The 96,415-nt window shown below is 50.9% G+C and carries 99 protein-coding genes; 42 read left to right on the top strand and 57 right to left on the bottom strand.

Annotated elements, in window-relative coordinates:
- Positions 1 to 251: 251 nt before the first annotated feature.
- Positions 252 to 488: an excisionase gene (locus G434_RS00245; protein ID WP_000088653.1), complete on the top strand. Its 237-nt coding sequence runs from the start codon at positions 252 to 254 to the stop codon at positions 486 to 488.
- Positions 478 to 1,620, top strand: coding sequence for a site-specific integrase (locus tag G434_RS00250; protein ID WP_000741344.1), 1,143 nt, complete (start codon positions 478 to 480; stop codon positions 1,618 to 1,620). The genes G434_RS00245 and G434_RS00250 overlap by 11 nt, the downstream gene beginning before the upstream one ends.
- A 113-nt stretch (positions 1,621 to 1,733) precedes the next feature.
- Here the strand turns inward: G434_RS00250 and icd are convergent, their stop codons facing one another.
- A complete protein-coding gene (icd, locus tag G434_RS00255) occupies positions 1,734 to 2,984 on the bottom strand; it encodes an NADP-dependent isocitrate dehydrogenase (protein ID WP_000444487.1) in 1,251 nt (416 codons plus the stop codon).
- Between the two features lie 171 nt (positions 2,985 to 3,155).
- On the opposite strand from icd, the gene rluE reads away from it, so the two are divergent.
- The 8 genes from rluE (at position 3,156) to roxA (ending at position 10,988) form a co-directional block, all read left to right on the top strand.
- Positions 3,156 to 3,809 carry a 23S rRNA pseudouridine(2457) synthase RluE gene (rluE, locus tag G434_RS00260; RefSeq protein WP_001248673.1) on the top strand — a complete coding sequence of 218 codons (654 nt, stop codon included), beginning with the start codon at positions 3,156 to 3,158 and terminating at the stop codon, positions 3,807 to 3,809.
- Positions 3,810 to 3,818: 9 nt separating this feature from the next.
- A complete protein-coding gene (nudJ, locus tag G434_RS00265; protein ID WP_000476103.1) occupies positions 3,819 to 4,280 on the top strand; it encodes a phosphatase NudJ in 462 nt (153 codons plus the stop codon).
- A gap of 53 nt (positions 4,281 to 4,333) precedes the next feature.
- On the top strand, positions 4,334 to 5,440 hold the full coding sequence (gene mnmA / locus G434_RS00270) for a tRNA 2-thiouridine(34) synthase MnmA (protein WP_001295972.1): 1,107 nt from the start codon (positions 4,334 to 4,336) through the stop codon (positions 5,438 to 5,440).
- A 35-nt stretch (positions 5,441 to 5,475) separates the two neighbouring features.
- Complete coding sequence (hflD, locus tag G434_RS00275) at positions 5,476 to 6,117, top strand: high frequency lysogenization protein HflD (RefSeq protein ID WP_001297479.1); 642 nt, start codon at positions 5,476 to 5,478, stop codon at positions 6,115 to 6,117.
- Between the two features lie 3 nt (positions 6,118 to 6,120).
- The gene (purB, locus tag G434_RS00280; protein WP_000423742.1) at positions 6,121 to 7,491 is read left to right on the top strand and encodes an adenylosuccinate lyase; all 1,371 of its coding nucleotides are present in this window, start codon (positions 6,121 to 6,123) and stop codon (positions 7,489 to 7,491) included.
- A gap of 168 nt (positions 7,492 to 7,659) precedes the next feature.
- Positions 7,660 to 8,331 carry a two-component system response regulator PhoP gene (phoP, locus tag G434_RS00285; RefSeq protein ID WP_001265481.1) on the top strand — a complete coding sequence of 224 codons (672 nt, stop codon included), beginning with the start codon at positions 7,660 to 7,662 and terminating at the stop codon, positions 8,329 to 8,331.
- Entirely contained in the window at positions 8,331 to 9,791 is a 1,461-nt protein-coding gene (gene phoQ / locus G434_RS00290) for a two-component system sensor histidine kinase PhoQ (protein ID WP_000735421.1), read from the top strand. Before phoP ends, phoQ begins: the two co-directional genes overlap by 1 nt.
- A gap of 75 nt (positions 9,792 to 9,866) precedes the next feature.
- The gene (gene roxA, locus G434_RS00295; RefSeq protein ID WP_001306875.1) at positions 9,867 to 10,988 is read left to right on the top strand and encodes a [50S ribosomal protein L16]-arginine 3-hydroxylase; all 1,122 of its coding nucleotides are present in this window, start codon (positions 9,867 to 9,869) and stop codon (positions 10,986 to 10,988) included.
- Positions 10,989 to 11,036: 48 nt separating this feature from the next.
- Here roxA and pepT read toward each other — a convergent pair whose 3' ends face one another.
- On the bottom strand, positions 11,037 to 12,263 hold the full coding sequence (pepT, locus tag G434_RS00300) for a peptidase T (protein ID WP_000359446.1): 1,227 nt from the start codon (positions 12,261 to 12,263) through the stop codon (positions 11,037 to 11,039).
- A 249-nt stretch (positions 12,264 to 12,512) separates the two neighbouring features.
- Between pepT and potA the strand changes: the two genes are divergently transcribed.
- The 6 genes from potA to G434_RS00330 are packed head-to-tail and all read left to right on the top strand — an operon-like array spanning position 12,513 to position 17,625.
- Positions 12,513 to 13,649 (top strand): spermidine/putrescine ABC transporter ATP-binding protein PotA, encoded by a 1,137-nt coding sequence (gene potA / locus G434_RS00305; RefSeq protein WP_000531594.1) that lies wholly within the window; start codon positions 12,513 to 12,515, stop codon positions 13,647 to 13,649.
- Positions 13,633 to 14,490, top strand: coding sequence for a spermidine/putrescine ABC transporter permease PotB (gene potB, locus G434_RS00310; RefSeq protein ID WP_000799401.1), 858 nt, complete (start codon positions 13,633 to 13,635; stop codon positions 14,488 to 14,490). The genes potA and potB overlap by 17 nt, the downstream gene beginning before the upstream one ends.
- Complete coding sequence (potC, locus tag G434_RS00315; RefSeq protein WP_000580316.1) at positions 14,487 to 15,281, top strand: spermidine/putrescine ABC transporter permease PotC; 795 nt, start codon at positions 14,487 to 14,489, stop codon at positions 15,279 to 15,281. Before potB ends, potC begins: the two co-directional genes overlap by 4 nt.
- Positions 15,278 to 16,324 carry a spermidine/putrescine ABC transporter substrate-binding protein PotD gene (gene potD / locus G434_RS00320; protein ID WP_000759325.1) on the top strand — a complete coding sequence of 349 codons (1,047 nt, stop codon included), beginning with the start codon at positions 15,278 to 15,280 and terminating at the stop codon, positions 16,322 to 16,324. Before potC ends, potD begins: the two co-directional genes overlap by 4 nt.
- A 57-nt stretch (positions 16,325 to 16,381) precedes the next feature.
- A complete protein-coding gene (locus tag G434_RS00325) occupies positions 16,382 to 16,843 on the top strand; it encodes a DUF3592 domain-containing protein (RefSeq protein ID WP_001309411.1) in 462 nt (153 codons plus the stop codon).
- Positions 16,840 to 17,625 (top strand): TPM domain-containing protein, encoded by a 786-nt coding sequence (locus G434_RS00330; RefSeq protein ID WP_000720220.1) that lies wholly within the window; start codon positions 16,840 to 16,842, stop codon positions 17,623 to 17,625. Before G434_RS00325 ends, G434_RS00330 begins: the two co-directional genes overlap by 4 nt.
- Positions 17,626 to 17,762: 137 nt before the next feature.
- On the opposite strand, the gene cobB is transcribed toward G434_RS00330, so the two are convergent.
- Genes cobB through lolC form a run of 5 tightly spaced genes read right to left on the bottom strand, consistent with a single transcriptional unit; the run spans position 17,763 to position 22,677 of the window.
- Positions 17,763 to 18,584: a Sir2 family NAD+-dependent deacetylase gene (cobB, locus tag G434_RS00335; protein ID WP_000952755.1), complete on the bottom strand. Its 822-nt coding sequence runs from the start codon at positions 18,582 to 18,584 to the stop codon at positions 17,763 to 17,765.
- Positions 18,585 to 18,599: 15 nt separating this feature from the next.
- A complete protein-coding gene (nagK, locus tag G434_RS00340; RefSeq protein WP_000291270.1) occupies positions 18,600 to 19,511 on the bottom strand; it encodes an N-acetylglucosamine kinase in 912 nt (303 codons plus the stop codon).
- Between the two features lie 28 nt (positions 19,512 to 19,539).
- Positions 19,540 to 20,784 carry a lipoprotein-releasing ABC transporter permease subunit LolE gene (gene lolE, locus G434_RS00345; protein WP_001251363.1) on the bottom strand — a complete coding sequence of 415 codons (1,245 nt, stop codon included), beginning with the start codon at positions 20,782 to 20,784 and terminating at the stop codon, positions 19,540 to 19,542.
- Positions 20,784 to 21,485 carry a lipoprotein-releasing ABC transporter ATP-binding protein LolD gene (lolD, locus tag G434_RS00350; protein WP_001033695.1) on the bottom strand — a complete coding sequence of 234 codons (702 nt, stop codon included), beginning with the start codon at positions 21,483 to 21,485 and terminating at the stop codon, positions 20,784 to 20,786. The genes lolE and lolD overlap by 1 nt, the downstream gene beginning before the upstream one ends.
- Positions 21,478 to 22,677, bottom strand: coding sequence for a lipoprotein-releasing ABC transporter permease subunit LolC (gene lolC, locus G434_RS00355; protein WP_000284714.1), 1,200 nt, complete (start codon positions 22,675 to 22,677; stop codon positions 21,478 to 21,480). The genes lolD and lolC overlap by 8 nt, the downstream gene beginning before the upstream one ends.
- 260 nt (positions 22,678 to 22,937) lie before the next feature.
- Between lolC and G434_RS00360 the strand changes: the two genes are divergently transcribed.
- The 3 genes from G434_RS00360 to ldtC all read left to right on the top strand — a co-directional run bounded on the left by G434_RS00360 (position 22,938) and on the right by ldtC (position 28,692).
- Complete coding sequence (locus G434_RS00360) at positions 22,938 to 24,011, top strand: acyltransferase family protein (RefSeq protein WP_000810222.1); 1,074 nt, start codon at positions 22,938 to 22,940, stop codon at positions 24,009 to 24,011.
- Between the two features lie 127 nt (positions 24,012 to 24,138).
- Positions 24,139 to 27,585, top strand: a complete 3,447-nt coding sequence (gene mfd, locus G434_RS00365; RefSeq protein WP_001376821.1) for a transcription-repair coupling factor — start codon at positions 24,139 to 24,141, stop codon at positions 27,583 to 27,585.
- 144 nt (positions 27,586 to 27,729) lie between these two features.
- Positions 27,730 to 28,692 carry a L,D-transpeptidase LdtC gene (ldtC, locus tag G434_RS00370; protein ID WP_001300895.1) on the top strand — a complete coding sequence of 321 codons (963 nt, stop codon included), beginning with the start codon at positions 27,730 to 27,732 and terminating at the stop codon, positions 28,690 to 28,692.
- 82 nt (positions 28,693 to 28,774) lie between these two features.
- Here ldtC and bhsA read toward each other — a convergent pair whose 3' ends face one another.
- Positions 28,775 to 29,032: a multiple stress resistance protein BhsA gene (bhsA, locus tag G434_RS00375; RefSeq protein ID WP_000800153.1), complete on the bottom strand. Its 258-nt coding sequence runs from the start codon at positions 29,030 to 29,032 to the stop codon at positions 28,775 to 28,777.
- 240 nt (positions 29,033 to 29,272) lie between these two features.
- On the opposite strand from bhsA, the gene comR reads away from it, so the two are divergent.
- Positions 29,273 to 29,905 (top strand): TetR family copper-responsive transcriptional repressor ComR, encoded by a 633-nt coding sequence (gene comR, locus G434_RS00380; protein WP_000179806.1) that lies wholly within the window; start codon positions 29,273 to 29,275, stop codon positions 29,903 to 29,905.
- A 61-nt stretch (positions 29,906 to 29,966) separates the two neighbouring features.
- Here comR and G434_RS00385 read toward each other — a convergent pair whose 3' ends face one another.
- From G434_RS00385 to hinT, 8 genes are all read right to left on the bottom strand, one after another.
- Positions 29,967 to 30,506, bottom strand: a complete 540-nt coding sequence (locus tag G434_RS00385) for a glycine zipper 2TM domain-containing protein (protein ID WP_001043459.1) — start codon at positions 30,504 to 30,506, stop codon at positions 29,967 to 29,969.
- Positions 30,507 to 30,732: 226 nt separating this feature from the next.
- Complete coding sequence (gene ndh / locus G434_RS00390) at positions 30,733 to 32,037, bottom strand: NADH-quinone dehydrogenase (RefSeq protein WP_000211045.1); 1,305 nt, start codon at positions 32,035 to 32,037, stop codon at positions 30,733 to 30,735.
- A 399-nt stretch (positions 32,038 to 32,436) separates the two neighbouring features.
- The gene (ycfP, locus tag G434_RS00395; protein ID WP_000587933.1) at positions 32,437 to 32,979 is read right to left on the bottom strand and encodes an alpha/beta hydrolase YcfP; all 543 of its coding nucleotides are present in this window, start codon (positions 32,977 to 32,979) and stop codon (positions 32,437 to 32,439) included.
- 22 nt (positions 32,980 to 33,001) lie between these two features.
- On the bottom strand, positions 33,002 to 34,027 hold the full coding sequence (gene nagZ, locus G434_RS00400; protein WP_000529284.1) for a beta-N-acetylhexosaminidase: 1,026 nt from the start codon (positions 34,025 to 34,027) through the stop codon (positions 33,002 to 33,004).
- 10 nt (positions 34,028 to 34,037) lie between these two features.
- Positions 34,038 to 34,862 (bottom strand): thiamine kinase, encoded by an 825-nt coding sequence (thiK, locus tag G434_RS00405; RefSeq protein ID WP_001116587.1) that lies wholly within the window; start codon positions 34,860 to 34,862, stop codon positions 34,038 to 34,040.
- Positions 34,843 to 35,484, bottom strand: a complete 642-nt coding sequence (gene lpoB / locus G434_RS00410) for a penicillin-binding protein activator LpoB (RefSeq protein WP_000164439.1) — start codon at positions 35,482 to 35,484, stop codon at positions 34,843 to 34,845. The genes thiK and lpoB overlap by 20 nt, the downstream gene beginning before the upstream one ends.
- Before the next feature lie 13 nt (positions 35,485 to 35,497).
- Positions 35,498 to 35,875: a YcfL family putative periplasmic lipoprotein gene (locus G434_RS00415; RefSeq protein ID WP_001225305.1), complete on the bottom strand. Its 378-nt coding sequence runs from the start codon at positions 35,873 to 35,875 to the stop codon at positions 35,498 to 35,500.
- Between the two features lie 2 nt (positions 35,876 to 35,877).
- The gene (hinT, locus tag G434_RS00420; protein WP_000807125.1) at positions 35,878 to 36,237 is read right to left on the bottom strand and encodes a purine nucleoside phosphoramidase; all 360 of its coding nucleotides are present in this window, start codon (positions 36,235 to 36,237) and stop codon (positions 35,878 to 35,880) included.
- Between the two features lie 333 nt (positions 36,238 to 36,570).
- On the opposite strand from hinT, the gene fhuE reads away from it, so the two are divergent.
- Positions 36,571 to 38,760 carry a ferric-rhodotorulic acid/ferric-coprogen receptor FhuE gene (fhuE, locus tag G434_RS00425; RefSeq protein ID WP_000953420.1) on the top strand — a complete coding sequence of 730 codons (2,190 nt, stop codon included), beginning with the start codon at positions 36,571 to 36,573 and terminating at the stop codon, positions 38,758 to 38,760.
- 59 nt (positions 38,761 to 38,819) lie between these two features.
- On the opposite strand, the gene ptsG is transcribed toward fhuE, so the two are convergent.
- The 15 genes from ptsG to yceD form a co-directional block, all read right to left on the bottom strand.
- Positions 38,820 to 40,253, bottom strand: coding sequence for a PTS glucose transporter subunit IIBC (gene ptsG, locus G434_RS00430; RefSeq protein ID WP_000475719.1), 1,434 nt, complete (start codon positions 40,251 to 40,253; stop codon positions 38,820 to 38,822).
- 293 nt (positions 40,254 to 40,546) lie between these two features.
- The gene (locus G434_RS00435; RefSeq protein WP_000480245.1) at positions 40,547 to 41,344 is read right to left on the bottom strand and encodes a metal-dependent hydrolase; all 798 of its coding nucleotides are present in this window, start codon (positions 41,342 to 41,344) and stop codon (positions 40,547 to 40,549) included.
- Between the two features lie 10 nt (positions 41,345 to 41,354).
- Positions 41,355 to 42,359, bottom strand: a complete 1,005-nt coding sequence (holB, locus tag G434_RS00440; RefSeq protein ID WP_001267922.1) for a DNA polymerase III subunit delta' — start codon at positions 42,357 to 42,359, stop codon at positions 41,355 to 41,357.
- A complete protein-coding gene (gene tmk / locus G434_RS00445) occupies positions 42,356 to 42,997 on the bottom strand; it encodes a dTMP kinase (RefSeq protein WP_001257002.1) in 642 nt (213 codons plus the stop codon). The genes holB and tmk overlap by 4 nt, the downstream gene beginning before the upstream one ends.
- Complete coding sequence (gene yceG / locus G434_RS00450; RefSeq protein WP_000756838.1) at positions 42,987 to 44,009, bottom strand: cell division protein YceG; 1,023 nt, start codon at positions 44,007 to 44,009, stop codon at positions 42,987 to 42,989. Before yceG ends, tmk begins: the two co-directional genes overlap by 11 nt.
- A gap of 2 nt (positions 44,010 to 44,011) precedes the next feature.
- On the bottom strand, positions 44,012 to 44,821 hold the full coding sequence (gene pabC / locus G434_RS00455; protein WP_000478684.1) for an aminodeoxychorismate lyase: 810 nt from the start codon (positions 44,819 to 44,821) through the stop codon (positions 44,012 to 44,014).
- A gap of 179 nt (positions 44,822 to 45,000) precedes the next feature.
- A complete protein-coding gene (gene tnpA, locus G434_RS00460; RefSeq protein WP_000526135.1) occupies positions 45,001 to 45,459 on the bottom strand; it encodes an IS200/IS605-like element IS200C family transposase in 459 nt (152 codons plus the stop codon).
- Positions 45,460 to 45,652: 193 nt separating this feature from the next.
- The gene (gene fabF, locus G434_RS00465; RefSeq protein WP_000044679.1) at positions 45,653 to 46,894 is read right to left on the bottom strand and encodes a beta-ketoacyl-ACP synthase II; all 1,242 of its coding nucleotides are present in this window, start codon (positions 46,892 to 46,894) and stop codon (positions 45,653 to 45,655) included.
- Between the two features lie 87 nt (positions 46,895 to 46,981).
- Positions 46,982 to 47,218, bottom strand: a complete 237-nt coding sequence (acpP, locus tag G434_RS00470) for an acyl carrier protein (protein ID WP_000103754.1) — start codon at positions 47,216 to 47,218, stop codon at positions 46,982 to 46,984.
- Between the two features lie 210 nt (positions 47,219 to 47,428).
- Complete coding sequence (gene fabG, locus G434_RS00475; RefSeq protein ID WP_001008535.1) at positions 47,429 to 48,163, bottom strand: 3-oxoacyl-ACP reductase FabG; 735 nt, start codon at positions 48,161 to 48,163, stop codon at positions 47,429 to 47,431.
- Between the two features lie 12 nt (positions 48,164 to 48,175).
- Positions 48,176 to 49,105 carry an ACP S-malonyltransferase gene (gene fabD / locus G434_RS00480; protein ID WP_000191372.1) on the bottom strand — a complete coding sequence of 310 codons (930 nt, stop codon included), beginning with the start codon at positions 49,103 to 49,105 and terminating at the stop codon, positions 48,176 to 48,178.
- Between the two features lie 15 nt (positions 49,106 to 49,120).
- A complete protein-coding gene (gene fabH / locus G434_RS00485; protein ID WP_000288138.1) occupies positions 49,121 to 50,074 on the bottom strand; it encodes a beta-ketoacyl-ACP synthase III in 954 nt (317 codons plus the stop codon).
- 67 nt (positions 50,075 to 50,141) lie between these two features.
- Positions 50,142 to 51,212 (bottom strand): phosphate acyltransferase PlsX, encoded by a 1,071-nt coding sequence (plsX, locus tag G434_RS00490; RefSeq protein WP_000197578.1) that lies wholly within the window; start codon positions 51,210 to 51,212, stop codon positions 50,142 to 50,144.
- An 80-nt stretch (positions 51,213 to 51,292) separates the two neighbouring features.
- Positions 51,293 to 51,466 carry a 50S ribosomal protein L32 gene (rpmF, locus tag G434_RS00495; RefSeq protein WP_000290727.1) on the bottom strand — a complete coding sequence of 58 codons (174 nt, stop codon included), beginning with the start codon at positions 51,464 to 51,466 and terminating at the stop codon, positions 51,293 to 51,295.
- 51 nt (positions 51,467 to 51,517) lie between these two features.
- A complete protein-coding gene (gene yceD / locus G434_RS00500) occupies positions 51,518 to 52,039 on the bottom strand; it encodes a 23S rRNA accumulation protein YceD (RefSeq protein ID WP_001174481.1) in 522 nt (173 codons plus the stop codon).
- Between the two features lie 198 nt (positions 52,040 to 52,237).
- Between yceD and yceF the strand changes: the two genes are divergently transcribed.
- The gene (gene yceF, locus G434_RS00505) at positions 52,238 to 52,822 is read left to right on the top strand and encodes a 7-methyl-GTP pyrophosphatase (RefSeq protein ID WP_001125202.1); all 585 of its coding nucleotides are present in this window, start codon (positions 52,238 to 52,240) and stop codon (positions 52,820 to 52,822) included.
- A gap of 111 nt (positions 52,823 to 52,933) precedes the next feature.
- Here the strand turns inward: yceF and rluC are convergent, their stop codons facing one another.
- Entirely contained in the window at positions 52,934 to 53,893 is a 960-nt protein-coding gene (rluC, locus tag G434_RS00510) for a 23S rRNA pseudouridine(955/2504/2580) synthase RluC (RefSeq protein ID WP_000846342.1), read from the bottom strand.
- A 572-nt stretch (positions 53,894 to 54,465) separates the two neighbouring features.
- Between rluC and rne the strand changes: the two genes are divergently transcribed.
- From rne to G434_RS00525, 3 genes are all read left to right on the top strand, one after another.
- Positions 54,466 to 57,651 (top strand): ribonuclease E, encoded by a 3,186-nt coding sequence (gene rne, locus G434_RS00515; RefSeq protein ID WP_000827427.1) that lies wholly within the window; start codon positions 54,466 to 54,468, stop codon positions 57,649 to 57,651.
- A 132-nt stretch (positions 57,652 to 57,783) separates the two neighbouring features.
- Positions 57,784 to 58,077, top strand: coding sequence for a type II toxin-antitoxin system TacA family antitoxin (locus G434_RS00520; RefSeq protein ID WP_001110447.1), 294 nt, complete (start codon positions 57,784 to 57,786; stop codon positions 58,075 to 58,077).
- Positions 58,074 to 58,568: a GNAT family N-acetyltransferase gene (locus G434_RS00525; protein ID WP_000613626.1), complete on the top strand. Its 495-nt coding sequence runs from the start codon at positions 58,074 to 58,076 to the stop codon at positions 58,566 to 58,568. The genes G434_RS00520 and G434_RS00525 overlap by 4 nt, the downstream gene beginning before the upstream one ends.
- A 94-nt stretch (positions 58,569 to 58,662) precedes the next feature.
- Here G434_RS00525 and flgL read toward each other — a convergent pair whose 3' ends face one another.
- From flgL to flgB, 11 genes are all read right to left on the bottom strand, one after another.
- Positions 58,663 to 59,616 (bottom strand): flagellar hook-associated protein FlgL, encoded by a 954-nt coding sequence (gene flgL, locus G434_RS00530; protein WP_001212768.1) that lies wholly within the window; start codon positions 59,614 to 59,616, stop codon positions 58,663 to 58,665.
- 11 nt (positions 59,617 to 59,627) lie between these two features.
- Positions 59,628 to 61,271 carry a flagellar hook-associated protein FlgK gene (flgK, locus tag G434_RS00535; RefSeq protein ID WP_000096524.1) on the bottom strand — a complete coding sequence of 548 codons (1,644 nt, stop codon included), beginning with the start codon at positions 61,269 to 61,271 and terminating at the stop codon, positions 59,628 to 59,630.
- Between the two features lie 65 nt (positions 61,272 to 61,336).
- Positions 61,337 to 62,278, bottom strand: a complete 942-nt coding sequence (gene flgJ / locus G434_RS00540; RefSeq protein WP_001309406.1) for a flagellar assembly peptidoglycan hydrolase FlgJ — start codon at positions 62,276 to 62,278, stop codon at positions 61,337 to 61,339.
- The gene (flgI, locus tag G434_RS00545) at positions 62,278 to 63,375 is read right to left on the bottom strand and encodes a flagellar basal body P-ring protein FlgI (protein WP_000589320.1); all 1,098 of its coding nucleotides are present in this window, start codon (positions 63,373 to 63,375) and stop codon (positions 62,278 to 62,280) included. The genes flgJ and flgI overlap by 1 nt, the downstream gene beginning before the upstream one ends.
- Positions 63,376 to 63,386: 11 nt before the next feature.
- On the bottom strand, positions 63,387 to 64,085 hold the full coding sequence (gene flgH / locus G434_RS00550; protein ID WP_001295442.1) for a flagellar basal body L-ring protein FlgH: 699 nt from the start codon (positions 64,083 to 64,085) through the stop codon (positions 63,387 to 63,389).
- A 52-nt stretch (positions 64,086 to 64,137) separates the two neighbouring features.
- Entirely contained in the window at positions 64,138 to 64,920 is a 783-nt protein-coding gene (flgG, locus tag G434_RS00555) for a flagellar basal-body rod protein FlgG (protein WP_000625837.1), read from the bottom strand.
- A gap of 136 nt (positions 64,921 to 65,056) precedes the next feature.
- Positions 65,057 to 65,812 (bottom strand): flagellar basal-body rod protein FlgF, encoded by a 756-nt coding sequence (flgF, locus tag G434_RS00560; RefSeq protein ID WP_000349311.1) that lies wholly within the window; start codon positions 65,810 to 65,812, stop codon positions 65,057 to 65,059.
- Positions 65,813 to 65,831: 19 nt separating this feature from the next.
- Positions 65,832 to 67,037 carry a flagellar hook protein FlgE gene (flgE, locus tag G434_RS00565; protein WP_000885858.1) on the bottom strand — a complete coding sequence of 402 codons (1,206 nt, stop codon included), beginning with the start codon at positions 67,035 to 67,037 and terminating at the stop codon, positions 65,832 to 65,834.
- A 24-nt stretch (positions 67,038 to 67,061) separates the two neighbouring features.
- Entirely contained in the window at positions 67,062 to 67,757 is a 696-nt protein-coding gene (flgD, locus tag G434_RS00570) for a flagellar hook assembly protein FlgD (RefSeq protein ID WP_000020493.1), read from the bottom strand.
- Between the two features lie 11 nt (positions 67,758 to 67,768).
- A complete protein-coding gene (gene flgC / locus G434_RS00575; RefSeq protein WP_001196460.1) occupies positions 67,769 to 68,173 on the bottom strand; it encodes a flagellar basal body rod protein FlgC in 405 nt (134 codons plus the stop codon).
- A gap of 3 nt (positions 68,174 to 68,176) precedes the next feature.
- On the bottom strand, positions 68,177 to 68,593 hold the full coding sequence (gene flgB, locus G434_RS00580) for a flagellar basal body rod protein FlgB (RefSeq protein ID WP_000884702.1): 417 nt from the start codon (positions 68,591 to 68,593) through the stop codon (positions 68,177 to 68,179).
- Positions 68,594 to 68,747: 154 nt separating this feature from the next.
- On the opposite strand from flgB, the gene flgA reads away from it, so the two are divergent.
- The 3 genes from flgA (at position 68,748) to flgN (ending at position 70,197) form a co-directional block, all read left to right on the top strand.
- Positions 68,748 to 69,407, top strand: coding sequence for a flagellar basal body P-ring formation chaperone FlgA (flgA, locus tag G434_RS00585; protein ID WP_000879687.1), 660 nt, complete (start codon positions 68,748 to 68,750; stop codon positions 69,405 to 69,407).
- Positions 69,408 to 69,482: 75 nt separating this feature from the next.
- A complete protein-coding gene (flgM, locus tag G434_RS00590) occupies positions 69,483 to 69,776 on the top strand; it encodes a flagellar biosynthesis anti-sigma factor FlgM (RefSeq protein WP_000020884.1) in 294 nt (97 codons plus the stop codon).
- Positions 69,777 to 69,780: 4 nt separating this feature from the next.
- On the top strand, positions 69,781 to 70,197 hold the full coding sequence (gene flgN, locus G434_RS00595) for a flagella biosynthesis chaperone FlgN (protein ID WP_000197348.1): 417 nt from the start codon (positions 69,781 to 69,783) through the stop codon (positions 70,195 to 70,197).
- Positions 70,198 to 70,236: 39 nt separating this feature from the next.
- Here flgN and murJ read toward each other — a convergent pair whose 3' ends face one another.
- The 4 genes from murJ to rimJ form a co-directional block, all read right to left on the bottom strand.
- On the bottom strand, positions 70,237 to 71,772 hold the full coding sequence (gene murJ, locus G434_RS00600; protein ID WP_001050672.1) for a murein biosynthesis integral membrane protein MurJ: 1,536 nt from the start codon (positions 71,770 to 71,772) through the stop codon (positions 70,237 to 70,239).
- 109 nt (positions 71,773 to 71,881) lie between these two features.
- Positions 71,882 to 72,805, bottom strand: coding sequence for a Gfo/Idh/MocA family protein (locus tag G434_RS00605; RefSeq protein WP_000736134.1), 924 nt, complete (start codon positions 72,803 to 72,805; stop codon positions 71,882 to 71,884).
- 1 nt (position 72,806) lies between these two features.
- Positions 72,807 to 73,454: a YceH family protein gene (locus tag G434_RS00610; protein ID WP_000877109.1), complete on the bottom strand. Its 648-nt coding sequence runs from the start codon at positions 73,452 to 73,454 to the stop codon at positions 72,807 to 72,809.
- Positions 73,455 to 73,464: 10 nt separating this feature from the next.
- Positions 73,465 to 74,049, bottom strand: a complete 585-nt coding sequence (gene rimJ / locus G434_RS00615; RefSeq protein ID WP_000468182.1) for a ribosomal protein S5-alanine N-acetyltransferase — start codon at positions 74,047 to 74,049, stop codon at positions 73,465 to 73,467.
- Positions 74,050 to 74,284: 235 nt separating this feature from the next.
- On the opposite strand from rimJ, the gene mdtH reads away from it, so the two are divergent.
- The 10 genes from mdtH to G434_RS00665 all read left to right on the top strand — a co-directional run bounded on the left by mdtH (position 74,285) and on the right by G434_RS00665 (position 81,713).
- Positions 74,285 to 75,493, top strand: a complete 1,209-nt coding sequence (mdtH, locus tag G434_RS00620; RefSeq protein ID WP_000092206.1) for a multidrug efflux MFS transporter MdtH — start codon at positions 74,285 to 74,287, stop codon at positions 75,491 to 75,493.
- Between the two features lie 63 nt (positions 75,494 to 75,556).
- Positions 75,557 to 76,204, top strand: coding sequence for a glutaredoxin 2 (grxB, locus tag G434_RS00625; protein ID WP_000780912.1), 648 nt, complete (start codon positions 75,557 to 75,559; stop codon positions 76,202 to 76,204).
- A gap of 133 nt (positions 76,205 to 76,337) precedes the next feature.
- A complete protein-coding gene (locus G434_RS00630; RefSeq protein WP_001309405.1) occupies positions 76,338 to 76,898 on the top strand; it encodes a lipoprotein in 561 nt (186 codons plus the stop codon).
- Between the two features lie 105 nt (positions 76,899 to 77,003).
- A complete protein-coding gene (gene pyrC, locus G434_RS00635) occupies positions 77,004 to 78,050 on the top strand; it encodes a dihydroorotase (RefSeq protein ID WP_000126528.1) in 1,047 nt (348 codons plus the stop codon).
- A 73-nt stretch (positions 78,051 to 78,123) separates the two neighbouring features.
- Positions 78,124 to 78,369, top strand: a complete 246-nt coding sequence (gene dinI / locus G434_RS00640) for a DNA damage-inducible protein I (protein WP_001217754.1) — start codon at positions 78,124 to 78,126, stop codon at positions 78,367 to 78,369.
- A 289-nt stretch (positions 78,370 to 78,658) separates the two neighbouring features.
- Positions 78,659 to 78,913 (top strand): biofilm formation regulator BssS, encoded by a 255-nt coding sequence (gene bssS / locus G434_RS00645; RefSeq protein ID WP_000414436.1) that lies wholly within the window; start codon positions 78,659 to 78,661, stop codon positions 78,911 to 78,913.
- Between the two features lie 114 nt (positions 78,914 to 79,027).
- Entirely contained in the window at positions 79,028 to 80,146 is a 1,119-nt protein-coding gene (gene solA / locus G434_RS00650) for an N-methyl-L-tryptophan oxidase (protein WP_000872828.1), read from the top strand.
- A 47-nt stretch (positions 80,147 to 80,193) separates the two neighbouring features.
- Complete coding sequence (locus tag G434_RS00655; protein WP_001253418.1) at positions 80,194 to 80,307, top strand: YceO family protein; 114 nt, start codon at positions 80,194 to 80,196, stop codon at positions 80,305 to 80,307.
- A gap of 260 nt (positions 80,308 to 80,567) precedes the next feature.
- Entirely contained in the window at positions 80,568 to 81,134 is a 567-nt protein-coding gene (locus G434_RS00660) for a cytochrome b (RefSeq protein WP_000011118.1), read from the top strand.
- A 3-nt stretch (positions 81,135 to 81,137) separates the two neighbouring features.
- Positions 81,138 to 81,713: a YceI family protein gene (locus G434_RS00665; RefSeq protein WP_000749258.1), complete on the top strand. Its 576-nt coding sequence runs from the start codon at positions 81,138 to 81,140 to the stop codon at positions 81,711 to 81,713.
- 41 nt (positions 81,714 to 81,754) lie between these two features.
- Here G434_RS00665 and G434_RS00670 read toward each other — a convergent pair whose 3' ends face one another.
- On the bottom strand, positions 81,755 to 82,807 hold the full coding sequence (locus tag G434_RS00670; protein ID WP_001305889.1) for an oxygen-dependent tRNA uridine(34) hydroxylase TrhO: 1,053 nt from the start codon (positions 82,805 to 82,807) through the stop codon (positions 81,755 to 81,757).
- Positions 82,808 to 83,031: 224 nt separating this feature from the next.
- Here G434_RS00670 and lpxL point away from each other — a divergent pair, with 224 nt between their 5' ends.
- The 3 genes from lpxL to G434_RS00685 all read left to right on the top strand — a co-directional run bounded on the left by lpxL (position 83,032) and on the right by G434_RS00685 (position 85,807).
- Positions 83,032 to 83,952: a kdo(2)-lipid IV(A) lauroyltransferase gene (gene lpxL / locus G434_RS00675; RefSeq protein WP_000183364.1), complete on the top strand. Its 921-nt coding sequence runs from the start codon at positions 83,032 to 83,034 to the stop codon at positions 83,950 to 83,952.
- A gap of 171 nt (positions 83,953 to 84,123) precedes the next feature.
- Complete coding sequence (gene mdtG / locus G434_RS00680; RefSeq protein WP_000074163.1) at positions 84,124 to 85,350, top strand: multidrug efflux MFS transporter MdtG; 1,227 nt, start codon at positions 84,124 to 84,126, stop codon at positions 85,348 to 85,350.
- Between the two features lie 82 nt (positions 85,351 to 85,432).
- Positions 85,433 to 85,807: a MysB family protein gene (locus G434_RS00685; protein ID WP_000180068.1), complete on the top strand. Its 375-nt coding sequence runs from the start codon at positions 85,433 to 85,435 to the stop codon at positions 85,805 to 85,807.
- On the opposite strand, the gene G434_RS00690 is transcribed toward G434_RS00685, so the two are convergent.
- From G434_RS00690 to mdoG, 3 genes are all read right to left on the bottom strand, one after another.
- Positions 85,808 to 86,035, bottom strand: a complete 228-nt coding sequence (locus tag G434_RS00690) for a YceK/YidQ family lipoprotein (protein ID WP_001237204.1) — start codon at positions 86,033 to 86,035, stop codon at positions 85,808 to 85,810.
- Positions 86,036 to 86,207: 172 nt separating this feature from the next.
- Entirely contained in the window at positions 86,208 to 88,751 is a 2,544-nt protein-coding gene (mdoH, locus tag G434_RS00695; protein WP_001309403.1) for a glucans biosynthesis glucosyltransferase MdoH, read from the bottom strand.
- A complete protein-coding gene (mdoG, locus tag G434_RS00700; protein ID WP_001300662.1) occupies positions 88,744 to 90,279 on the bottom strand; it encodes a glucans biosynthesis protein MdoG in 1,536 nt (511 codons plus the stop codon). The genes mdoH and mdoG overlap by 8 nt, the downstream gene beginning before the upstream one ends.
- A 393-nt stretch (positions 90,280 to 90,672) precedes the next feature.
- On the opposite strand from mdoG, the gene mdoC reads away from it, so the two are divergent.
- Positions 90,673 to 91,830, top strand: a complete 1,158-nt coding sequence (gene mdoC / locus G434_RS00705; RefSeq protein ID WP_001070356.1) for a glucans biosynthesis protein MdoC — start codon at positions 90,673 to 90,675, stop codon at positions 91,828 to 91,830.
- 7 nt (positions 91,831 to 91,837) lie between these two features.
- Here the strand turns inward: mdoC and clsC are convergent, their stop codons facing one another.
- The 6 genes from clsC to csgB form a co-directional block, all read right to left on the bottom strand.
- Positions 91,838 to 93,319: a cardiolipin synthase ClsC gene (gene clsC / locus G434_RS00710; protein WP_001305893.1), complete on the bottom strand. Its 1,482-nt coding sequence runs from the start codon at positions 93,317 to 93,319 to the stop codon at positions 91,838 to 91,840.
- On the bottom strand, positions 93,261 to 93,794 hold the full coding sequence (gene ymdB / locus G434_RS00715) for an O-acetyl-ADP-ribose deacetylase (protein ID WP_000857411.1): 534 nt from the start codon (positions 93,792 to 93,794) through the stop codon (positions 93,261 to 93,263). Before ymdB ends, clsC begins: the two co-directional genes overlap by 59 nt.
- Positions 93,795 to 93,888: 94 nt before the next feature.
- The gene (locus G434_RS00720; protein WP_000489565.1) at positions 93,889 to 94,200 is read right to left on the bottom strand and encodes a type 1 fimbrial protein; all 312 of its coding nucleotides are present in this window, start codon (positions 94,198 to 94,200) and stop codon (positions 93,889 to 93,891) included.
- A gap of 120 nt (positions 94,201 to 94,320) precedes the next feature.
- A complete protein-coding gene (csgC, locus tag G434_RS00725) occupies positions 94,321 to 94,653 on the bottom strand; it encodes a curli assembly chaperone CsgC (RefSeq protein WP_000992818.1) in 333 nt (110 codons plus the stop codon).
- Positions 94,654 to 94,711: 58 nt separating this feature from the next.
- Positions 94,712 to 95,167, bottom strand: a complete 456-nt coding sequence (csgA, locus tag G434_RS00730) for a curli major subunit CsgA (RefSeq protein WP_000771435.1) — start codon at positions 95,165 to 95,167, stop codon at positions 94,712 to 94,714.
- A gap of 40 nt (positions 95,168 to 95,207) precedes the next feature.
- A complete protein-coding gene (csgB, locus tag G434_RS00735) occupies positions 95,208 to 95,663 on the bottom strand; it encodes a curli minor subunit CsgB (protein WP_000791650.1) in 456 nt (151 codons plus the stop codon).
- Positions 95,664 to 96,415: the final 752 nt, after the last annotated feature.

Genomic DNA, 96,415 nt, shown 5'->3' with positions numbered 1-96,415 from the left:
CCGCTTTAATCATGACTTTGAACCTGTGAATAAAGCTGATGCAGATCGGATAGCAGAAGAGATCGAAACGGCAGAACACATTAAGAAGTTACGTGCCATACGCAGGAAATAGAAAAATTGATAAATTCAATACTGCATTTCTCAGCATTAAATTTATCTCTATGACCAGTCAAGAGATGTACCTGCCATGAGCTTAATATCATGTCAGATATATCGGTCACAAACTCCCTCAGCAGCTAAGAGGAGGACAAATGTCTCGACTAATCACTTTACAGGACTGGGCTAAAGAAGAATTTGGGGACTTAGCACCAAGTGAGCGAGTTCTGAAAAAATACGCGCAAGGGAAAATGATGGCCCCACCCGCTATAAAAGTTGGTCGCTACTGGATGATTGACCGAAATTCCCGTTTTGTAGGAACGCTTGCAGAACCGCAACTCCCAATAAACGCAAACCCAAAACTCCAACGGATAATCGCTGATGGCTGCTAGACCCCGATCTCACAAAATCTCTATACCCAATTTATATTGCAAATTAGATAAGCGAACCGGAAAGGTATATTGGCAATACAAACATCCACTATCCGGTCGTTTTCATAGCTTAGGAACTGATGAGAATGAAGCAAAACAAGTTGCTACTGAAGCAAATACCATTATTGCTGAACAACGTACCCGACAAATATTAAGCGTCAATGAGCGTCTGGAAAGAATGAAAGGCAGGCGCTCAGAAATTACGGTGACAGAATGGCTTGATAAATATATTTCTATCCAGGAGGACAGGCTGCAACATAATGAACTAAGACCCAACTCCTATCGGCAAAAAGGCAAACCCATTCGTCTTTTCCGTGAGCATTGTGGAATGCAACACCTCAAGGATATTACCGCACTTGATATTGCCGAAATAATTGATGCTGTAAAGGCTGAAGGTCATAACAGGATGGCGCAAGTCGTGAGAATGGTGTTGATCGACGTCTTCAAAGAAGCACAACACGCAGGACATGTTCCGCCAGGATTTAACCCAGCGCAGGCAACAAAACAACCGCGAAATCGAGTAAACCGCCAAAGATTGTCACTGCCCGAATGGCAGGCAATATTTGAAAGCGTAAGCAGACGGCAGCCCTATTTAAAATGCGGCATGCTACTTGCTCTTGTTACTGGACAACGTTTAGGTGATATCTGCAATTTGAAATTCTCTGATATCTGGGACGACATGTTGCACATTACTCAGGAAAAAACCGGTTCAAAACTTGCTATTCCGCTTAACCTGAAATGCGATGCTCTGAATATTACCCTTCGTGAAGTTATATCTCAGTGCAGGGATGCTGTTGTTAGTAAATATCTGGTCCATTACCGTCACACTACCTCTCAAGCAAACAGAGGAGACCAGGTTTCTGCAAATACTCTGACAACGGCTTTTAAAAAGGCCAGGGAAAAATGTGGCATAAAATGGGAGCAAGGAACTGCGCCCACATTTCATGAGCAGCGATCTCTGTCAGAACGGTTATATCGGGAACAGGGTCTGGATACGCAAAAGTTGTTAGGCCATAAATCCAGAAAAATGACCGACCGATACAATGATGATCGTGGTAAAGACTGGGTTATCGTAGATATCAAAACAGCATAGAAAATAGCCAGTTTTGGGGAAGGGTTTTGGGGAAAGTTTTGGGGAAGATTTTACATCATCATAAAACAACGGGCGTATAACACGCCCGTTTAAATATTTAACACATGTAGTGATTACATGTTCTTGATGATCGCGTCGCCAAACTCGCTACATTTCAGCAATTTAGCGCCCTCCATCAGACGTTCGAAGTCATAGGTTACAGTCTTGGCGTTGATTGCGCCTTCCATACCTTTAACAATCAGGTCTGCGGCTTCAGTCCAGCCCATATGGCGTAACATCATCTCAGCGGAGAGAATAATAGAGCCTGGGTTTACTTTGTCCTGACCGGCATATTTCGGCGCAGTACCGTGGGTGGCTTCAAACAGGGCGCATTCGTCACCGATGTTTGCGCCTGGGGCGATACCGATACCGCCGACCTGTGCAGCCAGAGCGTCAGAAATGTAGTCACCGTTCAGGTTCATACAGGCGATAACATCATATTCAGCCGGACGCAGCAGGATCTGTTGCAGGAATGCATCAGCAATCACATCTTTAATGACGATCTCTTTGCCGGTATTCGGGTTTTTAACTTTCAGCCACGGGCCGCCGTCGATCAGTTCACCGCCAAACTCTTCACGCGCCAGCTGGTAGCCCCAGTCTTTAAACGCGCCTTCGGTGAACTTCATGATGTTGCCTTTGTGCACCAGGGTCACAGAGTCACGATCGTTAGCAATTGCGTATTCGATCGCTGCACGAACCAGACGTTTGGTACCTTCTTCAGAACACGGCTTAATACCGATGCCGCAATGTTCCGGGAAGCGAATTTTCTTCACGCCCATCTCTTCACGCAGGAATTTAATCACTTTCTCAGCGTCGGCAGAGTCTGCTTTCCATTCGATACCCGCATAAATGTCTTCCGAGTTTTCACGGAAGATAACCATATCGGTCAGTTCAGGGTGTTTAACCGGGCTTGGGGTGCCCTGATAGTAACGTACCGGACGCAGGCAGATGTAGAGATCCAGTTCCTGGCGCAGGGCAACGTTCAGAGAACGAATACCGCCACCAACCGGAGTGGTCAGAGGGCCTTTAATGGCAACGCGATATTCACGAATCAGATCAAGGGTTTCAGCAGGCAGCCAGACATCCTGACCGTAAACCTGTGTGGATTTTTCACCGGTGTAAATTTCCATCCAGGAGATTTTACGCTCGCCTTTATAGGCTTTCTCGACTGCAGCGTCGACCACTTTCAGCATGGCTGGGGTTACATCTACACCGATTCCATCACCTTCAATGTAAGGGATAATCGGATTTTCAGGAACGTTGAGTTTGCCGTTTTGCAGGGTGATCTTCTTGCCTTGTGCCGGAACAACTACTTTACTTTCCATTCACCTCTCCTTCGAGCGCTACTGGTTTGCTCGTCTGCCACCACGTTGCATATGCGTTTGCGTCCTGCGATACGGATGCATTAGAGCAATTTTTTGTTAATGATTTGTAATTGGCTTGTCAATACTACCCTATTGTTTGCCGTCATGAAAGATGCGCGTTATTAGGCTATAATGCGGCAATTCATAATCTCTGAAAATACCATGCAAAAAACTTCTTTTAGAAATCACCAGGTTAAGCGATTCAGCTCGCAACGTTCTACCAGGCGTAAACTTGAAAACCAGCCCACGCGCGTGATCCTGTTCAATAAACCCTACGATGTTCTTCCGCAGTTCACCGATGAAGCCGGACGCAAAACATTAAAAGAATTCATCCCGGTTCAGGGCGTTTATGCAGCAGGTCGTCTTGACCGCGATAGCGAAGGGTTACTGGTGCTGACCAATAACGGCGCGTTGCAGGCGCGTTTAACCCAGCCGGGTAAACGCACCGGAAAAATCTATTATGTGCAGGTGGAAGGTATTCCCACACAAGACGCACTTGAAGCCTTGCGCAATGGCGTAACCTTAAATGATGGCCCTACCCTGCCCGCAGGCGTAGAGCTGGTTGACGAACCCGCGTGGTTATGGCCGCGGAATCCACCAATTCGTGAACGCAAAAGTATTCCCACCAGCTGGCTGAAGATCACCTTATATGAAGGACGTAATCGCCAGGTGCGCCGCATGACCGCCCATGTTGGTTTCCCCACGCTGCGACTGATTCGCTATGCGATGGGTGATTACTCTTTGGATAATCTTGCCAACGGCGAATGGCGAGAAGCGACAGATTAAGGACGCAAAATGTTTAAACCGCACGTTACCGTTGCTTGCGTGGTGCACGCAGAAGGCAAATTTTTAGTCGTTGAAGAGACGATTAATGGTAAAGCGTTATGGAACCAACCTGCCGGGCATCTGGAAGCCAATGAAACCTTAGTGGAAGCCGCCGCCCGTGAGCTGTGGGAAGAAACCGGCATCAGCGCGCAGCCGCAACACTTTATTCGTATGCATCAGTGGATTGCGCCAGATAAAACGCCGTTTTTGCGTTTCCTGTTTGCTATTGAGCTTGAGCAAATATGCCCGACCCAGCCTCATGACAGCGATATCGACTGCTGCCGTTGGGTTAGCGCCGAAGAAATTTTACAGGCGTCAAATCTGCGTTCGCCGCTGGTGGCGGAAAGTATTCGTTGTTATCAAAGCAGGCAACGCTATCCGCTAGAGATGATTGGCGATTTTAACTGGCCTTTTACAAAGGGTGTCATCTAAAAGGCTGCGTGATAGAATACGCCGCCTTGAAGTTCAATGTCGTGAGTGATCCAATGTCTGAAACCGCAAAAAAAGTAATCGTCGGCATGTCCGGCGGTGTCGATTCCTCCGTTTCTGCCTGGCTGTTGCAACAACAGGGATATCAGGTCGAAGGCCTGTTTATGAAGAACTGGGAAGAAGACGACGGTGAGGAATATTGCACAGCGGCAGCGGATCTGGCTGATGCCCAGGCTGTCTGCGACAAGCTCGGCATTGAACTGCACACCGTTAACTTTGCTGCCGAGTACTGGGACAACGTCTTCGAACTGTTCCTTGCCGAATATAAAGCCGGTCGCACGCCGAATCCGGATATTCTGTGCAACAAAGAGATCAAATTTAAAGCCTTCCTCGAATTTGCCGCTGAAGATTTAGGTGCCGATTATATCGCTACCGGTCATTACGTACGTCGGGCAGATGTCGATGGCAAGAGCCGCCTGCTGCGTGGTCTGGACAGCAATAAAGACCAGAGCTACTTCCTTTATACGCTCAGCCATGAGCAGATTGCGCAAAGCCTGTTCCCGGTCGGCGAACTGGAAAAACCGCAAGTGCGTAAGATTGCTGAAGATCTCGGTCTGGTCACCGCGAAGAAAAAAGACTCTACCGGCATTTGCTTCATTGGCGAGCGTAAATTCCGCGAGTTCCTGGGCCGTTATCTCCCGGCGCAACCGGGCAAAATCATTACCGTCGATGGCGATGAAATTGGTGAGCACCAGGGGCTGATGTATCACACCCTCGGTCAGCGTAAAGGTCTGGGTATCGGTGGCACCAAAGACGGCACCGAAGAACCGTGGTATGTGGTCGATAAAGACGTCGAAAACAACATTCTGATTGTTGCGCAGGGCCATGAACACCCGCGTCTGATGTCTGTCGGTCTGATTGCCCAGCAGCTGCACTGGGTCGATCGCGAGCCGTTCACCGGTACTATGCGTTGCACAGTAAAAACCCGCTATCGCCAGACCGACATCCCGTGCACCGTCAAGGCGCTGGACGATGATCGCATTGAAGTGATTTTCGATGAGCCGGTTGCCGCCGTGACGCCGGGCCAGTCTGCCGTTTTCTATAACGGTGAAGTGTGCCTCGGTGGCGGTATTATTGAGCAGCGTCTGCCGCTGCCGGTCTGATTATTATCTTTACTTAAAACAAGGAAGCAGTGAACGTGGCAAAGAATTACTATGACATCACCCTCGCCCTGGCCGGTATTTGTCAGTCGGCACGCCTGGTGCAACAACTCGCTCACCAGGGGCATTGTGATGCCGATGCGCTACACGTCTCACTCAACAGTATTATTGATATGAACCCCAGCTCGACGCTGGCGGTTTTTGGCGGTAGCGAAGCCAACCTGCGCGTCGGGCTGGAAACCTTGCTCGGCGTGCTCAATGCCAGCAGTCGCCAGGGCTTAAACGCTGAGTTAACCCGCTACACACTCAGCCTGATGGTGCTTGAGCGCAAACTCTCCTCAGCGAAAGGTGCGCTCGACACTCTGGGCAACCGGATCAACGGCCTGCAACGCCAGCTCGAACACTTCGATTTACAGTCCGAAACGCTGATGAGCGCGATGGCTGCTATCTATGTTGATGTGATTAGCCCGCTTGGCCCGCGCATTCAGGTAACCGGTTCCCCTGCTGTACTGCAAAGCCCACAAGTGCAGGCGAAAGTTCGCGCAACCCTGCTGGCAGGCATTCGCGCCGCCGTGCTCTGGCACCAGGTTGGCGGCGGACGTCTGCAACTGATGTTTTCTCGTAATCGCCTGACCACTCAGGCAAAACAAATTCTTGCTCATTTAACCCCGGAGTTGTGATCTATGGAATTATCCTCACTGACCGCCGTTTCCCCTGTCGATGGACGCTACGGCGATAAAGTCAGCGCGCTGCGCGGGATTTTCAGCGAATATGGTTTGCTGAAATTCCGTGTACAAGTTGAAGTACGTTGGCTGCAAAAACTGGCCGCGCACGCAGCGATCAAGGAAGTTCCTGCTTTTGCTGCCGACGCAATCGGTTACCTTGATGCAATTGTCGCCAGTTTCAGCGAAGAAGATGCAGCACGCATCAAAACCATCGAGCGTACCACTAACCACGACGTTAAAGCGGTTGAGTATTTCCTGAAAGAAAAAGTGGCGGAGATCCCGGAACTGCACGCGGTTTCTGAATTCATCCACTTTGCCTGTACTTCGGAAGATATCAATAACCTCTCCCACGCGTTGATGCTGAAAACCGCGCGTGATGAAGTGATCCTGCCGTACTGGCGTCAACTGATTGATGGCATTAAAGATCTCGCCGTTCAGTACCGCGATATCCCGCTGCTGTCTCGTACCCACGGTCAGCCCGCCACGCCGTCAACCATCGGTAAAGAGATGGCAAACGTCGCCTACCGTATGGAGCGCCAGTACCGCCAGCTTAATCAGGTGGAGATCCTCGGCAAAATCAACGGCGCGGTCGGTAACTATAACGCCCACATCGCCGCTTACCCGGAAGTTGACTGGCATCAGTTCAGCGAAGAGTTCGTCACCTCGCTGGGTATTCAGTGGAACCCGTACACTACCCAGATCGAACCGCACGACTACATTGCCGAACTGTTTGATTGCGTTGCGCGCTTCAACACCATTCTGATCGACTTTGACCGTGACGTCTGGGGTTATATCGCCCTTAACCACTTCAAACAGAAAACCATTGCTGGTGAGATTGGTTCTTCCACCATGCCGCATAAAGTTAACCCGATCGACTTCGAAAACTCCGAAGGGAATCTGGGCCTTTCCAACGCGGTATTGCAGCATCTGGCAAGCAAACTGCCGGTTTCCCGCTGGCAGCGTGACCTGACCGACTCCACCGTGCTGCGTAACCTCGGCGTGGGTATCGGTTATGCGCTGATTGCGTATCAATCCACCCTGAAAGGCGTGAGCAAACTGGAAGTGAACCGTGACCATCTGCTGGATGAGCTGGATCACAACTGGGAAGTGCTGGCTGAGCCAATCCAGACAGTTATGCGTCGCTATGGCATCGAAAAACCGTACGAGAAGTTGAAAGAGCTTACTCGCGGCAAGCGCGTTGACGCCGAAGGCATGAAGCAGTTTATCGACGGTCTGGCGTTGCCAGAAGAAGAGAAAGCCCGCCTGAAAGCGATGACGCCGGCTAACTACATTGGTCGCGCCATCACCATGGTTGATGAACTGAAATAAACTCGTATCAGTGCCGGATAGCGATGCTGTCCGGCCTGCTTATTAAGATTATCCGCTTTTTATTTTTTCACTTTACCTCCCCTCCCCCGCTGGTTTATTTAATGTTTACCCCCATAACCACATAATCGCGTTACACTATTTTAATAATTAAGACAGGGAGAAATAAAAATGCGCGTACTGGTTGTTGAAGACAATGCGTTGTTACGTCACCACCTTAAAGTTCAGATTCAGGATGCTGGTCATCAGGTCGATGACGCAGAAGATGCCAAAGAAGCCGATTATTATCTCAATGAACATTTACCGGATATTGCGATTGTCGATCTGGGATTGCCAGACGAGGACGGTCTGTCACTGATTCGCCGCTGGCGTAGCAATGATGTTTCACTGCCGATTCTGGTATTAACCGCCCGTGAAAGCTGGCAGGACAAAGTCGAAGTATTAAGTGCTGGCGCTGATGATTACGTGACTAAACCATTTCATATTGAAGAGGTGATGGCGCGAATGCAGGCATTAATGCGGCGTAATAGCGGTCTGGCTTCACAGGTCATTTCGCTACCCCCGTTTCAGGTTGATCTCTCTCGCCGTGAATTATCTATTAATGACGAAGTGATCAAACTGACCGCGTTCGAATACACCATTATGGAAACGTTGATACGCAATAATGGCAAAGTGGTGAGCAAAGATTCGTTAATGCTCCAACTCTATCCGGATGCGGAGCTGCGGGAAAGCCATACCATTGATGTACTGATGGGACGTCTGCGCAAAAAAATTCAGGCACAATATCCGCAAGAAGTGATTACCACCGTTCGCGGCCAGGGCTATCTGTTCGAATTGCGCTGATGAAAAAATTACTACGTCTTTTTTTCCCGCTCTCGCTGCGGGTACGTTTTCTGTTGGCAACGGCAGCGGTAGTACTGGTGCTTTCGCTTGCCTACGGAATGGTCGCGCTGATCGGTTATAGCGTCAGTTTCGATAAAACTACGTTTCGGCTGTTACGTGGCGAGAGCAATCTGTTCTATACCCTTGCGAAGTGGGAAAACAATAAGTTGCATGTCGAGTTACCCGAAAATATCGACAAGCAAAGCCCCACCATGACGCTAATTTATGATGAGAACGGGCAGCTTTTATGGGCGCAACGTGACGTGCCCTGGCTGATGAAGATGATCCAGCCTGACTGGCTGAAATCGAATGGTTTTCATGAAATTGAAGCGGATGTTAACGATACCAGCCTCTTGCTGAGTGGAGATCATACGATACAGCAACAGTTGCAGGAAGTGCGGGAAGATGATGACGACGCGGAGATGACCCACTCGGTGGCGGTAAACGTCTACCCGGCAACATCGCGGATGCCAAAGTTAACCATTGTGGTGGTGGATACCATTCCGGTGGAGCTAAAAAGTTCCTATATGGTCTGGAGCTGGTTTATCTATGTGCTCTCAGCCAATCTGCTGTTAGTGATCCCGCTGCTGTGGGTCGCCGCCTGGTGGAGTTTACGCCCCATCGAAGCCCTGGCAAAAGAAGTCCGCGAACTGGAAGAACATAACCGCGAATTGCTCAATCCAGCCACAACGCGAGAACTGACCAGTCTGGTACGAAACCTGAACCGATTGTTAAAAAGTGAACGCGAACGTTACGACAAATATCGTACAACGCTCACCGACCTGACCCATAGTCTGAAAACGCCACTGGCGGTGCTGCAAAGTACGCTGCGTTCTCTGCGTAGTGAGAAGATGAGCGTCAGTGATGCTGAACCGGTAATGCTGGAGCAAATCAGCCGCATTTCACAGCAAATTGGCTACTACCTGCATCGTGCCAGTATGCGCGGCGGGACATTGCTCAGCCGCGAGCTGCATCCGGTCGCCCCACTGCTGGACAATCTCACCTCGGCGCTGAACAAAGTGTATCAACGCAAAGGGGTCAATATCTCTCTCGATATTTCGCCAGAGATCAGCTTTGTCGGTGAGCAGAACGATTTTGTCGAGGTGATGGGCAACGTGCTGGATAATGCCTGTAAATATTGCCTCGAGTTTGTCGAAATATCTGCAAGGCAAACAGACGAGCATCTCTATATTGTGGTCGAGGATGATGGCCCCGGTATTCCATTAAGCAAGCGAGAGGTCATTTTCGACCGTGGTCAACGGGTTGATACTTTACGCCCTGGGCAAGGTGTAGGGCTGGCGGTAGCCCGCGAAATCACCGAGCAATATGAGGGTAAAATCGTCGCCGGAGAGAGCATGCTTGGCGGTGCGCGGATGGAGGTGATTTTTGGTCGCCAGCATTCTACGCCGAAAGATGAATAAATATGTCCATACTTCACGCATTACGTTAAGCATCCGTTATAATCGGTTGCAGATACCAGCCTGTGGATGCTTAACATGGAATACCAACTCACTCTTAACTGGCCCGATTTTCTTGAACGTCACTGGCAGAAACGCCCGGTGGTGTTAAAACGCGGCTTTAATAATTTTATTGACCCGATCTCTCCAGACGAGTTGGCGGGTCTGGCGATGGAAAGCGAAGTCGACAGTCGACTGGTCAGTCACCAGGATGGCAAATGGCAGGTCAGCCACGGTCCGTTCGAAAGCTACGATCATCTCGGTGAAACTAACTGGTCATTGTTAGTGCAAGCAGTGAATCACTGGCATGAGCCGACCGCCGCGCTGATGCGACCGTTCCGTGAACTACCGGACTGGCGTATTGATGATCTGATGATCTCTTTTTCTGTACCTGGCGGCGGCGTCGGCCCGCATCTCGATCAGTACGACGTGTTTATCATTCAGGGTACCGGACGTCGTCGCTGGCGAGTGGGCGAAAAGCTGCAAATGAAACAGCACTGCCCACATCCGGATCTGTTACAGGTCGATCCGTTCGAAGCCATCATTGATGAAGAACTGGAGCCAGGCGATATTCTTTATATTCCGCCAGGATTCCCCCATGAAGGCTACGCGCTGGAAAATGCGATGAACTATTCCGTCGGTTTTCGCGCACCAAATACGCGGGAACTGATTAGCGGATTTGCCGATTATGTGCTGCAACGTGAACTGGGCGGCAACTACTACAGCGATCCTGATGTTTCACCTCGCGCTCATCCTGCGGATGTTCTGCCGCAAGAGATGGATAAACTGCGTGAGATGATGCTCGAATTGATCAACCAGCCGGAACACTTTAAGCAATGGTTTGGCGAGTTTATATCCCAGTCACGCCATGAACTGGATATCGCGCCGCCAGAGCCGCCTTATCAGCCGGATGAAATCTACGATGCGCTGAAACAAGGTGAAGTGCTGGTGCGTCTGGGTGGTCTGCGCGTATTGCGCATTGGCGACGACGTGTATACCAATGGTGAGAAGATCGATTCCCCGCACCGTCCGGCACTGGATGCACTCGCCAGCAACATTGCGCTGACTGCGGAGAATTTTGGCGATGCGCTGGAAGATCCGTCATTCCTCGCGATGCTCGCGGCGCTGGTCAATAGCGGGTATTGGTTCTTCGAAGGGTAAGTTTGGATTTAAGCCGGATGCGGCATCACATGCCGCATCCCTTTTCGCTTACTTCCGTTGCGCCGTTAACTCGGCAATACGGACGATCACCTGCACCGCTTTTTCCATACCTTCCAGAGTCACAAACTCATGCTTACCATGATAGTTGTAACCGCCAGTGAACAGGTTCGGGCACGGTAATCCCATAAACGACAACTGCGCGCCGTCGGTACCGCCGCGGATCGGTTTCAGTTCCGGTTCAATATCGCAGTCACGCATCGCCTGCTGGGCGATATCGAGAATATGCGGATGCTCAACCACTTTCTCGCGCATATTGTAGTAACTGTCTTCAATCACCAATTCAATGTAGCAATCAGGATGTAACCCTTTGCCCACTTTTTTGGCGATCTCCATCATTTTACGTTTACGCGCTTCAAACTGTTTACGGTCGAAATCACGGATGATGTAGTGCATATCGGCCCGTTCAACGGTGCCTTTCATGCTCGCCAGGTGATAGAAACCTTCATAGCCTTCTGTCATTTCCGGGCTTTCATCCGCCGGAACTTCCGCATGAATACGTGCCGCCAGCGACAGCGCATTCACCATTACACCTTTCGCTGTGCCTGGGTGAACGTTATTGCCTACAATTTTGATATTGACCGACGCAGCGTTGAAGTTTTCAAACTCCAGTTCGCCTACGCCACCACCATCAACGGTGTAAGCCCAGCGGGCATCGAAGGCGTCAACATCAAAATGTTTCGCCCCTTTACCCACTTCTTCATCCGGGGTAAAGGCGACGCGAATATCACCATGCGGAATGTTTTTTTGTTGTAATACCGCCAGCGCGGTCATGATTTCTGCAATACCTGCTTTGTCATCGGCACCTAACAAGGTTTTACCATCGGTGGTAATCAGCGTCTGACCCAGTAGCTGATGCAGCACCGGGAACATAACCGGTGATAAAACTTCATCGCCGATACCCAGCGCAATATCGCCACCGCGATAGTTTTCAACAATTTGCGGATTCACATTTTTGCCGCTGCAATCCGGTGAGGTATCCACATGAGAAATAAAGCCAATCGCCGGGATATCGCCAGGGACGTTAGCCGGTAACGTCGCCATCAAAGTGCCCTTCTCACTTAAGGTCACATTGATAAGCCCCATCTCTTCGAGCTGCTCTTTCAGCAGATGCAATAACTTCCATTGGCCTTCCGTGCTGGGAACCTGTCTCACCCCTGCCTTTGATTGGGTATCCAGAGACACGTAGTTCAAAAATCGCTCAAGTAGTTTATCCATGTAGTCACCCTCACTTTTTGTGACAACATTATTAAGAAGCAAGAAAAGACAAATATTGCGTCAGGTCACTTTTACCCCTGCAAGCGGGAATATTTATCAGCATTACCTTAATGAATATAAAGCTAAGCCAGTAATTCACAACAAAGATTGGCGATTCAAGCGGTTTGCCGTAGAATTACCGCCCTCATTAAGAGTCACCAAGGTGGTTAACCACAAACCCCGCATCGGTAAGCCATCCGTTGCGTTTACATGGGACAGAGTAAAAAATTGAATAAACAACCGAGTTCGCTTTCACCGCTGGTGCAATTGGCGGGAATTCGCAAATGCTTTGATGGTAAAGAGGTCATTCCCCAGCTGGATCTGACTATCAACAATGGCGAGTTCCTCACGCTGCTTGGCCCTTCTGGCTGCGGTAAAACAACCGTTCTTCGCCTGATTGCAGGTCTGGAAACTGTTGATTCCGGACGCATCATGCTGGATAACGAGGACATCACCCACGTTCCGGCGGAAAACCGCTATGTGAACACTGTTTTCCAAAGCTACGCACTTTTCCCCCACATGACCGTGTTCGAAAATGTGGCCTTTGGGTTACGCATGCAAAAAACCCCCGCTGCTGAAATTACGCCCCGCGTGATGGAAGCCCTGCGGATGGTGCAGCTGGAAACCTTCGCTCAACGCAAACCGCATCAGCTCTCTGGTGGTCAACAGCAACGCGTCGCCATTGCCCGCGCGGTGGTTAACAAGCCTCGTCTGTTGTTGCTGGATGAGTCGCTCTCAGCGCTGGATTACAAACTGCGCAAGCAAATGCAGAACGAGCTGAAAGCGTTACAGCGTAAGCTTGGCATTACATTCGTCTTCGTGACTCACGACCAGGAAGAAGCACTCACCATGTCGGACAGGATTGTGGTGATGCGCGATGGTCGCATTGAGCAAGACGGCACGCCGCGTGAAATCTATGAAGAGCCGAAAAACCTGTTTGTTGCTGGGTTTATTGGCGAAATCAATATGTTTAACGCCACTGTCATCGAACGTCTCGACGAGCAGCGCGTACGCGCCAACGTTGAAGGCCGCGAATGTAATATCTACGTTAACTTCGCCGTTGAACCGGGGCAAAAACTGCATGTTCTGCTGCGCCCGGAAGACTTACGTGTTGAAGAGATTAACGACGACAACCACGCTGAAGGGCTGATTGGTTACGTTCGCGAGCGTAACTACAAAGGCATGACGCTGGAGTCGGTTGTTGAACTGGAAAATGGCAAGATGGTGATGGTCAGCGAATTCTTCAATGAAGACGATCCTGACTTTGACCACTCTCTCGACCAAAAAATGGCCATTAATTGGGTAGAAAGCTGGGAGGTCGTACTGGCTGATGAAGAACACAAGTAAGTTCCAGAATGTAGTGATTGTCACTATTGTCGGTTGGCTTGTGTTGTTTGTCTTTCTGCCCAACCTGATGATCATTGGCACCAGCTTTTTGACCCGCGACGACGCCAGTTTCGTCAAAATGGTCTTTACGCTGGATAACTACACGCGTCTGCTCGATCCGCTCTATTTTGAAGTGCTATTGCACTCGCTGAATATGGCGCTGATCGCCACCCTCGCCTGCCTGGTGCTGGGCTATCCTTTTGCCTGGTTTCTGGCGAAGCTGCCACACAAGGTGCGTCCGCTGCTGCTGTTTCTGCTGATTGTTCCGTTCTGGACCAACTCATTGATTCGTATCTACGGGCTGAAAATTTTCCTCAGCACCAAAGGCTATCTCAACGAGTTTTTGCTCTGGCTGGGCGTTATCGATACACCAATTCGCATCATGTTCACACCCAGTGCGGTGATTATCGGTCTGGTTTACATTCTGCTGCCGTTTATGGTGATGCCGCTGTACTCGAGTATCGAAAAACTGGATAAGCCGTTGCTGGAGGCGGCGCGCGATCTCGGTGCCAGCAAGTTGCAGACCTTTATCCGTATCATTATCCCACTGACGATGCCGGGGATTATTGCCGGATGCCTGTTGGTGATGCTGCCAGCGATGGGCCTGTTCTATGTGTCCGACCTGATGGGCGGTGCGAAAAACCTGCTGATCGGTAACGTCATCAAAGTACAGTTCCTCAATATTCGTGACTGGCCGTTTGGTGCAGCCACCAGCATTACGCTGACTATCGTAATGGGCCTGATGTTGCTGGTTTACTGGCGCGCTTCTCGTTTGCTGAATAAGAAGGTGGAACTCGAATGATCGGTCGACTGCTTCGCGGCGGTTTTATGACCGCTATCTACGCGTACCTGTATATCCCAATCATTATTTTGATTGTGAACTCCTTTAACAGCTCGCGCTTTGGCATCAACTGGCAGGGTTTTACCACTAAATGGTATAGCCTGCTGATGAACAACGACAGTCTGTTGCAGGCAGCTCAGCATTCATTGACGATGGCGGTGTTTTCAGCGACGTTTGCTACGCTTATCGGTTCACTGACTGCAGTTGCGCTGTACCGTTATCGCTTTCGCGGTAAGCCATTCGTTAGCGGAATGCTGTTTGTGGTGATGATGTCGCCAGATATTGTGATGGCGATTTCTCTGCTGGTGCTGTTTATGCTGCTGGGTATTCAGCTTGGCTTCTGGTCGCTGCTGTTCTCGCATATCACCTTCTGCCTGCCATTTGTGGTGGTGACAGTGTATTCGCGCCTGAAAGGTTTTGACGTGCGAATGCTGGAAGCGGCGAAAGATCTCGGTGCCAGCGAATTTACCATTCTGCGAAAAATCATTCTGCCACTGGCAATGCCAGCGGTAGCGGCGGGCTGGGTGTTAAGCTTTACCCTGTCGATGGACGATGTAGTAGTTTCTTCGTTCGTCACCGGACCAAGCTATGAAATTCTGCCGTTAAAAATTTATTCGATGGTCAAAGTCGGCGTATCGCCGGAAGTTAACGCGCTGGCAACCATATTACTGGTGCTGTCGCTGGTGATGGTAATTGCCAGCCAGCTTATTGCTCGTGATAAAACGAAAGGTAACACAGGGGACGTTAAATGAAAAAATGGTCACGCCACCTGCTCGCGGCGGGTGCTCTGGCACTGGGCATGAGCGCCGCTCACGCCGATGACAACAACACGCTGTATTTTTACAACTGGACCGAGTACGTGCCACCAGGACTGCTTGAACAGTTCACCAAAGAAACCGGTATTAAGGTTATCTATTCGACTTACGAGTCGAACGAAACCATGTATGCCAAGCTGAAAACGTACAAAGACGGTGCCTATGACCTGGTGGTTCCTTCAACCTATTACGTCGATAAAATGCGTAAACAAGGGATGATCCAGAAGATCGACAAGTCGAAGTTAAGCAATTTCAGCAACCTCGATCCAGACATGCTCAATAAGCCGTTTGACCCGAATAACGACTACTCCATTCCGTATATCTGGGGTGCGACGGCGATTGGTGTTAATGGTGATGCGGTGGATCCCAAATCCGTTACCAGCTGGGCCGATCTGTGGAAGCCTGAGTACAAAGGCAGCCTGCTGCTGACCGACGATGCCCGTGAAGTGTTCCAGATGGCGCTGCGTAAGCTGGGCTACTCCGGTAACACCACCGATCCGAAAGAGATTGAAGCTGCATACAACGAGCTGAAAAAACTGATGCCAAACGTCGCGGCGTTTAACTCCGATAACCCGGCGAACCCGTATATGGAAGGCGAAGTTAACCTCGGCATGATCTGGAACGGTTCTGCTTTCGTTGCACGCCAGGCGGGTACGCCAATTGATGTGGTGTGGCCGAAAGAAGGCGGCATTTTCTGGATGGACAGCCTGGCGATCCCAGCAAATGCCAAAAACAAAGAAGGCGCGCTGAAATTGATCAACTTCCTGCTGCGCCCGGATGTGGCAAAACAGGTTGCTGAAACTATCGGTTATCCAACGCCAAACCTTGCGGCGCGTAAGCTGTTAAGTCCGGAAGTGGCGAACGATAAAACGCTCTACCCGGATGCTGAAACCATTAAAAATGGTGAATGGCAGAATGACGTTGGCGCAGCCAGCAGCATTTATGAAGAGTATTATCAGAAGCTGAAAGCAGGACGTTAATTCAGCAAGCGGGCGGTGGTATTACCGCCCGTTTTTTATTTAGCAAGGATGTGGCTAATGAGTCAGGACAGTAAAGTTTTCTTTCGTATATTCCTCGGTATCGGTCTGGTACTGATCCTCATTTCTGTTGTTATCTTTTATAACCAGTTCACCTATAGCAAAGACGCGATTCATACTGAAGGCGTCATTGTTGATACCGTCTGGCACTCCAGTCATTCTCATCGCACGGGTAAAAATGGTTCGTGGTATCCCGTCGTTGCCTTTCGACCGACGCCTGATTACACGCTAATTTTCAATTCGAGTATCGGCAGCGATTTTTATGAAGACAGCGAAGGCGATAAAGTTAATGTTTATTATTCTCCAGGGCATCCTGAAAAGGCTGAGATAAATAACCCGTGGGTTAATTTTTTTAAATGGGGGTTTATCGGCATTATGGGCGTTATTTTTATCGCCGTCGGTTTATTAATCAGTATGCCCTCCTCTAAAAAGTCACGCAGGAAACGGAAGTCCCGTCCATGAAAAAAATCATAATACTGCTCAGTTTACTGATACTGCTGCCTCTGACAGCAACCAGTAAGCCCTTAATCCCAATAATGAAGACACTTTTTACGGATGTTACAGGTACTGTACCGGATGCTGAGGAGATTGCGCGGAAAGCGGAGCTTTTTCGTCAACAAACCGGGATTGCGCCGTTTATCGTGGTTGTACCTGACGTTAATGAAGCAAGCTTCAGGCAAAATGGCAAAGCGATGCTGGCGCATGCGTCATCTTCATTGAGTGATGTAAAAGGCAGCGTCCTGTTACTTTTTACCACCCGCGAGCCACGGTTAATTATGATAACCAACGACCAGGTTGAAAGCGGTCTGGACGATAAACATCTCGGCCTTCTGGTAGAAAATCACACTCATGCTTATTTACATGCGGACCTCTGGTATCAGGGAATCAATAATGCATTGGCTGTTTTACAAGCACAGATATTAAAACAACCGACGCCGCCACTGACATATTATCCGCATCCCGGACAACAGCAGGAGAATGATCCTCCCGGCAGTACCACGATATTAGGTCTTTTTGCCTGGGCAGTTGCATTCATCGTCTTGACTACATTTTTTAACTACACAACGCGCCTTAATTATGCATTAAAGTTTGCAGTGGCGATGACTGTTGCCAATATGGGTTATCAGGCTTTATGTTTGTACATCGATAATAGCTTTGCGATTACCAGAATATCGCCGCTCTGGGCAGGGCTGATTGGTGTCTGTACGTTTATTGCCGCGTTGTTATTGACGAGTAAACGGTAAAAGAGGCAGTAAAGTGTGCGTTTATTATGCCGGATGCGGCGCGAACGCCTTATCTGGCCCACAAAACCCGCAAATTCAATTAATTGCGTCCCCTTGTAGGCCTGATAAGCGTAGCACATCAGGCAATGCTTCCTGCTTTATAAGCCCTTCAGCAACTTTTCAACAAACTCTGGCACCACCTGGCTTGCCGGGCCGTAATATTTCTCGGCAAATTCATTACCGACCTGGCTTGGTTCAAGATTCAGCTCCACGGTGTGCGCGCCATGCAGTTTCGCTTCGTGAACAAACCCAGCTGCCGGATAAACATGCCCGGAAGTACCAATGGCAATGAAAATATCGGCCATCGACAACGCCATATAAATTTCATCCATGCCGAGTGGCATTTCGCCAAACCAAACGACGTGCGGGCGCAAGGGTGCCGGGAACTGGCAACAATGGCATTTATCTTCTGGCGTAACGTCTCCGGTCCAGTCGAGAACCTGACCACTTTGCGAACAGCGAACTTTCAGCAGTTCCCCATGCATATGAATGACATTGGTATTACCTGCGCGTTCATGCAGGTTGTCGATATTCTGCGTCACCAGCAAAAAGCGATCGCCGAGGGCGTCTTGCAGTTTAGCCAGCGCAAGATGCGCGGCGTTAGGCTGAATTTCTGGCTGCTGTAGCTGTCGACGACGGGCGTTATAAAACGCTTGCACCAGTTCAGGATCGCGATCGAAACCTTCCGGCGTTGCCACATCTTCAACCCGATGTTCTTCCCACAGGCCATCTGCGGCGCGAAAGGTACGAATACCTGATTCCGCAGAAATACCTGCCCCTGTCAGTACGAGTACTCTTGGTTTTTCCATTGCTTCCGGCACCACTTTATCTCTGAAAAAAACACGCTGACGCAAACGCTCGCGCAGACGGCGTTTATTTTTACGAAAACGACTTAACCGATGACCCCGACGCGACAGCATAGCAACCTCTGTTGTTTAATCGGTTAGATGTAGGAAGGCCGCACCACGCATTCCTCCCGCATCACCGTGGCGCGCGCGTTCAATGCGCGGAACACGAGCTACAGGTAAGAGATGACGAGGCAGCCTGTCCGCCAGTTGCGTTGTGATTGCCGGGAAATTCGATAAGCCACCACCAATGACGACCAGGTCAGGGTCAACAATGGTCAGGATATTTCCCAGACAAACCGCTAATAAATCCAGATAACGCTCAACGTGCGCCCTTGCCTGCTCATCGCCTTGATCATAAAGCGCAATAATTTCGGGAGCCTGCAACGGTTGATGATAATAGTGTTGATACAGCCACGCAAAACCGCGACCAGACAGATAATTTTCAATGCAGCCATGCTGACCACAGCCGCAGCGGCGTAACGGGAAATCCAGCCCCATCATGGTTAACGCATCAACCGGCAGACGCATATGGCCAAACTCGCCGGTAATATAGCTTTTACCGGTAATTGGTTTACCGTTGAAAATCAGCCCGCCGCCAACGCCGGTGCCGAGAATCAACCCCATCACCAGTGGATATTGAGTAAATTCATCATCCCAGGCTTCTGAAAGGGCAAAACAGTTGGCATCGTTATCAAGGCGTACATCGCGATCAAGACGTGCGCTCAGGTCGGCACGCAGCGGTTTACCGCTGGCAGCGGGGACATTGGCGGCATACAGCGTACCATCTTCTGTTTCCGGCATTCCCGGAATACCGATGCCGACAGAGCCTTTACAGCCAAAACGTTGGTCAGCTTCAGCTACCAGCTCACACACTGCATCTAAAAATGCGTCATAGCTGTCACGCGGTGTCGGCACCCGCTTTTCCCACTGCAACTGCCGACCGCTATCAAACACGCCAAGCGCAATTTTTGTTCCACCAATATCAAACCCGTAATACATTGCCGCTCCTTGTTTTAATGTACTGCCTTTACTGGCCGCTAAGGACTCGCGCAGGGTCAATATTACTGGCGCGTCGCGCCGGATACCAACTTGCCAAAAGACTCAGCAACAATGCTGTGACCAGTACGTAGAAGACGTCCAGCCAGTGCAATTCCGATGGCAGGAAGTCAATAAAATAGATATCGCTGGAGAGGAACTGATGACCGATCAACTTTTCAATCCACTCAATAATCGGGGTAAGTTGCAGTGAAACAACTACGCCGATAATCACACCACACAGGCTACCGAATAGCCCTGCCAGCAATCCATACCAGACAAAGATGGCGCGAATTAAACCATCTTTCGCCCCCAGCGTTCGTAATACTGCGATATCGCCACTCTTGTCTTTCACCGCCATCACTAAGGTGGAGACGATGTTGAAACAGGCCACGCCAATCACCAGTACCATCGCCAGATACATAATGGCGCGGATCATCTGGATATCGCGATACATATAGCCGTAAGTACCAATCCAGCTTTTAATATAAACATAGCTGTTGGTCACTTCACCCGCATCGCGTACCAGCTTATTGGCGTTGAAAACATCCGTCATTTTAAGGGCAATACCTGACACGCTGGAACCCATATCAAGATATTGCTGGGCATCCGCCAGCGGGATCATGGCAAAACTGTGATCGAGTTGACCACTCAACTGCAAAATACCGGCAATGTGCAAACGCACACGTTTTGGCTGCATCAGTTTATGCTCGGGATTCGAGTTGGGGATCATAATCGACACCCAATCGCCCTGCTTCACTTTCAGCGCATCCGCCACGCCTTTGCCGATGATAATTTGCTGTTCGCCCGCTTTAAAATTGCGCCAGGCATCCCCCTGAACAAACGAGGGCAATGCGCTCAGACGCTGTTCCTGTTGCGGGTTAACGCCCTTCACCTGGATTGCGCGCAGATTCGCGCCGCTCTCCACCAGCCCGGTGAAATTGATATACGGCGCAGCGGCGGCAATGCCCGGCACTTTCTGCACGTTATCCAGGGCTTCCTGCCAGTTAGTCCACGGCTGATCTACCGCCTCAATTTCACCATGCGGCACCACCGCCAGAATACGGTTGTTCAGTTCGCGTTCAAAGCCGTTCATCGCGCTTAAGCCGACGATCAATACCGCCACGCCGAGGGCAATGCCAATGGTAGAAATGACTGAGATCAGCGACACCATGCCGCCGCGTCGCCGTCCGCGGCTAAAACGCAGGCCAATCAATAACGATAAAGGCATCGCCATTACTCCGCCCCCATCAGGCTCAGTTCCGCCGTCAGACGTCCATCACGCATTTCCAGTTGGCGGCTCATACGTTTCGCCAGTTGCAGGTCGTGAGTGACCACCAAGAAGGCGGTGCCCTGCAAGCGATTCAACTCCCCAAGCAACTGGAAGATGCTGTCGGCGTTACGCGCATCAAGGTTACCGGTAGGTTCATCCGCCAGTACCAGACGAGGGTTATTGACCAGCGCACGGGCAATCGCCACTCGCTGGCGTTCGCCACCAGAAAGTTCAGATGGGCGGTGATTCGCACGATGCTCCAGCCCCACCGCTTTTAACATTTCCAACGCTCGACTGTTGATTTCAGCGGGCTTTTTCTTGCCAATCAGCAGCGGCATAGCCACGTTTTCCAGGGCAGTAAAATCCGGCAGCAGGTGGTGAAACTGATAAATAAAGCCCAGCTTCTGGTTGCGCAGTTCTGCTTTCGCCGCCGAAGACAGTTTGCTCATCGGCTGACCGTTAAAGATCACATCGCCGGAGGTTGGCGTATCCAGCCCGCCCAGCAGGTGCAGCAAGGTGCTTTTACCGGAACCAGAGCTACCGACGATCGCCATCATTTCACCTTCGCCGACGCTGAAACTGACATTGTGCAGTACATCGGTTTGCACACTGCCTTCCTGATAGCGTTTGCACAGGTTGTCGCATTGCAACAGGATCTTATTCATAACGTAAAGCCTCAGCGGGTTGTGTGGCGGCAGCGCGCCATGAAGGGTAAAGCGTAGACAGCAGCGCGATAGCCATCGCCACCAGCGCAATAACAATGACCTGTAAAGGTTCGATAGCGACCGGCAGCGCCGCGCCATCAAGCAGGACGCCGATTATCGGCATCAGATTATTTAACTGGCTGGCAAGCAGTGCGCCAAGCGCCGCTCCAAGGATCGCACCGATAATACCGGCGCTGGCCCCTTGCACCATAAAGACCATCATGATTTGTCGCGGAGTTAAGCCTTGCGTTTGCAGGATCGCTACTTCGCCCTGCTTCTCCATCACCATCAGCCCTAGCGAGGTAATAATGTTAAACGCCGCTACGGCGACAATCAGGCTCAGCAGCAAGCCCATCATATTTTTTTCCATGCGTACGGCCTGGAACAGCTCGCCTTTACGGTCACGCCAGTCCTGCCATTTGCTGCCTTCAGGCAGTTTTTGTTGACTTAATGAGTCGACTTTCAGCGGCTCATCCAGCCACAATCGCCAGCCGGTAATATTGCCTGCCGGATAACGCATCAGACGCGAGGCATCCTCAATATTCACCAGCATTTCATAGCCATCGACTTCACTGTTGGCAGCGAAAGTGCCAATCACATTGAACAGACGCTGGCTTGGAATACGCCCCATCGGCGTGAACTGGCTGGCAGATGGCACCATCACGCGGATTTGATCACCGCGATTGACGCCCAACTGTGAGGCAAGCTGTTCACCGAGGATGACATTATATTTCCCCGGCTCGAGGTCAGTTTGTTTCACATTGACCAGATACGGCGTTAGTGGATCTTTTTGCGCCGGGTCGATACCCAGCATCACCCCGACCGCCACGCTGCGCGCGCTTTGCAGTACCACATCACCGGTAGTAATAGGTGCGACGCGATTAACGCCGTCCAGTTTGACTGCCGTTTCCGGGAGTTGCTGCGGGTTAAGAGAGCCATGCTCAGAAGAGAGAATTGCCTGTGGCATCAGGCCAAGGATGTTGTTTTGCAGCTCGCGCTCAAAGCCGTTCATCACTGACAATACTGTGACCAGCGCCATCACCCCGAGGGTAATGCCGATGGTAGAAAGCCAGGAGACGAAACGACCGAAGCGATCCGCTGCACGCCCACGCATGTAACGCAGGCCAATAAATAGAGCGACAGGTTGGTACATGAAATCCGTCTGGTTGCTGTAGCAAAGACACGAGTATATAAGCGAAAGCGGGATGGGTAAACGTCTGAACTGTAAGTGATCGTCAGGGCTAATCTGAAAAGTAGCAGCAAATCAATCGACTAAAGGGCCTCATTTTCTCATTGGCCTTGTGGCCTGATCTTTATCTGAAAAATAACCAAATACAGACAGATACGCATTACACCACGCGACTGGCCCCTCAGGATCAACAGCATGTTAAATAAAAAGAGCGTGTTGTCCTGATGAAACAAAAAGAGCTATGGATTAACCAGATCAAAGGGTTATGTATTTGTCTGGTAGTGATTTATCACTCGGTGATTACCTTTTATCCGCATCTGAGCACTTTTCAGCATCCGTTATCGGAAGTCCTGAGCAAATGCTGGATCTATTTCAATCTTTACCTTGCACCCTTTCGTATGCCGGTTTTTTTCTTTATATCCGGCTATTTGATTCGCCGCTATATCGACAGCGTACCGTGGGGAAATTGTCTCGATAAACGCATCTGGAACATCTTCTGGGTGCTGGCGCTTTGGGGCGTGGTGCAGTGGCTGGCGTTAAGTGCGCTGAACCAGTGGCTGGCACCTGAGCGCGATTTAAGCAATGCCTCCAATGCCGCGTATGCCGATTCCACCGGTGAGTTCCTGCGCGGGATGATCACCGCCAGCACCAGCTTGTGGTATCTGTATGCGTTAATTGTCTATTTCGTGGTATGTAAAATTTTTAGCCGTCTGGCGCTGCCACTATTCGCCTTGTTTGTACTGCTGAGTGTGGCGGTTAATTTCGTTCCCACGCCGTGGTGGGGCATGAACAGTGTGATCCGCAATTTGCCTTATTACAGCCTTGGCGCATGGTTTGGCGCAACATTAATGACCTACGTTAAAGAGGTGCCGTTGCGCCGCCATCTGCTGATGGCTTCTTTGCTGACCGTTCTGGCGGTCGGTGCCTGGTTGTTTACTATCTCGCTGCTGTTGTCGCTGGTATCGATTGTGGTGATCATGAAGCTGTTTTATCAATACGAGCAACGTTTCGGTATGCGCTCCACCAGCCTGCTGAATGTGATTGGCACCAACACCATTGCTATCTACACCACCCATCGCATTCTGGTAGAGATATTCAGCTTAACTCTGCTTGCGCCAATGAACGCGGCACGCTGGTCGCCGCAAGTCGAACTGACACTCCTGATGGTTTACCCCTTTGTCAGTTTGTTCATCTGTACTGTTGCGGGCTTGCTGGTAAGAAAACTTTCACAGCGTGCATTCAGCGATCTGTTGTTCTCCCCGCCTTCACTGCCCGCTGCCGTCAGTTACTCCCGCTAAGCCATCGCCCCAGCCGGGGCGATTCAATTTGCTAAACCATGTCGATTACGGATAATGAACAGCATTGCTTATCAGAGATATGCCCCCATATGTTGAGGCATATCCTAACGAGAATCTGACAACCGTTATGCCTGAACAATATCGTTATACGCTGCCCGTCAAAGCGGGTGAGCAGCGTCTGCTGGGCGAGTTAACCGGCGCTGCCTGCGCGACGCTGGTAGCGGAAATTGCCGAACGTCACGCCGGTCCGGTGGTACTCATTGCACCAGATATGCAAAATGCTCTGCGTTTGCATGATGAAATCAGCCAGTTTACCGATCAAATGGTGATGAATCTGGCGGACTGGGAAACTCTTCCCTACGACAGTTTTTCGCCTCATCAGGACATTATCTCCTCGCGCCTTTCCACCCTTTACCAGCTACCGACGATGCAGCGTGGCGTACTGATTGTTCCGGTGAATACGCTTATGCAGCGCGTTTGCCCGCACAGTTTTCTCCACGGTCATGCGCTGGTGATGAAAAAAGGTCAGCGCCTGTCACGAGATGCATTACGAACCCAACTGGACAGCGCCGGTTATCGCCATGTTGACCAGGTGATGGAGCACGGCGAATACGCCACGCGCGGCGCGTTGCTGGATCTCTTCCCGATGGGGAGTGAGCTGCCTTATCGTCTTGATTTCTTTGATGATGAAATCGACAGCCTGCGGGTGTTTGACGTCGATAGCCAGCGCACGCTGGAGGAAGTAGAAGAGATCAATCTGCTGCCCGCGCACGAATTTCCGACCGATAAAGCGGCAATTGAACTGTTCCGCAGCCAGTGGCGTGATACCTTCGAAGTGAAGCGCGACCCGGAACATATTTATCAGCAAGTGAGTAAAGGCACATTACCTGCCGGGATCGAGTACTGGCAGCCATTGTTCTTCAGCGAACCACTGCCGCCGCTGTTCAGTTATTTCCCTGCCAATACCTTGCTGGTGAATACTGGCGATCTGGAAAACAGTGCCGAACGTTTCCAGGCTGACACGCTGGCGCGTTTTGAGAATCGCGGCGTCGATCCGATGCGTCCACTGTTGCCACCACAATCGCTCTGGCTGCGGGTAGACGAGCTCTTTTCAGAGCTGAAAAACTGGCCGCGTGTGCAGCTAAAAACTGAACATTTACCGACAAAAGCCGCGAATGCCAATTTAGGTTTCCAGAAACTGCCAGACCTGGCCGTTCAGGCACAACAAAAAGCGCCGCTGGATGCGCTACGTAAGTTCCTCGAGACTTTCGACGGTCCGGTGGTGTTCTCGGTAGAAAGTGAAGGTCGCCGTGAAGCGCTGGGTGAACTGCTCGCACGAATTAAAATTGCTCCGCAACGCATTATGCGTCTTGATGAAGCCAGCGACCGTGGGCGTTATCTGATGATTGGCGCTGCCGAACATGGTTTTGTCGATAAGGTGCGTAACCTGGCGCTGATTTGCGAAAGCGATCTGCTCGGTGAACGTGTTGCCCGCCGTCGTCAGGATTCTCGCCGCACCATCAACCCCGATACACTGATCCGCAACCTCGCGGAGCTGCATATTGGCCAGCCGGTGGTCCATCTGGAGCACGGCGTCGGTCGCTATGCCGGAATGACCACGCTGGAAGCGGGCGGCATTACTGGCGAGTATTTGATGCTCACCTATGCCAACGACGCCAAACTGTATGTTCCGGTGTCGTCACTGCATCTGATTAGCCGTTACGCCGGTGGCGCGGAAGAAAACGCCCCGCTGCATAAACTTGGCGGCGATGCGTGGTCACGCGCGCGGCAGAAAGCGGCGGAAAAAGTGCGTGATGTGGCGGCAGAATTGCTGGATATCTACGCGCAACGCGCCGCCAAAGAGGGCTACGCGTTTAAACACGATCGTGAGCAGTATCAGTTGTTCTGCGACAGCTTCCCGTTTGAAACCACGCCGGATCAGGCACAGGCCATTAATGCGGTACTTAGCGACATGTGTCAGCCGCTGGCAATGGATCGTCTGGTGTGCGGCGATGTTGGCTTTGGTAAAACAGAAGTGGCGATGCGCGCCGCTTTCCTGGCAGTAGATAACCACAAGCAGGTGGCGGTGCTGGTGCCTACCACCCTTCTCGCGCAGCAGCATTACGACAACTTCCGCGACCGTTTCGCCAACTGGCCGGTACGTATCGAAATGATCTCCCGTTTCCGCAGCGCCAAAGAGCAGACGCAAATCCTTGCGGAAGTGGCGGAAGGGAAAATCGATATTCTGATCGGTACGCACAAACTGCTGCAAAGTGACGTCAAGTTTAAAGATTTAGGCCTGCTGATTGTCGATGAAGAACACCGCTTCGGGGTGCGTCATAAAGAGCGCATTAAAGCGATGCGCGCGAACGTGGATATTCTGACGCTTACCGCTACGCCGATCCCACGTACGCTGAATATGGCGATGAGCGGAATGCGCGATCTGTCGATTATTGCCACGCCGCCCGCCCGTCGTCTGGCGGTCAAAACGTTTGTCCGCGAGTATGACAGTCTGGTGGTCAGGGAGGCGATCCTGCGTGAAATTTTGCGCGGGGGGCAGGCTTATTATCTTTACAATGATGTGGAAAACATCCAGAAAGCCGCCGAACGGCTGGCGGAACTGGTGCCAGAAGCGCGGATTGCCATCGGTCACGGGCAGATGCGTGAGCGCGAACTGGAACGGGTGATGAATGATTTCCATCATCAACGTTTCAACGTGCTGGTTTGTACCACCATTATCGAAACCGGGATCGACATCCCGACAGCCAACACCATTATCATTGAACGCGCGGATCACTTCGGTCTGGCGCAGCTGCACCAGTTGCGCGGTCGCGTCGGACGTTCGCATCATCAGGCATATGCATGGCTGCTGACGCCGCATCCAAAAGCGATGACTACCGATGCGCAAAAACGTCTTGAAGCGATTGCCTCGCTGGAAGATCTCGGGGCAGGTTTTGCGCTGGCAACGCACGATCTGGAGATTCGCGGCGCGGGTGAACTGCTTGGCGAAGAACAAAGTGGCTCAATGGAAACTATCGGTTTCTCGCTGTATATGGAGTTGCTGGAAAACGCCGTCGATGCGCTGAAAGCCGGACGCGAGCCGTCGCTGGAAGATCTCACCAGTCAGCAAACTGAAGTCGAGCTGCGGATGCCGTCGCTGTTGCCGGATGATTTCATTCCTGACGTGAATACGCGTTTGTCGTTCTATAAACGTATTGCCAGCGCCAAAACGGAAAACGAACTGGAAGAGATCAAAGTTGAGCTTATCGATCGCTTCGGCCTGCTGCCGGATCCGGCGCGTACCCTGCTGGATATTGCCCGTCTGCGCCAGCAAGCGCAGAAACTGGGGATCAGGAAGCTGGAAGGTAATGAGAAAGGCGGCGTGATCGAATTTGCCGAGAAGAATCACGTTAATCCGGCATGGCTGATTGGTTTGCTGCAAAAACAGCCGCAGCATTACCGCCTTGATGGTCCGACGCGCCTGAAGTTTATTCAGGATTTGAGTGAGCGGAAAACGCGTATCGAATGGGTACGCCAGTTTATGCGTGAACTGGAAGAGAACGCCATCGCTTGATGGTTAGATTGGGGGCGTTTCTGCGCCCCCATCTGCAACATTTACAAATTCTTTGCACTTCCCTGCACTATCCGACACTGTCACCATCCATAATTCAGGCTTATCTGTTTATTACAATAACCTTATATTTATTATGGATTTTTGGTGATGATCAAAACGCGTTTTTCTCGCTGGCTAACGTTTTTTACGTTCGCCGCTGCCGTGGCGCTGGCGCTACCGGCAAAAGCCAACACCTGGCCGCTGCCGCCAGCGGGCAGTCGTCTGGTTGGCGAAAACAAATTTCATGTGGTGGAAAATGACGGTGGTTCTCTGGAAGCCATCGCCAAAAAATATAACGTCGGCTTTCTCGCTCTGTTACAGGCTAACCCCGGCGTTGATCCTTACGTACCGCGCGCGGGCAGCGTGTTAACGATCCCGTTGCAAACCCTACTTCCAGATGCGCCGCGCGAAGGCATTGTGATCAATATTGCGGAGCTGCGTCTCTATTACTACCCGCCGGGTAAAAATTCGGTAACCGTGTATCCAATAGGTATTGGTCAGTTGGGTGGTGACACGCTGACACCGACAATGGTGACCACCGTTTCAGACAAACGAGCAAACCCAACCTGGACGCCAACGGCAAACATCCGCGCCCGTTATAAAGCACAGGGAATTGAGTTGCCTGCGGTAGTGCCGGCTGGACCGGATAATCCAATGGGCCATCATGCGATTCGTCTGGCGGCCTATGGCGGCGTTTATTTGCTTCATGGTACGAACGCCGATTTCGGCATTGGCATGCGGGTAAGTTCTGGCTGTATTCGTCTGCGTGATGACGATATCAAAACACTCTTTAGCCAGGTCACCCCAGGCACCAAAGTGAATATCATCAACACTCCGATAAAAGTCTCTGCCGAACCAAACGGTGCGCGTCTGGTTGAAGTACATCAGCCGCTGTCAGAGAAGATTGATGACGATCCGCAGCTGCTGCCAATTACGCTGAATAGCGCAATGCAATCATTTAAAGATGCAGCACAAACTGACGCTGAAGTGATGCAACATGTGATGGATGTCCGTTCCGGGATGCCGGTGGATGTCCGCCGTCATCAAGTGAGCCCACAAACTCTGTAAATCCTGGATAAAAAAAATCCCCGCGACACGGCATGTCGCGGGGAAAAAATCAGCAGTAGCAGGCATTAATGAGGGTTAATGCTTATTTATAAATTACTGCTGTTCCATGGAGGGTATTTGGACCGGTTACAGAAGTAATACGGAATGATTTTGCGCCCATCTCATCCGCTTTTTGCGCCAGCTGCTCTTCCAGCGATCCCAGATTTGTCCCCGCGTTAGCACTGATAGTACCGACTTTTTGTTGGCCTTCTGGCGTTGACTGAACTTCGACAGCAGCAAAGCTGGCAAATGACATGGAGCTTAAAATCGCCGCAGCGATGAGGGTTTTTACGTTTTTCATAATAGTGGCCTTATGCAGATGAATGACGTCGCAAGCAATTACTTAACGATCGATAACTAAATGATAGATGTGATCTGGATCACATACAAGATATTTTTTATAACAATCATTAATTAATTTAAAAATCTTTAAATTTCAGTTAAATAGAAAGCAATTATTTTTATGGGATCTGGACTGGTGAACGGAGGTGATTATTTTTATAATAACCTTTCATTCACAGTCACCAGGTACAACGGCATCATGGCAACTGACTCAACACAATGTGTAAAAAAAAGCCGTGGCCGCCCAAAAGTGTTCGACAGGGATGCAGCGCTTGATAAGGCCATGAAATTGTTCTGGCAACACGGTTATGAAGCGACTTCTCTTGCGGACCTCGTCGAAGCGACCGGAGCCAAAGCGCCCACGCTATACGCGGAATTTACCAACAAAGAGGGGTTATTTCGCGCCGTTCTCGACCGCTATATCGATCGTTTTGCCGCTAAGCATGAAGCACAGCTGTTTTGTGAAGAGAAAAGCGTGGAGTCTGCGCTGGCTGACTATTTTGCTGCCATCGCCAACTGCTTTACCAGCAAAGACACCCCGGCAGGCTGCTTCATGATCAACAACTGCACCACCCTCTCCCCAGATTCCGGAGATATCGGCAATACGCTGAAATCACGCCATGCGATGCAAGAGCGCACTTTGCAGCAGTTTTTATGTCAACGACAAGCGCGCGGTGAAATCCCGACCCACTGTGACGTGACGCATCTGGCTGAATTCCTTAATTGTATTATTCAGGGGATGTCGATCAGCGCACGCGAAGGTGCATCGCTGGAAAAACTGATGCAGATTGTCCGAACGACTTTGCGTTTATGGCCCGAACTGGTGAAATAAGGCGCAAAAAAAGCCCCTCAGCCTGAGCGAATGAGGGGCTAAATTGCAGAGTACAGCCTTGTTATACTTTGTTATTCAAAATCAGTTGCCCGTTGCTATCTAGCGGGATCTGCGTACCCGGATCGCGGTCCATGCGGATTTTGCCCTGCTGATCGCCAATCTTATAGGTCACATCATAACCGAGCATTTTTTCTGACTTGTCATACACCGTTTTACAACGCTGTTGCGTAGTCGTGTAAGTATCGCTTTCCTGGAGAGAGCCCTGGATCTGGTTACCGGCATAGCCACCTCCCAGCGCCCCCACAACAGTGGCGACATCTTTACCGCGACCACCGCCAAACTGATGCCCTATCACGCCGCCAGCAACAGCGCCGAGCACCGACCCGGTAATGCGATTTTCATCCTGCACCGGTCGACGATGGGTCACTGTGACGTTGCGACACTCCTGACGCGGTGTTTTAACCGTTTCCTTGATTGGGGTTGCAGAAACAACCTGAGCGTATTGCGGGCCCCGTTCAAACACGTTCAGACTGGCCACTGCCGCTACGCCCAGCGCAGCTGCGACACCAATCCCGATACCCGCCAACATTGATTTATTCACGGGAACACCTCCTTCTTTGCAGTTATGCCAATCATGCAATCGAAGGAGAAAAGCAGCTATCAGACAGAAGATGAAAAGCGCGGGAATGGCTGGAAATACTTAAGGATTCGGAGGAGTCTGAAGGAATGCCTGATGCGACGCTTAACGCGTCTTATCAGGCCTACCGCTCGTACCATTTGTCCAGGGCGGATAAGGCGTTTACGCCGCATCCGCCAGTACAAGCCGATTAATGCAACTTCAAACGTGGACGGATAACGCGGTTAATACTCCCCACCAGCATCATTAATCCGGTTTTAAAGTAACCATGCAGCGCAATCTGATGCATTCGGTATAGCGAGATGTATACAAAGCGCGCAATTCGTCCTTCAATCATCATTGAGCCGCGCGTCAGGTTACCCATCAGGCTACCGACGGTGGAGAAGTTCGACAGCGATACCAGAGAACCGTGATCTTTATACTGATAATTTTTCAGCGGCTTACCATTCATCTGCGCCAGAATGTTGTTCATTGCGCAAGTTGCCATCTGGTGTGCAGCCTGAGCGCGCGGCGGAACAAAGCCCCCTTCCGGACGCGGGCATGACGCGCAATCGCCAATAGCGTAAATGTCTGGATCGCGAGTGGTTTGCAGCGTCGGTTCCACCACCAGCTGGTTGATACGGTTGGTTTCAAGACCACCGATATCTTTCAGGAAGTCTGGCGCTTTGATCCCGGCTGCCCACACCATCAGATCAGCCTCAATATATTCGCCATCTTTAGTATGCAGGCCGCCTTCATCAGCACTGGTGACCATGGTTTGCGTCAGCACGCGAACGCCAAGTTTCGTTAACTCATTATGGGCCGCAGCAGAGATACGTGGCGGTAATGCAGGCAAAATACGTTCGCCCGCTTCTACCAGCGTTACGTTCAGGGCTTCGTTGGTCAGACCTTTATAGCCGTAGCTGTGCAGTTGCTTGACCGCGTTGTGCAATTCAGCGGAGAGTTCTACACCCGTCGCGCCGCCACCGACAATCGCAATGTTCACTTTGCCATTCGCGCCCAGGTTGGCGGAGTATTTCAGGAACAGATTCAGCATCTCCTGGTGGAAGCGACGCGCCTGGTGCGGGTTATCGAGGAAAATGCAGTTCTCTTTGACACCTGGCGTATTGAAATCGTTAGAGGTGCTACCCAGCGCCATTACCAGGGTGTCATAGGCGATTTTACGTTCCGGAACCAGCAGTTCACCTTTCTCATCGCGCAGTTCTGCAATAGTGATTGTTTTCGCTTCACGATCAATATCAATGACGGAACCCAGCTGGAACTGGAAACCATGATTGCGCGCATGGGCCAGATAGCTCAACGCATCGACGCCTTCATCAAGCGAGCCAGTCGCCACTTCGTGCAGCAGCGGTTTCCACAGGTGGCTGTGGTTACGATCGACCAGCGTAATTTTGGCTTTTTTCTTGCGTCCCAGCTTATGCCCCAGCTGTGTTGCCATTTCCAGCCCACCAGCACCGCCGCCGACAATCACAATTTTTTTCAATGGCGTAGTCAACGTGACCCCCTTAAATTTATTAACCAATTGTTAATTAATAGTTATTAATATAGCTCTTAATTAACAACAGGTTACAGCAATGAAAATGTTCTTCGCTATTGAGAATAACATGAATGGTGCATTGGTCATACCAAAATTGATGTTAATCAAGTTTTGTTGCTGAAAAGATAGGCGACTTTACCGGGTGAGATCAAAAAACAGAGTTTGTTGTTTATTATTTGAGCGAATTTGTGAGAGTGATATAGAGTGAGGTGTGTATGGATGGCGTTCGGTAGGCCTGATAAAAGGCGCATCAGGCATTGATGCTCGACTGTCGGATGCGGCGTGAACGCCTTATCCGACCCACAGAATCCGGAGCGCATCAGGTACCGGCAAGGTTACCTGATGCGACGAGGGCATTTACCCGAGGGTTTTGAACGCTTTAATGCGCTGCAAATGCGGGGAGATATTCTTGAATTTGTGCGTCTGCTCTTCGTCCCAGACAATCTCGTAATAATGATGCAACTCTTCAGATGTCCGTTGGCTGTTAAGCGCTTCATCATTACGCGACAAAATCACCAGGCAACGATCGCGATTCTTTTCGCGGAAGTTGGTCACACACTTAGTGGCAATATCGGCATACTCTTCCGGGCGATCAATCTTGCCTTCCATGTTCTCATAAGGGAACAAATTAGGGTTGAAGATCACCTGGCGGATATCGCAAAGAAAACCAATCCGTTCCGCCCAGTATCCGCCCAGACCAACGCCGCAAATTAGCGGACGCTCGTCAACGTTCAGTTGCAACATTTTGTCCACTTCTTTGAGCAGATGCTGCATATCATGTTTCGGATGCCGCGTACTGTAGCTTATCAAGCGTACATCCGGGTCAATAAACTGCAATTGTAAGACTTTCTCGTGGTTACCCGGACTGTTAGAGTCAAAACCGTGTAAATAGATAATCATCGCTTCCTCACATAAGCCAGGGTTAGTGACCTGCTTTCTCTTCCTGCCAGCGTTCATGTAACTGATTCAGACGGGCGCTGATCGCTTTCCAGCGAGCCGAGTCCATCAGTTCCTGTCGCGAAAATGAACCTTTATGATACAAACGTGTAACACGTTCTGCCTTGATCGGTGACAGATTATCTAACACGCTGACGGCCCCTTTACGATTATTGCAGACCAGGATCATATCGCAACCCGCGTCCAGTGATGCCTGCCCGCGTTCGGCATAACTGCCCATAATCGCGGCTCCTTCCATCGATAAATCGTCAGAGAAAATCACGCCATCAAAACCCAGTTCCTGACGCAAAACGGTTTTCAGCCAATAGGGAGAACCGCTCGCCGGACGCGGGTCGACATCACTGTAGATCACATGCGCAGGCATAATGGCGTCGAGTTTATTTTCGCGGATTAAGGAACTGAAGACCGACATATCTTTAGCGCGAATCTCCGCTTGCGGACGTGGGTCACACGGTGTTTCTTTGTGTGAGTCTGCCGTTACTGCACCGTGTCCTGGGAAGTGTTTCCCGGTAGTTTTCATTCCGGCTTCATGCATACCATCAATAAACCGGCTGGCAATTGCCAGGGCTTTTTCGGGATCGGCATGATAAGAACGCTCGCCAATCGCCGCGCTGATATGCCCGACGTCCAGCACTGGCGCAAAGCTGATATCAATATCCATAGCAATCATTTCGCTGGCCATCAACCAACCTGCCTCTTGCGCCAGTTTTCCGCCTTCTTCCATTCCCAACAGCGCAGCAAATGATTGTGCCGCTGGCAAGCGGGTAAAACCTTCACGAAAACGCTGCACGCGTCCACCTTCCTGATCAACCGCCACCACCAGATGATTGCGCGAAGCTGCGCGGATCTGGCGCACCAGTTCACGTAACTGGGCAGGATCATGATAGTTACGCGTAAAGAGAATCAGCCCTCCCACCAGCGGATGCGCCAGTATTTCACGCTCTTCCGCGTCCAGTTCGTAACCTTCGACATCCAACATTACTGGACCCACACTGCTCTCCTTATTGTTTTATTAATAGCTGCCGCCAGGTGTCATCGGCCAGCCTGATAAATTGTTGATCGCCGGTTTGTCGCCAGCGGTACTCAAACCACCCTGCTTTGAGCATCAGCAGCCAGGGAAACCATCGCCTGACCTGACGCCATAATTGCGCCGGATAAATCTTCGCGCGAGTGGCATAGTCATTGACCAATTGCCGGTGCTGGTCAGTATTTTCCACCCACACCGCCGCCAGTTCCAGCGCGATATCACCATCTCCGGCATACTCCCAGTCGATGAGTTTTAACCCTGACGCGCTATGCACTAAATTTCCGGCGTGGACATCCATATGCAATGGACTTAAGCGTAAAGGCCGTGGTTCCCGCGCTTTGCGCAGACGTTTTAACCTTCGCAGCCAACCCACTGTCCGCCGCGCCGGATCGCTTTGCTGCCAGTACAGTTCCAGTAACGGCAACAGCGTTATTCGCCAGCCAAAACGCGGTTGTTGATGTAGATAATACAGCAAGCCTGCCAGTTCGTTGGTATCCGGCAAATACGTTTTTACCTCGCCGGGCAGATAGTCGACCACCATCCAGTCACGGAGATATAAATGCGGCTTCGGTGCAATGCATGCGGGTAGTTGTGATAAAGCCCGATACTGGCGCAAGAACGCGAACCGCGGCGCATCAGGATCGTGCGGCTGACGCACAACAAAACGCTGGCCCTGATGTTCAATGAGAAAACTCCCGCCACTAAGCCCACTATTAAACGTCGTGACGGGATGAAATTGCGGGAAAAAGCGCGACAGCAATTCGTCGCGCGTGATGGGATTATTGCTGCGAAACGGCACCTTTACCTGACCAGATAATTTCACCCGTCTGCACCAGCATCAGCTGCATTTGTAGGGTCGGAGCGTTAACGTTGCCAGAGGCGCTGGAGTACAGCACGTAATGAGCGCCGACATTGCGGGCAATACCTATGGCTTTACTACGGGTGCCTAAACTGTCCTGCGGCGACAAACCTAACTGTTGCTTTGCCATCGACAGCTGCTGGGCGGAAACCAGGGTAAATTTACCGTTATTAGCCAGCGCATTTCGCAGCGTTTCGGTCGCTTCTGCGGCATTCAGCGAACCGTTAGTACGGTTGTTAACGCTATCAACCAGAAGGACGCTACCCGCAGTCACCCCGTCAGCCCCAAGCATCTTACTGACCATCGGCTGCATTGCGCCATTCCAGTCATAATGGCGAATATGCGGCGCAGGCGGTGCAGTTTGATCTTCGTGCTCAATTGGGCCTGGCTGCTGCGGGATTGTCGGCACCGAGGGCACTGTGGGGACAGGCTGTTGCGGCTCGGCTGGTTGTTCCGGCGCTGGTTTCACTTCTTCTACCGGTGCAGGTTCACGTTGCCCCACACACCCGGCGAGAAACATCGCCAGCGCGGTAATCAAGGCGTAGCGACTCATTTTTGTCATCAAGATTCACCCCTTACAAATATAGATAAAGTCTGACTTTGTGCGCCCCCAGAAAATTGGCGCTGCCGTACAGCGTTACCGCCGAATGTGCGGGAATGGTAACGCTGCGTGGCCTTTCCAGAGGATGCATCTCCAGCCCTCTGGCGTCATACCAGTAAAAACGATAATGAACGGTAACGGGTTCTTGCCTTTCGTTATAAAGCGTTGAGGATGCTGAAGGTTGAATATCAGACGTCGAAAGGACGGGCTTTTCTGCACTGATGCCCGCAGCCAATAAAGATGACTCCATCACCAGCGATTGCTCATCATTCACCGGAATTTCCGGATGTGAACGACAGCCCACCAGCAGTAACAACGCCAGAGACACCAGCCCATAGCATCCTTTTCTCATCGTTACAGACCTTTATGCGCCAGCATTGGTCCCAGCGGACGGCCACCCAACAAGTGCATATGGATGTGGTAAACCTCTTGTCCGCCGTGGCGGTTGGTGTTCATGATCAGACGATAGCCATCTTCGGCAATACCTTCTTGCTCAGCAATTTTTGCCGCTACGGTGATCATGCGTCCCAGCGCCTGCTCATGCTCAGCAGACACGTCGTTCACAGTTGGAATGAGGATATTTGGAATGATCAGAATATGCGTTGGCGCTTGCGGCGAAATATCGCGAAACGCCGTTACCAGATCATCCTGGTAAACGATATCGGAGGGGATCTCACGACGAATAATTTTGCTGAATATAGTTTCTTCTGCCACGACATTTTCCTTTTTCAAATAGCCATGCGTTGCGCCATGCTACGCCGCGCCACACTGCGAGTATAGAGTATGGTCGAGTTAAACCTGCTCTTTCAACCTTAACTCACGATTTCTTAAGCAAAAAATCGTTTTGCTGCCGTATATATCGCCATTATTCCCATTTCTGCCTGCGAATGCGCTGAAAAGACATTCTCTGTTTGGTTTACACGTCAAATATGAATACTTATATTTCTCATTTGCATTTACATGCAAAATTATTCGCACACTAAATATAACCGCTCATCACCCTGCTCCGGCATGAGCCTGACGACAACATAAACCAAGAGATTTCAGATGCTTTCAACACAATTTAACAGGGATAATCAACATCAAACCACCTCCAAACCGTCACTGCTTGCCGCCTGCATAGCACTGGCACTCTTACCTTCCGCCGCTTTTGCTGCACCAGCCACTGAAGAAACGGTTATTGTTGAGGGTTCAGCCACAGCTCCAGATGATGGCGAAAATGATTACAGCGTAACGTCTACCTCTGCGGGTACCAAAATGCAGATGACTCAACGTGATATTCCTCAGTCGGTCACTATTGTTAGCCAGCAGCGGATGGAAGATCAGCAGTTACAAACGCTGGGCGAAGTGATGGAAAACACGCTGGGGATCAGCAAAAGTCAGGCGGATTCCGATCGTGCTCTTTATTATTCCCGCGGATTCCAGATTGATAACTATATGGTTGATGGTATCCCCACCTATTTTGAATCGCGCTGGAATCTGGGCGACGCACTTTCTGATATGGCACTGTTTGAACGCGTAGAAGTAGTGCGTGGCGCGACAGGACTCATGACCGGGACGGGTAATCCATCTGCGGCAATTAATATGGTTCGAAAACACGCGACCAGTCGTGAATTTAAAGGCGATGTCTCGGCGGAATACGGTAGCTGGAACAAAGAACGGTATGTGGCGGATTTACAAAGTCCACTCACCGAAGATGGTAAAATCCGCGCGCGAATTGTCGGCGGCTACCAGAATAACGACTCATGGCTGGACCGCTACAACAGTGAAAAGACCTTCTTCTCCGGCATTGTTGATGCTGATTTAGGCGATCTTACGACGCTTTCAGCCGGTTACGAATATCAGCGCATTGATGTTAATAGCCCAACGTGGGGCGGTTTACCGCGCTGGAATACTGATGGCAGCAGCAACAGTTACGATCGCGCACGCAGTACCGCACCTGACTGGGCGTACAACGATAAAGAGATCAACAAGGTCTTTATGACCCTGAAGCAGCGGTTTGCTGATACCTGGCAAGCGACACTGAATGCCACCCACTCCGAAGTCGAATTTGACAGCAAAATGATGTATGTCGATGCCTATGTAAACAAAGCGGATGGTATGCTGGTTGGGCCATACAGTAATTATGGACCTGGCTTTGATTATGTCGGCGGTACCGGTTGGAACAGCGGCAAACGTAAAGTTGATGCGCTGGATTTGTTTGCTGACGGTAGTTATGAATTGTTTGGTCGTCAGCACAATCTAATGTTTGGTGGCAGTTACAGCAAACAAAACAATCGTTACTTCAGTTCATGGGCCAACATCTTCCCGGATGAAATTGGCAGTTTCTACAACTTTAATGGCAATTTCCCACAAACCGACTGGTCACCACAGAGCCTGGCGCAGGACGATACCACACATATGAAATCGTTATATGCTGCCACTCGTGTCACCCTTGCCGATCCGCTGCATCTGATCCTCGGCGCACGTTATACCAACTGGCGGGTTGATACGCTGACTTACAGCATGGAGAAAAACCACACCACGCCTTACGCTGGTCTGGTGTTTGACATCAATGACAACTGGTCGACCTACGCCAGCTATACCTCTATTTTCCAGCCGCAAAATGATCGTGACAGTTCAGGCAAATATCTGGCTCCAATCACCGGTAACAACTACGAGCTGGGTCTGAAATCGGACTGGATGAATAGCCGTCTGACCACCACGTTAGCCATCTTCCGTATTGAGCAGGATAATGTCGCTCAGTCCACCGGTACACCTATCCCCGGCAGCAACGGCGAAACCGCCTATAAAGCGGTGGATGGGACAGTCAGTAAAGGTGTGGAATTTGAACTCAACGGCGCAATTACCGACAACTGGCAGCTGACGTTTGGCGCAACGCGCTATATTGCAGAGGATAACGAAGGAAACGCCGTTAATCCTAATCTGCCACGCACCACGGTTAAAATGTTCACCAGCTACCGGTTGCCTGTCATGCCAGAGTTGACGGTCGGCGGTGGTGTTAACTGGCAAAATCGCGTGTATACCGACACCGTGACACCGTATGGCACCTTCCGCGCCGAGCAAGGTAGCTACGCGCTGGTGGATCTCTTCACCCGCTACCAGGTGACGAAAAACTTCTCGTTACAGGGGAACGTCAATAACCTGTTCGACAAAACCTACGATACCAACGTGGAAGGTTCTATCGTCTACGGCGCACCGCGTAATTTCAGCATTACCGGCACGTATCAATTCTGAATAACACCTGTAAAAAAGGCAGCCATCCGGCTGCCTTAGTCTCCCCAACGTCTTACGGATTAGTGGTTACGGATGTACTCATCCATCTCGGTTTTCAGGTTATCGGATTTAGTACCGAAAATCGCCTGAACACCAGAACCAGCAACCACTACGCCCGCTGCGCCCAGTTTCTTCAGGCCAGCCTGATCCACTTTAGACACATCAGCAACGCTGACGCGCAGACGGGTAATACATGCGTCGAGGTTAGTAATGTTTTCTTTACCACCAAATGCAGCAACCAGAGCCGGTGCCATTTCGCTGGTACCTGTCGCTTTTGCATCTTCAGTCGCATCTTCACGACCCGGCGTTTTCAGATCCAGTGCTTTAATCAGCACGCGGAAGATGGTGTAGTAAACAATCGCATAACCGATACCGACGATCGGGAACAGCCACAGTTTGCTGCTGTTACCAGACAGAACGATGAAGTCGATCAGACCGTGCGAGAACGACGTACCGTCACGCATCCCCAAAAGAATACAGATTGGGAATGCCAGGCCTGCCAGAATCGCGTGGATGATGTACAGGATCGGCGCAACGAACATGAAGGAGAACTCGATCGGCTCGGTGATACCGGTCAGGAACGAGGTCAGCGCCGCGGAGATCATAATACCGCCCACTTTCGCGCGGTTTTCTGGTTTAGCAGAGTGCCAGATAGCAATTGCGGCAGCTGGCAGACCGTACATTTTGAACAGGAAGCCACCAGACAGTTTACCCGCAGTCGGGTCACCCGCCATATAACGCGGAATGTCGCCGTGGAAAACCTGACCTGCTGCGTTGGTGTATTCACCAATTTGCATCTGGAAAGGTACGTTCCAGATGTGGTGCAGACCAAACGGTACCAGGCAACGTTCGATGAAACCGTAAATGCCAAACGCAACTACCGGGTTCTGGTAAGCAGCCCATTGAGAGAAGGTCTGGATTGCAGAACCAATCGGCGGCCAAATGAAGGACAGCACAACGCCAGTAAAGATGGCAGCCAGGCCAGAAATGATCGGCACAAAGCGTTTACCGGCAAAGAAGCCAAGATACTCAGGCAGCTTAATACGGTAGAAACGGTTAAACATATACGCTGCAATCGCACCGGAGATAATCCCTCCGAGTACGCCAGTATCCGCCAGGTGTTTAGAGGCGATTTCTTCAGCAGGTAAATGCAGTACCAGTGGCGCAACCACGGCCATGGTTTTAACCATGATGCCATAGGCAACAACTGCGGCCAGCGCGGATACGCCATCGTTATTGGTAAAGCCGAGGGCGACACCGATCGCAAAAATCAGTGGCATGTTTGCAAAGACGGAACCGCCTGCTTCTGCCATAACATGCGATACAACGGCGGGCAGCCAGCTGAAATTCGCGGAACCGACGCCCAGCAGAATACCTGCGATAGGCAGTACGGATACCGGCAGCATCAGCGATTTACCGACCTTTTGCAGGTTAGCAAATGCATTCTTAAACATAATTGAGAGTGCTCCTGAGTATGGGTGCTTTTTTTACGTTCTCACGCGTGGCAAGGGGGGAGAGCCTCGCCGTGTACAGGGCATCTAAGCGCCCTTTATTTATTACACAGAGTAAAATAATTCAGTGCCAATTTGTTTGACGGCTATCACGTTTCAACTTCAGATCATTGGAGAAGTTGCACATTTTGACAAACATATGTCACAATATTTCAAACGTGGTTATTCACCGCCCAATTTTCGGCGGTGAACTTTACTCGTTTTAGCCATTAATTACGAGCTTTAAAAAAACTCATTCAACGGATGGATTGAAGGCGGGAAGCGTCGATGTGAAACAGACGGGCGAAGTTATCGGTGGTTACCTGCGCCAGTTCTTCAACGGCAACACCTTTCAACACAGCCATGTATTCTGCAACGTCACGAACCATCGCAGGTTGATTCTCTTTTCCTCGATGCGGAACCGGTGCAAGGTAAGGTGAGTCAGTTTCTACCAGTAACCGATCCAGGGGGACATAACGCGCAGCATCGCGCAGTTGCTCCGCATTACGGAAGGTCACAATGCCGGAAAAGGAGATGTAAAATCCGAGATCCAGTAATTTACCCGCCGTTTCTCTGTCCTCTGTAAAACAGTGTAGTACGCCACCGCAATCCGTCACTTTTTCTTCGCGCAGAATTGCCAGCGTATCGGCGCGGGCGTCACGGGTATGGACGATAACCGGCTTGTTCAGTTCACGACCAATCTGGATATGATGGATGAAGGACTCTTGCTGCCGTACTTTAGTTTCCGGCGTGTAATAATAATCCAGCCCGGTTTCACCCAGCGCAACAACGCCCTCTTCTGCCGCCAGACGGCGTAAATCTTCTACATCGTAGGGATCATTCTGGTTGAGTGGATGCACGCCACAAGAAAATACGACGTTGTCACGTTCGCCTACCAGATCCCGCATGTGTAAATAACCCGGTAATGTTGTGGCGACTGCCAGACAAAATTTCACATCGCGTGCGGCGGCTTTCGCCAGAACGTCATCCACATCCTTATGCAAAGATTCATAATCCAGACCATCGAGATGGCAGTGTGAGTCGACTAAAAACATGATGTCTCTCTTAAAGATGAGGAACCGGTAGCACAACGCCCGGTTGCAGGTAATGCTCAATACGCAGTAAAAGATCGGTGATGAGAAGCTCGCGGTTAATACCTGTGACAGACATTAACTGTTCACGAATGTGGCAAACATCCCCCAGTATAGCCTGCAGGCGCGAGGGAGAAAGATGGTTTGCCAGTTCGACGACCAGGCCCGGCACATCAACATTGGTCACCTGCGCAGCGCCATGATGGCGTTTTAGCGCATCCATCAGCAACGTTGCCAGCCAGTGTAAACGCGCCGGAGCTTGTTCATGATTAAGGGCCGCTAGCAGCGAATACCAGTCGCCCGATTGCACGCTATATGCCAGCGCCTGACACAATGTTTCACGAGCCTGCCAGTTATCTCCCTGAAACAACGCCAGTGCCGCCCCAGGCGAACCGGCGCTTAAGCGCAATGCGGCAAGTAGTGCATCCTGTGACATTGTCACTTCGCGTGAAAGCCAGGTCACGGCGTACTGTTCCGGCGGCGGCGCAAGGTAATGTAACCGACAACGACTACGTAATGTTGCCAGTAAACGTTCAGGCTCGCGGGTAGCCAGGAAAAACCAGGTTTCTGCTGGTGGCTCTTCAAGCGTTTTCAGCAATGCGTTAGCCGCGGCGTCGGTCAGTAAGGCAGCATCGGTTACCCAGACAACTTTCGCACCACCTAAGCGTGCGTGCTCATTTAACTTTTCGGTGACTTCACGTACCGCATCAATGCCCAGCGCATTTTTCCCTTTTTCGGGAGCCAGGGTGTAATAATCGGGATGCGTGCCAGCCTGCATCAACTGACATCCACGACAGTGACCGCAACTTTTGTGGCCCTGCGGTTGTTGGCAGAGTAAATAACGGCTCAGGGCGTAGATTAAAGCATCATCGCCCATGCCCGGTAACGCCTGAATGAGTAGCGCATGGTGACCTCTTCCGGCCTGATAGCTGGCTACCAGTTTTTCGAAATCAGGTCGTAACCATGGATACCATCTCATGCGTCCAACTCCTTCACCCAGTTGGTCACGGTAGTGCGGATTGCATCCATCACGGCCTCCAGCGGCTGGGTGGCATCAATGGTATGAATGCTTTTATCTTGTGCTGCCAGTTCCAGATAGCGGGCGCGGGTGCGATTAAAGAAATCGAAAGACTCTTGCTCAATACGATCCAGCTCGCCGCGCGCACGCGCGCGTTTTAAGCCAACCTCCGGGGTAACATCGAGATAGAGCGTTAAGTCGGGGCGAAAATCCCCGAGAACAGCATCACGCAGTGTTGCCAGCATATGTTGGTCAATACCACGTCCTCCACCCTGATAGGCTTGAGTGGAGAGATCGTGGCGATCGCCAATCACCCAGGTGCCGTTAGCCAGCGCAGGTTTGATGACCGTTTCTACCAGTTGAACGCGCGCGGCATAAAACATCAGAACTTCGGCTTTATCGGTAATGACTTCATCGCCTACCGATTTGATATCCAGCACCAGGCTTCTTAACTTTTCGGCAAGTTGCGTACCGCCAGGTTCCCGAGTGAAAACCATGTCGCGGATACCCAGTTGCTCGAGCGTCTCAACCACCACGTTACGCGCGGTAGTTTTGCCTGCGCCTTCCAGCCCCTCAATGACGATATACTTACTGCGCATTTTTTTCCTTAAGCACTTTCAGATAATCCTGCACAGACTTGTTATGACTGGCAAGATTGGTATTAAACGTGTGACCACCTTTACCATCGGCCACAAAATAGAGATACGGCGTTTTTGCCGGATGCGCAGCAGCCTTCAGCGAATCCGCCCCCGGCGTCGCTATCGCACCTGGCGGCAGACCGGTAATGGTATAGGTGTTATACGCTGTCGGCGTTTCCAGGTCTGCACGAGAAAGTTTGCCATTATAACGCTCTCCCATCCCGTAAATCACGGTCGGGTCGGTCTGCAGGCGCATACCAATGCGTAAACGGTTGATAAATACTGAGGCAACCTGATCGCGTTCACTGGCAACGGCGGTTTCTTTTTCGATAATTGATGCCATCGTCACCAACTGGTTTTTATCTTTATAAGGCAGACCGTCCGCACGCCCTTCCCAGGCGCTATCGACCGCTTTCACCATTTTCTTGTGCGCTCGCTTGAGTAACGCGACATCGGTGGTATTGGCGGTATACATCCAGGTGTCTGGCCAGAACCAACCTTCAATCCACTCCGGGTTTTCCAGTTCAAGTGCCTGCGCTACGGTGGCGTACTTATCGTCGCTCAGCGTGTGCTTGATATACGGAGCCTCACGCAATTGCTTGAGGTAGTCGCTCAGACGCATCCCTTCTACCAGTCGCAGCGGGAACTGTGCTTCTTTACCGCTTTCCAACAATTTCAGCATCTCGCGCACGGTCATCTGCGGTGTAAAGCGGTAAGTCCCGGCTTTAAAGTGAGAAAGATCCGGTTCGATACGCAGCAACCATTGAAAAACCCGTGGGCGATTGATGATCTTATCGGCATAAAGCTGTTCACCGAGCGCCAGACGTCCGGTCCCTGGCTTCAGAGTAAATATCGTCTCTTCTTTGATAAGCAATTTGCTGTCGGCAAGATGGCGAACCTTCCAGACGCCCACACCAGCGGCGATACCCAGTACCACCAGCAATAACAAGATTATCAATAACACTTTTTTCATGACTAATTCGGGCGCTCACAAAGTGGGGCTAAATATTCATATAACGTTGCTGACGAAAAGGAGACATCGCCACAGGCACGTACGGGCATCACTGGCATTAACGCATTACAAATAACCATCTCATCTGCCTGCAACGCCTCTTCCAGAGAGGCTTGCACTTCGACAAGCTGATAAGAGGATTGTGCCAGCAAACGGATACAGAATTGTCGCATAATGCCGTTAACACCTGCCTGATCCAGTCGCGGCGTATAAACTACGTTGCCCTTCCGCCAGAACAAATTAGCCGCACAGCATTCCGTAACCCACCCTTCGCTGTCAAGGACCAGCGCCTCATCAGCGTTTGTCTGCTCAAGATGAGAGCGGATCAATACTTGCTCAAGCCGATTAAGATGTTTAATACCTGCAAGATGAGGATTGCGCCCCAGCCGCACCGGGCTTAGCGCCAACGTCATCCCTTCGTTACGCAAACGGTCGTAATGTGCAGGATAAGCCGTAACGGAGAGAATCCGCGTTGCCGGTCCACTGTTCAATGTGCTGTACCCTCGCCCGCCACTACCGCGACTGATCACGACTTTCAGTACACCATTTTGCTGTTCTGCTGCCAGCGTTTTCATCTCTTGTTCAAGCTGAGGCCAGAAGTCACAGGAAATCATCAACCGCTGACAAGCATCCTGTAGTCGCTGGATATGCGCCGATAACAAACTGACTTTACCGTCGATAACTCTGGCGGTGGTAAAACAACCATCACCAAACTGCGTTGCCCGATCGCTTACTGCCAGCGATTCCTGCTTATGACCGTTAATTAAGAACATACCGGCTCCTTATCAGAGAATTGTTAGTGTGGCAGCATGTTCACTACGGAACAAGTCGGAATAAAAACTAAATAAATATCCTCCGGCATAGCCGGAGGTTTTTCAAATGCGCCTATAAGGCTCTCTTACCAGCCGCGCCCTAACAGGCGCACACGATCTGACATTTGCATCCAACTTCGTTACTTACGGCCCGTAAACGGGCTGCCCGGATAGGGAATCGATAACTGCTCTCCCATTTTATCCTCTTCAAGCTGGTGCTTTATGTAATCCTGTATCTTCGCCGTGTTCTTACCCACTGTATCGACGTAGTACCCTCTGCACCAGAACTCCCTGTTCCTGTATTTGAATTTCAAATCACCAAACTGCTCGTAAAGCATCAGACTGCTTTTCCCTTTCAGATATCCCATAAACCCGGATACGCTCATTTTAGGCGGGATCTCCACAAGCATATGGATATGATCTGCACAGCATTCAGCTTCCAGAATCCGTACGCTTTTCCACTCACACAGCTTTCTCAAAATACTGCCTATTGCTCTACGCTTCTCTCTGTAGAACACCTGTCTTCGGTATTTTGGCGCAAAAACTATGTGATATTTACAGTTCCATCGGGTGTGCGCTAAGCTCTTTTCGTTCCCCATTGGGACCCCCTTTTGATTTCTTGTTTGACACTTGCAGTTGCCAGACCGCAAGGTGTTTTAACAAATCAAAAGGGGTTTTAATAACTGGCTCAAAGCTGAAAGCTTTCCGGAACCCCCAGCCTAGCTGGGGGTTTTCTGTGCACAAGAAAAAAGGCCCGCAAGCGGACCTTTTATAAGGGTGGAAAATGACAATTTAGATCTTTTTAAAGATCAAAGAACCATTAGTGCCACCGAAGCCGAAGGAGTTACACAGAGTGTATTCCATTCCGCTAACCTGACGCGCTTCGTGCGGTACGAAATCCAGATCGCAACCTTCATCCGGGTTATCCAGGTTGATGGTTGGCGGAACAGCCTGATCGCGCAGCGCCAGGATGGAGTAGATAGATTCTACTGCACCCGCCGCACCTAACAGGTGACCGGTCATAGATTTCGTGGAGCTTACCAACACACGGCTTGCAGCTTCACCGAAGATGGTTTTCACCGCCTGCGCTTCAGCTTTATCGCCAGCCGGCGTAGAAGTACCGTGCGCGTTAACGTAGCCAATCTGACTCGCTTCAATGCCTGCATCACGCAAAGCATTTGCCATTGCCAGAGCTGCGCCTGCGCCATTTTCTGGCGGTGACGTCATATGATAAGCATCGCTGCTCATACCAAAGCCGACGAGTTCAGCGTAAATTTTCGCACCGCGTTTTTTCGCGTGTTCGTACTCTTCAAGTACCAGCATACCGGCACCATCGCCCAGTACGAAACCATCACGCTCTTTATCCCACGGGCGGCTCGCCGCTTGCGGGTTATCATTGCGGGTAGATAATGCACGTGCCGCGCCAAAACCACCAACGCCCAGCGGCGTACTGGCTTTCTCTGCGCCACCTGCAACCATCACGTCAGCATCGCCATACGCGATAATACGCGCAGCATGGCCAATGTTGTGCACGCCGGAAGTACAGGCGGTCGCGATAGAGATGCTCGGGCCACGCAGGCCATACATGATAGTCAGATGACCTGCCACCATGTTCACAATCGTTGACGGAACGAAGAATGGGCTGATCTTACGTGGACCACCGTTCATCAGAGATGTGTGGTTTTCTTCGATCAGTCCGAGGCCGCCAATCCCGGAGCCAATTGCGGCACCAATGCGGGTTGCGTTCTCTTCCGTTATTTCAAGGCCAGAATCCTGCATGGCCTGAACGCCAGCGACAATTCCATATTGAATGAAGGCATCCATCTTGCGCTGTTCTTTGCGCGAGATAATGTCCTCACAGTTAAAATCCTTTACTAAGCCAGCAAATTTCGTTGCATAGGCGCTAGTATCGAAATGGTCGATTAGGCTGATGCCACTCTGACCGGCAAGCAGAGCTTTCCAGGTAGACTCTACGGTATTGCCGACAGGAGACAACATGCCCAGTCCGGTCACAACTACACGACGCTTAGACACGTTTGTCCTCCAGGGAGGGAAAAAATGATTCTAGTGGGACAAAAAGATAAAACTCAGGCGGTCGAACGACCGCCTGGAGATGTTCACTTACGCCTGGTGGCCGTTGATGTAATCAATGGCAGCCTGAACGGTGGTGATTTTCTCAGCTTCTTCGTCCGGAATCTCAGTATCAAACTCTTCTTCCAGAGCCATTACCAGCTCAACGGTGTCAAGAGAATCCGCGCCCAGGTCTTCAACGAAAGAAGCATTGTTGGTAACTTCTTCCTGCTTAACGCCCAGCTGTTCGCCGATAATTTTCTTAACGCGTTCTTCGATAGTGCTCATACTCTTAAATTTCCTATCAAAACTCGCTTTCGCGATGGTTTTCGTAGTGTATAAAATGTTGAAAAATTTGCAACTAAATCCCGGCAGGTCTTACCACGATTTTACGTTATTTTGAGGCCTTACCCCCCAATAACGCAAATCATTTTGCACTAATTATTACTCATAACCACGCAGACTGCGCGCAACATGAGCATTTTGTGCAAATCGCGGTCAGACCATGTACATCCCGCCGTTCACATGCAAAGTTTCACCCGTGATGTAAGCTGCTTCGTCGGATGCCAGGAATGCAACCGCGTTGGCGATTTCCTGTGCGCCGCCGAGGCGACCCGCAGGAACCTGCGCCAGGATACCCGCACGCTGGTCATCGCTCAGCGCACGTGTCATGTCCGTTTCAATAAAGCCCGGAGCAACAACGTTTACAGTAATACCGCGTGACGCAACTTCGCGCGCCAGTGATTTACTGAAGCCGATCAAGCCCGCTTTCGCCGCAGCGTAGTTGGCCTGACCGCCATTTCCCATGGTACCAACCACAGAACCGATAGTGATAATACGACCATGACGCTTTTTCATCATAGCGCGCATTACCGCTTTTGACAGACGGAAAACAGATGAAAGGTTGGTTTCGATAATATCGTTCCACTCTTCATCTTTCATTCGCATTAACAGGTTATCACGAGTGATACCGGCATTATTGACCAGGATATCCACTTCACCAAATTCTGCGCGAATTTTTTCCAGAACAGATTCGATAGATGCCGGGTCGGTCACATTCAACATCAGACCTTTGCCGTTGGCACCTAAATAATCACTGATCGCCTGAGCGCCATTTTCACTGGTCGCAGTGCCGATAACTTTCGCGCCACGGGCTGCGAGCGTTTCAGCAATTGCGCGGCCAATTCCGCGGCTTGCACCGGTTACCAGTGCGATTTTTCCTTCAAAATTCATGATTTTCCTCTTTTAAAGCTCGAGCGCCGCTGCCATCGCTGAAGGTTCGTTCAGCGCCGAGGCGGTCAGGGTGTCGACAATGCGTTTCGTCAGGCCAGTAAGCACTTTGCCCGGGCCGACTTCATAGAGATGTTCTACGCCTTGCGCTGCCATGTATTCAACAGACTTCGTCCACTGAACCGGGTTATACAACTGACGTACCAGTGCGTCACGGATGGCATCACCATTGGTTTCGCATTTCACATCAACGTTATTCACAACAGGAACTGTTGGTGCGTTAAAGGTGATTTTCGCTAATTCTACTGCCAGTTTGTCGGCTGCTGGTTTCATCAGCGCACAGTGAGACGGTACGCTCACTGGTAACGGCAGAGCGCGTTTTGCGCCCGCAGCTTTACAGGCAGCGCCAGCACGCTCAACTGCTTCTTTATGACCGGCAATAACCACCTGTCCCGGAGAGTTAAAGTTTACCGGAGAAACGACCTGACCTTCTGCAGCTTCTTCACACGCTTTCGCAATAGACGCATCATCCAGACCGATGATTGCCGCCATAGCGCCCGTTCCTTCCGGTACGGCTTCTTGCATAAACTTACCGCGCATCTCAACCAGACGCACCGCATCAGCGAAATCAATCACACCAGCGCAAACCAGCGCGGAGTATTCCCCCAGGCTGTGACCAGCCATCATTGCCGGTGCTTTACCGCCCTGCTGCTGCCATACGCGATACAGCGCAACAGATGCAGTCAACAGCGCTGGCTGGGTTTGCCAGGTTTTATTCAGTTCTTCAGCTGGCCCCTGCTGGGTCAGCGCCCACAGGTCGTAGCCCAGCGCCGCAGAAGCTTCAGCAAACGTTTCTTCGACAATTGGATAGCTCGCCGCCATATCAGCCAGCATTCCAACGGTTTGAGAACCCTGTCCAGGGAACACAAATGCAAATTGCGTCATGTTTTAATCCTTATCCTAGAAACGAACCAGCGCGGAGCCCCAGGTGAATCCACCGCCAAAGGCTTCAAGCAGAACCAACTGCCCCGGCTTAATGCGCCCGTCGCGTACAGCTTCATCCAGAGCGCACGGGACAGAGGCCGCAGAGGTATTACCGTGGCGATCCAGCGTCACCACGACATTGTCCATCGACATGCCGAGTTTTTTCGCCGTTGCACTGATAATACGCAGGTTAGCCTGATGCGGAACCAGCCAGTCCAGTTGAGAACGGTCAAGATTATTCGCCGTCAGCGTCTCATCAACGATGTGCGCCAGTTCTGTTACCGCAACCTTGAAGACTTCGTTGCCCGCCATCGTCAGATGAATTGAATTCTCTGGATTCACACGGTCAGCATTAGGCAGCGTCAGCAACTCACCATAGCTACCGTCGGCATGCAGATGGGTGGAGATGATTCCCGGCTCTTCAGAGGCAGCCAGCACCGCAGCGCCCGCGCCATCGCCAAAAATAATAATAGTCCCACGATCTGTTGGATCGCAGGTGCGCGCCAGTACATCGGAACCGACGACCAGAGCATACTTCACCGCCCCAGATTTCACGTATTGATCGGCTACGCTTAATGCATAGGTGAAACCTGCGCAGGCTGCTGCAACGTCAAATGCCGGGCAACCTTTAATGCCCAGCATGCTTTGAATCTGACAAGCTGCGCTCGGGAAAGCGTGCGTAGCAGAAGTCGTTGCCACAACGATCAGGCCAATCTGGTCTTTCTCAATGCCCGCCATCTCAATTGCGCGTGTCGCCGCTTCAAAGCCCATGGTTGAAACGGTTTCGTTTGGCGCGGCAATGTGGCGTTCGCGGATACCGGTACGAGTGACAATCCACTCGTCAGAGGTGTCCACCATTTTTTCCAAATCGGCGTTTGTCCGCACTTGTTCGGGCAGATAGCTGCCAGTACCAATAATCTTCGTATACATGTACGCTCAGTCACTTTTCGGTTATATACCGTCACTTGCAAACTGCGAGTTCGCTGGCAGCGTCCTGCTACCGCAGAGTTCCGCTTTTGCCACCGTCCAGCAGCTCAAAACCAGCTGGGTATACAGATTCCAGGCGAGCGGCAATTCGCTGAGGAACTTGTCGCTGCACCGCCTGCACTGCCTGTTCAATCGCGACCGCAAAAGCTCGCTGATTGGCTGCACCATGACTTTTTATCACCGTGCCGCGCAATCCTAACAGACAGGCGCCGTTATACTGGTCGGGGTTGAGGTGACTGAATCGCCTCGTCAGGCTCTTTTGTAGCCAACGCTTTAATAACAGTAGCCACCACGACCGTTTTTTCCCTTCACCCTGAGATTTCAGCAGAGAAAGGAACATCCTGACAACACCTTCCATCGTCTTTAATGTGACATTTCCTGTAAAGCCGTCACAAACCAGCACATCTGTCTTGCCAGTTAACAACTCATTGGCTTCAAGATAGCCGATATAATTGATAGAAGGGATTGTTTTAAGCACCGCTGAGGCATCCCGAATACTGTCGAGACCCTTTACTTCTTCTTCACCAATATTGAGCAACGCCACGCGAGGATTGGGAATTTCCACCACCTCTTCAGCCAGGACTGAGCCCATAATGGCAAATTGCACCAACATTGTGCTGTCACAATCGACGTTGGCCCCTAAATCGAGGACCACCGTTTTGCCCTTTTGCTGATGCGGTAATACCGTCACCAGCGCCGGACGCTCAATCCCCTCCAGGGGCTTGAGTAATAATTTTGCCAGCCCCATCAGCGCCCCGGTATTACCGGCACTGACACAGGCTTGCGCTCGACCTTCTTTCACCAGCTCCAGGGCCACGCGCATTGAACTCCCACGACTGGCGCGGATAGCTTGCGAAGGCCGGGCATCACTGGCGATAACTGACTGCGCAGGAATAATCTGCAGACGCGAACGTTGTTCAAAGTCAGCTTTAGCAAGTAATGGCGTGATGGCGTCGGGATTGCCGACTAAAAGAAGAGTGAGTTGCGAATTAGAATTCAGTGCCTGCAATGCTGCAGGCACTGTCACGGAAGGGCCAAAATCCCCTCCCATGACATCTAACGCCAGGGTTAGACGTGTCAAGGTATCGTCGCCGCCCGGTTTGGTCTTTCCCCAGTTGCCTGGGGAAAATCCTCACTAAGCTTCATCACGCAGACGCGTGATTACTTAGCGATGACCTTGCGGCCGCGGTAGTAACCGTCGGCAGTGATGTGGTGACGCAGGTGTTTTTCACCAGAAGTTTTGTCTACAGACAGGCTGGTGACTGCGGTCAGCGCGTCATGGGAACGACGCATGCCACGTTTGGAACGGGTTGGTTTATTCTGTTGTACGGCCATGGACCTTACTCCTCAATTACGGTTTATCCCCGATCCAACGGGGAGCACCAATTACTTACGCTTTAAGCTGGCTAATACGGCAAATGGGTTTGGCTTTTGCGCTTCTTCAGGCAGTTCACCAAAGACCATGTCCGCTTCGGACACTTCACAGTGTTCAGAATCATGCACCGGAACTACCGGCAAGGCGAGGATGATTTCATCTTCAACCATTGCAAGCAGATCGATTTCACCGAATTCGTTAACCTCAATCGGTTCATACGCTTCCGGCAGTGCTTCAGCCTGTTCGTCTGAACGCACAGGACTAAAACAATACGTTGTGTAGACCTGATGAGTAAACGGCTTCCCGCAACGCTGACACTCGAGCGTTACCGTCACCTTCGCATCGCCGTTTAACACTGCGAGACGTTGGTTATCGATAGCGAACGACATGGAGCATTCCACATCACTGTCCACACTGACTACGGATTCGGCGACGCGCTCAACCTGATCAGGGGTATAGATACCCTGGTAATCAAGGCGTTTTTGAGCCGTACGAACCGGATCGAGAGTCAGGGGTAATTTTACCTTTTGCATAGGGCGCGCATATTAACTTTGTAACGTCATAGAGTCAAAGAAAAAGGCAGCATGTGGTTGCCTTTTGCCAATAATTCGCACACATTGCGGGTTACTGCTTTATTTTCGTTCAGTGCTGATAACGAACATCAACCTGCAAAACGAAGCGCATAGTTTAAAATGGCTATCATCAATACGCTATATCTGATGGAAAAAAATATGCCTAAACTTATTTTAGCCTCCACCTCGCCATGGCGTCGCGCTCTTCTGGAAAAACTGCAAATCTCTTTTGAATGTGCAGCACCAGAGGTCGACGAAACCCCACGCAGCGACGAATCACCGCGACAGTTGGTGCTTCGACTGGCACAAGAAAAAGCGCAATCTCTGGCGTCACGTTATCCGGATCATTTAATTATTGGTTCAGACCAGGTATGTGTTCTTGATGGCGAAATCACCGGTAAACCGTTAACGGAAGAAAATGCCCGTCTGCAATTACGTAAAGCCAGCGGCAATATCGTCACCTTCTATACTGGACTGGCGTTGTTTAATTCGGCGAATGGGCATCTGCAAACAGAAGTGGAGCCTTTTGACGTCCATTTCCGTCACCTGAGCGAGGCGGAGATTGATAATTACGTGCGTAAGGAGCATCCCCTGCACTGCGCGGGTAGCTTTAAGAGTGAAGGATTTGGCATTACGCTGTTTGAGCGTTTAGAGGGGCGTGATCCTAACACGCTGGTTGGTTTACCGCTAATCGCGCTGTGTCAGATGTTACGTCGTGAAGGGAAAAACCCGCTGATGGGATAGTTGTTTGCGCCGGATGCGTTTACGTCGCATCCGGCAATCGGTGCTGGCAGCCTGATGCGGCGTAAACGCCTTATCAGGCCAACCGCCCATTATCATGCTTATATGCTCGTATTAGCGCGCGTTACGCAGTTTTTGCAAACAACGCTTCAAACCATCATCCATCGGCGCTTCGATACGCATCACCTCACCGGTCCCCGGATGGGTAAACTTCAACGCTGCGGCGTGCAGGAACAGACGATTTAATCCCGTGCCGGCTTCAGTGAGCTGTCTGTCAAATTCACGGTCACCGTAGCGATCGTCAAAGGCAATCGGATGACCCGCATACTGTGTATGAACACGGATCTGATGAGTACGCCCTGTTACCGGGCTACAACGCACCAGGGTGGCAAAAGCATAGCGTTCTTCCACTTTAAAGCGTGTTTCCGACGGTTTGCCTTCCTGACTCACACGCACGATACGTTCGCCGCTTTGCAGAATATTTTTCAGCAACGGCGCTTGAACGCTCTTCACATGCGACTGCCACTGACCGCGCACCAGCGCCAGGTAATCTTTTTGCATCCCTTTTTCACGTAATTGCTCATGCAGAGAACGCAACGCCGAGCGTTTTTTCGCTACCAGCAACACACCTGAAGTGTCCCGGTCGAGACGATGAACCAGTTCAAGGAACCGCGCTTCCGGGCGCAACGCCCGCAAACCTTCGATAACACCGAAGCTTAAACCACTGCCGCCATGTACCGCCGTACCGGAAGGTTTATTCAGCACCAGGATATGGTCATCTTCATATAAGATGACGTCCGCCAGCGCTGCCACCTTTTGCAGATGTGGCGAAACCGCCTCTTCTTCCCGCTCAGCAACGCGAACCGGTGGGATACGTACTTCATCACCCGCTTCGAGTTTATATTCAGGCTTAATACGTTTTTTGTTCACCCGCACTTCGCCTTTACGCAAAATACGGTAAATCATACTTTTTGGTACGCCTTTCAATTGGGTACGCAAAAAGTTATCGATACGTTGCCCCGCTTCGTCAGCGGTGATAGCAACAATTTTTACGGATGGAGTCTCTGTTTTCATGGTGGGCGATTCTAATTAGCCAACAGGATTCGCGCCACTCATTTTTCTATGCTTATATTTAGTTTTGCACCTTATTACTTCACTACGTGATCACTTTATTGATGGTTATTAAACCAATCACCAGCAAGAAGTGAAAAAACTGTGAGTAAGCGGGTGATAAATGGTAAAAGTCATCTTGCTATAACAAGGCTTGCAGTGGAATAATGAGGCCGTTTCCGTGTCCATCCTTGTTAAAACAAGAAATTTTACGGAATAACCCATTTTGCCCGACCGATCATCCACGCAGCAATGGCGTAAGACGTATTGATCTTTCAGGCAGTTAGCGGGCTGCGGGTTGCAGTCCTTACCGGTAGATGGAAATATTTCTGGAGAGTAATACCCAGTCTGTTTCTTTGATAATTGCGCTGTTTTTCCGCATGAAAAACGGGCAACCGACACTCTGCGCCTCTTTGAGCTGACGATAACCGTGAGGTTGGCGACGCGACTAGACACGAGGCCATCGGTTCACACCCGGAAAGGCGTTACTTTGCCCGCAGCTTAGTCGTCAATGTAAGAATAATGAGTAAGTTACGATGAAAAGAATGTTAATCAACGCAACTCAGCAGGAAGAGTTGCGCGTTGCCCTTGTAGATGGGCAGCGTCTGTATGACCTGGATATCGAAAGTCCAGGGCACGAGCAGAAAAAGGCAAACATCTACAAAGGTAAAATCACCCGCATTGAACCGAGTCTGGAAGCTGCTTTTGTTGATTACGGCGCTGAACGTCACGGTTTCCTCCCACTAAAAGAAATTGCCCGCGAATATTTCCCTGCTAACTACAGTGCTCATGGTCGTCCCAACATTAAAGATGTGTTGCGTGAAGGTCAGGAAGTCATTGTTCAGATCGATAAAGAAGAGCGCGGCAACAAAGGCGCGGCATTAACCACCTTTATCAGTCTGGCGGGTAGCTATCTGGTTCTGATGCCGAACAACCCGCGCGCGGGTGGCATTTCTCGTCGTATCGAAGGCGACGACCGTACCGAATTAAAAGAAGCACTGGCAAGCCTTGAACTGCCGGAAGGCATGGGGCTTATCGTGCGCACCGCTGGCGTCGGCAAATCTGCTGAGGCGCTGCAATGGGATTTAAGCTTCCGTCTGAAACACTGGGAAGCCATCAAAAAAGCCGCTGAAAGCCGCCCGGCTCCGTTCCTGATTCATCAGGAGAGCAACGTAATCGTTCGCGCATTCCGCGATTACTTACGTCAGGACATCGGCGAAATCCTTATCGATAACCCGAAAGTGCTCGAACTGGCACGCCAGCATATCGCTGCATTAGGTCGCCCGGATTTCAGCAGCAAAATCAAACTGTACACCGGCGAGATCCCGCTGTTCAGCCACTACCAGATCGAGTCACAGATTGAGTCCGCCTTCCAGCGTGAAGTTCGTCTGCCATCCGGTGGTTCCATTGTTATCGACAGCACCGAAGCGTTAACCGCCATCGACATCAACTCCGCACGCGCGACCCGCGGCGGCGATATCGAAGAAACCGCGTTTAACACCAACCTCGAAGCTGCCGATGAGATTGCTCGTCAGCTGCGCCTGCGTGACCTCGGCGGCCTGATTGTTATCGACTTCATCGACATGACGCCAGTACGCCACCAGCGTGCGGTAGAAAACCGTCTGCGTGAAGCGGTGCGTCAGGACCGTGCGCGTATTCAAATCAGCCATATTTCTCGCTTTGGCCTGCTGGAAATGTCCCGTCAGCGCCTGAGCCCATCATTGGGTGAATCCAGCCATCACGTCTGCCCGCGCTGCTCCGGTACCGGTACCGTGCGTGACAACGAATCGCTGTCGCTCTCTATTCTGCGTCTGATCGAAGAAGAAGCGCTGAAAGAGAACACTCAGGAAGTTCACGCCATTGTTCCTGTGCCAATCGCGTCTTACCTGCTGAATGAAAAACGTTCTGCAGTGAATGCGATTGAAACTCGTCAGGACGGCGTGCGCTGTGTGATTGTGCCAAACGATCAGATGGAAACCCCGCACTACCATGTGCTGCGCGTGCGTAAAGGGGAAGAAACTCCAACCTTAAGCTACATGCTGCCGAAGCTGCATGAAGAAGCGATGGCGCTGCCGTCTGAAGAAGAGTTCGCTGAACGTAAGCGTCCTGAACAACCTGCGCTGGCAACCTTTGCCATGCCGGATGTGCCGCCAGCGCCAACCCCAGCTGAACCTACCGCGCCTGTTGTAGCCCCAGCACCTAAAGCTGCAACGGCAACACCAGCATCTCCTGCACAGCCAGGGTTGTTGAGCCGCTTCTTCGGCGCACTGAAAGCGCTGTTCAGCGGTGGTGAAGAAACCAAACCGGCCGAGCAACCAGCACCGAAAGCAGAAGCGAAACCGGAACGTCAACAGGATCGTCGCAAGCCTCGTCAGAACAACCGCCGTGACCGTAATGAGCGCCGCGACACCCGTAGTGAACGTACTGAAGGCAGCGATAATCGCGAAGAAAACCGTCGTAATCGTCGCCAGGCACAGCAGCAGACTGCCGAGACGCGTGAGAGCCGTCAGCAGGCTGAGGTAACGGAAAAAGCACGTACCACCGACGAGCAGCAAGCGCCGCGTCGTGAACGTAGCCGCCGCCGTAACGATGATAAACGTCAGGCGCAACAAGAAGCGAAGGCGCTGAATGTTGAAGAGCAATCTGTTCAGGAAACCGAACAGGAAGAGCGTGTACGTCCGGTTCAGCCGCGTCGTAAACAGCGTCAGCTCAATCAGAAAGTGCGTTACGAGCAAAGCGTAGCCGAAGAAGCGGTAGTCGCACCGGTGGTTGAAGAAACTGTCGCTGCCGAACCAATTGTTCAGGAAGCGCCAGCTCCACGCACAGAACTGGTGAAAGTCCCGCTGCCAGTCGTAGCGCAAGCTGCACCAGAACAGCAAGAAGAGAACAATGCCGATAACCGTGACAACGGTGGCATGCCGCGTCGTTCTCGCCGCTCGCCTCGTCACCTGCGCGTGAGTGGTCAGCGTCGTCGTCGCTATCGTGACGAGCGTTATCCAACCCAATCGCCAATGCCGTTGACCGTAGCGTGCGCATCTCCGGAACTGGCCTCTGGCAAAGTCTGGATCCGCTATCCAATTGTACGTCCGCAAGATGTACAGGTCGAAGAGCAGCGCGAACAGGAAGAAGTACAAGTGCAGCCGATGGTGACTGAGGTCCCTGTCGCCGCCGCTGTCGAACCTGTTGTTAGCGCACCGGTTGTTGAAGAAGTGGCTGAAGTTGTAGAAGCCCCCGTTCAGGTTGCCGAACCGCAACCGGAAGTGGTTGAAACGACCCATCCTGAAGTAATTGCCGCCGCGGTAACTGAACAGCCGCAGGTGATTACCGAGTCTGATGTTGCCGTAGCCCAGGAAGTTGCAGAACACGCAGAACCGGTGGTTGAACCGCAGGAAGAGACGGCAGATATTGAAGAAGTTGCCGAAACTGCTGAGGTTGTGGTTGCTGAACCTGAAGTTGTTGCTCAACCTGCCGCGCCAGTCGTCGCCGAAGTCGCAGCAGAAGTTGAAACGGTAGCCGCGGTTAAACCTGAGGTCACCGTTGAGCATAACCACGCTACCGCGCCAATGACGCGCGCTCCGGCACCGGAATATGTTCCGGAGGCACCGCGTCACAGTGACTGGCAGCGCCCTACTTTTGCCTTCGAAGGTAAAGGTGCTGCAGGTGGTCATACGGCAACGCATCATGCCTCTGCCGCTCCTGCGCGTCCGCAACCTGTTGAGTAATAATTAGCTCAAGTAATCAAGCCCTGGTAACTGCCAGGGCTTTTTTATTTCAGGGTAGCATCTTTGTTGTAATGACATTAGCGTTACATGCGCTGTATAATTATCATCCATGCAAAGCCGAAGGATATATTTATGCCAGCAGCCAATAACATTCCAACCAGGCGCGAATCTTTAAATTTGCGCATAAAACCCGCAGAACGCGATCTTATTGACCGGGCCGCTAAAGCCCGAGGAAAAAATCGCACCGAATTTGTCCTTGAGGCCGCCAGAGCCGCAGCTGAAGAGGCGCTCATTGAGCAGAGAATTTTCAGGATCGATTCTGATGATTACCAGCTATTTTTGAATCGTCTGGATCAGCCCCCCGCGCCCAATGCTGCATTACGCAAAACCATGCAAACACCCGCGCCGTGGGAGCAAAAAAAATGATTCAGGCCCCCGAGCCACTCATGGCAAGGCATCAATTCACCTCTTTTTGCTCGGGAGTAGAAACGATGGATAACTGGCTAAAGCAGAGAGCCCTAAAAAATCAGCTTGCCGGCGCATCACGTACATTTGTTAGCTGTGATACGTATAGCAACGTTTTGGCATATTATTCGCTTGCTTCCAGCGCCGTTGAAACGTATGTCGCGACAGGACGATTTCGCCGAAATATGCCAGAACCGATCCCTGTTGTAGTACTTGGTCGTCTGGCAATAGATAAATCATTACAGGGTCAGGGCATCGGTCGTGCGATGGTCAGAGATGCCGGTCTACGAGTACTACAGGCGGCTGAAGTCATTGGTATTCGCGGAATGTTGGTCCATGCGTTATCAGACCAGGCCCGTGAGTTTTATCTGCGAGTGGGGTTTGAACCATCGCCTGTCGATTCTATGATACTGATGGCAACATTGGCTGATTTGCAGGAATGTCTTAAATAGTTCGTTATGTCTCATGCAAAAAAATGCCCGCCCCGGCGATCCCAGAGCAGGCAGAGAAAACATACCCAGTTTCATGATATGTTTTAAAGCGAGCTTATTTGTTGAGCTGGAACAGCGACAATCCCTGCATATCGGTAAATGCTTTATACGATGCCTGCAATGCCGTTTGCTGCATGATGTAAGATGAAATAGTTGCATTCCAGTCCACATCAACCAGATCGCTCATCTGCTGCGTTTGCCCTAAAGCGCGATCGCTACCTAATGAATCCAGCGACTCCAGTTCGTTCAGCTGCGTGCCTAATTCCGCGCGAACAGTCAGCACATTGTTCAGCGAGTTTTTCAGTCCGCGGTTGGTTTTATCCAGTGCCGCAGCGGCGGTTTCTTTATCCGCTTCGCTATCCGCGACCGGCGTTTTTAGGGCTGCGATGGCGCTATCCAGCATGGCAAAAAGATTGGTTTCAGAAGCGCTACCGTCTGGTTCCGCTACCGCGTTGCTGGTAATACTGTCGAAAATTTTGTCACCCGTGTGCCCTATCACCATCGAACGCGAAGCATCGACCTGTTGTTTAATACTTTCTGCTCCGCCTTCGTATTTGCCATCCGCCTCACTAAACGGCGCAGTTTCTGTTTTATAACCGGCAAAAATGTAGCGCCCGTTACCGTCAGTGGTGTTCGCCAGATTCAGCAACTGGTCACGAAGCCCCTGAATATCCGTAGCCAGCGAGGCACGGTCATCGTCACTCAAGGTGCCATTGCTGGCGTAGACAATTTTTTCCTGAGCATTCTGGATAGCGGTGGTGACCTGGCTAAGTACACTCTCTTCCAGTGACACTTTTTGAGTGGCGAAAGTACGCGCCAGCGTGTACTGGCTGTTTTGCGCCTGTGCCTGGGAGAGAACAACAGCTTGTGATGCAGCAATGGGATCATCTGAAGGGTTAACGACTCGCTTACCCGTCGACATCTGTTCGCCGTACTTCATCCATTCTGCCTGAGAATTGGTGATGCCGCGCATGTTTTGCTGGTACATCATCTGGGTACTGAAACGCATTTTATCTCCCCTTAGCGAATGTTAATCAGCGCATCAAAAATCGCGTTTGCCGTCTGCAGAACCTGCGCATTCGCGAGGTAATACTGCTGAAAACGTTGCAGATTTCCGTACTCCTCATCGAGATTGACACCGGAAATCGACTGCTGCTGATTGGAAAGCTGCGTCACCACATTACCTTGAGTGGTGCTACTGGTTTTCAACGTCGCGGTTTTATTACCGATATCACTCACTAACGAGGCATAAGCGTCGTTAAAGGATTTCGCACCGCCCACCGTTTTACTGTTGCTTTGCAGATCGAGCAGGGCCTGACCGTTGCGGTTGTCGCTATCACCCGCATCTTCTGCGCTCGCCATGGCGATTTTCGCTTCGTCGGTGATTAATACATCCATGTTGACGATGGCGTCACTTACCGGTTTCAGTGTGAAGCTGTCGTTAACGGCAGGCGTTCCTGTTAACGTCAACTCCAGACCATCAAATGCCACTTTACCGTTGGCATCCGGCGTCACCGTAAAAGTGGTATTACTGGCAAGGCGGGTGACCTGCCACTGATTATTATCGAACGAGATTTTGTAATCTGTCGCCAGTACCGCGGAGGCATCAGTTACCGTTGCACCGATCGCAACGTCACCTTTGTTTTTCGTGTTTTGCAGAACCGCGGGCTTACCGATAGCAAAGAAATCTTCACCGGCATCGCCGTTAGCATCAAATCCGGCTTTGTGTTGGGTGTTGAAAGCCTCGGCAAATGCCAGCGCCAGTTGTCCAAGCGTATTACGCGTCTGGTCAAGATCCTGAGAACGGAATGTCAGAATGCCGCCCAGCGACCCGGTATTCAGTAATTTTTCAGGGATCTCAATATTGCCTGCCGTCCCATCAACATAAGCGACAGTCGTACGAGAAGGGTCGGCGCTGGAAGGAACTGCCGCAAGTTGCCGCGCCGTACTTCCCTGAACCAGTGAGTAGCCATTGGCCATCGTGATGTTATAAGTGCCACCATCCTGAACGCTGACTTCTACGCCAACAATCTGGTTTAATTCGCTCACCAGTTGATCGCGTTGATCCAGCAGATTGTTAGGTGACGCCCCTGCCCCCACGCCTGTCAGGCGGGAGATTTGATCGTTCAGGCTGGCGATTTGTTTAGCGTAATTGTTGATCTGATCAACGCTGGCACCTATCGCGATATTGACCTGTTTGTCCTGGTCGCGCAGATATTGATCGGTGGTTTTAAACTGATTCACCAACCCTTCTGATTTCCCAATCAGCGCCTGGCGCGCTGCCGGGTCTTCCGCGTTACTCACCAGCGTTTGCAGGCTGGTGAAGAAATCCTGCATCTGTGTTGCCAGCGAAGAGGTACTGGTGGAGAGCATATTGTCGATTTTCGACATCTGCTCATAGCGGGCAGTCAGGCCGCTACTTTGCGTCTGCGCCGCACGTAACTGGTTGGTAATAAACGCATCATACTCACGCTGCACACCAGAAACGTAGACGCCATTGCCAACCCAGCCGCCAGCGCCCAACGTGCTATTGGCCTGCGTCATAATAGTGGTTTGGCGGGTATATCCGGCAACGTTATAGCTGGAGATATTATTACTTGCCGTATTTAACGCCGCCTGGGCCGCGTTCAGTCCGCTCATGGCGTTATTGATCAAGCTGGACATGGAGGTTCCTTATAAGCCTTCAATTACAGAGTATTATCGGCAGCGACCCGCCGGACTTGAGTTATTCAGAACAGATTATCAATGTTCATGCTGTAGGTTTTGCTCACCTTGTCGCTTATCGATTTCATCTGCTGAATCATGTTGGTGAGTTTGCGGGCATAGTGAGGATCGGTGGCATAGCCCGCGTCCTGTAGGGCCTGCGCCCCCTGCTCCGCACTCGCGGCGGTCGTCACGGCGGCGTAGCGCGGGTTACGCGTTAACAGCCCAACGTAATCCGACAATGCTTCCAGATACGAGCTGTAGACCCGAAACTTCGCTTTTACTTTCTTCGCTTCGCCATTTTCATATTCAGTCGTGGTGATTTCAGTGACTGGCCCTTTCCAGTTGTCAGAGGCTTTGACGCCAAACAGGTTATAGCTCGGCTCGCCGTTTTCACGGCGGATTTGCCGTTGTCCCCAGCCAGACTCCAGCGCCGCCTGAGCGAGGATCAAATGATGTGGCACACCGCTTTGCTGGCTTGCCAGTTGGGCGGGCAACGAGAGTTGCGCGAGGAATGCTTTACTGTCACCCGGCAGCGAATCATCGTAGTTACGTGGTACGGCCTTTTGCACCAGCTGCGAAAGCGTCTGATTTTGATAACGCACCACGGTTTCGAGCGGGAATTTCATCGGTGCTGCTGGCGTGGACTCCTCTGGCAATGGTTGTTCTGGCGTCATCTGTTTAACCATCATCTCTGCCAGCCCCAGACCTTTGCCCGCCGTCATCTGTTGGGCAATCTGCTGGTCATACATACTGGTATACAGGCGAGTGTGCTCGCTGCTGAACAGGCCATCTTTTGGTAAAGCGTCGCGCATGCTTTTCAACATCATCTGCACGAACATCCCTTCCACCTGGCGGGCCACCGGACGGATATTTGCCGCCGGATCTTCGCCCGCTTTCGCCTTAAGTTCGTTGAGCGATTGTGCATCCCAGGCCGCACTTGCCAGTAGTTTGCTGTCGCTGATCATCAGATGATTTCCAGTTTTGCCCGCAGACATCCCGCACTTTGCATTGATTGCAGTATGGACATCAGATCCATCGGCGTAGCGCCCAGCGCATTGAGCGCACGCACCACGTTATTGAGGCTGGCGCTGGAACGTACGCTTTGCAGCGAACCGCCGCTCTGGCGTAAATCGATCTGCATTTGTGGAGTAACCACAGTCTGCCCACCACCAAACGGTGTATCTGGCTGGCTGACATTGGCCTGGCGATTAACTGTTACTGAGAGATTCCCCTGCGCTACCGCGCAGCTGTCGAGGGTCACTTCGCGATTCATCACCACCGAACCAGTGCGCGAGTTAATCACTACTTTAGCGTCCTGCGGGGTAACATTAACCTGCATATTCTGGATATCGGCAAGGAAACGGACCTGGGAACTGTTGCCACTCGGTACGCGCACCTGAATAGTCCGCGCATCTAACGCGGTGGCGCTGCCATATCCACGCACACGGTTGATGGTGTCAGCGATTTGCTGCGCCATACTGAAATCTTCGTCGTTAAGTTGCAAATTAAGGGTATTCCCGACGCCAAACTGGCTGGGCAATTCACGTTCAATAACCGCACCATTGGTGATCCGTCCACCGTTCAGTTGGTTCACCTGAACACTGCTACCGCCAGCGGAGGCCCCTGCGCCGCCAACCAGAATATTGCCCTGCGCCAGCGCATACACCTGACTGTCAACGCCCTTAAGCGGTGTCATCAATAACGTACCGCCACGCAGACTTTTGGCATTTCCCATGGAAGAAACTACCACGTCAATGGTTTGCCCCTGACGTCCAAACGGTGGAAGTGACGCTGTCACCATAACCGCAGCGACGTTTTTTAGCTGCATATTAGTGCCCGTCGGAACGGTAATTCCCAGCTGTGAGAGCATGTTATTAAGCGTTTGTGTGGTAAACGGCGTCTGAGTTGTCTGGTCACCTGTACCATCAAGCCCCACCACCAGGCCATAGCCAATCAGTGAGTTTTGCCTTACCCCCTGAACACTGGTGAGATCGCGAATACGCTCAGCCTGAGCCGCCGTGGTAACCAGTAAAAGAATTAATGCAGAGAGAAATTTAATCACCACAGCCTCACTTACATTGGTGACAGGTTGAGGAAGAAACGCTGCAACCAGCCCATATTTTGCGCTTCGTTAATGTAGCCATTGCCTACGTATTCAATACGTGCATCCGCCACCTGAGTAGACGGTACGGTATTGCTGCCGCTGATAGTGCGTGGATTAACTACACCAGAGAAGCGAATAAATTCGGTACCCTGATTAATGGCGATCTGTTTTTCACCCACCACATGCAGATTGCCGTTGACCAGTACCTGGTCAACCGTCACCGTCAACGTGCCGCTAAAGGTATTACTGGCATTGGCCCCGCCTTTTCCGTTGAACGTGTTACCACCGGAGGCTTCGACATCGGCACGAGCGTTACCAAACAGCCCCTGCAAATAGCGCGGCACAGTATCAAAGCCAAAATTAGTTTTACCGTCACGGCTGGCATTCGCAGAGGAGCTTTTGCTGGCGCTGACGTTCTCCTGCAACACGATGGTCAGCGTATCGCCAATATTGCGTGGTCGACGATCTTCAAACAGCGGTTGATAGCCATAGTTAATCGGCTGAGCAGACTGGAAAATAGAACCGTTGGCGACGGGCGTCGGACCGGGAACCGGTTGTGCACTGGTCGCCCCCTGTACCAGCGGCGTGGAGGGTATCCAGGCGCAGCCGGTTAGTGAAAGCACCAACAAGCTGGAAATGGCATAAGTATGCGCAGCGTTTTTTTGCATGGCTATCATCTTCAAAAATCAGTAAACCGGTGAATCTGCCACCGGTTATGCCTTAGAGTTGCGTCAGTTTTTGCAGCATCTGATCGGTGGTGGATACCGCTTTACTGTTGATTTCGTAAGCGCGTTGCACCTGAATCATATTGACCAGTTCTTCCGCCACGTTGACGTTAGACGTTTCAACATACCCTTGATACAGCAGTCCCGCGCCGTTCAGGCCCGGCGTGCTTTCGTTCGGTGCACCGGAGGATTGCGTTTCGGTGTAGAGGTTTTCGCCAATACTCTCCAGTCCGGTATCATTCATAAAGGTGGTGAGATTGAGCTGCCCAACCTGAACCGGAGCTGCCTGGCCTTGTTGGGTTACGCTGACCACGCCATCACGACCGATGGTGATACTTAACGCATTCGCCGGAATGGTGATCGCTGGCTGCACCTGAAAACCACCAGCCGTCACCAGCTGCCCGTTCTGATCCACCTGGAAAGAGCCGTCACGGGTATAGGCTGATGAGCCATCTGGCAACATCACCTGGAAAAAGCCCTGCCCTTTAATCGCGACATCTTTGCTGTTATTGGTTTGCGACAGGTTGCCCTGGCTGTGTAAGCGTTCAGTGGCGACCGGGCGTACCCCCGTACCGATTTGTAATCCGGATGGTAAGGTGGTTTGTTCGGAAGACTGTGCCCCCGGCTGGCGAATGGTTTGATAAAGCAGATCTTCAAACACCGCGCGCTGACGCTTAAAACCGTTGGTACTAACGTTTGCCAGGTTGTTGGCAATGACGTCCATATTGGTTTGCTGGGCATCCAGGCCCGTTTTGGCGATCCATAATGAACTGATCATAAAATGTCCTGTAGTGGATTAGTGACAAGCAGAGCAGAAGCACGCGACGGTGCGAATTTCCCCTCACCCTAACCTCTCCCAAAATGGGCGAGAGAATAGTCCGCGCGCTTTTATTGCAATGTCATCAATCGTTTAATTAACTCATCGACAACAGTTGGTTGGCACGGCCTGCGTTATCATCGACGCTGCTGATCACCTTCATCTGCATTTCAAAACGCCGCGCGCTGGCAATCATGTCGCTCATTGCCGCAACGGCATTGACGTTACTGCCTTCCAGAACTCCCGACATCACACGCAAGGTTGGATCTGCCTGCAGTACCGGCCCACGCGTGGCCTGGCTTTCCGCGCTTAAACGAAAAATGCCGTCGTCACCGCGCTGCACTTCGCTGCCCGTGGCTTTCACCAGTTTCAGACGCCCCACTGGCGCAACCGTATTTGCCGGATCGCCCGGATTCAGCGCCGAGATTGTGCCATCGGCAGCAATAGTGATTTCCGCCCCTTCCGGCACAGCAATTGGCCCCGCCTCGCCTATCACCGGATGCCCCTGAATTGTCAGTTGCCCGGTGGGATCAACCTGAATGCTGCCATTACGCGTATACCCTTCGCTGCCGTCAGCGGTCTGCACGGCCAGCCAGCCATCCTGCTGCAACGCAACGTCCAGCGGGCGCGAGGTGTAATCCATCTTGCCGGGCGTCATGTCTGCACCCGGCGTTGACGCCGTTACCAGCGTGCGCGTGGGCAGTGAAAGCCCTTCCACCGGCACTGCGCGCAAGGCGTTTAACTGCGCGCGAAAACCGGGCGTAGAGGCATTGGCCAGATTACTGGCGGTTACCGCCTGTTGATTCAACGTCTGGCTGGCTGCTCCCATCGCGGTATAAATTGCGTGATCCATTGAGCTATCCCGTCAGCGATTAGCGTAAGTTAACCAGCGTGTTGAGGATCTGGTCCTGGGTTTTGATGGTCTGGGCGTTAGACTGATAGTTACGCTGGGCAACGATCATATTGACCAGTTCTTTACTGAGATCGACGTTGGACGCTTCCAGCGCACCGTTGGTCAGGGTGCCAAAGTTGCCCGTCCCGGCCGTCCCCAACAGCGCCACGCCAGAAGATTGCGTCGCAGACCAGACGTTGTCGCCTTCGGATGCCAGACCTTCGTTGTTGGCAAAGTTCGCCAGTACAATCTGCCCCAGCAGTTGGGTTTGTTCGTTGGAATAGTTGCCGACAACCGTACCGTCATCATTGATTTGATAACTCACCAGATCGCCCGGTTTGTAGCCGTTCTGGGTGGTTACCACAATGTTGTTAGCACCGGTATTTTGCTGCATGGAGTTGAGGAAGCTCAGGCTAAACGTGGCGGGATCTGCGCCGTTAATTGCGCCAGTGGTAATATTCGCTGTTGGATTTGAGGTCAGAACACCATTGGCATTAAACACCAGCGTCATTGCATGGTCAGCTGTGCCTGTTGGATCACTACTATCCTGGGTGTAGACCTGCCAGTTATTATCCCCGGTCTTCACAAAGTAGACGCTCATGTCATGAGCATTACCCTGACTATCGAAAACAGTCACCGAACCTTTTTTGTTATAGCTATCCGCATTGCTGGCATCAAATGCGTTAACAGAGGGAAGCGGATCACTGGAATTCAGGTTGATCTGCATCGACGCCGTGGTGGTAGTTTTCGCTGCCATCAGGGTATTCGGAATCGAAATATTGGTCGGATTCGCCCCTTGCTGAATAGTCGGCGGCGTACCGGTTGCCGGGTAACCCGTCAGCTGTAAACCTTGCATATTCACCAGGTTACGGTTTTCATCCAGCTTAAATTGTCCGTTACGGCTGTAGAACACCGAACCGTTGCTGTCTACCAGACGGAAAAAACCGTTCTGGCTGATAGCAACGTCCAGACCTCGCCCGGTGTTGGTAGTCGTGCCATCGGTAAAGTCCTGGGTGATACCGGCAACTTTTACCCCCAGTCCCACTTTCGAACCGGCAAACATATCGGCAAAAGAGGCCGTGCCTGATTTAAAGCCGTAGGTGGCGGAGTTGGCGATATTGTTGCCAATAACATCGAGGTTGGTGGCGGCAGCGTTTAATCCGCTAACCGCTTGAGAAAAGGCCATGACTGACTCCTGAAATGTGAAGGCTTAAATTATCTGCCGTACTTCGTCGAGGGTGGTGGTGCCGTAAGTGCCGAGATCCAGCGTATTACCGTTGTTGCCGCGGATCACACCCTGCACCAGAGCAAACTGCAGCGGCTGGGCAACCAGTTGTGTACCACCGTTACTGGCGCTAATCGCTACGTTGTAAGAACCGTTCGGCGCAGTGGTGCCGTCAGTCAACGTACCGTCCCAGGTGAAACTGTGGACTCCGGCGGTCAGTTCACCAATATCAATGGTACGGACAACCGCGCCATTTTTATCGGTGATGGTGGCCGTAACTTTGTCTGCCGCCTGTTGCAGCTCAACACCAAACGGCGTGGTCGTGGTCACAGCCCCTTCTTCACTGCCGGTTCCCGCAAGAACAGTGGTGCCGGGGATCATCACGCCGTGACCGATCAGGTTACTGGCCTGTAACGACTGGCTGTTATCAATCTGTCCGGAAATAGATCCGAGCGTGGTATTGAGTTTTTCAATCCCGCTGACCGTGCTGATTTGAGCCAATTGCGACGTCAGCTCGTTGTTTTCCATTGGATTGGTCGGGTCCTGGTTTTTCAGCTGCGCCACCAGCAAAGTCAGAAAACTGCTTTGTAAATCTGCGGCGTTGCTGCCCGTGAGCGAACTACTACTGGTGGTGCTGACGCCGGTATTTGTCGGATCGGTGGTGGTTACCGCAATGGACATAGTTTTCTCCTTTATTGACCGAGCGTAAGGGTTTTCAGCATCATGCTTTTCACCGTGTTGAGCACTTCAACATTGGCCTGATAGCTGCGTGACGCCGACATGGTGTTAACCATCTCTCCGACGACATCAACGTTTGGCATTTTCACGTAGCCCTTTGCATCCGCCAGCGGATTACCCGGTTCATAAACCAGTTTGTCCGGGGCCTGACTTTCTATAACATCGGCAACCTTTACGCCGCCTGTCGCAGCACCTGGTGCAGCGTTAACCTGGAATACCACCTGTTTTGCCCGATATGGCTGTCCATCGGGACCGGTCACGCTATCAGCATTCGCCAGATTACTGGCCGCCACGTTCAGGCGCTGGGACTGGGCAGTTAACGCCGACCCGGCGATATCAAAAATATTCAGCAGTGCCATCCGTTAATTTCCGCTCTGTAAAACGTTCATCATGCCTTTGATTTGCCCGCTCAACGCGCTAAGGCTCATCTGGTATTGCAGGCTGTTATCGGCAAACTGGGTGCGTTCGCGATCCATATCGACGGTATTACCGTCAAGCGAAGGCTGGTCCGGAATACGGTATTGCAGTTCTGCGGTAGGAGGCGTCAGCGCCTGCGCCGGAATGTGTTGCGTTGAGGTCATCGTCAGTGCAACCACACTGGTTGCATCCCGTCCACGTTGCATGACTTTTTTAAGTTCACTGGCAAAATCGATATCGCGCGCCTGATAACCAGGGGTATCGGCATTGGCGATGTTTGCTGCCAGCACTTCCTGACGCTGGGCGCGCAGATTGAGCGCCTCTTGTTGAAAACGTAAGGCGGCGTCGAGCTTATCGAGCATATCTCCTCCGCAGGTATCAAAATTCTGCCATCAGCTTAAATGCCTTTACGCGCGCGTTATCGGCGGAATAAACGCAAAATGGGTCGCTATTTATGCCGTTGATGGTCATTGCGGACAGGTACAATTCACGTTGTAGAAATGGCAGGAGGCGAAAATGCTGGCAATAAAACGTAGCGTGGCGATCATCGCGATACTGTTCAGTCCGTTAAGTGCGGCGAGCAATCTCGCATCGCAATTGCACACCTTTTTTAGCGCCCAGCTCGCGGGGGTAAGTGATGAGGTTCGTGTTTCTATTCGTACAGCGCCCAATCTACTACCGCCGTGCGAGCAGCCATTGCTTTCGATGAGCAATAATTCCCGCCTGTGGGGCAATGTGAATGTGTTGGCACGCTGCGGTAACGACAAACGATATTTACAGGTTAATGTGCAGGCCACAGGAAATTATGTGGTTGCCGCAATGCCCATTGTGCGGGGAGGAAAGCTGGAAGCTGGCAATGTCAAACTGAAACGCGGACGGCTGGACACCTTGCCACCGCGTACGGTGCTGGATATCAATCAACTTGTTGATGCCGTTAGCCTGCGCGATCTATCACCCGATCAACCTATCCAGTTAACCCAGTTTCGCCAGGCATGGCGGGTAAAAGCGGGACAACGCGTCAACGTGATCGCCAGTGGTGATGGGTTTAGCGCCAACGCAGAAGGTCAGGCGCTGAACAATGCTGCCGTCGCACAGAATGCGCGGGTGCGCATGGTATCGGGACAGGTGGTCAGCGGCGTTGTTGATGCAGATGGGAATATTCTTATAAACCTGTAAGCTGTTAAAGATTACCCGTCCCTTGCCGATAAATAAGCAACACATGATAAAAGCGCCCTCAATGAGGAATAAACAATGAGTATTGATCGCACTTCGCCTCTGAAGCCCGTAAGCACCGTTCAACCGCGCGAAACCACTGACGCGCCGGTAACGAACACCCGGGCGGCAAAAACAACCGCCTCCACCAGCACCAGTGTGACGTTAAGCGACGCGCAAGCAAAACTGATGCAACCCGGCAGCAGTGATATCAATCTTGAACGTGTCGAAGCGTTAAAACTGGCGATTCGTAACGGTGAACTAAAAATGGACACCGGCAAAATTGCCGATGCGCTGATCAACGAAGCGCAGCAAGACTTGCAGAGTAACTGATCGTATGACGCGTCTTGCAGAGATCCTCGACCAGATGTCCGCTGTGCTTAACGATCTCAAAACGGTAATGGATCAAGAGCAGCAACATCTCTCTATGGGGCAGATCAACGGCAGTCAGTTGCAATGGATTACAGAACAAAAAAGCTCTCTGCTGGCGACGCTGGATTACCTCGAACAGTTACGCAGGAAAGAACCCAATTCAGCAAATAGCGTTGATATTAGTCAACGCTGGCAGGCAATTACTGTGAAAACGCAGCAACTACGCCAAATGAATCAACATAACGGCTGGTTACTGGAAGGACAGATTGAGCGCAACCAACAAGCACTGGAAATGTTGAAACCGCATCAGGAACCGACGCTATATGGGGCAAACGGTCAGACCTCAACAACCCATCGCGGCAGTAAAAAGATTTCGATCTGAAGATTATCTCCGGCCTGCACTGCAGGCCGGAATGCATTGTTACACCGTCCGGCGGGCAAACTCTTTAACTTTGAAGCCCAGTACCGCCAGTGCAGCAAAGTACGCGGCAATCCCCGCCAGCACGACCGCCATTAAACGCAGTAAGCGCCAGGGCATGGTACCCAATGACCACTCCGGCATGATATGTAACATACCTAAAAGCACGCCCGACATCACCAGTACCGCCACTACCAGACGCAACAGAAACGCCATCCAGCCAGGTTGCGGGGTAAAGATTTTCTGCTTACGCAACTGCCAGTAAAGCAGCGAAGCATTCAGACACGCCGCCAGACCAATAGAAAGTGACAGCCCGGCATGTTTCAACGGACCGATAAACGCCAGGTTCATCAATTGCGTTAAAATCAGCGTAACGATGGCAATTTTCACTGGCGTTTTAATGTCCTGGCGGGAATAAAAGCCAGGAGCCAACACTTTCACTACAATCAGGCCAATCAAACCCACCGAGTAGGCAATTAACGCCCGCTGGGTCATCAGCGCATCAAAGGCGGTAAATTTACCGTACTGGAACAGCGAAACGGTTAACGGACCTGAAAGAATGCCCAACGCAACCGCACTCGGCAGCGCCAACAGGAAACAAAGACGCAGCCCCCAGTCCATCAAACGGTTGTATTCATCATGATTGCCACTGGCAAAACTTTTCGACAGCGACGGCAGCAAAATGGTGCCAAGCGCCACGCCCAGTACACCGGACGGAAACTCCATTAAGCGGTCGGCGTAATACATCCAAGACACCGAACCGGAAGCAAGAAACGAGGCAAAAATGGTGTTGATGATTAAGGAGATCTGACTCACAGAGACGCCAAGGATCGCCGGTCCCATCTGTTTCACCACGCGCATTGCTCCGGCATCGTGGAAGTTAATGCGCGGCAGGACCAGCATGCCGATCTTCTTCAGATGCGGTAGCTGATACACCAGCTGCAGGATGCCGCCCACCGTAACAGCCCACGCCAGCGCCAGCACCGGTGGATTAAAGTACGGTGCGGCAAACAGCGCAAAGCCAATCATGCTGATATTGAGCAATGTCGGGGCAAACGCCGGAATCGAGAAGCGGTTCCACGTATTCAGAATCGCTCCCACCAGCGACGCCAGGGAGATCAGCAAGATATAGGGAAAGGTAATCTTTAGTAGCTGGCTGGTCAGGGCAAATTTGTCAGCTGTGTCAGCGAAGCCTGGCGCGGTCACCATGATCACCCACGGTGCGGCGAGCATGCCAGCGACCGTCACAACCGCCAGCGCAAGTGTCAGCAGGCCAGAAACATAAGAGACAAAGACCCGCGTGGCGTCTTCACCCTGCTTACTTTTATATTCCGCCAGAATCGGTACAAATGCCTGGGAAAATGCCCCTTCGGCAAAGATACGGCGTAACAAGTTAGGAAGTTTAAAAGCGACGAAAAAGGCGTCGGTTGCCATCCCTGCGCCAAAGATTCTGGCGACAATTGCGTCACGTGCGAAGCCAAGCACACGCGAAAACATGGTCATCGAGCTGACGGCGGCCAGCGATTTTAATAAATTCATCGGTGTTCTAATCCAGACCCACGGGCAAAACGCCTGCAAGGCAGGCGCTGAAAGAGGCGAATAGTCTACCTGGATTATGGTGAATTGCTACCGCCAGATGTTACAGGGTTTATTCACTCATCGCATCGCGCCAGATCTTGTCAACGATACGTTGCGCCAGCACTGCCTGTTCGCCGGCGGTTTGCGGAACTGTCTGATTTTGCACACATTCAATGAAGTGCCGCGCACAGCCGACAAATCCACGTTGCTCAAGCGTACTCTGCCAACCAGGAATCGGTTTATGCACTACGCCCTGCCCGCGCTCCTCACGCCATTCGCGCATATCCGTAATGTCGATGAGCGCACCGTCAGTCACGGCCTGCACGGTTTCACGCTGGCTTCCGGCACGGCGATGCATACAGGTGGTGATCTGCAAAGGACCGGCCGAAAAATGGTGCTCGGCAAACAGCATTTCGCCAGCGTCATTAGTCAGTAGCGTACCGCCATCCAGAGAGGCTTTACCGCCCGACAACCACAGCGCGGTATCCACCACATGCAGATAATCATCCAGCAACGTGAAATAAAGATCGTGTGGCCCGACGCTATTGCTACGATGTTTATCCATTCTTAGCGAGGCTGCGGTGGCGAGTTGCGTTTTTAACTCACCGTAGAGTGGTGCGAAACGACGGTTAAAACCGACCATCAACGTCAGTTTTTTCCGTGCCGCAAGTTCCACCAGCCGTTCAGCATCGCGCAGATTTTCTGCCAGCGGTTTATCGACACAGACATGTACCCCCGCATTGAGTAACGTACTGACCACGTCAAAGTGGCTGGCGGTGCTGGAATGCACAAAAACCGCATCGCAACTGGCGGCAAGGCTGGATAACGAATCGGCATAAGGAATGCGCCAGCTGTCACAAATTGGCAAGGCTTTCGCGCGCGTAGGCGACCACGCACCTTGTAACGTCCAGTCAGACGCTGCCGCCAGCACCGGTAACCACGCCTTTTGCGCGATGCCGCCTAACCCCACTACGCCGATACGTAATTTTTTCACTTTAATCTCCCAGATGGGCCAGCAACGAATCAAGACGCTGTTTCAGTTCTGCCACTTCGATTTCCAGGGCTTCAACGCGTGCCTGTAAATCACCGTCAACCGCGTTCGACATATCCATCACCGCCGGCTGATCTTCAACCTCACCACTGAAAAGATGCATGTAGCGGCTTTCACGTTTACCCGGTTCGCGGGCCAGACGCACCACAAAAGGACCATCTTCGCGATTTGCCAGTTGTTCCAGCGTCGACTCCACTTCCGCCATATCGCTGAATTCATACATTCGCGCGGCGCGGCTGCGCAGTTCACCCGGCGTCTGGGCACCACGCAATAACAACGTGGTGATTAACGCCACTTCTGCGGCGCTCAGTTTCAGATCGCCAAATTCTGAATTACAAAAACGTTGCTCATATTTGGTGACCCGATTACCAAAACCGCTCACTGTGCGTAGATAATGACGTTTGACCAGATTATCCAGCTGTTCCTGCACTTCGGATTCACTCAGATTCATGACCGGTTCACGGTTCGTTTTCTGATTACAGGCCGTGACTACACCATTGACTGAGAGCGGGTATTGCTCCGGCGTGGTCACCTGCTTTTCCAGCAAGCAACCAATCACGCGAGCTTCAAGGGCAGTAAGTTGATATTTCATGAGATTCTCCTTAGCGGCCGGGCGTCCAGTCTGGGGTAGTTAATGCCGTCAGTACGTGATCGCGCCATTGTCCATCAATCAACAGATAGTCTTTCGCATAGCCTTCTTTTTCAAAACCCAGTCGCGCCAGTAAATCACCGCTGCGTTTATTGTGCGGCATATAATTAGCCATAATGCGATGAATATGTTGGGTGCGCTGCATATAACGAATGGCTGCGCTCAGGGCTTCAAACATGAGTCCTTTGCCCTGCCATTTTTGCCCAATCGAATAACCGAGATAGCAGGCATGAAAAGAGCCACGAACAACATTGGAAAAATTGGCAACGCCAATAATCTCTTTTTCGTCCGGGTCGAATAAGCCAAAGTAGAAAGCTGAACCTTGTTTATGAAATTCGTTAATCATCCCTAGCCTGGCCTGCCAGCCTGATGGATAACAGTGGCTTTCGTCGCGCACTGGCTCCCAGGGCTTGAGGAAATGGCGATTCTCTGCGTAATAATCCGCCAGACGCCAGGCATCACGATCATGCACCAGACGCACGACCAGTCGGTCTGTGGTTAAGCGCACTTTTGGCACGTTACTGCGATAGCCAAACATTCTATACCTACTCCTTCCCGTAACGTCTTTAATACGCTGTAAGTATTACTATACCTGCGCAACCAGACCCTGTGAAAAGTCCAGAATGCCATTTTCTGCATTATTCACATATTTGATAAAAACTCTCTATCAAAGCGACGTTTTGATAAAAAAATATTGTCCCCGAAATGATGGGAAAAGTCTTAGCGGCAATGCAGAATAGAAAGTGCTCATCTTTTATTTCCCGGGAGGGGAAATGTCCCGCGTGTCGCAGGCCAGGAACCTGGGTAAATATTTCCTGCTCATCGATAATATGCTGGTCGTGCTGGGGTTCTTTGTTGTCTTCCCGCTGATCTCTATCCGCTTCGTTGATCAAATGGGCTGGGCCGCCGTCATGGTCGGTATTGCCCTCGGTCTACGCCAGTTTATTCAGCAAGGTCTGGGTATTTTCGGCGGCGCAATTGCCGACCGCTTTGGTGCCAAACCGATGATTGTTACCGGTATGCTGATGCGTGCCGCCGGATTCGCCACAATGGGTATCGCCCACGAACCGTGGCTACTGTGGTTTTCATGCCTGCTCTCGGGACTCGGCGGCACGTTGTTTGATCCGCCGCGTTCGGCGCTGGTGGTGAAACTAATCCGTCCACAACAGCGTGGTCGTTTTTTCTCGCTGTTGATGATGCAGGACAGTGCCGGTGCGGTCATTGGCGCATTGTTGGGGAGCTGGCTGTTGCAATACGACTTTCGCCTGGTCTGCGCCACAGGGGCAGTTTTGTTTGTGCTGTGTGCAGCGTTCAATGCGTGGTTGTTACCGGCATGGAAACTCTCCACTGTACGCACGCCCGTTCGCGAAGGCATGACCCGCGTGATGCGTGACAAGCGTTTTGTCACCTATGTCCTGACGCTGGCGGGTTACTACATGCTGGCTGTACAAGTGATGCTGATGCTGCCAATTATGGTCAACGACGTGGCGGGCGCGCCCTCTGCCGTTAAATGGATGTATGCCATTGAAGCGTGTCTGTCGTTAACGTTGCTCTATCCTATCGCCCGCTGGAGTGAAAAGCATTTTCGTCTGGAACATCGGTTGATGGCTGGGCTGTTGATAATGTCATTAAGCATGATGCCAGTGGGCATGGTCAGCGGCCTGCAACAACTTTTCACCCTGATTTGTCTGTTTTATATCGGGTCGATCATTGCCGAGCCTGCGCGTGAAACCTTAAGTGCTTCGCTGGCAGACGCAAGAGCTCGCGGCAGCTATATGGGGTTTAGCCGTCTGGGTCTGGCGATTGGCGGCGCTATTGGTTATATCGGTGGCGGCTGGCTGTTTGACCTGGGCAAATCGGCGCACCAGCCAGAGCTTCCGTGGATGATGCTGGGCATTATTGGCATCTTCACTTTCCTTGCGCTGGGTTGGCAGTTTAGCCAGAAACGCGCCGCGCGTCGTTTGCTGGAACGCGACGCCTGATTTGATACTCCCCCCTGACTCCTCCATACTGAAAGTGAACTGACAGCCAAATGGAGGAGTCACGTGAAGCTATACATTTACGATCACTGCCCTTACTGCCTCAAAGCCCGCATGATTTTCGGCCTGAAAAATATCCCCGTCGAATTACATGTTCTGCTCAACGACGACGCAGAAACACCCACCCGGATGGTCGGTCAAAAACAGGTTCCCATTCTGCAAAAAGATGACAGCCGCTATATGCCAGAAAGCATGGACATCGTTCACTATGTCGATAAACTCGACGGCAAACCGTTACTGACCGGCAAACGTTCCCCTGCCATTGAAGAGTGGCTGCGCAAGGTCAATGGCTACGCCAACAAACTGCTGTTGCCGCGTTTTGCCAAATCGGCATTTGATGAGTTTTCTACTCCTGCCGCGCGCAAATATTTCGTCGACAAGAAAGAGGCCAGCGCGGGTAATTTTGCCGACCTGCTGGCCCACTCTGACGGTCTGATTAAGAATATCAGCGATGATTTACGTGCGCTGGACAAACTGATCGTCAAACCGAACGCCGTGAATGGCGAACTTTCGGAAGATGATATTCAGCTATTTCCGCTCCTGCGTAATCTGACGCTGGTAGCCGGAATCAACTGGCCAAGCCGCGTTGCTGATTACCGCGATAATATGGCGAAACAGACACAAATCAATTTGTTATCATCAATGGCGATTTAATCCTGACCCGCCGCGGCAGCCTGTATTCGCGGGTTGCCGCCGTTTTCAGTTTTTTCTGCTGGCGCGTTTATCGCTGGTGACACATGCTGCGTTGTGTCAGGATATTGACGCAGATTTCATGTCGAGGACTACCATGAACAAGTTTTTATTTGCCGCTGCATTGATCGTCAGTGGCCTGCTCGTTGGCTGTAATCAACTCACCCAATACACCATCACCGAACAAGAAATTAACCAGTCGCTTGCGAAACATAATAATTTCTCAAAAGATATCGGTTTACCCGGCGTGGCTGACGCCCATATTGTTCTGACAAACCTGACCAGCCAAATTGGTCGCGAAGAGCCGAATAAGGTTACCTTAACCGGAGACGCCAATCTGGACATGAACTCCCTGTTCGGTAGCCAGAAAGCGACCATGAAACTGAAGCTGAAAGCGCTGCCCGTGTTTGATAAAGAAAAAGGTGCGATCTTCCTGAAAGAGATGGAAGTGGTCGATGCGACGGTACAACCGGAAAAAATGCAAACGGTGATGCAAACGTTGCTCCCCTATTTGAACCAGGCATTACGCAATTACTTTAACCAGCAACCAGCTTACGTCCTGCACGAAGATGGCAGCCAGGGCGAAGCAATGGCGAAGAAACTGGCGAAAGGCATTGAAGTGAAGCCAGGCGAAATTGTCATTCCGTTTACGGATTAATCACGAGGGCGCATTCGCGCCCTTTATTTTTCGTGCAAAGGAAAACGTTTCCGCTTATCCTTTGTGTCCGGCAAAAACATCCCTTCAGCCGGAGCATAGAGATTAATGACTGCACCATCCCAGGTATTAAAGATCCGCCGCCCAGACGACTGGCACCTTCACCTCCGCGATGGCGACATGTTAAAAACTGTCGTGCCGTATACCAGCGAAATTTATGGACGGGCTATCGTAATGCCCAATCTGGCTCCGCCCGTGACCACCGTTGAGGCTGCCGTGGCTTATCGCCAGCGTATTCTTGACGCCGTACCTGCCGGGCACGATTTCAGCCCGCTGATGACCTGTTATTTGACAGATTCACTAGACCCTAATGAGCTTGAGCGTGGATTTAACGAAGGCGTGTTCACCGCTGCCAAACTTTACCCGGCAAACGCAACCACTAACTCCAGTCACGGCGTGACGTCAGTTGACGCAATCATGCCGGTACTTGAGCGCATGGAAAAAATCGGTATGCCGTTACTGGTGCATGGTGAAGTGACACATGCAGATATCGACATTTTTGATCGTGAAGCGCGCTTTATTGAAAGCGTGATGGAACCGCTGCGCCAGCGCCTGACTGCGCTGAAAGTCGTTTTTGAGCACATCACCACCAAAGACGCTGCCGACTATGTCCGTAACGGAAATGAACGGCTGGCTGCCACCATCACTCCGCAGCATCTGATGTTTAACCGCAACCATATGCTGGTTGGTGGCGTGCGTCCACACCTGTATTGTCTCCCCATCCTCAAACGCAATATTCACCAACAGGCACTGCGTGAACTGGTCGCCAGCGGTTTTAATCGCGTATTCCTCGGTACGGATTCTGCGCCGCATGCACGTCATCGCAAAGAGAGCAGCTGCGGCTGCGCGGGCTGCTTCAACGCCCCAACCGCGCTGGGCAGTTACGCTACCGTCTTTGAAGAGATGAATGCTCTGCAGCACTTTGAAGCATTCTGTTCTGTAAACGGCCCACAGTTCTATGGCTTGCCGGTCAACGACACATTCATCGAACTGGTCCGCGAAGAGCAACAGGTTGCTGAAAGCATCGCATTGACTGATGACACACTGGTGCCATTCCTCGCCGGGGAAACGGTACGCTGGTCCGTTAAACAATAAAAATCCTAGCTTCCTGTTGTCATTAGGTTATTTTACCTGTATAAATAACCAGTATATTCAACAGGGGGCTATTATGCGAATTGAAGTCACCATAGCGAAAACTTCTCCATTGCCAGCTGGGGCTATTGACGCCCTGGCTGGCGAACTTTCCCGCCGTATTCAGTATGCGTTTCCTGATAATGAAGGCCACGTATCGGTACGTTATGCCGCAGCGAATAATTTATCGGTTATTGGCGCAACAAAAGAAGATAAACAGCGCATTAGCGAAATTCTCCAGGAAACGTGGGAAAGCGCCGATGACTGGTTTGTCAGCGAATAATATGCAGTGATTTTTGTTTTTGCCGGGTCGCCCCGGCTTTTTTATTTTACTTACAAATTTTGAGTACAAAATTTCTACACTCCCTCAAAATAATTGCACAATATGCTAAAAAAATATGAATGACATGCTGTTTTATTGTTCATATAAATCTTAAAAGCAAAAATTTATCTGTTCCCCCCTTTAAAAATTCGGTGAATACCCTTACTTATTGGTATACTGAAGTTGCTTCAGATAAAAACGCATTGAACCTCGAATAACGTTGTCTAGTAACACGAATTAGGGGGCCATGATGGAAAAAAATAATGAAGTCATTCAGACTCATCCGCTCGTAGGGTGGGACATCAGCACCGTTGATAGCTATGATGCGCTGATGTTGCGTTTGCACTACCAGACCCCAAATAAGTCCGAGCAGGAAGGGACTGAAGTTGGTCAGACGCTCTGGTTAACCACTGATGTTGCCAGACAATTTATTTCGATATTAGAAGCAGGAATCGCCAAAATTGAATCCGGTGATTTCCCGGTAAACGAGTATCAGCGTCATTAACATGACATGACCATCCACCCAAAAGGCACCTCACCGGTGCCTTTACCATTTCTGGGTTGTATATCTGCATTCAGTTAATTACTCTGCTTAAACCATGAGAGCAGAGAGAAAAAAATGAAATACGATCTCATCATTATTGGCAGCGGTTCCGTAGGCGCTGCCGCCGGGTATTATGCAACCCGTGCCGGTTTAAACGTGCTAATGACCGACGCCCATATGCCACCGCATCAACACGGCAGCCACCACGGCGATACGCGATTAATTCGCCATGCTTATGGTGAAGGCGAAAAGTATGTCCCGCTGGTTCTCCGCGCGCAAACGCTGTGGGATGAACTCTCCCGCCACAACGAAGAAGATCCCATTTTTGTACGCTCTGGCGTCATTAACCTTGGCCCGGCTGATTCCACATTTCTCGCCAACGTCGCCCACAGTGCCGAACAATGGCAACTCAACGTTGAAAAGCTCGATGCGCAAGGGATTATGGCCCGCTGGCCAGAAATACGCGTCCCGGACAACTATATCGGCTTATTTGAGACTGATTCCGGTTTTTTGCGCAGCGAACTGGCGATTAAAACCTGGATCCAACTGGCGAAGGAAGCGGGCTGTGCGCAGCTGTTCAACTGCCCGGTCACCGCAATTCGTCATGACGATGATGGCGTAACTATTGAAACGGCTGACGGTGATTATCAGGCGAAAAAAGCGATTGTCTGCGCGGGAACATGGGTAAAAGACCTGCTCCCGGAGCTGCCTGTCCAGCCCGTACGCAAAGTATTTGCCTGGTATCAGGCCGATGGTCGCTATAGCGTGAAGAATAAATTCCCGGCGTTTACCGGTGAACTGCCCAATGGCGATCAATATTATGGTTTTCCGGCAGAAAACGACGCGTTGAAGATTGGCAAACATAACGGAGGCCAGGTTATCCATTCAGCGGATGAACGTGTTCCGTTTGCGGAAGTGGCCAGTGATGGGTCAGAAGCCTTCCCGTTCTTGCGCAATGTATTGCCGGGTATCGGTTGCTGCCTGTACGGCGCTGCCTGCACCTATGATAATTCGCCTGACGAAGATTTTATTATCGATACTCTACCCGGCCACGATAATACACTGCTCATTACCGGCCTGAGCGGGCACGGTTTTAAATTTGCGTCAGTTTTAGGGGAAATAGCTGCCGATTTTGCGCAAGACAAAAAAAGCGATTTTGATTTGACGCCATTCAGGCTTTCCCGCTTCCAATAATCATCATTACGGCCTCCAGAATGAGGCCGTTTTTACAGGAGTATTTAATGCGTCGGCTGTTGCACTATCTCATCAATAATATTCGCGAGCATCTGATGCTTTATCTTTTTCTCTGGGGATTGTTGGCAATTATGGATCTGATCTATGTGTTTTATTTTTAGTTTTCCGCACTGACATAAACTGACAAATATTTAATCTCCCTTTCATTTAGCGTGAAAAATTGAATGAGATTATTCCTGCTTCTACAGCACTCACCAGACATCTCTGATGCTGAACCCACTAAACTTATGAAGATTCTTTCATTATTAATTCAAAATTATTGAAATAAAAATAAATATCATTCAATTTGTTATTTTTGTGTTGCAATTCATTCTCCGACACGCCATTTTCTTTCTCTCGCAAATTCGTTTTGGATGCACTTATGTCATTCACAAATACCCCTGAACGCTATGGTGTTATATCTGCGGCCTTCCATTGGCTAAGCGCAATTATTGTCTACGGCATGTTTGCTTTAGGTCTGTGGATGGTCACGCTCAGTTATTACGATGGCTGGTATCACAAAGCACCCGAACTGCATAAAAGCATCGGTATTTTGTTAATGATGGGGCTGGTTATTCGCGTTCTGTGGCGCGTCATATCTCCACCGCCGGGTCCGCTGCAGAGTTATTCGCCCATGACTCGTCTTGGCGCAAAGGCTGGACATCTCGCATTGTACTTATTGCTGTTCGCCATCGGCATCAGCGGCTATCTGATCTCAACTGCCGATGGTAAACCGATCAGCGTTTTTGGCTGGTTTGACGTCCCCGCGACCCTCGCCGACGCTGGCGCACAGGCTGACTTTGCCGGTGCCCTGCATTTTTGGCTCGCGTGGAGCGTCGTAGTACTGTCCGTTATGCACGGATTTATGGCCCTGAAGCATCATTTCATCGATAAAGACGACACTCTGAAGCGCATGCTGGGAAAGTCGTCATCTGACTATGGAGTATAAAAAATGAAAAAAAGCCTGCTTGGTTTAACCTTCGCTTCCCTGATGTTCTCTGCCGGTTCAGCGGTTGCCGCCGATTACAAAATTGACAAAGAAGGTCAGCACGCCTTTGTTAACTTCCGCATCCAGCATCTTGGCTATAGCTGGTTATATGGCACCTTTAAAGATTTCGACGGTACTTTTACCTTTGATGAAAAAAATCCGGCTGCCGATAAAGTGAATGTGACAATTAACACCACCAGCGTCGATACTAATCACGCCGAACGCGATAAACATCTTCGCAGTGCAGATTTCCTCAATACCGCAAAATATCCACAGGCAACATTCACCTCCACCAGCGTGAAGAAAGACGGTGACGACCTGGATATTACCGGCGATCTGACGCTGAATGGCGTAACCAAACCCGTCACGCTGGAAGCGAAATTAATTGGTCAGGGCGACGACCCGTGGGGCGGTAAACGTGCAGGCTTTGAGGCCGAAGGCAAAATTAAGCTCAAAGACTTCAATATCAAGACAGATTTAGGTCCAGCTTCTCAGGAAGTGGATCTGATTATTTCAGTGGAAGGCGTACAGCAGAAGTAAGAGTGAAATGTTGCCGGATGGCACGCATCCGGCAATGATATTTATTCCGTTGGATCAGGAATGCCCAGTGTTGTATTCAAACGCCCACGAGACTTATTAAAGATCTTATTGCCATTTTCACGTCCTGCCCGACGGCGTCGCTGTTCTTCAGGCGGTAACGCGCTTTCTTCGCAGCAAATCTCACTACAACAACCTTTGTATTTTTCCGCACATACTGGACACTGAATAAAAAGCAGGTGGCAGCCATCATTTTTACAGTTGGTATGGCTGTCGCACGGCGCACCGCACTGGTGGCAATGCGCGATAATCTCATCAGATATACGTTCGCCCATCCGCTCGTCAAAAACAAAATTTTTGCCAATAAAACGTACCGGTAAACCCTGCTCGCGCGCCTTGCGGGCGTATTCAATAATTCCGCCCTCGATATGCCAGACTTTATTGAATCCGTTATGTTTCATCCAGGCACTGGCCTTTTCACAACGAATGCCGCCGGTGCAGTACATAACGATTTTTTTATCTTTATGTGCCTGCATCATCTCGACTGCTTTTGGCAGCTGCTCACGGAAGGTATCTGCCGGAATTTCCAGCGCGTTTTCAAAGTGCCCCACTTCATACTCATAGTGGTTACGCATGTCGATAAACAATGCATCGGGATCGTCAAGCATAGCGTTCACTTCCGCCGCTTGCAGATACTCACCCACATTGCTGGCATCAAAGTGAGGATCGTCAATACCGTCGGCAACGATACGATCGCGGACCTTCATGCGCAGTACCCAGAAGGATTTCCCGTCATCATCCAACGCGATATTCAGGCGTAAGCCCTCTAAAGCCGGGTCGAAGGCATAAAGCTGCGCGCGAAATGTTTCAACATTGCTCGCAGGTACGCTGATTTGCGCGTTAATGCCCTCATGCGCCAGATACACTCGCCCAAAAACATCCAGCGCGGTAAACAGCTGATATAAAGCGTCACGGGTCGCCTTAGGATCGGCGATGTGGAAATACTTGTAAAACGAAATGGTGGTTCGCGGTTCGCTCTCAGCCAACATTTTGGCTTTTAACGCGTCGTTGGAAATGCGGTTGTGTAACACTGGCATGGTGTACGGTTCCTGCGAGATGGGAAAGTAAAAATCCGCGGCATGATATAGCAATTATCGATAATTAACATCCACACATTTTACGCTACATTTGCGCATTAAAAATTATTTGTTATTTACAAGCGCGGCAATTTCGCCCAGTCTTCAGCCACAAATTTTGGTTGCGGGCGAAAAAATGCGACAATACATACAATTGCCCGTATAGGTTGAAAAACAGGATTGATATGACGAATCTACCCAAGTTCTCCACCGCACTGCTTCATCCGCGTTATTGGTTAACCTGGTTGGGTATTGGCGTACTTTGGTTAGTCGTGCAATTGCCCTACCCGGTTATCTACCGCCTCGGTTGTGGATTAGGAAAACTGGCGTTACGTTTTATGAAACGACGCGCAAAAATTGTGCATCGCAACCTGGAACTGTGCTTCCCGGAAATGAGCGAACAAGAACGCCGTAAAATGGTGGTGAAGAATTTCGAATCCGTTGGCATGGGACTGATGGAAACTGGCATGGCGTGGTTCTGGCCGGACCGCAGAATCGCCCGCTGGACGGAAGTGATCGGCATGGAACACATTCGTGACGTGCAGGCGCAAAAACGCGGCATCCTGTTAGTTGGCATCCATTTTCTGACACTGGAGCTGGGTGCGCGGCAGTTTGGTATGCAGGAACCGGGGATTGGCGTTTACCGCCCGAACGATAATCCACTGATTGACTGGCTACAAACCTGGGGCCGTTTGCGCTCAAATAAATCGATGCTCGACCGCAAAGATTTAAAAGGCATGATTAAAGCCCTGAAAAAAGGCGAAGTGGTCTGGTACGCACCGGATCATGATTACGGCCCGCGCTCAAGCGTTTTCGTCCCGTTGTTTGCCGTTGAGCAGGCTGCGACCACGACCGGAACCTGGATGCTGGCACGGATGTCCGGCGCATGTCTGGTGCCCTTCGTTCCACGCCGTAAGCCAGATGGCAAAGGGTATCAGTTGATTATGCTGCCGCCAGAGTGTTCTCCGCCGCTGGATGATGCCGAAACCACCGCCGCGTGGATGAACAAAGTGGTCGAAAAATGCATCATGATGGCACCAGAGCAGTATATGTGGTTACACCGTCGCTTTAAAACACGCCCGGAAGGCGTTCCTTCACGCTATTAAATCTCCCATGCCGGATGCTTCAGAAGGGTATCCGGCATTACCACAGCAAATCCCCCTGATTTAGCGATAAAAGCTCTCTGGATTGCGCCCCCTGGAAGTCGGGCGCATAATTAGTGTGCTTATCTTTTCTTCTTATGTTCACCGCGCCTGGCGCACCAACAGCGGATTGCTATGTCACCCTGTGAAAATGACACCCCTATAAACTGGAAACGAAACCTGATCGTCGCCTGGCTAGGCTGTTTTCTTACGGGTGCCGCCTTCAGCCTGGTAATGCCCTTCTTACCCCTCTACGTTGAGCAGCTTGGCGTTACGGGCCACTCCGCCTTGAATATGTGGTCCGGTATTGTCTTCAGCATTACATTTTTATTTTCGGCCATCGCCTCACCGTTTTGGGGTGGACTCGCCGACCGTAAAGGCCGAAAACTCATGCTATTACGCTCTGCCCTCGGCATGGGCATCGTGATGGTGTTGATGGGGCTGGCACAAAATATCTGGCAGTTTTTGATCCTACGGGCGCTTCTTGGGTTACTTGGCGGATTTGTCCCCAACGCTAATGCTCTTATCGCCACACAAGTACCACGTAATAAAAGCGGCTGGGCGCTGGGGACGCTTTCCACAGGCGGCGTTAGCGGTGCGTTGCTCGGCCCAATGGCTGGCGGTTTGCTTGCCGATAGCTACGGCTTACGTCCGGTATTCTTTATTACCGCCAGTGTGCTCATACTCTGCTTTTTCGTCACCCTGTTTTGCATCAGAGAAAAATTCCAGCCGGTCAGCAAAAAAGAGATGCTGCACATGCGGGAAGTGGTGACATCACTTAAAAAACCGAAACTGGTACTCAGCCTGTTTGTCACTACGTTAATCATCCAGGTGGCGACGGGCTCAATTGCCCCCATTCTGACGCTGTATGTCCGCGAACTGGCGGGTAACGTCAGTAACGTCGCCTTTATCAGTGGCATGATCGCCTCGGTGCCAGGCGTGGCGGCTCTGCTGAGTGCACCACGACTCGGCAAACTTGGCGATCGAATCGGACCCGAAAAGATCCTGATTACGGCGCTGATCTTTTCTGTACTGCTATTGATCCCAATGTCTTACGTTCAGACGCCATTACAACTTGGGATTTTACGTTTTTTGCTCGGTGCCGCCGATGGTGCACTACTCCCCGCCGTACAGACACTGTTGGTTTACAACTCGAGCAACCAAATCGCCGGGCGTATCTTCAGCTATAACCAGTCGTTTCGTGATATTGGAAACGTTACCGGACCATTGATGGGAGCCGCGATTTCAGCGAACTACGGTTTCAGAGCGGTATTTCTCGTCACCGCTGGCGTAGTGTTATTCAACGCAGTCTATTCATGGAACAGTCTACGTCGTCGTCGAATACCCCAGGTATCGAACTGATTTTTCGCCTTTCATACTTGCAAAAGCGGAGAATCAGCTATCCTTTTCCCTGAAACCTCATCAACTCAAAGGGAGAATCGTGATGACCATGTACGCAACGCTTGAAGAAGCCATTGACGCTGCACGCGAAGAATTTCTTGCAGACAACCCCAGCATCGACGCCGAAAATGCGAATGTGCAACAGTTCAATGCCCAAAAATACGTTTTGCAGGACGGCGACATCATGTGGCAAGTTGAGTTTTTTGCCGACGAAGGGGAAGAAGGTGAATGTTTACCTATGCTTAGCGGTGAAGCCGCGCAAAGTGTTTTTGATGGCGACTATGATGAGATAGAGATCCGCCAGGAGTGGCAGGAAGAGAATACATTACATGAATGGGACGAGGGGGAATTTCAGCTTGAGCCACCGCTGGATACCGAGGAAGGACGCGCAGCAGCTGATGAGTGGGATGAACGTTAATCACTCATACGGGCCATGATGAATGTCGATCGGCAGCAGTAAAGTATCAAAAACCAGGGAGAATGGCAGATCAAGGATCGTGACATAACGCCAAGCGGAGTCACGCACATCCCATTGCACACCGGGATAAGATTGGTTGCCATGCCCCTGCCCCGGTATAGTGCGACTAATAATGCTGCCACAGCCACTCAGCAAGGTCACCATGATGCTCACCACAATTAAACGCATTTGATACCTCTTCCGTAAAAAAATACCGGCATAACGCCGGTATTTTTATTGGCTCGTTGTTTTTGCCAGATGTGGCGTGAACGCCTTATCCGACCTACAAAATCTTGCAAAATCAACACATTGCAGGAGCGATGTAGGCCCGATAAGCGTAGTGCATCAGGCAACTACGTTTTTATTGCGAAGCCGCATCCGGTTTACGCAATGCCAGTGGATTGAGCTTTATCCCTTCGTAATAACTCACCCATGAAGAATATCTCTCAGGGGAATTCCAGACGCGGAAATGCAGACGGGCCATCGTCACCGGATCGCTTAGCAGCACCAGGCGACGATCGCGATTCAGCTTCTCTGGCGTCTCGTTCAGCGCCTGTTCAACGTGGCGGTCACGGGCGATTTCCAGCACCTTACTGGCCCGGTGACGCGCGGTCGCCATTGCGGTTGCGAGAGCGTTAAATGACGGGTTAAACACTGCGTGCATAAAGCCATCGTCAAGGGAGCGTTGGCGATTCATCTCAAGGAACCGATCGGTATCAACCAGCACCTGCGGCGGTGAATACTCTTCCGGGATCAGGAACAGTTTCCAGCGTTTGGTGCGCAGACCAACGGTGGCACGGCTGGAAATCACCGAAACAAACGGTGACAGGATCAACGAGAAGACAATCGGAGCCAGCCAGAACAGGAAACGCAGATCCAGCCACGCCATCCCAACAGCCCACACTAACCCTAACAGCAGCTGTGAGCCGTGGCGTTTGAACGCTTCCCCCCAGGAAGTGGAGTCATCATCACGCTGCGGTGAATTCCACACCACTTCCCAGCCAAGGAACGCGCTGACGACGAAGACCGTATGGAACAGCATGCGTACCGGAGCCAGCAGCACGGAAAACAGCACTTCCAGCAGCAACGATAATGTAACGCGCCAGAAGCCGCCATATTCTTTCGTTCCTTTGCACCAAATAAGCAAAATGCTCAATAGCTTTGGCAGGAACAACAGCACCATGGTCGAAGCAAAAAGTGCAATCGCCAGCTCAGGACGCCACTGCGGCCACACCGGGAACAACTGCCGTGGTTGCAGGAAGTATTGCGGTTCGGTCAACGCATGCACTACCTGCAATGCAGTAGAGAGCGCGAGGAACATAAACCACAGCGGAGCGGAGAGATAAGACATCACGCCCGTCAGAAATACCGCACGGTGAACCGGGTGCATACCCTTCACCAGGAACAGACGGAAGTTCATCAGGTTACCGTGGCACCAGCGGCGGTCACGTTTTAGCTCATCAAGCAAGTTAGGCGGTAATTCTTCATAAGAACCCGGGAGATCGTAAGCAATCCAGACTCCCCAACCTGCACGGCGCATCAACGCTGCTTCCACGAAGTCATGTGACAGGATTGAACCGGCAAAGGAACCTTCGCCCGGCAGCGGAGCCAGTGCGCAGTGCTCGATAAACGGTTTCACGCGGATAATCGCGTTATGTCCCCAGTAGTGCGACTCGCCAAGTTGCCAGAAGTGCAAACCGGCTGTAAACAGTGGCCCATACACGCGGGTCGCGAACTGCTGACAGCGCGCATATAGCGTATCCATACCGGACGCTTTCGGCGACGACTGAATGATCCCGGCGTTCGGGTTGGCTTCCATCAGGCGCACCAGGCCGCACAAACAATCACCGGTCATTACCGAGTCAGCATCCAGCACCACCATGTAGCTGTACTGGCTGCCCCATCGACGGCAGAAGTCATCGATATTACCGCTTTTACGCTTCACGCGGCGACGGCGGCGGCGATAGAAAATCTGACCTTCGCCACCGACTTCGGCGATAAGCTCCATCCAGGCTTTTTGCTCTGCGACGCAGATATCCGGGTTATAACTGTCACTCAGAATGTAGACATCAAAGTGTTTGGCATTCCCGGTGGCTTTTACTGATTCCCACGTTGCACGCAAGCCAGCAAAAACACGGTTCACGTCTTCGTTACAGATAGGCATGATCAACGCCGTGCGATGCTCCGGGTTTAATGGTTCATCGCCAACTGTTGACGCAGATATACTGTATTTATCGCGACCAATAAGCAGTTGCAGGAACCCCATCAACGCCGTCCAGAATCCGGCGGACACCCAACAGAACAGTACCGCAAAGAGGATCAGGATACCGGTTTGCAGCATATAAGGCAGAAGCTGCATAAAGGAAACCCACACATCCTGACCAACCATATCCATAGGATTAATCAGCGCCCACCCCTGATAAGGAAGAATGGTCTTCATATACCAGGTCGCGACAACAGTTTGCGCGAGCGTAAGGATTAACAAAATGTAACGGCGGATGGTACCGACGGTACGCCACTTTTGCTCGCTTTCCTGCTCTTCTTTGGTCAAACGAGCCAGATAGCGCGGCGTGACATCGCGTCCACGCAGACGATCCCAGAAACGGCCTACCGGGTTGGTACGCCACGGGTCGGGAAACATCGAGGAGCGTTTTGCTTCTGGCATCGCTTTAAGCTGATCGCGCCCTTCGTCGTCTTTAATTAACTGTCCATCAGCAAGTGAATCTGGCCAGGCTTGTTCCAGACGCGCCTTTACCGAGCCTTGCGGGGAGTCATCCTCCCGCGCCCAGGTACGGTGGTCGGCATCCAGCGCCTGATGAACGGCGCGGATATCAGTCTTCGGCAATGCCGCTTTCTCGCTTGCGGCGATGGGCATTGCGTCAATGTACTCAGTTGTCTTATTCATTGGCAGGTAACTGGTAGCTCCAGGTTTCACTCAACGTCTGATCGGCATTCACCAGCGCAGCACGCATTTCAGTGGTTTTCTTGGCATCTTTCACTTTCACACGCATCACCAGACGCCAGCCTTTGGTAACCGGGTTATAGCGCACCGTGCTTTCAACTATCTCACCATTATCACCAATGCTGGTTTGCGCTGTGACCGGGGTATCCTCTGGCAGTTTTTTCATCTCTGCGCCGGTAAAATCGACCACAAAGGCGATAGTACCGTCAGGCTGGCGAATCAGGTTCGACTGCTTCACATCCCCCGTTGAACGACGCGTTTGTTGTACCCATGCGTTATCTGGCGCATGCAGTTTGTCTTCATCACGGCTGAAGGTGATGGTGTATTTAAAGTTCATCTCTTTACCCGGCTCCGGCAGCTGATCCGGCGTCCAGTAAGCGACGATGTTATCGTTGGTTTCATCGTTGGTTGGAATTTCCACCAGCTCAACGCTGCCTTTGCCCCACTCCCCTTTCGGAGTCACCCATGCGCTTGGACGAAGATCGTAACGATCATCGAGATCTTCAAAGCGGGAGAAATCACGACCGCGCTGCAACAGACCAAAGCCTTGCGGGTTTTCCATGGAGAAGCTGCTGACCGCTAAATGTTTCGGGTTATTCAACGGACGCCAGATCCATTCGCCATTACCAGCATGGATAGAGAGACCGTTAGAGTCGTGCAACTCCGGACGATAGTTATTTGCAGGCGACGGTTGGTTCGGCCCAAACAGGAACATACTGGTTAACGGTGCAACCCCCAGTTTGCCGACTTTATCGCGCAGATAGATTTTCGACTGCACATCCACAACCGTGTCACGCCCTGGCATAACTACGAATTTGTAAGCACCTGTCGCGCGCGGCGAGTCAAGCAATGCATAAATGGTTAAACGTTTATCAGTCGGTTTTGGACGCTCGATCCAGAACTCTTTGAAGCGTGGAAATTCTTCACCCGATGGCAAGGCGGTATCAATTGCCAGGCCGCGTGCAGAAAGGCCATAAACCTGACCTGCACCAATCACGCGGAAATAGCTGGCCCCGAGCATGCTGACGATTTCATCGTTTTTATCTTTGCTGTTGATCGGGTAAAGCACTTTAAAACCGGCAAAACCAAGATCTTTTACCGTGTCTTTGTCATGCTGAACATCGCCGAAAGTGAAATAATCCGGGCTGTATTTGATTCGTTTGACTGCGGTGGCAGTCACTTCATTTATTTTGACCGGGGTATCGAAGTACATACCCTGATGGTAGAACTCGAGTTTGAATGGGGTCTTCAGATTGTTCCAGTACGCTTTGTCATGATTAAACTGGATCTGCTGATAGTCCGCGTATTTCATGTCGCGGAAAACGGAGGGCAAGTTGCTTTTAGGCGCCTCATAGCCTTTCCCGGCTAAGGATTGAGCTTGCTTTGCGACATCATCAATACTGAAAGCCCAGCTTGAAGATGTATACAGGGTTAACATTACTGCAGCACTCAACCAACGCATTTTCATCATTTGTAGTTTATGTTTCATAATTAGTAAGCACTTCCCCCTTTGTGTGCTTATATCGATCCGATCTATTTTAATGGATAACCAGCCATTCCGACAACAGAATCCCGGTATCGTTCAGCACGCTGGCTCATGGATTAAGCACCTGATTGCAACCGTTTTCACTTTCCGTGCTTCTCCTAAAGACAGAAGCATCGACTTCGTGTAGGGTTTGCCAGCAAATTTATTTATCAACCGTCTTACAGACGCTTCCATTCTGGTTAGTGGTAGCGATGATGCTATGCATAAAAACCTTGAAGCCTGCGCCTGGCGCGGTCAGGTCGGTGTCGCTATGGCAACAAGCCTAAAGGCATAACCCGACAGGGATAAGACGAAAAATCCGAGATTAGTTAACCATATATGAATCCAGTACCCGCGCAACGTGAATATTTCCTCGACTCCATCCGCGCCTGGCTGATGTTGTTAGGGATCCCTTTTCATATTTCTTTAATCTATTCGAGCCATACATGGCATGTGAATAGCGCCGAACCGTCATTGTGGCTGACCCTTTTTAATGACTTCATCCACTCGTTCCGCATGCAGGTATTTTTCGTTATATCCGGGTACTTTTCCTACATGCTTTTTTTACGCTATCCCTTGAAAAAATGGTGGAAAGTACGTGTCGAACGTGTAGGTATCCCGATGTTAACAGCCATCCCCCTACTGACATTACCGCAATTTATTATGCTGCAATACGTCAAAGGGAAAGCGGAAAGTTGGCCTGGCCTGTCATTGTATGACAAATATAATACGTTGGCCTGGGAATTAATATCACACCTGTGGTTTTTACTGGTGTTAGTAGTCATGACGACGCTGTGCGTATGGATATTTAAACGCATCAGAAATAATTTAGAAAATTCTGATAAAACGAATAAAAAATTCTCGATGGTAAAACTATCGGTGATTTTTTTGTGCCTCGGCATCGGCTATGCGGTAATAAGAAGAACGATTTTTATTGTGTATCCGCCCATTCTGAGTAACGGCATGTTCAATTTTATTGTCATGCAAACGCTATTTTATTTGCCGTTCTTTATCCTCGGCGCACTGGCTTTCATTTTCCCTCATCTTAAAACCTTGTTTACCACGCCGTCTCGTGGCTGTACCCTTGCAGCAGCATTGGCATTTGTCGCTTACTTACTCAACCAGCGCTATGGCAGTGGCGATGCCTGGATGTACGAAACCGAGTCGGTGATCACCATGGTCCTCGGTCTGTGGATGGTGAATGTGGTCTTCTCCTTCGGCCACCGTTTGCTTAACTTCCAGTCAGCGCGGGTGACTTACTTTGTTAATGCATCGCTGTTTATCTATCTGGTTCACCACCCGTTAACTCTGTTTTTCGGCGCGTACATTACACCGCACATCACATCCAACTGGCTTGGTTTTCTCTGTGGCCTGATATTCGTAGTAGGGATTGCGATAATTCTGTATGAAATTCATTTACGCATCCCGTTACTGAAGTTTTTGTTCTCTGGTAAACCGGTTGTTAAGCGTGAGAACGATAAAGCACCAGCCCGTTAAGCCGCGTTTATAATAACCATTCCACGGGCAATATCGATGCCAGTCTGACCATAACCCGCTTCCAGAAACTGGTGGCGGGTTCTTTTTTGAGAACAATTTCTTTCTTTGCATGACGATCAACCCAGTTGATCCGTCCCCACCTGTCCAGACGGAGCTGCCAGGCCGCATCATACTGGCTCTGAATAAAGCGTTTATCAATTAACTGTGCCAGCGTTTCGCTCTCTATCACGAACCCCATTTCAGTATTGAGCAATGTCGAACGCGGATCGAAATTGAAAGAGCCGATAAACACCGTTTTACCATCGATGCTAAAGGTTTTAGCATGCAGGCTGGCACCGGAATTACCGGTTATGCCGCGATCGTGTAACGTACTACTTTGTTCACGCGTCGGCTTGAGTTCATATAATTCCACGCCGTAGCGGAGCAATTTTTTGCGCCAGCGTGCGTATCCGGCATGGACGACAGCAACATCGTTAGCGGCAAGAGAATTGGTTAGGATCGCAATCTTTACCCCTTTTCTCACCATCCGTAAGAGTTGCGCCACACCTGCGCGTGTCGGTACAAAATAGGAAGAGATAATATCGATGCGTTCACTGGGTGAGCCCATGATATCGAACAGGCGCTGCGGTAACAGTGAATGCCGTTTTGCCTTGCCTTCCCCTTTCGCCGGATCATCACTTAATAAACGTGTTTTCGCCCAGATAAGCGGCAACGTTCCATCAACCAGATGATTTATAAACGGGCTGGATTCCATTTTGCGTAAATAACGATGCGTCATGGCATCGTTGTGCCAGGATGCTGGTAACTCGATGCGATCCGCCATTTCACCTTCCGGGACATCCAGCACCTGCTGTAAGGGTGAAACCGATTTGCAATACCAGTAGCGGGCGAAATCATCGGCAACGTCCTCTACAACTGGTCCTATTGCCATGACATCTAAATCCGAAAAAAGTGGCTCTTCCCCTGCCCCAAAATAGGCATCACCAATATTTCGCCCCCCTACCAGCGTCACCACGCCATCGACAGTGAAACTTTTATTGTGCATACGGCGATTGAGACGGGAAAAGTCGGTGATATAACCAAGCGGACGTAGCAAGCGAAACGAGAAAGGATTAAAAAGCCGGACTTCAATGCGGGGATGACTGTCAAGCAAGCGTAAAATGTCGTCAAGTCCGGGCGTATTGTTGTCGTCCAGCAACAAACGGACGCGAACGCCACGCTTTGCTGCGGCTAACAGGGCGGAAAAGAGTAACCGACCCGACATATCGTCCTGCCAGATGTAATACTGAACATCCAGCGTATGCTCTGCCATTTCGGCCAGACGATACCGGGCGGCAAACGCATCCAGACTTTTCTCCAGAGGAAAAAGGCCACACTGACCGGGATGTTGCGAACACAGTGGCAGCACCGCGCTCGCCAGCCGGGGCAAATCATTCATCTCCTTGTTGGGTAAGGAGTCTTTCGTAGAGGTGGGTGTTTTCTTCATCATAACAGACAAAGTATACCTGTTCGGGTAAAGCGTGACGGGTAATAAATTCTGAAACGGTTTTTACTGCGATTTCAGCCGCTGCCGCACGAGGGTAACCATAAACCCCAGTACTGATTGCAGGAAATGCCACTGACGTATAGCTGTTTGCCGCCACCAGTCGCAGACTATTGAGATAGGCATCCTGCAAAAGCTGGTCTTCGTTTTGTTCACCACCACGCCAGACTGGCCCGACGGTGTGCACTACGGCTTTAGCGGAAAGATCGCCTGCAAGCGTAATAACGGCATGCCCCGTAGGGCAATCGCCCTGCTGTTGCCTGACTTTTAAACAGGCATCCAGCAGAGCCGGACCCGCTGCGCGATGAATGGCCCCATCGACGCCGCCGCCTCCCATTAATGACGGATTAGCCGCATTCACAATCACATCAACGGCCAGTTTGGTAATATCACCCTGCACAACATGAATACGCGTTTTCATAACGCCTCCTTACACCTTCTTGTTTCTTAAGTGTACAGCAGGCTTTTTGGTTAAATCGCATTTTTCTGCTCAGCAAGGTGAGTTGTTCAGAAACTTAGTTATATTCGATGTTCATTACAGCCAGCTTTTTCTGTTTATCAAGATACTGCACTTTTACTGAGGCTATTTGCGCGTTTTTGACATTGCCGCTCATTAACGCTTTGCTGGAATAGGTTCTGCCCGGAACAGAGCCATTCTGTGGGCAGTTCATTTCTACGGGTGATGACTGGGTGCTGACGTCACATGCCGGTTCCACAATTTGGCCATAAAAGTGGATCACGCCCCCTTGCGCGCTGCTTCCTGCGATGGCAATAAAAGGAAAAAACATACTGCCGAGCATTAGAGAGTCTAAAAAAGGTCTGAACATTTATTCTATTTCCTCAATGATTAGTCATCCTTGAGGGTTGTGTTATCCATACTTTCAGGTTGGCTGATCCGCAGCAGACCATTCTCTCCAGATTCATCTTATGCTCGATATTTCAACAAATTAAGACTTTTCTGAAGAGGGCGGCCATTGTTGTGATAAATGAAGTGACTGTCCATCAGAAACAGTAACAACTATTTTCACCCGATCGTCCGGGGAAATATTTAAACTCAACTTAGTCAAAGCAATGGGTTGATTAGCAGGCAATGAGAGGGTCTTTTCTTGCTTCGTCTGACTTTGCCCTGAACTGCCTTCGCGCAGGGACAATATTTGTACTCTGCACAGACAAGATTGAGTAAGAGTGACTTCAGGAATAATGGTGTACATATCCCCTTGCTGGGTCGTATTAAAGGTTATCTGACTGGAAAGTGCCGCAAGGAGTAATAACGCATTCATATTCTTCTCCCGAAAAAAAACAGGGCTTGCGCCCTGTTTCTTTAATACAGAGGATGTATTAGTACTGATGAGCGGTCGCGTTGTTACCAAAGCCAACCTGAGTGACGTTAACGCTGGAGTTAGATGCAGTCTGGTCAACAGCAGCACCGTTACCGCCACCGAACTGTTTAACAGTCATAGTAGAATCTTTACCATTCCACTGATCAAGAGTAGCGCTGTTACCGAAGCCACGCTGAGTCAGATCGATTGAGCTGTCATCAGAACCTTGGCCAACATCTGCGCCGTTACCGCCGCCGTGCTGGGTAATGGTCAGATCAGAGTTACGGGCGTCAGCTTGCAGAGCAAGTGCAGAGTTACCGCCACCGTACTGGTAAATGTTCAGCTCTGAATTTGGGCCGCTATTATTACCGCCACCACCGTGGTTACCGCCGCCGCCGTACTGAGGAACAACACCTGCCAGAGCGCTACCGGAGAATACGATTGCTGCAATTGCTGCTACTTTTAAAAGTTTCATGTAAAACCCCCATCGGATTGATTTAAAAGTCGAATAGTAATTAACGTTGTGTCACGCGAATTGCCATTTGCGACTGTCTCTGCACTACAATTGCCGTTTTTTGAGTACCATACTGTGTAATATTTGCTTTATTACCAGAACCTTTCTGGATAATCATCGCAGTATTACCATAAGCACCTTGCGAAATACTGGCATCGTTGGCACTGCCCGCCTGATCAATATATGCAAGGTTATAATCTCCTGTCTGGTCAATCTTTGCCCGATTGCTACTACCTTCTTGCGCAACAACCGCCAAAAGTTTTGAGCCTCCCTGCCGTAACTGAGCACTATTATTAGTCCCAGCTTGACCAATTATGGCTGCCTGATTAAATGAAGACTTACTCAATTCATTTACCGCGAAGTTATATTCTGAATTAGCTAAATCATAACCTGCTGCGGCTGCAATCCCAGGCGCACCCAGTATTGTTAACATCATAAATAACAATTTGTTTTTCATGTTGTCACCCTGGACCTGGTCGTACACTTAAGAAATTAAATCATTTCAACTTGGTTGTTAACGCAACCTGTATTTTGTTAACGCTGCGTTACGATGGAAAGTATGTCTGCGGAAATATTTTTAATAACTCACCCGCGCGTTGTATTTTTCTTTTTTTGTTCATACCAAAGTATTAAAACCCACGTAAATACGCTGTTATCTACGCAAAAAAATATTTTGTTTTCTTTTAAATCTCCGTTTTCCGCAATCAAAAATCACCAGACAGCCATTCTTCTTGCCCGTCGCTGATTGCTGCGATATGTCTTGCGCACAAGCCGTGACAAACCTCGTCTTTTTGCAGTAAAAAATTGTCCACGGAGGTGTGAAGAAAAAACAAGAACGTTTTACATGACGAAAGGACTACACCGAAATATTTTTTATATGCATTATTAGTAAGTTAGCACCATTTGTATGATTTTTTAAAATTGTGCAATAAAAACCAAATGTACAACTTTTCTATCATTTCTAAACTTAATAAAACCTTAAGTTTAACATTTTAATATAACGAGTTACATTTAGTTACATGTTTAACACTTGATTTAAGATTTGTAATGGCTAGATTGAAATCAGATGTAATCCATTAGTTTTATATTTTACCCATTTAGGGCTGATTTATTACTACACACAGCAGTGCAACATCTGGGTAATGACTCCAACTTATTGATAGTGTTTTATGTTCAGATAATGCCCGATGACTTTGTCATGCAGCTCCA

It is taken from the genome of Escherichia sp. KTE172 (assembly GCF_000408845.1).
Lineage (GTDB): Bacteria > Pseudomonadota > Gammaproteobacteria > Enterobacterales > Enterobacteriaceae > Escherichia > Escherichia coli.
Note: the sequence above shows the minus strand (reverse complement) of the source record. Positions and strands in the feature narration are given on the sequence as shown.

Excerpts from the sequence above, each read along its gene's own strand:
- flgE (WP_000885858.1), bottom strand. The coding sequence starts at position 67,037 with ATGGCCTTTTCTCAAGCGGTTAGCGGATTAAACGCTGCCGCCACCAAC.
- G434_RS00655 (WP_001253418.1), top strand. The coding sequence starts at position 80,194 with ATGCGTCGGCTGTTGCACTATCTCATCAATAATATTCGCGAGCATCTG.
- rimJ (WP_000468182.1), bottom strand. The coding sequence starts at position 74,049 with ATGTTTGGCTATCGCAGTAACGTGCCAAAAGTGCGCTTAACCACAGAC.
- dinI (WP_001217754.1), top strand. The coding sequence starts at position 78,124 with ATGCGAATTGAAGTCACCATAGCGAAAACTTCTCCATTGCCAGCTGGG.
- potD (WP_000759325.1), top strand. The coding sequence starts at position 15,278 with ATGAAAAAATGGTCACGCCACCTGCTCGCGGCGGGTGCTCTGGCACTG.
- flgC (WP_001196460.1), bottom strand. The coding sequence starts at position 68,173 with ATGGCACTGCTGAATATTTTTGATATCGCCGGGTCGGCGTTAACTGCC.
- pepT (WP_000359446.1), bottom strand. The coding sequence starts at position 12,263 with ATGGATAAACTACTTGAGCGATTTTTGAACTACGTGTCTCTGGATACC.
- lolC (WP_000284714.1), bottom strand. The coding sequence starts at position 22,677 with ATGTACCAACCTGTCGCTCTATTTATTGGCCTGCGTTACATGCGTGGG.
- bssS (WP_000414436.1), top strand. The coding sequence starts at position 78,659 with ATGGAAAAAAATAATGAAGTCATTCAGACTCATCCGCTCGTAGGGTGG.
- flgN (WP_000197348.1), top strand. The coding sequence starts at position 69,781 with ATGACGCGTCTTGCAGAGATCCTCGACCAGATGTCCGCTGTGCTTAAC.
- ycfP (WP_000587933.1), bottom strand. The coding sequence starts at position 32,979 with ATGATTATCTATTTACACGGTTTTGACTCTAACAGTCCGGGTAACCAC.
- mdoG (WP_001300662.1), bottom strand. The coding sequence starts at position 90,279 with ATGATGAAAATGCGTTGGTTGAGTGCTGCAGTAATGTTAACCCTGTAT.
- G434_RS00525 (WP_000613626.1), top strand. The coding sequence starts at position 58,074 with ATGATTCAGGCCCCCGAGCCACTCATGGCAAGGCATCAATTCACCTCT.
- bhsA (WP_000800153.1), bottom strand. The coding sequence starts at position 29,032 with ATGAAAAACGTAAAAACCCTCATCGCTGCGGCGATTTTAAGCTCCATG.
- flgA (WP_000879687.1), top strand. The coding sequence starts at position 68,748 with ATGCTGGCAATAAAACGTAGCGTGGCGATCATCGCGATACTGTTCAGT.
- G434_RS00630 (WP_001309405.1), top strand. The coding sequence starts at position 76,338 with ATGAACAAGTTTTTATTTGCCGCTGCATTGATCGTCAGTGGCCTGCTC.
- mdoH (WP_001309403.1), bottom strand. The coding sequence starts at position 88,751 with ATGAATAAGACAACTGAGTACATTGACGCAATGCCCATCGCCGCAAGC.
- rne (WP_000827427.1), top strand. The coding sequence starts at position 54,466 with ATGAAAAGAATGTTAATCAACGCAACTCAGCAGGAAGAGTTGCGCGTT.
- lpoB (WP_000164439.1), bottom strand. The coding sequence starts at position 35,484 with ATGACAAAAATGAGTCGCTACGCCTTGATTACCGCGCTGGCGATGTTT.
- fabH (WP_000288138.1), bottom strand. The coding sequence starts at position 50,074 with ATGTATACGAAGATTATTGGTACTGGCAGCTATCTGCCCGAACAAGTG.
- flgB (WP_000884702.1), bottom strand. The coding sequence starts at position 68,593 with ATGCTCGATAAGCTCGACGCCGCCTTACGTTTTCAACAAGAGGCGCTC.
- ptsG (WP_000475719.1), bottom strand. The coding sequence starts at position 40,253 with ATGTTTAAGAATGCATTTGCTAACCTGCAAAAGGTCGGTAAATCGCTG.
- fabD (WP_000191372.1), bottom strand. The coding sequence starts at position 49,105 with ATGACGCAATTTGCATTTGTGTTCCCTGGACAGGGTTCTCAAACCGTT.
- lpxL (WP_000183364.1), top strand. The coding sequence starts at position 83,032 with ATGACGAATCTACCCAAGTTCTCCACCGCACTGCTTCATCCGCGTTAT.
- csgA (WP_000771435.1), bottom strand. The coding sequence starts at position 95,167 with ATGAAACTTTTAAAAGTAGCAGCAATTGCAGCAATCGTATTCTCCGGT.
- flgF (WP_000349311.1), bottom strand. The coding sequence starts at position 65,812 with ATGGATCACGCAATTTATACCGCGATGGGAGCAGCCAGCCAGACGTTG.
- pabC (WP_000478684.1), bottom strand. The coding sequence starts at position 44,821 with ATGTTCTTAATTAACGGTCATAAGCAGGAATCGCTGGCAGTAAGCGAT.
- potB (WP_000799401.1), top strand. The coding sequence starts at position 13,633 with ATGAAGAACACAAGTAAGTTCCAGAATGTAGTGATTGTCACTATTGTC.
- G434_RS00690 (WP_001237204.1), bottom strand. The coding sequence starts at position 86,035 with ATGCGTTTAATTGTGGTGAGCATCATGGTGACCTTGCTGAGTGGCTGT.
- solA (WP_000872828.1), top strand. The coding sequence starts at position 79,028 with ATGAAATACGATCTCATCATTATTGGCAGCGGTTCCGTAGGCGCTGCC.
- yceG (WP_000756838.1), bottom strand. The coding sequence starts at position 44,009 with ATGAAAAAAGTGTTATTGATAATCTTGTTATTGCTGGTGGTACTGGGT.
- ymdB (WP_000857411.1), bottom strand. The coding sequence starts at position 93,794 with ATGAAAACGCGTATTCATGTTGTGCAGGGTGATATTACCAAACTGGCC.
- rpmF (WP_000290727.1), bottom strand. The coding sequence starts at position 51,466 with ATGGCCGTACAACAGAATAAACCAACCCGTTCCAAACGTGGCATGCGT.
- pyrC (WP_000126528.1), top strand. The coding sequence starts at position 77,004 with ATGACTGCACCATCCCAGGTATTAAAGATCCGCCGCCCAGACGACTGG.
- csgB (WP_000791650.1), bottom strand. The coding sequence starts at position 95,663 with ATGAAAAACAAATTGTTATTTATGATGTTAACAATACTGGGTGCGCCT.
- cobB (WP_000952755.1), bottom strand. The coding sequence starts at position 18,584 with ATGCTGTCGCGTCGGGGTCATCGGTTAAGTCGTTTTCGTAAAAATAAA.
- yceD (WP_001174481.1), bottom strand. The coding sequence starts at position 52,039 with ATGCAAAAGGTAAAATTACCCCTGACTCTCGATCCGGTTCGTACGGCT.
- acpP (WP_000103754.1), bottom strand. The coding sequence starts at position 47,218 with ATGAGCACTATCGAAGAACGCGTTAAGAAAATTATCGGCGAACAGCTG.
- potA (WP_000531594.1), top strand. The coding sequence starts at position 12,513 with ATGGGACAGAGTAAAAAATTGAATAAACAACCGAGTTCGCTTTCACCG.
- G434_RS00660 (WP_000011118.1), top strand. The coding sequence starts at position 80,568 with ATGTCATTCACAAATACCCCTGAACGCTATGGTGTTATATCTGCGGCC.
- mdtG (WP_000074163.1), top strand. The coding sequence starts at position 84,124 with ATGTCACCCTGTGAAAATGACACCCCTATAAACTGGAAACGAAACCTG.
- flgD (WP_000020493.1), bottom strand. The coding sequence starts at position 67,757 with ATGTCCATTGCGGTAACCACCACCGATCCGACAAATACCGGCGTCAGC.
- fhuE (WP_000953420.1), top strand. The coding sequence starts at position 36,571 with ATGCTTTCAACACAATTTAACAGGGATAATCAACATCAAACCACCTCC.
- lolE (WP_001251363.1), bottom strand. The coding sequence starts at position 20,784 with ATGGCGATGCCTTTATCGTTATTGATTGGCCTGCGTTTTAGCCGCGGA.
- G434_RS00665 (WP_000749258.1), top strand. The coding sequence starts at position 81,138 with ATGAAAAAAAGCCTGCTTGGTTTAACCTTCGCTTCCCTGATGTTCTCT.
- tnpA (WP_000526135.1), bottom strand. The coding sequence starts at position 45,459 with ATGGGGAACGAAAAGAGCTTAGCGCACACCCGATGGAACTGTAAATAT.
- G434_RS00415 (WP_001225305.1), bottom strand. The coding sequence starts at position 35,875 with ATGAGAAAAGGATGCTATGGGCTGGTGTCTCTGGCGTTGTTACTGCTG.
- rluE (WP_001248673.1), top strand. The coding sequence starts at position 3,156 with ATGCGGCAATTCATAATCTCTGAAAATACCATGCAAAAAACTTCTTTT.
- G434_RS00330 (WP_000720220.1), top strand. The coding sequence starts at position 16,840 with ATGAAAAAAATCATAATACTGCTCAGTTTACTGATACTGCTGCCTCTG.
- G434_RS00360 (WP_000810222.1), top strand. The coding sequence starts at position 22,938 with ATGAAACAAAAAGAGCTATGGATTAACCAGATCAAAGGGTTATGTATT.
- flgL (WP_001212768.1), bottom strand. The coding sequence starts at position 59,616 with ATGCGTTTCAGTACCCAGATGATGTACCAGCAAAACATGCGCGGCATC.
- G434_RS00520 (WP_001110447.1), top strand. The coding sequence starts at position 57,784 with ATGCCAGCAGCCAATAACATTCCAACCAGGCGCGAATCTTTAAATTTG.
- G434_RS00670 (WP_001305889.1), bottom strand. The coding sequence starts at position 82,807 with ATGCCAGTGTTACACAACCGCATTTCCAACGACGCGTTAAAAGCCAAA.
- flgK (WP_000096524.1), bottom strand. The coding sequence starts at position 61,271 with ATGTCCAGCTTGATCAATAACGCCATGAGCGGACTGAACGCGGCCCAG.
- potC (WP_000580316.1), top strand. The coding sequence starts at position 14,487 with ATGATCGGTCGACTGCTTCGCGGCGGTTTTATGACCGCTATCTACGCG.
- phoP (WP_001265481.1), top strand. The coding sequence starts at position 7,660 with ATGCGCGTACTGGTTGTTGAAGACAATGCGTTGTTACGTCACCACCTT.
- G434_RS00250 (WP_000741344.1), top strand. The coding sequence starts at position 478 with ATGGCTGCTAGACCCCGATCTCACAAAATCTCTATACCCAATTTATAT.
- nudJ (WP_000476103.1), top strand. The coding sequence starts at position 3,819 with ATGTTTAAACCGCACGTTACCGTTGCTTGCGTGGTGCACGCAGAAGGC.
- murJ (WP_001050672.1), bottom strand. The coding sequence starts at position 71,772 with ATGAATTTATTAAAATCGCTGGCCGCCGTCAGCTCGATGACCATGTTT.
- G434_RS00325 (WP_001309411.1), top strand. The coding sequence starts at position 16,382 with ATGAGTCAGGACAGTAAAGTTTTCTTTCGTATATTCCTCGGTATCGGT.
- comR (WP_000179806.1), top strand. The coding sequence starts at position 29,273 with ATGGCAACTGACTCAACACAATGTGTAAAAAAAAGCCGTGGCCGCCCA.
- tmk (WP_001257002.1), bottom strand. The coding sequence starts at position 42,997 with ATGCGCAGTAAGTATATCGTCATTGAGGGGCTGGAAGGCGCAGGCAAA.
- lolD (WP_001033695.1), bottom strand. The coding sequence starts at position 21,485 with ATGAATAAGATCCTGTTGCAATGCGACAACCTGTGCAAACGCTATCAG.
- mdtH (WP_000092206.1), top strand. The coding sequence starts at position 74,285 with ATGTCCCGCGTGTCGCAGGCCAGGAACCTGGGTAAATATTTCCTGCTC.
- G434_RS00685 (WP_000180068.1), top strand. The coding sequence starts at position 85,433 with ATGACCATGTACGCAACGCTTGAAGAAGCCATTGACGCTGCACGCGAA.
- roxA (WP_001306875.1), top strand. The coding sequence starts at position 9,867 with ATGGAATACCAACTCACTCTTAACTGGCCCGATTTTCTTGAACGTCAC.
- flgG (WP_000625837.1), bottom strand. The coding sequence starts at position 64,920 with ATGATCAGTTCATTATGGATCGCCAAAACGGGCCTGGATGCCCAGCAA.
- flgH (WP_001295442.1), bottom strand. The coding sequence starts at position 64,085 with ATGCAAAAAAACGCTGCGCATACTTATGCCATTTCCAGCTTGTTGGTG.
- G434_RS00435 (WP_000480245.1), bottom strand. The coding sequence starts at position 41,344 with ATGTTTTTAGTCGACTCACACTGCCATCTCGATGGTCTGGATTATGAA.
- holB (WP_001267922.1), bottom strand. The coding sequence starts at position 42,359 with ATGAGATGGTATCCATGGTTACGACCTGATTTCGAAAAACTGGTAGCC.
- flgM (WP_000020884.1), top strand. The coding sequence starts at position 69,483 with ATGAGTATTGATCGCACTTCGCCTCTGAAGCCCGTAAGCACCGTTCAA.
- G434_RS00245 (WP_000088653.1), top strand. The coding sequence starts at position 252 with ATGTCTCGACTAATCACTTTACAGGACTGGGCTAAAGAAGAATTTGGG.
- clsC (WP_001305893.1), bottom strand. The coding sequence starts at position 93,319 with ATGATGAAGAAAACACCCACCTCTACGAAAGACTCCTTACCCAACAAG.
- csgC (WP_000992818.1), bottom strand. The coding sequence starts at position 94,653 with ATGAATGCGTTATTACTCCTTGCGGCACTTTCCAGTCAGATAACCTTT.
- fabG (WP_001008535.1), bottom strand. The coding sequence starts at position 48,163 with ATGAATTTTGAAGGAAAAATCGCACTGGTAACCGGTGCAAGCCGCGGA.
- mfd (WP_001376821.1), top strand. The coding sequence starts at position 24,139 with ATGCCTGAACAATATCGTTATACGCTGCCCGTCAAAGCGGGTGAGCAG.
- G434_RS00610 (WP_000877109.1), bottom strand. The coding sequence starts at position 73,454 with ATGAAATATCAACTTACTGCCCTTGAAGCTCGCGTGATTGGTTGCTTG.
- nagK (WP_000291270.1), bottom strand. The coding sequence starts at position 19,511 with ATGTATTACGGGTTTGATATTGGTGGAACAAAAATTGCGCTTGGCGTG.
- icd (WP_000444487.1), bottom strand. The coding sequence starts at position 2,984 with ATGGAAAGTAAAGTAGTTGTTCCGGCACAAGGCAAGAAGATCACCCTG.
- flgJ (WP_001309406.1), bottom strand. The coding sequence starts at position 62,278 with ATGATCAGCGACAGCAAACTACTGGCAAGTGCGGCCTGGGATGCACAA.
- mdoC (WP_001070356.1), top strand. The coding sequence starts at position 90,673 with ATGAATCCAGTACCCGCGCAACGTGAATATTTCCTCGACTCCATCCGC.
- G434_RS00720 (WP_000489565.1), bottom strand. The coding sequence starts at position 94,200 with ATGTTCAGACCTTTTTTAGACTCTCTAATGCTCGGCAGTATGTTTTTT.
- purB (WP_000423742.1), top strand. The coding sequence starts at position 6,121 with ATGGAATTATCCTCACTGACCGCCGTTTCCCCTGTCGATGGACGCTAC.
- rluC (WP_000846342.1), bottom strand. The coding sequence starts at position 53,893 with ATGAAAACAGAGACTCCATCCGTAAAAATTGTTGCTATCACCGCTGAC.
- mnmA (WP_001295972.1), top strand. The coding sequence starts at position 4,334 with ATGTCTGAAACCGCAAAAAAAGTAATCGTCGGCATGTCCGGCGGTGTC.
- yceF (WP_001125202.1), top strand. The coding sequence starts at position 52,238 with ATGCCTAAACTTATTTTAGCCTCCACCTCGCCATGGCGTCGCGCTCTT.
- phoQ (WP_000735421.1), top strand. The coding sequence starts at position 8,331 with ATGAAAAAATTACTACGTCTTTTTTTCCCGCTCTCGCTGCGGGTACGT.